97 protein-coding genes and 2 tRNA genes are annotated in these 108426 nt (G+C 57.0%); 41 read left to right on the top strand and 58 right to left on the bottom strand.

Annotated elements, in window-relative coordinates; translation table 11 throughout:
- A partial coding sequence (locus H567_RS28495; protein WP_153306139.1) for a hypothetical protein occupies positions 1-308 on the bottom strand: 308 nt, incomplete at its 3' end.
- A gap of 127 nt (positions 309-435) precedes the next feature.
- Here H567_RS28495 and H567_RS27150 point away from each other — a divergent pair.
- The 3 genes from H567_RS27150 (at position 436) to H567_RS24265 (ending at position 4365) form a co-directional block, all read left to right on the top strand.
- Positions 436-1986 (top strand): ATP-binding protein, encoded by a 1551-nt coding sequence (locus tag H567_RS27150; RefSeq protein ID WP_051184709.1) that lies wholly within the window; start codon positions 436-438, stop codon positions 1984-1986.
- A 466-nt stretch (positions 1987-2452) separates the two neighbouring features.
- Positions 2453-3799 carry a sigma-54-dependent transcriptional regulator gene (locus H567_RS0110335; RefSeq protein ID WP_028321348.1) on the top strand — a complete coding sequence of 449 codons (1347 nt, stop codon included), beginning with the start codon at positions 2453-2455 and terminating at the stop codon, positions 3797-3799.
- Positions 3796-4365, top strand: coding sequence for an archaemetzincin family Zn-dependent metalloprotease (locus H567_RS24265; RefSeq protein ID WP_051184708.1), 570 nt, complete (start codon positions 3796-3798; stop codon positions 4363-4365). The genes H567_RS0110335 and H567_RS24265 overlap by 4 nt, the downstream gene beginning before the upstream one ends.
- Before the next feature lie 85 nt (positions 4366-4450).
- On the opposite strand, the gene H567_RS27145 is transcribed toward H567_RS24265, so the two are convergent.
- The gene (locus H567_RS27145) at positions 4451-5170 is read right to left on the bottom strand and encodes a glycine cleavage system protein H (RefSeq protein ID WP_051184707.1); all 720 of its coding nucleotides are present in this window, start codon (positions 5168-5170) and stop codon (positions 4451-4453) included.
- Between the two features lie 307 nt (positions 5171-5477).
- Positions 5478-6476 carry a glycine cleavage system protein H gene (locus H567_RS0110320; RefSeq protein ID WP_035254016.1) on the bottom strand — a complete coding sequence of 333 codons (999 nt, stop codon included), beginning with the start codon at positions 6474-6476 and terminating at the stop codon, positions 5478-5480.
- A gap of 1120 nt (positions 6477-7596) precedes the next feature.
- Between H567_RS0110320 and H567_RS0110310 the strand changes: the two genes are divergently transcribed.
- Positions 7597-8811 carry a Tm-1-like ATP-binding domain-containing protein gene (locus tag H567_RS0110310; protein WP_028321345.1) on the top strand — a complete coding sequence of 405 codons (1215 nt, stop codon included), beginning with the start codon at positions 7597-7599 and terminating at the stop codon, positions 8809-8811.
- Between the two features lie 56 nt (positions 8812-8867).
- On the opposite strand, the gene H567_RS0110305 is transcribed toward H567_RS0110310, so the two are convergent.
- The gene (locus tag H567_RS0110305; protein WP_028321344.1) at positions 8868-9836 is read right to left on the bottom strand and encodes a LysR family transcriptional regulator; all 969 of its coding nucleotides are present in this window, start codon (positions 9834-9836) and stop codon (positions 8868-8870) included.
- Between the two features lie 809 nt (positions 9837-10645).
- Between H567_RS0110305 and ppcB the strand changes: the two genes are divergently transcribed.
- The 13 genes from ppcB to H567_RS0110235 all read left to right on the top strand — a co-directional run bounded on the left by ppcB (position 10646) and on the right by H567_RS0110235 (position 25774).
- Positions 10646-12052: a phenylphosphate carboxylase subunit beta gene (gene ppcB / locus H567_RS0110300; RefSeq protein WP_028321343.1), complete on the top strand. Its 1407-nt coding sequence runs from the start codon at positions 10646-10648 to the stop codon at positions 12050-12052.
- 175 nt (positions 12053-12227) lie between these two features.
- The gene (locus tag H567_RS0110295) at positions 12228-13886 is read left to right on the top strand and encodes an AMP-binding protein (protein WP_028321342.1); all 1659 of its coding nucleotides are present in this window, start codon (positions 12228-12230) and stop codon (positions 13884-13886) included.
- Positions 13887-13889: 3 nt separating this feature from the next.
- Positions 13890-15101 carry a Tm-1-like ATP-binding domain-containing protein gene (locus H567_RS0110290; protein ID WP_028321341.1) on the top strand — a complete coding sequence of 404 codons (1212 nt, stop codon included), beginning with the start codon at positions 13890-13892 and terminating at the stop codon, positions 15099-15101.
- A gap of 220 nt (positions 15102-15321) precedes the next feature.
- The gene (locus H567_RS0110285; protein WP_028321340.1) at positions 15322-15903 is read left to right on the top strand and encodes a UbiX family flavin prenyltransferase; all 582 of its coding nucleotides are present in this window, start codon (positions 15322-15324) and stop codon (positions 15901-15903) included.
- Positions 15904-15945: 42 nt separating this feature from the next.
- Positions 15946-16827 (top strand): FAD binding domain-containing protein, encoded by an 882-nt coding sequence (locus H567_RS0110280; RefSeq protein WP_028321339.1) that lies wholly within the window; start codon positions 15946-15948, stop codon positions 16825-16827.
- Positions 16828-16841: 14 nt separating this feature from the next.
- Entirely contained in the window at positions 16842-17306 is a 465-nt protein-coding gene (locus tag H567_RS0110275; protein ID WP_028321338.1) for a (2Fe-2S)-binding protein, read from the top strand.
- Positions 17307-17458: 152 nt separating this feature from the next.
- Positions 17459-19810, top strand: coding sequence for a molybdopterin cofactor-binding domain-containing protein (locus H567_RS0110270; RefSeq protein WP_028321337.1), 2352 nt, complete (start codon positions 17459-17461; stop codon positions 19808-19810).
- An 85-nt stretch (positions 19811-19895) separates the two neighbouring features.
- Positions 19896-21743, top strand: coding sequence for a PEP-utilizing enzyme (locus H567_RS0110265; protein WP_051184705.1), 1848 nt, complete (start codon positions 19896-19898; stop codon positions 21741-21743).
- Positions 21744-21841: 98 nt separating this feature from the next.
- A complete protein-coding gene (locus tag H567_RS24255) occupies positions 21842-22918 on the top strand; it encodes a PEP/pyruvate-binding domain-containing protein (protein ID WP_161626600.1) in 1077 nt (358 codons plus the stop codon).
- Between the two features lie 12 nt (positions 22919-22930).
- A complete protein-coding gene (locus tag H567_RS0110255) occupies positions 22931-23458 on the top strand; it encodes a response regulator (RefSeq protein ID WP_028321335.1) in 528 nt (175 codons plus the stop codon).
- Between the two features lie 218 nt (positions 23459-23676).
- Entirely contained in the window at positions 23677-25008 is a 1332-nt protein-coding gene (locus tag H567_RS0110245; protein WP_028321334.1) for a phenylacetate--CoA ligase family protein, read from the top strand.
- 21 nt (positions 25009-25029) lie between these two features.
- Positions 25030-25218: a hypothetical protein gene (locus H567_RS0110240; RefSeq protein WP_028321333.1), complete on the top strand. Its 189-nt coding sequence runs from the start codon at positions 25030-25032 to the stop codon at positions 25216-25218.
- A 13-nt stretch (positions 25219-25231) separates the two neighbouring features.
- On the top strand, positions 25232-25774 hold the full coding sequence (locus H567_RS0110235; protein ID WP_028321332.1) for a nitroreductase family protein: 543 nt from the start codon (positions 25232-25234) through the stop codon (positions 25772-25774).
- Here H567_RS0110235 and H567_RS28490 read toward each other — a convergent pair.
- Together H567_RS28490 and H567_RS0110230 are read right to left on the bottom strand one after the other, a co-directional pair.
- Positions 25752-25940: a hypothetical protein gene (locus tag H567_RS28490; RefSeq protein ID WP_153306138.1), complete on the bottom strand. Its 189-nt coding sequence runs from the start codon at positions 25938-25940 to the stop codon at positions 25752-25754. The two genes, H567_RS0110235 and H567_RS28490, sit on opposite strands and share 23 nt — an antisense overlap.
- Before the next feature lie 317 nt (positions 25941-26257).
- Positions 26258-27988 carry an aldehyde ferredoxin oxidoreductase family protein gene (locus H567_RS0110230; RefSeq protein ID WP_028321331.1) on the bottom strand — a complete coding sequence of 577 codons (1731 nt, stop codon included), beginning with the start codon at positions 27986-27988 and terminating at the stop codon, positions 26258-26260.
- Between the two features lie 224 nt (positions 27989-28212).
- Here H567_RS0110230 and H567_RS0110225 point away from each other — a divergent pair, with 224 nt between their 5' ends.
- From H567_RS0110225 to ruvB, 5 genes are all read left to right on the top strand, one after another.
- Positions 28213-28800 carry an SAM-dependent methyltransferase gene (locus H567_RS0110225; RefSeq protein ID WP_028321330.1) on the top strand — a complete coding sequence of 196 codons (588 nt, stop codon included), beginning with the start codon at positions 28213-28215 and terminating at the stop codon, positions 28798-28800.
- A gap of 211 nt (positions 28801-29011) precedes the next feature.
- Positions 29012-29758: a YebC/PmpR family DNA-binding transcriptional regulator gene (locus H567_RS0110220; RefSeq protein ID WP_028321329.1), complete on the top strand. Its 747-nt coding sequence runs from the start codon at positions 29012-29014 to the stop codon at positions 29756-29758.
- Positions 29759-30265 carry a crossover junction endodeoxyribonuclease RuvC gene (gene ruvC / locus H567_RS0110215; protein ID WP_028321328.1) on the top strand — a complete coding sequence of 169 codons (507 nt, stop codon included), beginning with the start codon at positions 29759-29761 and terminating at the stop codon, positions 30263-30265.
- Entirely contained in the window at positions 30262-30867 is a 606-nt protein-coding gene (ruvA, locus tag H567_RS0110210) for a Holliday junction branch migration protein RuvA (RefSeq protein ID WP_028321327.1), read from the top strand. Before ruvC ends, ruvA begins: the two co-directional genes overlap by 4 nt.
- Positions 30868-30985: 118 nt before the next feature.
- The gene (ruvB, locus tag H567_RS24250) at positions 30986-32011 is read left to right on the top strand and encodes a Holliday junction branch migration DNA helicase RuvB (protein ID WP_051184703.1); all 1026 of its coding nucleotides are present in this window, start codon (positions 30986-30988) and stop codon (positions 32009-32011) included.
- A gap of 139 nt (positions 32012-32150) precedes the next feature.
- Here the strand turns inward: ruvB and H567_RS0110200 are convergent, their stop codons facing one another.
- The 3 genes from H567_RS0110200 to H567_RS0110190 form a co-directional block, all read right to left on the bottom strand.
- A complete protein-coding gene (locus H567_RS0110200) occupies positions 32151-33524 on the bottom strand; it encodes an amidophosphoribosyltransferase (RefSeq protein WP_028321326.1) in 1374 nt (457 codons plus the stop codon).
- Between the two features lie 89 nt (positions 33525-33613).
- Complete coding sequence (gene carB, locus H567_RS0110195) at positions 33614-36814, bottom strand: carbamoyl-phosphate synthase large subunit (protein WP_028321325.1); 3201 nt, start codon at positions 36812-36814, stop codon at positions 33614-33616.
- Between the two features lie 317 nt (positions 36815-37131).
- Positions 37132-37614, bottom strand: coding sequence for a ferritin family protein (locus H567_RS0110190; protein ID WP_028321324.1), 483 nt, complete (start codon positions 37612-37614; stop codon positions 37132-37134).
- A 423-nt stretch (positions 37615-38037) separates the two neighbouring features.
- Between H567_RS0110190 and gpmA the strand changes: the two genes are divergently transcribed.
- Positions 38038-38790 carry a 2,3-diphosphoglycerate-dependent phosphoglycerate mutase gene (gpmA, locus tag H567_RS0110185; RefSeq protein ID WP_028321323.1) on the top strand — a complete coding sequence of 251 codons (753 nt, stop codon included), beginning with the start codon at positions 38038-38040 and terminating at the stop codon, positions 38788-38790.
- A gap of 151 nt (positions 38791-38941) precedes the next feature.
- Here gpmA and H567_RS24245 read toward each other — a convergent pair whose 3' ends face one another.
- Complete coding sequence (locus tag H567_RS24245; protein WP_051184702.1) at positions 38942-40663, bottom strand: aminotransferase class V-fold PLP-dependent enzyme; 1722 nt, start codon at positions 40661-40663, stop codon at positions 38942-38944.
- 527 nt (positions 40664-41190) lie between these two features.
- On the opposite strand from H567_RS24245, the gene H567_RS0110175 reads away from it, so the two are divergent.
- Together H567_RS0110175 and H567_RS0110170 are read left to right on the top strand one after the other, a co-directional pair.
- Complete coding sequence (locus tag H567_RS0110175; RefSeq protein ID WP_035254013.1) at positions 41191-42378, top strand: M24 family metallopeptidase; 1188 nt, start codon at positions 41191-41193, stop codon at positions 42376-42378.
- A 103-nt stretch (positions 42379-42481) separates the two neighbouring features.
- Positions 42482-43144 carry an exosortase H-associated membrane protein gene (locus tag H567_RS0110170; protein ID WP_028321321.1) on the top strand — a complete coding sequence of 221 codons (663 nt, stop codon included), beginning with the start codon at positions 42482-42484 and terminating at the stop codon, positions 43142-43144.
- Here the strand turns inward: H567_RS0110170 and H567_RS0110165 are convergent.
- The 3 genes from H567_RS0110165 to H567_RS0110155 form a co-directional block, all read right to left on the bottom strand.
- Complete coding sequence (locus H567_RS0110165) at positions 43119-43787, bottom strand: L-threonylcarbamoyladenylate synthase (RefSeq protein WP_084517124.1); 669 nt, start codon at positions 43785-43787, stop codon at positions 43119-43121. The genes H567_RS0110170 and H567_RS0110165 overlap by 26 nt on opposite strands.
- Positions 43775-44275: a 5-(carboxyamino)imidazole ribonucleotide mutase gene (gene purE / locus H567_RS24240; RefSeq protein ID WP_035254010.1), complete on the bottom strand. Its 501-nt coding sequence runs from the start codon at positions 44273-44275 to the stop codon at positions 43775-43777. The genes H567_RS0110165 and purE overlap by 13 nt, the downstream gene beginning before the upstream one ends.
- Before the next feature lie 85 nt (positions 44276-44360).
- Positions 44361-44993 carry a DUF3786 domain-containing protein gene (locus H567_RS0110155; protein ID WP_028321319.1) on the bottom strand — a complete coding sequence of 211 codons (633 nt, stop codon included), beginning with the start codon at positions 44991-44993 and terminating at the stop codon, positions 44361-44363.
- A 324-nt stretch (positions 44994-45317) separates the two neighbouring features.
- On the opposite strand from H567_RS0110155, the gene H567_RS24235 reads away from it, so the two are divergent.
- From H567_RS24235 to argC, 3 genes are all read left to right on the top strand, one after another.
- Positions 45318-45977, top strand: coding sequence for a Smr/MutS family protein (locus H567_RS24235; RefSeq protein ID WP_161626599.1), 660 nt, complete (start codon positions 45318-45320; stop codon positions 45975-45977).
- A 143-nt stretch (positions 45978-46120) separates the two neighbouring features.
- Positions 46121-47164, top strand: a complete 1044-nt coding sequence (locus H567_RS0110140) for a DUF933 domain-containing protein (RefSeq protein WP_028321318.1) — start codon at positions 46121-46123, stop codon at positions 47162-47164.
- Positions 47165-47266: 102 nt separating this feature from the next.
- Positions 47267-48328, top strand: a complete 1062-nt coding sequence (argC, locus tag H567_RS0110135) for an N-acetyl-gamma-glutamyl-phosphate reductase (protein WP_035254042.1) — start codon at positions 47267-47269, stop codon at positions 48326-48328.
- Positions 48329-48503: 175 nt separating this feature from the next.
- Here the strand turns inward: argC and H567_RS0110130 are convergent, their stop codons facing one another.
- The 22 genes from H567_RS0110130 to H567_RS24215 form a co-directional block, all read right to left on the bottom strand.
- Positions 48504-49370: a nucleotide-binding protein gene (locus H567_RS0110130; RefSeq protein ID WP_028321316.1), complete on the bottom strand. Its 867-nt coding sequence runs from the start codon at positions 49368-49370 to the stop codon at positions 48504-48506.
- On the bottom strand, positions 49367-50221 hold the full coding sequence (locus tag H567_RS0110125; protein WP_035254008.1) for an ATP-binding protein: 855 nt from the start codon (positions 50219-50221) through the stop codon (positions 49367-49369). The genes H567_RS0110130 and H567_RS0110125 overlap by 4 nt, the downstream gene beginning before the upstream one ends.
- Before the next feature lie 5 nt (positions 50222-50226).
- On the bottom strand, positions 50227-50688 hold the full coding sequence (locus tag H567_RS0110120; protein ID WP_028321314.1) for an iron-sulfur cluster assembly scaffold protein: 462 nt from the start codon (positions 50686-50688) through the stop codon (positions 50227-50229).
- 213 nt (positions 50689-50901) lie between these two features.
- Positions 50902-51117: a hypothetical protein gene (locus H567_RS27860; RefSeq protein WP_084517122.1), complete on the bottom strand. Its 216-nt coding sequence runs from the start codon at positions 51115-51117 to the stop codon at positions 50902-50904.
- A gap of 33 nt (positions 51118-51150) precedes the next feature.
- Positions 51151-52404 (bottom strand): iron-sulfur cluster carrier protein MrpORP, encoded by a 1254-nt coding sequence (locus tag H567_RS0110115; protein WP_051184699.1) that lies wholly within the window; start codon positions 52402-52404, stop codon positions 51151-51153.
- A 345-nt stretch (positions 52405-52749) separates the two neighbouring features.
- Positions 52750-53166 carry a NifB/NifX family molybdenum-iron cluster-binding protein gene (locus tag H567_RS24230; RefSeq protein ID WP_161626598.1) on the bottom strand — a complete coding sequence of 139 codons (417 nt, stop codon included), beginning with the start codon at positions 53164-53166 and terminating at the stop codon, positions 52750-52752.
- Between the two features lie 34 nt (positions 53167-53200).
- Entirely contained in the window at positions 53201-53812 is a 612-nt protein-coding gene (locus H567_RS0110105) for a NifB/NifX family molybdenum-iron cluster-binding protein (protein WP_028321312.1), read from the bottom strand.
- A 649-nt stretch (positions 53813-54461) separates the two neighbouring features.
- Positions 54462-55082, bottom strand: coding sequence for a TetR/AcrR family transcriptional regulator (locus H567_RS0110100; RefSeq protein WP_028321311.1), 621 nt, complete (start codon positions 55080-55082; stop codon positions 54462-54464).
- A gap of 201 nt (positions 55083-55283) precedes the next feature.
- A complete protein-coding gene (locus tag H567_RS24220) occupies positions 55284-56048 on the bottom strand; it encodes an enoyl-CoA hydratase/isomerase family protein (protein WP_051184697.1) in 765 nt (254 codons plus the stop codon).
- A 196-nt stretch (positions 56049-56244) separates the two neighbouring features.
- On the bottom strand, positions 56245-56736 hold the full coding sequence (locus tag H567_RS0110090; RefSeq protein ID WP_028321310.1) for a response regulator transcription factor: 492 nt from the start codon (positions 56734-56736) through the stop codon (positions 56245-56247).
- A 137-nt stretch (positions 56737-56873) separates the two neighbouring features.
- Positions 56874-58166 (bottom strand): TRAP transporter large permease, encoded by a 1293-nt coding sequence (locus H567_RS0110085; RefSeq protein ID WP_028321309.1) that lies wholly within the window; start codon positions 58164-58166, stop codon positions 56874-56876.
- Between the two features lie 79 nt (positions 58167-58245).
- The gene (locus H567_RS0110080; RefSeq protein ID WP_028321308.1) at positions 58246-58719 is read right to left on the bottom strand and encodes a TRAP transporter small permease; all 474 of its coding nucleotides are present in this window, start codon (positions 58717-58719) and stop codon (positions 58246-58248) included.
- Between the two features lie 60 nt (positions 58720-58779).
- The gene (locus H567_RS0110075; RefSeq protein ID WP_028321307.1) at positions 58780-59787 is read right to left on the bottom strand and encodes a TRAP transporter substrate-binding protein; all 1008 of its coding nucleotides are present in this window, start codon (positions 59785-59787) and stop codon (positions 58780-58782) included.
- Between the two features lie 79 nt (positions 59788-59866).
- On the bottom strand, positions 59867-61408 hold the full coding sequence (locus H567_RS0110070) for a long-chain-fatty-acid--CoA ligase (RefSeq protein ID WP_161626597.1): 1542 nt from the start codon (positions 61406-61408) through the stop codon (positions 59867-59869).
- Between the two features lie 454 nt (positions 61409-61862).
- Positions 61863-63038, bottom strand: coding sequence for a thiolase family protein (locus H567_RS0110065; RefSeq protein WP_028321305.1), 1176 nt, complete (start codon positions 63036-63038; stop codon positions 61863-61865).
- Positions 63039-63049: 11 nt separating this feature from the next.
- Positions 63050-63835: an enoyl-CoA hydratase/isomerase family protein gene (locus tag H567_RS0110060; RefSeq protein ID WP_028321304.1), complete on the bottom strand. Its 786-nt coding sequence runs from the start codon at positions 63833-63835 to the stop codon at positions 63050-63052.
- Between the two features lie 49 nt (positions 63836-63884).
- Positions 63885-64772, bottom strand: a complete 888-nt coding sequence (locus tag H567_RS0110055; protein ID WP_028321303.1) for a 3-hydroxyacyl-CoA dehydrogenase family protein — start codon at positions 64770-64772, stop codon at positions 63885-63887.
- A 10-nt stretch (positions 64773-64782) separates the two neighbouring features.
- Positions 64783-65931 carry an acyl-CoA dehydrogenase family protein gene (locus H567_RS0110050; protein WP_028321302.1) on the bottom strand — a complete coding sequence of 383 codons (1149 nt, stop codon included), beginning with the start codon at positions 65929-65931 and terminating at the stop codon, positions 64783-64785.
- 330 nt (positions 65932-66261) lie between these two features.
- Positions 66262-67650: a sigma-54 interaction domain-containing protein gene (locus H567_RS0110045; protein WP_028321301.1), complete on the bottom strand. Its 1389-nt coding sequence runs from the start codon at positions 67648-67650 to the stop codon at positions 66262-66264.
- Positions 67651-67757: 107 nt separating this feature from the next.
- Complete coding sequence (locus tag H567_RS29840; protein ID WP_279614985.1) at positions 67758-67892, bottom strand: hypothetical protein; 135 nt, start codon at positions 67890-67892, stop codon at positions 67758-67760.
- On the bottom strand, positions 67868-68893 hold the full coding sequence (locus H567_RS0110035) for a J domain-containing protein (RefSeq protein ID WP_028321300.1): 1026 nt from the start codon (positions 68891-68893) through the stop codon (positions 67868-67870). The genes H567_RS29840 and H567_RS0110035 overlap by 25 nt, the downstream gene beginning before the upstream one ends.
- Positions 68894-68934: 41 nt before the next feature.
- Positions 68935-69624 carry an MBL fold metallo-hydrolase gene (locus H567_RS24215; protein ID WP_051184696.1) on the bottom strand — a complete coding sequence of 230 codons (690 nt, stop codon included), beginning with the start codon at positions 69622-69624 and terminating at the stop codon, positions 68935-68937.
- Between the two features lie 1008 nt (positions 69625-70632).
- Between H567_RS24215 and H567_RS0110015 the strand changes: the two genes are divergently transcribed.
- The 3 genes from H567_RS0110015 to purD all read left to right on the top strand — a co-directional run bounded on the left by H567_RS0110015 (position 70633) and on the right by purD (position 73333).
- Positions 70633-70863, top strand: a complete 231-nt coding sequence (locus H567_RS0110015) for a hypothetical protein (RefSeq protein ID WP_028321297.1) — start codon at positions 70633-70635, stop codon at positions 70861-70863.
- A 207-nt stretch (positions 70864-71070) separates the two neighbouring features.
- Positions 71071-71883 carry a TIM barrel protein gene (locus H567_RS0110005; protein ID WP_035254003.1) on the top strand — a complete coding sequence of 271 codons (813 nt, stop codon included), beginning with the start codon at positions 71071-71073 and terminating at the stop codon, positions 71881-71883.
- Between the two features lie 154 nt (positions 71884-72037).
- Positions 72038-73333, top strand: coding sequence for a phosphoribosylamine--glycine ligase (gene purD / locus H567_RS0110000; protein WP_028321295.1), 1296 nt, complete (start codon positions 72038-72040; stop codon positions 73331-73333).
- 1 nt (position 73334) lies between these two features.
- Here the strand turns inward: purD and H567_RS24210 are convergent, their stop codons facing one another.
- The gene (locus H567_RS24210) at positions 73335-74651 is read right to left on the bottom strand and encodes a radical SAM family protein (RefSeq protein WP_153306137.1); all 1317 of its coding nucleotides are present in this window, start codon (positions 74649-74651) and stop codon (positions 73335-73337) included.
- An 828-nt stretch (positions 74652-75479) separates the two neighbouring features.
- Between H567_RS24210 and H567_RS24205 the strand changes: the two genes are divergently transcribed.
- Positions 75480-76769, top strand: a complete 1290-nt coding sequence (locus H567_RS24205) for an ATP-binding protein (protein WP_161626596.1) — start codon at positions 75480-75482, stop codon at positions 76767-76769.
- A gap of 34 nt (positions 76770-76803) precedes the next feature.
- On the top strand, positions 76804-78168 hold the full coding sequence (locus H567_RS0109985; RefSeq protein WP_028321294.1) for a sigma-54-dependent transcriptional regulator: 1365 nt from the start codon (positions 76804-76806) through the stop codon (positions 78166-78168).
- Positions 78169-78501: 333 nt separating this feature from the next.
- Here the strand turns inward: H567_RS0109985 and H567_RS0109980 are convergent, their stop codons facing one another.
- The 5 genes from H567_RS0109980 to H567_RS0109960 form a co-directional block, all read right to left on the bottom strand.
- Positions 78502-79461 (bottom strand): UDP-glucuronic acid decarboxylase family protein, encoded by a 960-nt coding sequence (locus H567_RS0109980; RefSeq protein ID WP_028321293.1) that lies wholly within the window; start codon positions 79459-79461, stop codon positions 78502-78504.
- A 214-nt stretch (positions 79462-79675) separates the two neighbouring features.
- Positions 79676-81055 carry a nucleotide sugar dehydrogenase gene (locus H567_RS0109975; RefSeq protein ID WP_028321292.1) on the bottom strand — a complete coding sequence of 460 codons (1380 nt, stop codon included), beginning with the start codon at positions 81053-81055 and terminating at the stop codon, positions 79676-79678.
- A 123-nt stretch (positions 81056-81178) separates the two neighbouring features.
- Positions 81179-81937 (bottom strand): RNA methyltransferase, encoded by a 759-nt coding sequence (locus tag H567_RS0109970; protein WP_028321291.1) that lies wholly within the window; start codon positions 81935-81937, stop codon positions 81179-81181.
- Positions 81915-82148 (bottom strand): hypothetical protein, encoded by a 234-nt coding sequence (locus H567_RS0109965; protein ID WP_028321290.1) that lies wholly within the window; start codon positions 82146-82148, stop codon positions 81915-81917. The genes H567_RS0109970 and H567_RS0109965 overlap by 23 nt, the downstream gene beginning before the upstream one ends.
- Positions 82149-82152: 4 nt before the next feature.
- The gene (locus H567_RS0109960; RefSeq protein WP_035254001.1) at positions 82153-83334 is read right to left on the bottom strand and encodes an MFS transporter; all 1182 of its coding nucleotides are present in this window, start codon (positions 83332-83334) and stop codon (positions 82153-82155) included.
- Positions 83335-83685: 351 nt separating this feature from the next.
- Between H567_RS0109960 and cysS the strand changes: the two genes are divergently transcribed.
- A complete protein-coding gene (gene cysS, locus H567_RS0109955; RefSeq protein WP_028321288.1) occupies positions 83686-86022 on the top strand; it encodes a cysteine--tRNA ligase in 2337 nt (778 codons plus the stop codon).
- 174 nt (positions 86023-86196) lie between these two features.
- On the opposite strand, the gene H567_RS0109950 is transcribed toward cysS, so the two are convergent.
- From H567_RS0109950 to H567_RS29835, 4 genes are all read right to left on the bottom strand, one after another.
- Positions 86197-86290, bottom strand: a tRNA-Ser gene (locus tag H567_RS0109950).
- 55 nt (positions 86291-86345) lie between these two features.
- A tRNA-Ser gene (locus H567_RS0109945) sits at positions 86346-86433 on the bottom strand.
- Positions 86434-86573: 140 nt separating this feature from the next.
- Positions 86574-87608, bottom strand: coding sequence for a peptidylprolyl isomerase (locus H567_RS24200; protein ID WP_161626595.1), 1035 nt, complete (start codon positions 87606-87608; stop codon positions 86574-86576).
- 719 nt (positions 87609-88327) lie between these two features.
- On the bottom strand, positions 88328-88450 hold the full coding sequence (locus tag H567_RS29835) for a hypothetical protein (RefSeq protein ID WP_279614984.1): 123 nt from the start codon (positions 88448-88450) through the stop codon (positions 88328-88330).
- Positions 88451-88469: 19 nt separating this feature from the next.
- Between H567_RS29835 and H567_RS0109935 the strand changes: the two genes are divergently transcribed.
- The 7 genes from H567_RS0109935 to H567_RS0109905 all read left to right on the top strand — a co-directional run bounded on the left by H567_RS0109935 (position 88470) and on the right by H567_RS0109905 (position 95390).
- On the top strand, positions 88470-89327 hold the full coding sequence (locus tag H567_RS0109935; RefSeq protein WP_244155456.1) for an ABC transporter substrate-binding protein: 858 nt from the start codon (positions 88470-88472) through the stop codon (positions 89325-89327).
- A gap of 44 nt (positions 89328-89371) precedes the next feature.
- Positions 89372-90067 (top strand): ABC transporter permease, encoded by a 696-nt coding sequence (locus H567_RS0109930; RefSeq protein ID WP_028321286.1) that lies wholly within the window; start codon positions 89372-89374, stop codon positions 90065-90067.
- Between the two features lie 4 nt (positions 90068-90071).
- Complete coding sequence (locus H567_RS27140) at positions 90072-91085, top strand: ABC transporter ATP-binding protein (protein WP_051184692.1); 1014 nt, start codon at positions 90072-90074, stop codon at positions 91083-91085.
- A 93-nt stretch (positions 91086-91178) separates the two neighbouring features.
- Positions 91179-92570, top strand: a complete 1392-nt coding sequence (locus H567_RS0109920; protein ID WP_035253998.1) for an FAD-binding oxidoreductase — start codon at positions 91179-91181, stop codon at positions 92568-92570.
- A 235-nt stretch (positions 92571-92805) separates the two neighbouring features.
- Complete coding sequence (gene hflK, locus H567_RS0109915) at positions 92806-93867, top strand: FtsH protease activity modulator HflK (protein ID WP_028321284.1); 1062 nt, start codon at positions 92806-92808, stop codon at positions 93865-93867.
- Positions 93867-94826 carry a protease modulator HflC gene (gene hflC / locus H567_RS0109910; protein WP_028321283.1) on the top strand — a complete coding sequence of 320 codons (960 nt, stop codon included), beginning with the start codon at positions 93867-93869 and terminating at the stop codon, positions 94824-94826. The genes hflK and hflC overlap by 1 nt, the downstream gene beginning before the upstream one ends.
- 81 nt (positions 94827-94907) lie before the next feature.
- Positions 94908-95390, top strand: coding sequence for an amino acid-binding protein (locus H567_RS0109905; protein WP_028321282.1), 483 nt, complete (start codon positions 94908-94910; stop codon positions 95388-95390).
- Here the strand turns inward: H567_RS0109905 and recJ are convergent.
- The 13 genes from recJ to H567_RS0109840 form a co-directional block, all read right to left on the bottom strand.
- Positions 95334-97115, bottom strand: a complete 1782-nt coding sequence (recJ, locus tag H567_RS24190) for a single-stranded-DNA-specific exonuclease RecJ (protein ID WP_051184691.1) — start codon at positions 97113-97115, stop codon at positions 95334-95336. The two genes, H567_RS0109905 and recJ, sit on opposite strands and share 57 nt — an antisense overlap.
- 11 nt (positions 97116-97126) lie before the next feature.
- The gene (gene kdsB / locus H567_RS0109895) at positions 97127-97876 is read right to left on the bottom strand and encodes a 3-deoxy-manno-octulosonate cytidylyltransferase (protein ID WP_028321281.1); all 750 of its coding nucleotides are present in this window, start codon (positions 97874-97876) and stop codon (positions 97127-97129) included.
- A 10-nt stretch (positions 97877-97886) separates the two neighbouring features.
- Complete coding sequence (gene queD / locus H567_RS0109890; RefSeq protein WP_028321280.1) at positions 97887-98258, bottom strand: 6-carboxytetrahydropterin synthase QueD; 372 nt, start codon at positions 98256-98258, stop codon at positions 97887-97889.
- A gap of 14 nt (positions 98259-98272) precedes the next feature.
- On the bottom strand, positions 98273-98557 hold the full coding sequence (locus tag H567_RS27855) for a zinc-ribbon domain-containing protein (RefSeq protein WP_084517116.1): 285 nt from the start codon (positions 98555-98557) through the stop codon (positions 98273-98275).
- Positions 98558-99023: 466 nt separating this feature from the next.
- Entirely contained in the window at positions 99024-99188 is a 165-nt protein-coding gene (locus tag H567_RS27850; RefSeq protein WP_084517114.1) for an FmdB family zinc ribbon protein, read from the bottom strand.
- A 120-nt stretch (positions 99189-99308) separates the two neighbouring features.
- On the bottom strand, positions 99309-99671 hold the full coding sequence (locus tag H567_RS24180) for a hypothetical protein (RefSeq protein ID WP_051184690.1): 363 nt from the start codon (positions 99669-99671) through the stop codon (positions 99309-99311).
- Between the two features lie 26 nt (positions 99672-99697).
- Positions 99698-101521: a GAF domain-containing sensor histidine kinase gene (locus tag H567_RS0109870; RefSeq protein ID WP_153306135.1), complete on the bottom strand. Its 1824-nt coding sequence runs from the start codon at positions 101519-101521 to the stop codon at positions 99698-99700.
- Between the two features lie 314 nt (positions 101522-101835).
- Positions 101836-102687 carry a glycosyltransferase family 2 protein gene (locus tag H567_RS0109865; protein WP_244155454.1) on the bottom strand — a complete coding sequence of 284 codons (852 nt, stop codon included), beginning with the start codon at positions 102685-102687 and terminating at the stop codon, positions 101836-101838.
- Positions 102688-102944: 257 nt separating this feature from the next.
- On the bottom strand, positions 102945-103727 hold the full coding sequence (locus H567_RS24170) for an ABC transporter permease (RefSeq protein WP_153306134.1): 783 nt from the start codon (positions 103725-103727) through the stop codon (positions 102945-102947).
- Positions 103724-104602 carry an ABC transporter ATP-binding protein gene (locus H567_RS27135; RefSeq protein WP_161626594.1) on the bottom strand — a complete coding sequence of 293 codons (879 nt, stop codon included), beginning with the start codon at positions 104600-104602 and terminating at the stop codon, positions 103724-103726. The genes H567_RS24170 and H567_RS27135 overlap by 4 nt, the downstream gene beginning before the upstream one ends.
- Positions 104603-104654: 52 nt before the next feature.
- Entirely contained in the window at positions 104655-105380 is a 726-nt protein-coding gene (locus H567_RS0109850; RefSeq protein WP_153306133.1) for a hypothetical protein, read from the bottom strand.
- Between the two features lie 64 nt (positions 105381-105444).
- On the bottom strand, positions 105445-107172 hold the full coding sequence (locus tag H567_RS24160; protein WP_035253988.1) for a tetratricopeptide repeat protein: 1728 nt from the start codon (positions 107170-107172) through the stop codon (positions 105445-105447).
- A gap of 386 nt (positions 107173-107558) precedes the next feature.
- On the bottom strand, positions 107559-107954 hold the full coding sequence (locus H567_RS0109840; RefSeq protein WP_028321273.1) for a type IV pilin protein: 396 nt from the start codon (positions 107952-107954) through the stop codon (positions 107559-107561).
- Positions 107955-108426: the final 472 nt, after the last annotated feature.

The following is a 108426-nucleotide window of genomic DNA, read 5'->3' as shown; positions in this document are numbered from 1 at the left end:
ATCCGGAAATGGTCTTTTTGGCCAATCTCGGCGTCAATCTGCACGTTTGCTTGTGCGGCGACCTGCAGGTCGCCTCCGCGCAAACGCTTGATTTCCTTGATATTGAAAAAAACCGGGACCAGCCTCACGCCAAAGCGTTGGGACTGAGCACCTGAAGGGTGTGGCGAGAAAATCCTCATTTCCGGGTTGGAAACCGGGTTTTTCCGGGAAATCATTCCCGGATGGATCTTATTATGCTCCCAGCCGGGAACAGCCTTTTCTCCACTCCCGTATGAAGCTATTTTAACCACACCCAGCCGCCCGATCAACGCTTAGTTTCCATTCGGCGCGCGCTGGATCAAGCAATTCCGGCCGGATACGCGTTTCGTCCTTTCACCACGGCATGCGCCAATCCCCGGCCGATCCGCATCCAGCGCCCACAAAGGAGAAGAATCCATGGTCGAACACCCGCCTTCGCTGCTGAATATCGGGATTGTCGGCGGCGGAAAACTGGCCCGCGAGGTCCTCGAAAAGACCACCAGTTCCTATTCCCAGGAGGATGTCAAGGCCCGGTATGTCGCCGTCGTCGACCCCGACCCGGAGAGCCCGGCAGTCCTCTTCGCGAAATCCATCGGGCTCAGCGTCCTCGAAGATTACCATGCGCTTTACGACCCATCCCTCGATATCCACCTGATTCTGGTCCTTTGCCGGGACGAAAAAGTCACCGACGACGTCCTCAAACACAGCCCCGATCACATCCGCATCATGACCCGCGCGGTCTTTATGATGTTCTGGGCGGCCACCCGGCTTGAGGAAGCCAAATGGCGTGACCGCAGCCTCGATATGGAAACCATCCTCAACGGAATTCAGGACTTTATTCTCGTCATCACCCCGGACAGAAAGATCGTGGAGGTGAACGAGGCCTTCCTGACCAAAATGGGCTACACCCGCGAGCAGGTCGTCGGACACTCCTGCCATGAGGTCTTCCAGAAAGGCAACCAGCCCTGCAACGAAGGCATCATCTTCTGCCCCATGAACGAGGCCATCAGGAACAGGGAGCCTTCACAGCAGGTCGTAACGCGTATCGACAGCGACGGACAGCCCATTTATACCGAAGTCACCATGTTCCCCATCTTCGAGGACAACGGCCGAATATCGAAATTCATCGAAGTCAGCCGCGACATCACCGACCGGAAACGCGAGGAAGAGCGCATCACCCAGCGCCTGGAGAGGATGGTCGAGGAGCGGACGAAAGCCCTTGAAGAAACGCACGCCAAACTCCTTCATCAGGACAAAATGGCCTCCTTGGGAAAGCTGTCCGCTTCCGTCGTCCACGAAATCAACAATCCCATAGCCGGCATTCTCAACCTGATCCTGCTCATGAAACGCATCAGCCAGGAGGGGCGCCTGACAACCGAGGACCTGCAGAAATTCGCCCGCTACCTGGACCTCATGGAGACGGAAACCCGGCGGATCAGCAGGATCGTCTCCAACCTGCTCACGTTCTCCAGACAGTCGAAAATTGAATTGAAACTCGTCGATCTCAACCGGCTGGTGCAGAAGACCTTGTTCCTGAACTCGAATCTCCTCAAGATACACAATGTGAGCGTCGTTACCGACCTCGATCCCGGGCTTCCCGAGGTCATGGGCTCGGAGGATCACCTCCAGCAGATCTTTATGAACCTCATTTCCAACGCCGCCGAGGCCATGGAGGCAATGCCCGGCGGCACGCTGACGATCAGGACCGGCGACGTCAAAGAAGCCGGCCAGGTCTTCATTACATTCGAGGACAACGGCCCCGGCATCCCCAAAGAAAACCTCCCGCGCCTGTTCGAACCCTTCTTCACCACCAAGACTAAAGGGAAGGGCGTCGGATTGGGTCTTTCAGTGGCCTACGGCATCATCGAAAACCATGGCGGGACCATCGAGGTTCAGTCGGAGCCGGACAAGGGCACGACCTTTCTCGTCAAACTCCCGGTGAATCGGGAGGCGAGCCAGGGCGCCTGATGCGCGCGTCCGAAACCTATGACAGCGTGTCGAAAAGTCCGCTGTTCTCAGGCCGTGGGAAAACTATCCAGATCCATGGTCTGCCCAATCTCCAGAAGGGAGGCGTACGGAATGCTCATTTGCACGAAGCCGACCTCCGGGTCGCCGCACGAACAAACGCCTCGTATGCTTGATACGGAAAAACCCGGGGCCCACTGCGAAGAAACATTCTCACTTCCGGATGGAAAGGCAGGCCCCGCTTGGCAGCCATTCCCCGATGAGCAGGAGGTGGCATTCGAATGGAGCCAGCATCCATCCCAGGAGCATCTTCGACGCGCAAAGGCCGCCCTCCGGCCGGGGGCAGCAAAAGCGGGGATCCGCCTGGACGGATCACCGCGCATAGGGGTCGGCACGAAACGGCCTGCGGTCCGGTACAGAGAGCGACCGGCGGAACAGTTTGGGAACGGAAACGAACAAGGAGGGCTCCATGGGCGGCAGCAAGATCCTGATCGTCGATGATGAACTCATCGTAAGGGAATCTCTGGCAGGCTGGCTTGAAAGAGACGGGCATCAACTGAAGACCGCTTCGAGCGGCGAAGAGGCCCTGGCGATGATCGAAGAATCCCGCTTCGATATCATTCTGCTGGACATCAAGATGGGGGGCATGAGCGGTCTGGACGTCCTGAAGGCTGTCAAGGAGAACGATCCTGACATCGCCGTCATCATGATCACGGCGTACGGTTCGGTCAACACGGCGGTCGAAGCCATGAAGCACGGCGCCACCGACTACCTGATGAAACCGTTCGATCCGGACGAACTCGGAATCCTGATCGAGCGGATCGAAAAACAGCAGCTGCAGGCACTCGAAAACCAGTATCTCCGACAGGAAGTGCGCGAAAGGACCCGCTTCGAAAGCATGATCGGCCAGTCAAAGGCCATGCAGAAGGTCTTCGAGCTGATCCGCGATGTCGCCCCGACCGACTCGACCGTCCTGATCCGGGGTGAAACCGGCACGGGCAAGGGCCTCGCCGCAAAGGCCGTCCACACCCTCAGCCGCCGCTGCGCCGGGCCCTTCGTCTCGATCAACTGCGGCGCCTTTCCGGAACAGCTTCTCGAAAGCGAGTTGTTCGGCTATCAGAAAGGGGCCTTCACCGATGCCAAAGAGACCAAGAAGGGACGATTCGAACTGGCCCACGGCGGCACCCTTTTTCTCGATGAGATCGGCGAGATCAGCATGCGGATGCAGATCGATCTACTGCGGATCCTCGAGGATCATGTCTTTTACCGCCTCGGAAGCACCCAGCCGCTCGAGGTGGATTTCCGCGTCATTGCAGCCACCAACCGCAACCTGGAGCAGGCGATCCGCGAAAGGAGCTTCCGGGAGGATCTCTACTACCGCTTGAACGTGTTTACGTTCGAGATGCCGCCCCTCAGGGAACGTAAAGAGGACATCCCTCTGCTTGCCGCGCATTTCCTGCACCGTTTCGCGCAGGAGACGAACAAACCGGTCGAACGGATCAGCCGTGACGCCCTGGACGAGATGATGCTCTATGAATGGCCGGGCAATATCCGGGAACTGGAAAACGCCGTCGAACGGGCGGTCGTCGTTGCCAAAGGCCCGACCATCCTGCCTGAACATCTGCCGATCTTCAGCCCGGACCAGATGACCCTCGAGCCCGCCGATCAGTCCCTGAAAGAACTCGAGAAGGCCCACATCGTTAAAATCCTTGAACAACACCAGTGGAATATATCCAAGTGCGCGGAGACATTGGGCATCGACCGGTCGACCCTTTACAGCAAAATGAAGCGCTACGGAATCAGGAAGAAGGATTGAAACCAGGAAAGGCATCATCCATCATCGTCCTGACTTCCATTAGCGACGGCCAGGAATCCTATCTCGAATCCGTCGGCCTCGAAATCAGTCGTCTTTTCGGCTATCCGACAGTCGCCATGCCCCTCTTGGACAGCATCGATTTCGCTTACAACACGCAAAGGGATCAATACCATTCGACGGCGATCCTCACCCGGCTTGCTGAACTCGCCCCGCCCGATGCCTTGAAGATCCTGGCCGTCACCGACCGCGACCTGTACATTCCGATCCTCACCCACGTTTACGGCGAAGCTCAACTGGGTGGCAGGGCCTGCATCGTCTCGACCCACCGGCTGAACGAGGGGATCTCTGCCGGAGGCGATCCTGAACGACTCCGCTGCCGCCTCATGAAGGAGGCCGTCCACGAACTCGGCCACACCTTCAATCTCAAGCATTGCCCTGAAACCCGCTGCATCATGCACTATTGCCGCAAAATCGAGCATGTCGACCGCAAATCCCAGGCATTCTGCCGATATTGCAGGGTTCTCCTCCAAGACGAACTGGACAGGATGGCGGAAGAAACGCCTTGAATCACGCCGTTTGCCGATCCGGGGTCCCCTCTGAGGCAGGGAACATCTGGACAGGAGTTGGTTTCCTTCCGGAAAGTGCGCAGTTTCACGTCTTGAAAACCAGGCGGCTCAACCTGTCCCAGCCAATCTCCGGAGCTTCTCCGTACAGGTCGCCCCGGATATCGCCTCCATCGTTCGGCATAGGCCCCAGGGTCTCCTCGATCAGACCGAACAGCTCGTCGACCTCTTTCCGCATAAACGCTTTCGTCTCTTGATCGATCATGAGCTGTTTCAGATCGCTCCTGAGCGCCGTAGCATGGGCTGTCAGAAGCCATCCGTCGGCATAGGGATGGTCGAACGCCGCACGCGCATCCTCGAGAAGCTCCTGGTTGACAGCGGTCACAATACCGCTCAGCGGCGAACGGACGGCCGAGCGGTGTTCATCCCGATAAACCGTTACGGCTGGACGATCCTGATGGATCTCCTTTCCAATCAACGGCACATCGAGGCGGTCGAAGGGGCCGAGCGTCTTGAAGGCGAAATCATCCAGCCCGATACGCACCGTCTGGTCTCCCTCGACCTTCGCCCACGTGTGGCCCGCGTGAAAATAATACCCCTGCGGCACATCGAACCCCCGGATCTTGATCGTATCAACGGGCTGAACCACCGCATGAACCCGGTAGTGATCCAGGAAAAACTGCTCGAACTCGCAATCATCGCAGCGGTAATCATGGGTGCAGGGTCGGTATCCGATGTATCCTTCCACATGCCTCTTGCATGGACGGCGCGCATCCAGTCGGTTTCCGGTCTCCCTCTCTTTTTCCATAGCATCTCTCCCTGGATCCGGTTGCCCCGGCAAGCGGGCTTTCCCGGTTTTCTTCTGCTTCCCTGCAATTCCCGCCTCTAAGATGATCGGGCGTCAGGATGCGCCCGACGGCTTGATTCCGCTGATTTCCGCCGCAAAACCTCGTTTTCGGACCGGTCGTTTATGCCGGCCGGTTTCAGTCTTTCGCCGCATCCACCCTCAGCATGAGACCTTGGAGCCGGGCCCGGCCTGCCCGGCTGCATCGCGCTTGACTACGAAAAAGGACTCGCTGCGTGGCGGGCTCCCAGCAGGGTGCTCCGCTTCGCGATCAGCTTTTGAGAAACGCACGCCGGAGGTTGCCCCAATCAAGACCCGGCAGATTCCCATAGATGTCCTCACCCAGTGTACCACCGTCTGCCGCCAGAGGTCCGGCCACCTCCTCGATCATGCCTTCCAGCTGCCTCACCTCCTGGTTCAGCCATCCGATACTGTCGGCGTCGGTCATCAGATTCGCCAGTGTTCCCTTGATATCGGGTGTCCTCACGAGCATCATCCATCCGGCCTCATAAGGCCCGGCATTCGCCATCGCCGGCTTTTCACGCAGATCGCCGTTGACCTCGACGATAACCCCGTTCACCGGCGAAAGGGCCTCGGCCTCCTGCGCCGATCGTTTGAAACCCCATCCAGGTTTGCCCTGAGACAACTCTTTCCCGATAACCGGCAGTTCATACGCATCGGCCCTGCCAAACAGCTTGAGAGCGAAGTCGTCCATGCCGATCCGGATGTACCCGCCGCTTTCGATCCGGGCCCATGAGTGGCCGTCGTTGAAATAATAGCCCGTCGGGACAGCAAAGCCTTTGACATCGTGCATCTCGTCCGGCCGGGACGCCGTTTTCGGGGCCCACACGTCCTCGAAAAACTGGTCGAAGTCACACTTGTGACAGGCGTAATCGTAGGCGCAGACCCGCTCCTCGATCCGGTTCGTCAAGGTGTGGCGGCAGACCCGCTCCAGGCCGGGCCTCCGCCGCATCGCATCCCGCCAACCGGTCGCGGCCCCCTTCTCGACCTTTTTCTTCATACCCCCATCATACTTGCAGGTCGTACAATCGTAGAAGTTGTTGCAGTTCTTGAAATCGACCACGCCCGCCTGCATCCAGATGCACGGATTGGCCGCCTGGGCCTGCTTGTCCGGCTTGACCATCCAGAGCTGTCCGTTCAAAACCGCCTTCAGCGAGGCGTTATCCGCGGGGTCCTGGCTACGGCCCCTGCGATAGGTCGAACCGTACCCCACCGTCGCTCTCCGATTTTCTGCATCTTTGCTAGCCATGTCCTGCTCCTTTCTTTAGAGGAAGGGTGATGTCTTGTGTTGGTTGTCTTCTTAAGCAACCTGCGTGCCAAACCGGATCAAATGGAGAAAATACGACATATCATACTGATCATATTAAATTTTTTATCCAAAGGAAAAGAAGGGCGGCCAGATCCTGCCTCCATCGAAGAGGACTAGGTTGGCGTGAAATACAACAGTGCAGCCTAGTACCATACCTATAATCCGCTGCTGCCCAAAGAGGCGAACCCGGTATTTCCTGCTTTAAGCCACTATGTTGTCTTTTCCTACACACCTTGTCTTGATTTCCTACACCAAAAGCGACCGGGGAGGTTTCGCTACGAAGTGTGCGCTCTCATCTTCGGCAAAATGACCCCTTTCGCAAAGGTTTACCCGCAGAGGCGGCCTGCTCTCCAGCCTCCATTCAAAGATGATTTCCCGGTGGAACCCGGTCTCCAATCGGTAAATGAGGATTTTTCTTCACACCCTTCGGCTGCTCGATCCCACCGCCGCGCTGCGGGTTCCCGGTTTCTTCACACGCTGCGCGTGCTCAGTCCCACCCCTGCGGGGCGGGTCCCGGTCTGGCCAAGATCGAAGAAATCAAGCGGTTGCGCGGGGGCGACCTGGTGGCCGGCGCACAAGCAAGCGCAAAGATTGACGCAGAGATTGGGCCAAAAGACCATTTCCGGATGGAAAATTTGTGGGACCAGGGCCAGGATCTCCACCCTGAAGCAGCCCATGGGTGGCTAAAAGGCTCGACAAACTGGTAACAAACTAAAACAACAGCTTAAAAAAGCTTAAACCAATCTTCCTGCGACGAAATTCTTTTGACGATCTTTTCGCGATGGCCTATATATGTGACCTTTCAATCCAGAAAAGAGTCGTCGATCAAACCTGTGTTTGAAGCTTTCCTTGGGATTTCGCTGACATTACAGCTGAACATCTCATGCCTGCTCAGGAACGGCAGGCTGTCGAACACGCTGTCAGGCGCAGCCCCCGGCACGGACAACAGTTCGTGCGCGTCTAACGGCAAGCACTCTGAATAGACCGTTTCAAAGAATATGGACTTTGTCGGGAAGTATCCCTTCCACCCGCTGCAACCTATGGATAATGGAGCGTTGCCATGGAGAGAAACAAGGCGGTCGTTGTACTGGGGACCTTCGATTCCAAAGGAGAGGAACATGCTTACCTCAGAGACGTGATCGAAGAACGGGGATTTCCGGCGTTGACGATTCACGCGGGAACCAAGGCCCCGGCGCCTTTTCCCGTCGACTACGATCTGTACACCGAGGCGATCGCGCCCCGCGGAGGTCTGGGCCGAGACGAAGCCATCGAGGCCGTCATCGAGAAGGGGCGCTCGGTGGTGCAGGAACGCTACCGGCAGGACGGCCTCTCCGGAGTCATCTCAGCGGGCGGAGGGACCGGCACCTATCTCTGCACCGAGATCATGCGCATCCTCCCCATGGGCACCCCCAAGGTCATGATATCCACGGTGGCCTCCAGGGACATGTCCCGTACCGTGGGGACCAAAGATATCACCATGATGCACAGCGTCGTGGATCTGCTGGGCATCAACAGCATTTCCGCCGGACTGCTGGAGCGCGCCGCCGGAGCCGTCTGCGGCATGGTGGAAAGCAACGAAAGGCATCGAACCGGCAGGACGAAAAAGCGGGTGGGCCTGACCATGTTCGGCTTCATTACCGAGGGGGCGGAGCACGTACGCAGGCATCTGGAGGCGCTCGGCTACGAAGTCATTCCCTTTCACGCCAATGGAACCGGCGGGATGGCGATGGAAGAACTGGCATCCGAAGGGCTGTTCGCGGGCGTCCTCGATTTCGCCACCCACGAACTGGCCGACGCCCTCCTGGACGGTTACTGCGGCGGCATCGGGCCGGGAAGGCTCGTGCCCTTCCCCGGAAGACCCAACCCACCCCGTCTGGTGATCCCCGGGGGCCTCGACTGCGCAGTTCTGATCTTCGATCGCAACCACATACCGGAGCGATACCGGGAGCGAAGCATCTTCTTCTATGATTTCCGTTCCGCCGTTCGATTGAGCCGGGAGGAGGCTGCGACACTGGCCCGCCAGCTGGCCGAAAAATTGAATCGTTTCGGCCGGGGTGCCAAACTGCTCATCCCAACGCTCGGGTGGTCCGAGGCCGACAAGGAAGGTGCGCCTCTGTATGATCCGGCGATGAACCGTTTTTTCCTGAACACAGTCCGTGAGAATCTCTCATCTGCGGTCAGCATCCAGGAATCGCACCAGCACATCAATTCGAGCACCTTCGCCGAGCAGTGCGCCCGGGAAATGCATGCCATGATCCAGAACAGCGGTGAGTAGAGGTTTTTTCGAAGATTAGAATACAAAGGCGGATGGCGGCTGTTCGGAAAGGCGTGTCATTCGATCCGGGCAGTTTTCTCGGCGCGGGCCAGGATCCTCGCTGTGAGCGCCCCGATGCCTTCGGCCGGTGACGGGTTGTCGCCGGCCAGATTCTCGAGCATACGCAGAAAGGCCTTGGCTGGCCTCGAAAGGGACTGATCCTTCAGGTAGGCGATGCTCACATCGAGGTAAAGATGCTCCCCCCTTATCTGAGGCGTGACCAGCCGTTTTTCTTTTACCTCCTGCACCACGGCCGCCTTGACGAGGAAAGAGAAGCCCTCTCCCCTCCCAACCAGCTCTTTGATGAACTCGACATTGTTCGTTTCCATCAGGATATTCGGGACACGTCCGTACCTCGCGAAGAGATCCGCCACGCGCCTCCTCGTCCCTGACCCGGTATCCTTCAAAATGATCGGATCCCCGGCCAATTCCGTGAAATGCACCGAGTCCCGCCCCGCCAGCCTGTGACCGGGTGGAAGAATAGGCAGCAGTTCCTCCTGGCTGAAGGGCCTGAAGACAACCGCTGGGTTCTCCTCGGCTTTGGCGATTACCGCGATCTCGATAGTCAGATCGAGCAGTCCGCGGGTCATTTCGGCCGAACTGCCCTCGTTCAAAAAGACCTTTATGTCTGGGTAATCCTTCAAAAAGGCGCTGAGAAGGTAAGGCATGAAGTAACGCGCATAGGTCTTGGTGGTCCCTATCCGCAGGACCCCCCGCTTGAGCTGGTGCATTTTGTCGATCGCAACCTCAATTTCATGCTCGAATTCGAAAACCTTGCGGGCATAGTGAAAAAGGGCCTTCCCTTCGTCTGTAAGATTGACGTGGCGCCCTTTTTTTTTGAACAATTTGAGGTTGCAGGCTTCTTCGAAGGCGCGTATTTGCGCCGTCACGGCCGGTTGGGTAATGAAGAGCTTCTCCGCCGCTTCGGTGAAACTTTCCGCCTTGGCAGCATAGTAAAATATCCTGAAATGATTGAAATTAATCATAGAAACCGACCTCCTGGCATCCTGCGCCTCAATTCCCGAAACGAGGCTGCTGCCCCGCCACTTCAAGCGAAAGGACCCCATTCACGCACAGCCCCATCAGAAGGGATCCTGGCCCCTCCAAGGGGAAAACAGGAAACATGGGCGCAGCCTCTCTTCCGCCGCATCACGGTGATCCGATCCCTAAGAGCTGGTTATGCATGAATCGCATTCATAAACAACGTTTATGAATACCATAAAAAAAATGCATTTGACAGTTTTCTTTGAAAAGGCGATTAAAGGGGTAACGATAGCACGAAATCATTCGATCTACGGGCGCGTTTCCAGTGATACACTCCCGGAACGGATGTAGCAGACATAGAGATTCAAGACAGATGCGTACAACATTCCTCCAATTTCTAATTGAATTTGAACCATTCCCGATACGGCGCGATATATGACACCGACGGTTTTCTCAAGGCTCACGGTTAGAAAATCTAACGAGAAGGGTGCTTCCCTTACCACCGTGTGGGCCGGGCCCGAAGGAAAGCGGCCGCATCGCCGGTGCGGCCGGCAGTGCCGCCGGCTTTGAAGCGGCAGAGACAATCCGCACCTGACAGGGCGGTTCGATCGACGTTCGCGGGTATTACAGTCGGATACGCAGACATTCATTCTCCCCCTGAACTGAACCCGTTCGTTTTCGGCGCATCACGTCAGGGGAGACACCAATCCCTTATATTTCCTGGTTGAAAATTACGTTCAGCATTGCGTAGCAATAGCGTAACCATATTGTCCCTTTTTACTAATTTTAACCTAATGAAGGAGAATTTAGAATGAAAAGCATGAGAGATTTTGTCAAGGTGGCCGAAGAGCACAACGCGCTGAAGCGGATCAAGGCGGAGGTCGATTGGAACCTGGAGCTGTCGCACATCGCCAAGCTCAACGAAGAACAGCAAGGTCCGGCGCTGCTGTTCGAGAACGTGAAGGATTACACCACACCCGTCATTACGAGCGTCTGCACGACCACAGAGCGACTCTCCCTCATCATGGGGATGGACCCGTCATCTTCCCTAACGCAAATTATGGAAGAATGGGTTAAAATCGGCGACAAGCTGATCCCCCCGAAGGTAGTGGACAAGTCTGCCGCGCCCTGCAAAGAGAATATCATGATGGGCGACGAAGTCGACCTCTACAAATTCCCGACGCCCCAATGGTACCCCCTCGACGGCGGCCGCTATCTCGGCACCGCCCACTTCATCATCTCGAAGGACCCCGAGACCGGCTGGGTGAACCTTGGCACCTACCGCTCCCAACTCCTCGGGAAGGATAAAATGGGCACCCAGTTCATCAAAGGCAAGCACGCCGACATCATGCTCAAGAAATACCAGGCCATGGGCAAAAAGATGCCGGTCGCCTCGATCATCGGCTGTGACCCCCTGCTCTTCATCCTTGGCGCCGCCCGGATATCCGCTTTCGTGTCGGAGTACGATGTCGCCGGTGCCATTCGCAACGAACCGGTCGAGGTGGTCCAGGGTGAAACTGTGGATCTCCCGATCCCGGCGCACGCTGAAATCGTCGTCGAAGGAGAGGTCGATCCCGAGGCCTTCATGCAGGAAGGCCCGTTCGGTGAATACACCGGCTACTATTCCGGCGTCGGAACCGATCCCAGGAACTTCATCGATGTCAAGTGCGTGACCTACCGCAACAACCCGATCCTCTGGGGCACCACGGTCGGCCGCGCGGTCACCGACACCCACATGACCATGGCCGTTTCCTACGGCGCGACCCTGTGGCAGCAGCTCGTCGGCATGAAGATCCCCGGCATCCGTTCGGTGTACTGCCCGCCGGAAGGCTCGGGCCGCTTCCTCGCCATCATCTCCATGAAGCAGATGTACCCTGGCCACGCCGACCAGGTGCTCACCGCAGCCATCTCGACGGAAATGGGCGCCTACGGCCTCAAGACCGTGATCGTGGTCGACGAAGACATCGAGCCCTGGGACATTCCACGGGTCCTGTACGCCCTGAGCTTCCGCTTCCAGCCGAACCGCTGCCAGGTCATCAAGCGCGGCCGCTCGACTCCGCTTGATCCCTCGCTGCCCATCGACGCCAGGGATATCACGGGCCGCCTCCTGCTGGACGCCACCATCCCCTACGACTGGAAAGAGAAGCCCATCCCGATCAAGCTCGACCCCGAAATGGTCAAGAGGGTCGAAGCTCGCTGGTCTGAACTGGGTTTCTAACCCTCTAACCGGAAACCCTCCCCCGGGAGGCGCACTCCCGGCCGCTCAGGCCGGGGGTGCGCCGAAAACCGTTTCAGGTCCGGGTCCGTTCAAGGCCGGTCTTCAACCGGCAGCCGGAAAAAAACAGCCCCATCAAGGCAGACGAACATTCATCCATTTCGAGAGGGAAGCAAAGATGAAACCGATCCGTTATCAGCAGAAGATGGTCGATGAATTCCTGAAGAAGGGCTACTGGACGCAGGAGACCTTTTATGATTTTTATGATCGCAACGCCCGTGAACTGGGTGATCGTGAAGCGCTGGTGGACTCGAAGTATCGCGTCACCTGGGCCGAGGCCAAAAAGCTGGTCGACTCGATCGCGATGTCGTGGGTGGAGATGGGCATCCCCAAGTTCTCCCGCATCATCATCCAGTCCCCCAACAGCGTTTACGGATTTCTGGCTCGCGTTGCGAGCGAGAGGGCCGGCCTGATCTCCCTGACCGTCTATCCCTACCTGAGGGAGAAGGAATTGGAGTACATGGTCGAACGGACCGAGGCCGCTGCCGTCGTCATCCCGACGGTCTATCGCAAGTTCGACTATCTCGCGATGTACAAGGGCCTTCAGGCGCGCTTCCCCTATCTCAAGAATTTTTTCCTCTTCGATGACACGGTCCCCGCCGACGCCCCGGCAGGCACCTACTCCATTACCAAACTGGCCGAAGGCCGCAGCCCGAAACCGGGCGATGAAGCCGTTTTTAAAGAAAGACGCCTGGATCCCATCTGGAACGTAGGGCTCCTCACCAGCACCACCGGCACCACCGGACTTCCCAAACTGGTCGAATGGCCCATCGCGCCCAGGGTCTGCACCTCGAAGGCCCGCGTCGACATCTGGGGGCTGAACAAGGACGACATCACCATGGCCATCGCGCCCCACGCCGGCGGCGCGGCCGGAACCCTGACCTATTTCGCGGCCCCGCTCGCCGGCGCGAAGACCGTCATGCTCGAGGAGTTTTCTCCGGAAGACGCCCTGGCCCTGATCGAGAAAGAGAAGGCGACGGCCATCGGCGTAGTGCCGACCCACCTCGTGCGAATGCTCGAGGTCGATACCAAGAAATATGACCTGAGTTCCCTTCGCTTCATCCGCTCGGCCGGCGGCTACCTCTCGCCGCAGGTGGCCGAGGAGGCCGAGAATGCCTTTGGGGCTGCCATTACGAGCGACCTGGGGACCCAGGATATGGGTTCGGTCTCGGGCTGCCGCGTGGAAGACTCGAAGGAGCTCCGCCGCCGTACGGTCGGCCGCATGCTGCCCGGCAACGAAGTGCGCCTGATGGATGAAGAGGCGAAGAAAGAGGTCCCGGAAGGCGAACCCGGCGTGCTCTGGTTCCGCGGCCCCCACGCCCCGGCGGGCTATTACCGCGACGAGAAGCTCACGGCTACGGTTTTCGACGAAAACGGCTGGACCACCACTGGCGACATCGTCAAGTTCGACCAGGGCTGCCTCTGGATCCTCGGACGCGCCAAAGACATGATCATCCGCGGCGGCCAGAACATCTACCCCGCCGAGGTCGAGGGACTGCTCAACGAACATCCGAAGGTGGCCTCAGTCGCTATCGTGGGCTACCCCGACCGCGAGATGGGGGAAAGGTGCTGCGTCTGCGTCATCCCCAAGGCCGGTCAGACCCTGACCTTCCAGGAGATGGTCGACTTCCTGAAGTCGAAGAAACTGGCGATGTTCAAATTGCCGGAAAAGATGGTCCTCATGGACGCGTTCCCCACGGTCGGCGACTCCGGCAAGATCAACAAAAAGGAGCTGAAGGTCGATATCGAAAAGCGGATCGCAGCAGGGGAGATTTAGATCATGGGCAAGAAAGTCCTGGTGATATCCACCCTGGATACTAAAGGGCAGGAGACCCTGTATCTGAAGGAACGGCTCGAGGCCAGGGGCCTCGAGCCCCTCTTGATGGATATCTCGATGCGCGGCGACGAGGCTTCCCCCGCCGACATCGGCCCCGGCCGCGTGGCCGAGGCCGGCGGGAGCAGCCTGCAGGAGGTTCGCGAATCCCGTGAACGCTCTAAAATCACCAACACCATGATCCGGGGTGGCGCAAGGATCGCCCAGGATCTGCAGAAGGAAGGCCAACTCAGCGGCGTCGTCGGGCTCGGGGGCTCCACCGGGTCCCTAATGGCGACGGATGTCATGCGGGCGCTGCCCTTCGGCGTACCCAAGCTGATGATCTCCTCCACCGCCGCCCTGCCGGGCCTTTCCACCCGGTACATCGGTACAGGAGACATCGCCCTTTTTCACTCGGTCATCGAGATATCGGGGCTCTCGGACCTCTTGAAAAACGTCCTGGATCGGGCGGCGGCCGCCATGGCGGGCCAGGTGCAGGATGACATCATCTCCCCCCGCTCCACTGCAGGCAAGGCCATCGCCCTCACCATGCTCGGGCCTTGTGAGAAATGCGCCAGTTCCGTCCGCGAAGCTTTGACCCAGGAGGGATACCAGGTCATCGGGTTTTCTGCGGCCGGGGTCTGCGACCGTGCGATGGAAGACATGATCGCCGACGGACTGTTTAGCGGGGTCGTCGATCTGGCACCCGGCGGCGTCGGCGAACACCTGTTCGGCTTCATGCGGGACGCGGGGCCGAGGCGTCTCGAGTCCGCCGGTGAGGCCGGGCTACCGCAGATCATCTCGACCTGCAGCGTCAATCACATGACGCCGGCCAAATCCAAGTACAAGCCGGATTATGCGCAGCGGCCGAAATACGATCTCGACCGGTTCCGAACCTGGATCCGCCTCTCGGCCGACGAACTGCGCGAAGTGGCAGGGTCGTTCCGGGAAAAACTCAACCGCTCCAAAGGTCCCGTAAAGGTCCTCATCCCCCTCAAAGGATGGTCTTCCGTCGATTATCCGGGAAATGCCACCCACAACCCCGAAGAGGACCTCGTCTTTGCGGGGGAGTTGCGCAAAGGCCTCAAACCTGACATCGAAATCCTCGAAGTGGACGCCAACATGGAGGATCCAGCCTTTGCAGCGGCGGTCGTCAAAGCATCCCTCCAAATTTTTTAATAGGGGGCTTGCAGCGATTTCAATGCACAAGGCATCAGGGAGGAGAAACACCCTGATCGAAAAAGAACCAAGCAGAGATGTTCCGCCCATGCTACACCATATCCCCGGCAGCCGGAGTTCCCTGCCACCGGCGGGCCGGGGCGTATAGCATGGCCTGCGGAATTTCTCCCGTTTGAAACACCTACCCTCGGCCATGCAGGGGGAATAGCAAGGGGTTGCCATGAATCAACGAATCGTCGTAGCCATTTCGGGCGCCAGCGGCGTCATCTATGGCGTACGTCTAATGGAACACCTCAGTAAAACCGATGTCGAAACCCACCTCATCATCTCGCCATCAGGCAAAAAAAATATCGAGATCGAAACCAGGTATACCGCAAAGGATATTGAAGCCATGGCCGCATACTGCTATGATCACCGCGACGTCGGTGCGGCCCTCGCCAGCGGATCCTTCCTCACCTCGGGAATGGTCGTCGCACCCTGCACGATCAAGAGCCTCTCGGGAATCGCCAATTCCTACACCGAAAATCTTCTCGTCCGCGCCGCCGACGTCACGCTGAAGGAGAAGCGCAAACTGGTGCTGGTCGTCCGCGAAACACCTTTACATAAGGGGCACCTCAGGCTCATGATGACCGCCGCCGACATGGGCGCCCATCTTCTGCCTCCCGTGCCGTCGTTCTACCACCAACCCAAAACCATCGAGGACATCCTCGATCAGACCATTGGAAAAATCTTTGATTACCTCGGAATCGAGCACAACCTGTTCCAGCGCTGGGGCGAGGAAACGTCCGCGAAGCCCCGATAGGCGCACGGGTTTGAGCCCAGGGACAACAAAGGAGAGATGAAGATGCTTTTACCTAGATTCGATTACCATGAGCCCGGGAGCGTGGCGAATGTCTGCGAACTGCTGTCACAGTTCAAAGGGGACGGAAAAGTTCTGGCAGGCGGAACGGACCTTTTGGTCAACCTCAAAAAAAAGGTCTTCACCACGGCGAATGTGATCTCCGTCGGAAAAATCGCAGACCTGAAAGGGGTGGACAAGAAAAATGGGCAGGTGCGCATCGGCGCCCGTGAAAACGTGGCGGATCTGGCCGAAAACGCGCTGGTGAAGAAGACCTTTGCCGCCCTCGCCTCCGGCGCGGGCTGGCTCGGTTCCCCGCTGGTCAGAAACCTCGCGACCATCGCCGGCAATGTGGTTTCGGCCCGTCCGGCGGCCGACCTTCCCCCGTCCCTTATCGCCTATGGTGCAGAGGCCGTGCTCCAGAAAACAGGCGGCGAGCGCACCGTCCCGGTGGAATCGCTCTTTACCGGCCCGGGCGCCACGATCCTGGCCCAGGATGAACTTCTGACCGCTTTTCTCCTGCCGGCACCGCTCCCGAACTCGGGAGCCGGGTACCAGAAGCTCGGGGTTCGTGAGGCGCTCGAGATCTCCCTCGTCAACGTGGCGGCCTTCATCGCTCTCGATGGTCCGGACGGACCGATCAAGGCCGCACGGGTGGTCCTCGGTTCGGTCGCCCCCACGCCCATCCGGGCGCCGTCGGCCGAAAATGCGCTGATCGGCGAAAAGCCCTCCGACGCACTGTTCGAGAAAGCAGCGAATGCAGCCTCGGGCGACAGCCGCCCGATCGACGACTTCCGCGGATCCGCCGCATACCGGCGGGCCATGGTGGGGGTCCTGACGAAACGCGCCCTCGATGCGGCCCTCAAGGACGCCCGGGCCAGAAGCTAGAGGAGAATGAGACGATGAAAAAATTGATCCGACTGACCATCAACGGTGAAGAAATGGAAGTGGCCGTGGCACCAAACCTCACCCTCACGGACCTTCTGCGATACGAACTGGGCCTGACCGGCACCAAAAAAGGCTGTGATCTGGGGGACTGCGGGGCCTGTACGGTCATCATGGATGGAAAAGCCGTCAACTCCTGCCTCGTCCTGGCCGTGCAGGCCGACGGGAAAAGCATCACCACCATCGAAGGCGTGGAAACGGGCAAAGGTCTGCACCCGTTGCAGCAGGCTTTCATCGACCACGGTTCGATCCAGTGCGGCTTCTGCACGCCAGGGATGATCCTTTCGGCCAAGAGCCTGCTCGAAAAAAATCCGCATCCCAACGAGGCTGAGGTCAGACGCGCGCTTTCCGGAAACCTTTGTCGCTGCACAGGCTATCAGAAGATCGTCGAGGCCATCCTCGACGTCGGCCGCGCCCGTTGATCAGGCCGGGTGAACATTTCCGGGTCCGCTCCGGCCGGCGCCCCTGCAAAGAGGCCTCCGGTCTGCTGATTCCCTGGACCAACCGAGCCTGAGACCTGAAAACAACGCAGACATCAAAACCCGATCCAAGCTATCGAGAGGAGTGAAAGACCATGAGCCAACACAGCGTCATCAACCGCAGGGCGCCAAGGCTGGACGCACCGGCCAAGGCCACGGGACGCGCGCAATATGTCGACGATCTGAAGATGCCGGGCATGCTTTACGGTGCCCTGCTTCAAAGCCCGATCGCCCACGCCAAGATCCTGAACATCGACACCTCCAAGGCCTTGAAGCTTCCGGGGGTCAAGTGCGTCGTTACGGCCGCCGAAGCCGGCCTCGTCAAGTACGGCGTGAGCCCTGCCCGCTACGATGAAACCCTCTTCTGCCACGACAAGGTGCGTTACATCGGCGACGAGATCGCGGCAGTGGCCGCCGTCGATCTTGAAACGGCGATGGAGGCCGTCTCGCTGATCCAGGTGGATTACGAGGAACTTTCGCCCCTCATGACGATCGAAGACGCCATGGCCGAAGGGGCCCCGCTGATCCACTCGGACTATCCGGGCAACATCTGCGCCGAGGTACACCAGGAGTTCGGGAACGTCGAAGAGGCCTTCAAGCAGTGTGACCTCATCCGCACGGACACCTTCGTCAACAAGCGTCAGGACGCCGCCTTCCTCGAGCCGCACGGCTGTCTGGCGGCCTTCGATCCCTTGACGGGAGAGCTCACCCTTAACACCTCCACCCAGACACCGCATTACGTGCAGCGCACCGCGGCCATGGTGCTCCGTCTCCCCATCGGAAAGGTGCGCGTGATCAAACCCTACGTGGGCGGCGGCTTCGGGCCCAAGGCCGAGGCCATCCCGCTCGAGATGGCGGCCTCCCTCATGTCCATGAAGACGGGCAAGCCGGTCAAGATGAACTATTCCCGGGAACAGGTCTTTCTACACTCCCGCGCGCGGCACCAGTTCTTCCACGAATTGACCACCGGAGTCAAAAAGGACGGGACCCTGATGGCGCTGACCAACAAGTGCTACCTGGAAGGGGGCGCTTACACGAGTTTCGGGATCGCCACGGTCTACTACGCCGGATCCCTCCTCGGCGGCCCCTACAGGCTGCCCAACATGAAGTACGACGGCTATCGGATCTACACGAACAAGCCCACCTGCGGGGCCCAGCGCGGGCACGGCGGCGTGGCGGCGCGGGCGGCCTGGGAGCAGCAACTGGATGCCATCGCCCAGGAACTGGGCATCGATCCGGTCGATTTCCGCCTGAAAAACATGATGGAGCGCGGAGACACCACCTGCAACGACCTGAACATGAGCAGCCTCGGCATGAAGGAATGCATCGAGGCCGTGAAGAACGGCTCGGACTGGAACGCCAAGAAGGGCAAGCTCCCCCCCGGCAAGGGAATCGGGATCGCCTGCGGATTCTTCGTTTCGGGCGCCGGGTATCCGATCTACCGTTCGGACACCTACCATTCGACAGCCGTTCTGAAGCTGCGGGAAGACGGCGGCACAGCCGATCTCCTGACGGCCTCCGCCGAAATCGGGCAGGGCTCCGATACGACGATGGGCATGATCGCGGCCGAGGCCCTGGGGGTGAGGCTGGAGGACATCAAGGTCTCCTCGGGCAGCACGGACTACGGCGTGGATCTCGGCGCCTATTCGAGCCGCCAGACCTTGATGAGCGGGCACGCGGCCAAAGAGGCGGCCGAGGACGTCAAACGACAGGTATTGGAGGTCGTCTCCGAGATCCTCGGCGTCCCGATGGACGAGATGGACATCAAAGACGGCCTGATCCACTTTAAAAAAGACGTGGATTTCAGCGGCCTGCGCACGGCTTACATCAAAGAGCATCGGGGCTGGACCGATCCGCCCACCGGAGACAAACTCACCTTCAGGGAGGCCGCCCGCATGGCCTACCTCGCCAGAGGCAGCATCGTCGGAACCGGGAAGTACAAGCCGCCGGCACTGGGCGGCAAATTCAAAGGGGCGGCCGTCGGGACCTCGCCGGCCTATGGCTGCTCCGCCCAGGTTGTGGAGGTGACGGTCGACCTCGAAACCGGACGCGTCAAGGTAGACCAGATGACGGACGCCCACGACTGCGGTCTGGCGATCAACGTGACCTCCGTCGAGGGACAGATGCAGGGATCGCTCTCCATGGGGCTCGGTGAGGCCCTCTATGAAGAGGTGAAGATCGACGCCAAGGGGCGGGTGCTCAACGGCAACCTTGGCGAGTACAAGATCGCCACGGCCCTGGACATGCCCAACGTCAACACCATCGTGGTGGAAACCGGAGAGCCGAACGGTCCGTTCGGGGCCAAGGAGGTTGGGGAAGGGGCCATCATGCCCACGATCCCGGCCATCCTGAACGCGGTACACGACGCGATCGGCGTTCGGATCGATGAGCTTCCGCTCACGCCGGAAAGGGTCTTCATGGCCATTCAGAAGGCCAAGGGGAAGTAATCAGGGGCTGACCCGCTCCCGCGGAAAACGCGGGCGGCGGGTCGAGGGAACACCGGGCATTCAACCAAAAAGAGGGGGGAACATCATGGCAGCACCGATCCAATTTCCATTTGCAGATGAAATCGAATTGCCACCCGAGATGGAGGGATGGGAAGAAATGTACGCGCCCCAGCGTCTTTTCAGCAAGGACCGGGAGGCCTGGGAAAAGCGGCATTTCTGGTACCACGACAAGATCCACGCCGCCGATCCGCTCTACCCGCTGGACGACATCTTCCAGGAAGCCTGGCAGATCGCTCTGTCCCAGTACAACACCAGGGTCTTCTGCATCCCCCCGGCCCAGGGCGTCGCCCAACGGATCCTGGGGTGCTATATGTACATCAGCGCCGTCGAATCGCCCCCGGGGGACGTCATCCAGAAGAAGGCCGAACTCTTCGGGAAGCGGGTCCCTTATACCTTCGATAACTACGCCCGGCAGTGGGAAGAATGGCTCGTGAAATTCCACAAGCTCGGCCACGACATGGAGGCCATACACATCCCGAAAGAGCTATATGAGTTCGTGCCCGATGAGGACGTCATTCCCACCCCCAAGGGGTTTACCGAAGCCAACGTCCTCATGGAAAACTTCAACGACATCGTCAATCTCATCATCCGGGCCTGGCAGTATCACTTCCAGTATCTCAACCTGGCCTACCTGGCCTACCTGATGTTCGTGGACACCTCCCGGAAGCTCTTCCCGGGGATCAAGGAAGGCACGATCGGCAAGATGGTCGCCGGGGCGGACGTCTCCATGTTCCGGCCCGAGGAAGAACTCTGCCGCTTGAGCCGGCTGGCCATGAGCCACCGCTCCGTCGCCGAGGTCTTGAAGCAGAAGGGCACCGCCGAAGAGAAGATGAACATCCTCAGGACCACGCCCGAAGGAAAGGCCTGGATCGAGGAGATGGACAAGATCAAGAACCCGTGGTTCTACGTCTCGAACGGCAGCGGCTGGTTCCACTACGAAGGCAGTTGGATCAACACGATGGACCTCCCTTTCAGTTACATGCAGAGCTACGTCGAACGCCTCGAGAAAGGCGAGACGATCGAGCGGAAACTCGAGAGCATTTCCGAGGAAAGAGAGCGGATTGTCGCCGAATACAAGGCCCTCATCCGCTCCGAAGACGACCGCAAGACCTTCGAGGATGCGCACAGGGTCGTCCGCTCCATTTACCGCTATGCAGAGGATCACCTTTTCTGGGTCGAACACTGGCTGCACACGATCTGGTTCGAGCGGATCGATCAGTTCGGGAAGATCCTCACCAAGCACGGCGTCCTGGGCGAACCTGAGGACATTTACCTCTTCAACCGGTTCGAGGTCCCCATGCTCCTGGAGGATCTGGCCACTGCCTGGGCCCTGGGCGAGGGCGTACCCACCAGGGGCCCCTTCTGGCAGGCAAAGGCCGAAAAGCGGAAGAAGATCCTTGAAGCTGCAGCGAAGTGGAATCCCACGCCCGCCATCGGGGTGCCGCCCGAACAGATCGCGGAACCGTTCACCCTCATGCTCTGGGGCGTCACGACCGACCTGGTGCAGGAATGGCTGAAGGGTGCGGGTATGGAAGTCGGAGATCTGGATGAAATCACCGGGTTCCCCTCGTCCGCCGGCGTGGCCGAAGGACCCGCCCGCGTGCTCAAAATGCTGGCCGACGTTGCCAAGCTGGAGCCCGGAGAGATTATGGTCGCGCCGACGACCAATCCCTCGTGGGCGCCCGTTTTTACCAAGATCAAGGCGGCTGTGACGGATATCGGTGGTCTCACATCCCACGCGGCCATCGTGTCGCGGGAATACGGCCTGCCCTCCGTAACGGGAACCGGGGTCGCAACTCAGGTCATCAAGACCGGGGACATCATCCGCGTGGATGGAAGCACCGGCAAAGTGACCATCGTCAAACGGGTTTAATATTTTTTACCCCTTCGCGCCGGGGGCGAGGAAAGGATACCCCGGCGCCCCTTGCGCGAAGGCGCTGCATGGCAGCAACATAGAGGAGGATGAAGAAGATGCCGGACCAATGGATTTACTGGCTGAGCGAACTGTCAAAAGACCATAACGATATTGTGGGGAAGAAGTGTGCGAATCTCGGGGAACTGACACAGGCCGGGTTCCACGTCCCGCCTGGATTCGCGCTGAGCGTTGTCGCCTACGACCGGTTCATGAAAGAGACTGAAGCCACCGAACGTGTGTTGAAAATCCTTTCACATTTCAAGGCCGACGCTGAAAGTGTGGCCGACACGGAAAAATTCGACATCCTTTCCAAAGAGGTCCGCAGCACGGTTGAATCGATTGCCTTGCCGCCCGACATGGAAAAGACCATCCGCGAATACTATGCCGAACTCTGCCGGCAGACCGGCAAGGAAGATCTGTTTGTCGCGACACGCTCGGCGGGTCCCGTCAGCCATCCGGGACAGTATGAAACCTACCTGAACGTGAGCGGCGCGGATGATGTTGTCAAATACGTCCGGAGCGTCTGGGCGAGCACGTTCAACACCCGTTCCATTATCGCCCGCGCACGCTTGGGCCTCAAACTCGAATACGATCCGATCGGGGTGGCGGTTCTCACGATGGTCGACGCAAAGGCGGCCGGCGTCATGTTCTCGCTCAACCCCATCAATGGCGACGAGTCGAAGGTGTCCATGGAGGCCGGTTTCGGCTTCGGCGAGGCCGTGGTCTCGGGCAACGTCAACCCGGACCGCTATCTGGTCGACAAGATCACCCTGGAAATCGACGAAAGGGTCATTTCCGATAAGGGGAGCGAATTCGCCTACAACCCCGAGACCCGCAAAATGGAATACAAGGAATTGCCTGCCGACCAAAAGAAGCTCCCCTGCCTGGAAGACCGGGAGATCATCGAACTGGCGCGCCTCGCCAAGAAGGTGGAGGCCCACTTCGGCGTCCCGCAGGATATCGAGTTTGCCGTCTCCGGAAGCCTGCCGTTCCCTGAATCGATCTATCTCGTACAGGCCCGTCCTGAAAGCGCCTGGGGTAAAAAGAAGAAGGAATCCGTTCTGGGCAAAAAAACCGGTTTTGAATTGTTGTTCGAAAAAGCGACCACGCCCATCAAGCTGAAGCTGGACTAAGGAGAATTTACAATGACCGAAAGCAGTCTGTTGAAGGGGAAAAGAATCCTGGTGGTGGATGACGAGCAGGATATCCTCGATGTGCTGACAGAACACTTGAGCATGTGCCAGGTCGTTACGGCCTCTACGTTCGAGGAAGCCAAAAAACTGCTCGAATCGCGTCGTTTCGATGTAGCCGTCCTGGATATCATGGGCGTCAGGGGGTATGACCTACTCGAGATCGCCAATCAGCACGACATACCGGCCCTCATGTTGACGGCCCATGCCTTTACGCCGGACAACGTCATCAAATCCGTCAAGGAAGGGGCGGCGGCTTATGTTCCGAAGGAAGAGATATCGCGGATCGAGGATTTTCTGAACGACATCCTCATCGCTCGTGCCAAGGGCGAGAGCCCCCTGGTCGCATGGCAGAAAAGGCTTCCCCGATCGTATTTCCAGATGCGGTTCGGAGCGGCATGGGAAATGGCCGACAGGGAGTTTTTGGATACGCTCCGGACCGCCATCCAAAGCAGGTCAAGGGCCCAGAAAAAGCAGGACTGAGAGGCGGTCGGGACTTATTCACGTCCCTCCGCTTCCTGAAAGACCGGTGGCCGGTTTCATCGAGGGGATTCCCATACTTGCTCTGGCCACCGCCGTCATGCTAAAAAGCCCTGCATGCACGGGGCTTTTCTCTACACGCATGCATGCCGAAAGCCTGACCAAGGCTGCCCGTCTGAAACCGTTTTTTTCGCCGCCTGCCTGAACCGAGAGGTTGCATCATGGTCGACCATCCAATCTATTGGAATCCAGTGATCGAGACCCTGCCAAGGCAAAAACTCAGGGCGCTTCAACTGAAAAAGTTCAAGCGGATCTTTGCCTGGACCTATGACCATTCACGGTTTCACCGCGCGCTCTACGATCAGGCGGGTGTCCGCCCTGAGGATATCCGCACGTTCGAGGACATCCGTGCCGTGCCGAAGGTGGAAAAATCCATGATGCGCGACATCCAGCGGAAAGATCCGTTCCCTTACGGGGATGCCCTCTGCGTGCCGCTGGAGGAGGTGACCGAGTTCCGCCAGACGAGCGGCACGACCGGTCAGCCGGTGTACCAGCCGGATACGTGGCAGGACTGGGAATGGTGGGCCGAGTGCTGGGCCTGCATCCTCTGGGCCCAGGGATACCGCCCGTCGGACCGGGTCTTCCTGCCCTTCGGGTACAATATCTTCGTCGCCTTCTGGGCAGGGCATTACGCCGCCGAAAAGATCGGCTGCGAGGTCGTTCCTGGCGGGGTTCTCGACACCAAAGCGCGCATCCTCAAGATGCAGGAACTGAGGGCCACGGCCATGATGGCCACGCCGACCTATGTGCTCGGGATGGCGGACACCGCGCGCAAGATGGGAATCGACCCCGCCGCGTTGTCGATCCGCAGGATCACCTGCGCCGGAGAACCCGGCGCCGGAATCCCTTCCACCAAGAAACGCATGCAGGATGCCTGGGGCGCCAAGGTGTTCGATCACGCCGGCGCGACAGAGATCGGGGCCTGGTCCTTCGAGTGCGCGGAGCAGCCCTTCGGGATGCACGTCAACGAGGGGATGTTCCTGGTGGAGATCGAAGACATCGAGACGGGGGAGATCATCGAGGAACCCGGCCGGCGGGGCAAGATGGTCATCACCGCCTTCGACCGCCAGGCACAGCCCTGCGTCCGTTTCGATTCCAAAGATGTGATCGAATGGGATTCGGAGCCCTGCCGCTGCGGCCGGACCTTCCGCCTCATCAAGGGCGGGGTGGTCGGCCGCGCCGATGACATCACCAAGGTCAAAGGCGTGCTGCTCGCCCCCTCCGCCATCGAGGAGGTGGTGCGGAGCATCGAGGGGCTCGGGGACGAATACGAGGTCATCGTCGACAAGGTCGGAGATTCGGACCGGATCTCCCTCAAGGTCGAATTGCTCCCGGAGGCCCGCGGGAACCGGAAGGCCGTCGAGGCCGCTCTGGTCGATCAGTTACGCCTGAAGACGAACCTGCGCTACGACCTTGAATTCAACGATTACGGCCAACTGCCCCGCTACGAGGTCAAGGCCAAACGGTTCAAGGACCTGCGAAAGGATCATTGACAAAGAAGGAGAAGATCGGCGATGGTGGATGAAGCGCAATTCAAAAAAATGGCCGAGATGATCTCCAGCATGCGAAAAACAGCCGAAGGCCTCCATGGGATGGCGGACACCTTTCCTGCCGTCAAACGCAACACCGCCCGCATGCTGGCATCGCTGAAGATGCTCGAGATCAATGTCTGTGACCTGAACGACCCCCGGGAGCAAGGGTAAAGGAGTAGGCAACATGTCGGATCTCATGAAGGTCTTGAAGGAGAGACGCAGCATTCGCCGTTACGAAAACAGGCCTGTGTCCGACGACGCGCTCAAGGCCGTCCTCGAAGCGGTCCAATGGTCTCCGTCGTGGGCCAACACCCAGTGCTGGGAGATCGTCGTCGTAAAAGACCGGATGCAGAAGGAAAGGCTTCAGGCGGCCTTCCCTGCAACCAACCCCGCCAGCAAGGCCTTGCTGGAGGCGCCCGTCGTCCTGGCGGTCTGCGGTGTGCTGCAGCGTTCGGGCTATTATAAAGGCGAGGTCACCACGAAGTTCGGCGACTGGTTCATGTTCGATCTGGGCATCGTCACGCAGAGCATTTGCCTGGCGGCCCGTGATCAGGGCCTCGGAACGGTCATCACGGGGCTCTTCGACCACGCCAAGGCTGCAGAGGTTCTGGGCGTTCCGGAGGGTTGCGAACTCGTGGCCCTGATCCCCCTCGGCTACGCCGCCAAGGAATCGTCTGCGCCGAAACGCCGTGAGATCAGCGAATTCACGCATGACGACCGCTTTTAGGCAACGGCCGCCTGGACAACGCCCGTTTGGCGCAGAGGAACCCCTGCTGCAGCCTCCATCCGAAAGAGGTCTGCCCGCTGATCTCGGCGTCGATCTGCACGCTTGCTTGTGCGGCGACCACCGGGTCGCTTCCGCCTAAACGCTTGACTTCCTGGATATTGGCCAAGAATCCTCATTTCCGGATTGGAAACGAGGTCGCCTCCGCGCAAACGCTTGATGTCCTTCCAACACCCCCAAAATCAGAGCCTGTGGACAGCAAGGAGCCGCCAACCTTGGAAAAGGTTGGCGGCTCTTCGTTCTGACGCATCGTTATCCTCGCGGCCGGCACGCTGCTGCAGAGGAGCGACGAAACGCCGCCCCCCGCACGGCCCCCCCATTCCCGTTTCGCACGGTGGCATTGCACCCTGCCCTCTCTAAGGCGCCCCCTCCTTCAGGGTCCGGATCCGCCGGTGCGGCGGGAGATCCGCACGGCGGCCATCCGTCTCAAAAGTTGAAAACCCGGTCCAATTCCTCATCGGGGACATCGAAGACGTGGTTGTGGGGCGCGAGCTTCTCGAGCTTGAAAAACTCCGGCAGACGATCGTCGGCCGCCGTGAAACCCGCCCGGGTGTTGAACTCCCTTTCCATCTTGAGGACGCGGCTTCCCAGCGCATTGAAATCATCCACGGTCATCTTGATGCCGTATTTCGCACTGATCATGTCCGCCACGGCCACCATGGCGTCCGGGATGTCCATCACCGGGAAGGCCACAAAGAGGCACAGGCCGGCCGTGTCGATGGCCGCTGTCGCGATCTGCAGCCCCCTCGAAAGATCCACCTGGCCCGCCACGGACAACGGGTCCACGTCGCCCCCCACTTTCATGATGTTGGTGGCGACCGCATAGCCGGCGGTGTGGTCCGCGCCCATCGGCGAGGTGGCGTAGGTGACGCCAACCCCTTTGACCGCCCTCGGGTCGTAGGCCGGCAGGGCCTGATTCTTGACGACCGGCACCCGGCGAACCCCGAAGACCTTGCCGACGGCCCCCGCCCCCGAACCAAGGATCCGGCCGAGGGGCGTTCCCTTCCCGATCTCCGCCAGAAGCTCCTCTGCGCCTGCCACGTCCCCGAAGGACTTGATCCCGGCCTCCATGGCCACAGCCACCGCGTTCCCCGTCTCGATGGTGTCCAGACCGATGTCATCGCAGCCGCGGTCCATTCGCGCGATGGCGTCGAGATCATCGATCCCGCAGTTCGGTCCCCAGGCCCAGACGGTTTCATACTCCGGCCACTTGCTCACATAGTCGCCCTTCTCATCGAGATAAACCCCCGAGCAGCGGATGACGCAGCCGGCCATGCACCCATGGGAACAATCGCCCTTCCGGGCGGTCGTGACGCTGTTCAACGTCTCGCCCCCGACCTTTTCGGCCCCCTCGAAGCGCCCTGTGCTGAAGTTGCGCGTGGGAAGCCCACCGGCCTCGTTGATGATATTGATCAGAATATCCGTCCCGAAGTTGGTCAGCCCCTGGCTGGTCACCGGGTGGGTCTGGAGGGCATTCAGAAAACGCTTGGAGGCCTCCCGGAAGGCATCCTTGTCGGCAAGCGGGGCAGCTTCCCCTCCGGCCGGGTCGATGACAATCGCCTTCAGTCCCTTGGAGCCCATCACCGCCCCCAGGCCGCCGCGGCCGGCATGCCGCGTCGGACGGCCGTCCCGGTCGCTAAAGGCGACCGAGGCGGCACCCAGCTTCCACTCGCCCGCCTGGCCGATGCTCACATATCCCACCCGATCGCCATAGGTACCTTTGAGCTTTTCGACCGAGGCATAATTGCCCAGGCCCTTCAGTTCATCAGCCGGCAGGAGTTCGCAGCGGTCCCTGGTCACATGGAGTTTGAAAAGCCTGCCATCCTTCGGCTGACCCTCCACGACGATGGCGGCAATCCCCAGCCGCGCGAGGTAGCTCCCCGCCTGGCCGCCCGAATTGGCCTCCTTGATCGTGCCCGTCAGAGGGCTCTTCGCCCCGACCGATATCCGGCCTGAGTTGGCGCAGTTCGTTCCCCCCAGCAACCCGGGGGCGAAAATCAGTTTGTTGAGCGGTCCGATGGGAGTACAGGTGGGTTCCACTTCTTTCAGTAAAAAGGCCGAAGTGAGACCGCGACCACCCAAACCTTCATAGCTTTTCGGCAACGGGTCCCGCTGAATGGAACCATCCGTCATATTCACTCTGATTATGTCCACCATGACAGCCTCCTCAAAAGGGTTTCCGTTCTAATTTTCTCCTATTTAAAGAATCGCATAGAACAGGGGTCGATGCAAGTCATTTTTATTTGCATTTTCAATATGTTAGATCTTTTATGATATAAGGCTCTCGCAGGAAGGGAAGCTTCTTTCTCAAGAGCAAAATCGTTTACGGATCGGCACTAATTATTTTGCAAAGCGCATAGGGCTATGATAAATATGAAAAAATGCAGAAGAACACGTGGGATGACCATTACGCGCGCCGCGCCCGGGAAGAGAACTGGCTCGCGCGTTCGGTATACAAACTGCAGGAGATCGACCGCAGGTTCAAGATCATCAGAAAAGGGAACCGGATCCTCGATCTTGGCTGCTACCCGGGGTCCTGGTCGCAATACGCCTTAAGGACCGCCGGGCCGCAAGGCCATGTGGCAGGGATTGACCTGAAAAAACCCGAACGCCTATCCGCTCTCAAATTTCAGTTCATCCAGGCCGATATTTTTTCCATCGACATCCAGACGCTGCAACAAAACCTCGGGCCGAGAGACGTCGTCCTCAGTGACCTTGCACCCCAGACGACAGGCGCTCCGGCAACCGATACAAGCCGGTCTTTGGCCCTCTCAGAGCAGGCTTTGAAGATTGCGGAGGCTGTGCTAGAAAGATCGGGGCGGTTCGTTTGCAAGCTTTTCGAGGGCGGAGAAATCAAGGACTTTCAGGCCTCCGTCGCCGACCGTTTCGAGCGGGTGCGCCTGTTCAGACCCCAGGCGACAAGAAAACGAAGCCGTGAAATCTATCTCATCGGCATGGGTTTCACGTGATAACGGATATGTCCAGCGGCACCGGTCAAGGCATCCCAGGCCGTCCGGACCTGGGCGCATGGCTCGGACCGGCGTGAGCGCAGCCACAAGACCGAAACGGGACATACCGGGACGGCTGCACAAGCAGACGTTGTAGATTAACCCCGAGAGAGGGCAACAGGGCCCTTGTCCGGCGGAAGCGAACACTTGAATCAGTGGGGGGAGGCTATTTATGTCAGGCCATTCGAAGTGGAGTTCCATCAAGCACAAAAAAGGCGCAGCGGACGCCAAGCGCGGCAAAATCTTTACAAAGCTGATCAAGGAGATCACCGTCGCCGCCAGGATGGGTGGCGGAGACGCCGACGGCAATCCACGGCTGCGATCCGCCATCATCGCAGCCAAAGCGGAAAATATGCCCAAGGAGAACATTGAAAGGGCGATCAAGAAGGGTACCGGCGAAATCGAAGGGGTCTCCTACGATGAAATCACCTATGAGGGATACGGCCCAGGGGGCGTCGCCGTCCTGGTCGAATGCCTCACCGACAACCGCAACCGCACCGTAGCGGAGGTCAAGCATCTTTTCGAGCGCAACGGTGGGAGCCTCGGTGAACCTGGCTGCGTCGCCTGGACCTTCGAGAAAAAGGGATTGATCGCCGTCGACAAGAGCAAGGCCAATGAAGAGGCCCTGCTCGAAACCGCCCTCGAAGCCGGGGCGGAGGATGTCCGCGACGAAGAAGACCAGTTCGAGGTCATATCGGACCCCGGCGATTTCGAGGCCGTCAAGGAAGCGATCGACAAGGCCAAAGTGGAATATGAACTCGCGGAAATTACCATGATTCCGAAGAGCACCGTCAAACTGGACGGAAAAAAGGCACAGCAGATGCTGAATCTGATGCAGGGCCTCGAAGACAACGATGATGTCAGCCACGTCTACGCCAACTTCGACATCTCGGACGATGTCCTGGAGGCCATGGATTAGATGATCGTGCTCGGTGTGGATCCCGGATCCAGGGTCACCGGGTTCGGGCTGGTCGAAAAACGCGGGAACAGAATGGCCTGCGTGCACGCCGGGATCATCCGCCCCGAAAAAGCGGCCTGTTTTCAAGAGAAGCTGCATCTTCTCTTCCGATCCCTGGTTGCTATCATTCAAGAATTCCAGCCGAGCGAGATGGCCATCGAAGATATCTTCTACGCCAAGAACGTCAAGAGCGCCCTCAAGCTCGGGCACGCTCGGGGAGCCCTTCTGATCGCGGCGGCACACTGCGGTGTAGGCATTTTTGAATACACTCCGCTCGAAATCAAAAAATCCGTTGTGGGTTACGGCCGGGGGACGAAGGAACAGGTGCAGTACATGATGAAGATGATTCTCGGCATTCGCGGTGATCTTCACCTCGATGCGACCGATGCCCTGGCAGCGGCCGTTTGTCATTTGAACACCGCATCTTTCCGGGCCGCTGCCCATCATGCCGGCGGGTATGCGAAATGATCGCCTTTTTGCGCGGTATCCTTCTCAAGAAGAACACGCAGTCGCTCACCATTGACGTGAGCGGTGTAGGCTACGAGGTTCTGGTGCCGCTTTCGACCCTTTACCATCTGGCCGAGGAAGGGGAAGCCGTTGCGCTGCACATCCATACGCGCCTGCGGGACGACACCTTGCAGCTGTTCGGGTTCCAGACCGAAATCGAAAAGGAACTCTTCCTTATGCTAACCACGGTATCCGGGATCGGCCCCAGGCTGGCGGTCAACATCCTGTCAGGGATCGGCCCGCACGAACTGCTCGATGCCATCGCAGAAGGGAACGCGCCCGGTCTGCAGGCCATTCCCGGCATCGGCAAAAAAACCTCCGAGCGAATCTCTCTGGAATTGAAGGACCGTGCCCTCAAAGCGCGCAACGGCCTGGGAACAACCATCGCCGAAACGGCCACGACACCCGGGGAAAATCAGTTCCTGGACGATGCCCTCTCGGCGCTCCTGAACCTCGGTTATTCCCAGAAGGCCGCCAGGGAGGCCGTCGAAAGGGCCGGGGCGGCCGTAGCCAAACCCAATCTCGAAACCGTCATCCGCGAGGCGCTGCGGCTCCTCGCTTAGTTCATGTTATACTGAAAGATGCGAACATCGACGGTCGAATTCGATCCGCCATATGTCTTATGATACGATTCGTCCGCCCCATTTCCGACAAATCCATCAGGATCACCTGTGTAGACCGATGACCGAAAGAATCATCGACCCTCAACGCCAGCCGGAGGAAAGTCCGGCTGAACTCAGCCTGCGGCCGCGCAACCTGGATGAATACATCGGTCAGGACGAGATGAAGCGCAACCTGCGCGTCTTCATCGAAGCCGCCAAAGGCCGGGCCGAGGCGCTCGACCACGTCCTGTTCCACGGCAGCCCCGGGCTGGGGAAAACATCCCTCGCTCACATCATCGCGAACGAGCTCGGGGTCAACATCCGGAGCACATCCGGCCCTGTCGTAGAAAAGGCCGGGGATCTCGCCGCCATCCTCACCAGCCTCGAACCGCACGATGTCCTCTTTATCGATGAAATCCACCGTCTGAACCACGTGGTGGAGGAAATACTCTATCCCGCGATGGAGGATTATGAGCTCGATCTCATCATCGGACAGGGCCCCTCCGCCCGGACAATGAAGATCCCCCTGCCGCCATTCACCCTGGTAGGCGCCACGACCCGCGCGGGTCTCCTGACGCCGCCGCTGAGAGACCGGTTCGGCGTCATTCTGAGGCTCGATTTCTACAAGCCGGAGGACCTGCACCGGATCATCATGCGCTCGGCCGCCATCCTGCAGATACCGATCGAGGAAGAGGGTGCCCTCGAAATCGCGGGCCGTTCCCGCGGCACACCCCGGATCGCCAACCGCCTGCTGCGCAGGGTTCGTGATTTCGCTCAGGTGGAGGGTGGAGGAGTCGTCACCGGAAAACTGGCCGACAGCGCACTTGACCTGCTCGAAGTCGACCATTGCGGCCTGGACAAGATGGACCGGACCATCCTGCTGACGATCATAGAGAAATTCGAAGGGGGACCGCTCGGACTCGAAAGCCTGTCAGCCGCGGTCAGCGAAGAAAAAGGGACGCTGGAAGATGTGTATGAGCCCTTCCTCATCCAGGAAGGATTCATCAAGCGCACACCCCGGGGCAGGGTCGCCACGGCCAGGGCCTATCGCCACCTCGGCCTCAACGAGAGCAGGCATGCAAAGCTGCAAAAGCGGCTTTTCTAATCCTTCCGGCTGACCGCCGGGTCGCTTCTCTGGAAGCAAATGTTTCAGGCGGGCTTTGCCGCGGGTGCAGGGGCTTGGTTCCATCCCCGCGCTCCAGTCAACGCCCCGAACCTTCCGAGAGGACGCCCAAGGCCGAAATCTAGGCCGGGTGCATACCGTTCCAGCACTTCAGACAGAGTTCCCCTTCCGGGATGCCCAACGCCGCTACAAAATCATCCAGGCTGTTGTACTTGACCGAGTCGGCCCCGATGTTCTCGGCCACCCAGTTTTCCAAAGCCCGCAACTCCTCCATATGGGTAATGTTCCCTTTGGGGATGTACTTACGCGCGGCCAGTTCATCATAGCTGCGGGTGGAGATGCCGAAGTCGCACGGATACATGAGCGGGGGGCAGGCCACCCGAACATGGACCTCCTTTGCACCGGCCTGTTTTAGATCTTTGACCTTGTGCAGGATCTGGGTCCCCCGCACGATCGAATCATCGCAGAGGATGATGCGCTTCCCCTTGACCGCATAGCGAAGCACGGACAGTTTGCGCTTGGCCATTTGCTCACGCGCCATCTGCGTCGACTGGGTGTAGCTTCGATCGGCGTAACGGTTATAGAGGAAGACTTCCTGGTAAGGGACCAGCGACTGGATGTGATACCCGATGGCATGTCCTATGCCGCTCATCGGCACCGGCGCTACGATATCGGCCGTCAGACCTCCTTCGGCCAGGTCGCGCTGCGCCAGTTTGGCTCCGATCCGGTTACGTGCCTCCTGGACGTAAACCCCGTCCATGATCGAATCGATGCTCGCGGTATACGCCCATTCAAAGGCGCAGTAAGCAGGCCTGGGCGCCGGCAGTTGCTTCAGGGTCTTGAATCCATTGGGGCTCACGAGCACGATCTCGCCCGGCCGCACATCCCTCACCAGTTCCATGTCCAGATTGTGGAGGGCACGCGACTCAGACGAGACAGCGAATTTCCCCTCTCCCCGCCCTAGGCACAGGGGCCGGAAACCGGACACATCGCGGGTGGCATAAATCCCCTCCTGAGACAGCACCACAAGGGAGTAGGCCCCTTTGACCTTTTCGGACAAAGCAGCGATCCCCGAAACGATGTCCCCGGCGTTCATGATGATCATGGAGATGATCTCGATGTGGTAGCCTTTGTAAAAAACGATGCCGCGCTCCATCATCTCCTGCATCAAGGATTTCGCATTGATGATGTTCCCGCTGAAGGCCAAAGCGAGTTCCCCCAGCTTGGAACACCACATGACGGGCTGCCTCTCCTTGAGGCTCACGTGCCCGATACCCGACCGTCCCTTCAGATACGTGATATCGGTATCCGTCATGGTGTTCGCCACCTTGCCGTAATGGGTCACCTGCAGGATCCCCTGATCGCCGTAAGTCGCTATGCCGCAGTACTGCTGGCCCCGATGCTGCAGAAAATCGATTCCCTGGTAAATGTCCTGCACACAGGCATCGGGCGAGCAGATCCCGAAAATCCCGCAGTTTTCCTGAAAATTCTTCATCCCCCTCTACCGTTCCTCCCTCGAACCAGCCTGCCTCCGACCCTGTCATTGGTGCCCGGGTTGGACAAAAAGACCCCTTCCAGAGAAGGCTAGCGGATGTCCGTGTGATAAGCCTGCAGCGACTTGACCGCACCGTGCCCCCGCCGGACGGCCGAGATCCCCCTGGCCGCGGCCAGCGCCGCCGCCAGGGTCGTGATGTAAGGCACCCGGTACTTGATCGCGGCCTTCCGGATATAGGAGTCGTCGTGCTTGCTCATCTTTCCGCTCGGCGAATTAATCACCAGCTGAATCTCATTGTTTTTGATGGCATCCACGATATTCGGGCGACCCTCATGCATCTTGAAGATCCGCTGCGACTGAATTCCGGACTCCTCCAGGAACCGGCAGGTTCCTTCCGTCGAACGGATCTTGAACCCAAGTTTTTCAAACTGCCTCGCCACCTCCAACACCGCCGGCCGATCGTTTTCCGATACCGTAATCAGCACGGCTCCTTCCGAGGGCAACGTCTGTTGTGCGGCCTCCTGGGCCTTGAAATAGGCTAGACCGAAGGAATCCGCCATGCCCAGGACCTCTCCGGTCGAGCGCATCTCCGGTCCGAGGATCGGGTCCACTTCGGGAAACATGTTGAACGGAAACACGGCCTCCTTGACGCCGAAATGGGGGATGGCCCGAGGCCGGATATCGAGGTCGGCCAATTTCTTCCCCAGCATGAGTTCGGTCGCGAAACGGGCCATCGGAATATTGCACACCTTCGAGACCAGGGGAACCGTGCGAGAGGCGCGGGGATTGGCCTCGAGAATGTAGACCGTGTCTTCGGCGATCGCGTACTGGATATTCATGAGCCCCACCACCTTGAGTTCCACGGCGATCCGCCGGGTGTATTCGTAGATGGTGTCCAAATGCTTGGCGGGGATGCTGATCGGCGGAATCACGCAGGCCGAATCGCCCGAATGGATACCCGCCAGTTCGATATGCTCCATGACAGCCGGAACAAAAGCGCTTTCTCCGTCCGCTATGGCATCCGCTTCCGCTTCGATGGCGTTTTCAAGGAACTTGTCGATCAGGATCGGCCGCTCGGGACTGACATCCACGGCGGCCGCAACATAGCGGCGCAGCATCTCCTCGTCGTGGACGACCTCCATCGCCCGCCCTCCAAGGACATAGGACGGCCGGACCATCAGAGGATAGCCGATCCTCTTGGCGACATCGAGCGCCTGTTCCAGGGTGCTGGCCATGCCGGACTCCGGCTGGGGAATGCCTAGATTCTGCATCATGTGGCGGAACCGGTCACGGTCCTCGGCCAGGTCGATCGTGTCCGGGGATGTGCCGAGGATCCTGACGCCGGCCCGTTCCAGTTCGTTGGCGATGTTGAGCGGCGTCTGTCCGCCGAATTGAACGACCACCCCTTCCGGTTTCTCTTTCTCATAAATACTCAGAACATCTTCTACCGTGAGGGGCTCGAAATAAAGCTTGTCCGATGTATCGTAATCGGTTGAGACCGTCTCCGGATTACAGTTCACCATGATGGACTCGAACCCGGCATCCCGCAGGGCAAAGGCCGCGTGCACACAGCAATAATCGAATTCGATCCCCTGCCCGATCCGGTTGGGGCCGCCCCCGAGCACCATGATCTTCCGCCTATCGTTGACAGGGACCTTGTCCTCGGCGTTGTAGCTGGAGAAATAATATGCCGCGTCCTCGACGCCGCTGACAGGCACGGGTTCCCATGCCTCCGCCATCCCCAGGGAGAGGCGGCGCGCGCGTAGAGAATCCTCTGCCACACCCAGCAGGCCGGCGAGGTAACGGTCCGAAAACCCGTCCCTTTTCGCTCGCACCAGCACATCGTCGGGAAGCTCCTTGCCTTTCCATGAAAGGACCTCTTCCTCCAGCTGCACCAGTTCGCGCATCTGCTCGATAAACCAGGCCTTGATGTGCGTCTTGCGGTGCAACGTCTCGACCGATACGCCTTTGCGCAGGGCCTCGTACATAATGAACTGCCGCTCGCTGCTGGGCTCCGCCAGCATGTCCATCAGATCATCGAGCGGTCTCTGATGGAAATCCTTGGCGAAGCCGAGGCCGTACCGGCCGGTCTCAAGAGAGCGGATCGCCTTCTGAAAAGCCTCCTTGTAAGTCTTGCCGATGCTCATCACCTCGCCGACTGCCCGCATCTGCGTCCCCAGGCGATCTTCCGACCCCGGGAACTTCTCGAAGGCCCAGCGGGCAAACTTCACCACGACATAGTCCCCCCAGGGAGTGTACTGGTCGAGGGTTCCCTTGCGCCAATACGGCAGTTCGTCGAGGGTCATTCCGCCGGCCAGCATGGCCGAGACCAATGCGATCGGAAAACCGGTGGCCTTGGATGCCAGCGCCGATGAACGGGAAGTCCGCGGGTTGATCTCGATCACCACCACCCGGCCGGTCTCGGGGTCATGGGCAAACTGGATATTCGTGCCGCCGATCACCTGAATGGCCTCCACGATGTCGTAGGAGTATTTCTGCAGGCGCTGCTGCAGCTCCGGCGCGATGGTCAGCATCGGCGCCGTGCAGTAGGAATCGCCCGTGTGGACGCCCATGGCATCCACGTTTTCGATAAAACAGACGGTGATCATCTGGTTCTTGGCGTCGCGGACGACCTCCAGTTCCAGTTCCTCCCAGCCGCGCACCGATTCCTCCACCAGGATCTGGCCGACAAGGCTTGCCGCGAGGCCTCTTCCGGCGATGACCCTGAGTTCCTCGACATTATAGACGTGCCCGCCGCCGGTGCCCCCCATGGTGTAGGCGGGACGGATCACCACCGGATATCCGAGCTCATCGGCGATCTTCTCGGCCTCCTCGACGCTGAACGCAGGCTTGCTGCGGGGCATTTCGATCCCGAGGCGGTTCATGGTCTCCTTGAAGATGATACGGTCTTCCCCCCGTTCGATCGCATCCACCTGAACCCCGATGACCTTGACGCCGAATTTTTCAAGGATTCCCGCACGGGCGAGCTCCGAAGACAGGTTGAGGCCCGATTGCCCTCCAAGATTGGGGAGGATGGCATCCGGACGCTCCTTTTCCACGATTTCGGCCATGGTCTGGAGATTGAGCGGCTCCACATAGGTCGCATCGGCGATCCCGGGATCCGTCATGATCGTGGCCGGGTTCGAATTGACCAGCACGATTTCGTAGCCCAGTTTTCGCAAGGCCTTGCAGGCCTGGGTACCGGAATAATCGAATTCACAGGCCTGGCCGATGACAATGGGCCCCGATCCGATGATCATCACCTTCTTGATGTCGTCACGTCTTGGCATAGCAATCTCCCTGGAAATATGTTTTCCCGCCACGGTCCGAAGCCCGTCGTCTTTTGTCATACGCTGCCTTCCGGACCTTCCTGCAACCGACGGACGGCGCCCGCAATCACCTGAAAAAATGGGTTGGGAAGCTGAAACCCACGGAGCCAGAGGAGGCTGAAGCCCTATCGGGTGTCATGAACGGAGTCGGAACAACAGGCGGTTCGTCCGCATTCCGCCTTTTGCAAGGCACCTGGAAGACACTCGAGGCGGATGACCGACGTGAATCTGGACAAAAGAGGATCCAAAATTTGAGTGGAGCTAATATAGAAAAGGGTTCAGGGCCTGTCAAGCGGTTTGAGCGGATCGGAGATAAACGTCTCGATCAGATCAACATGTTGTTTTTCTTCATTAATAATCTTATCGAGGCCCCCTGAAACCATTGAATCGGCTATTGCCGTCTGGATCATCTGGTAAAAGAGGATGGTATCCTTCTCGAATTCGAGGGCAGCCGCAAGGACCTCCTTGATGGTCTCGATCCGCTCGAAGTCCACCTCAGCCAGCGAAAAACGCTGCTCCCCCAGGATGTCGCCGAGGAGCCGGCGCCCGAAATCCCGCATGCTTTCATCGCGCCCTTCGTCAGCGCATTCCTTCTTGAGCGCCTCGAACCATTCCACATGCTCCCGCTCATCCGAGGCCAATTTCGTCAGGGCATCGACCAGGTCCGGCCGTTTCGCCTTCCCGGCCGCCTCTGCATAAGTACGCTCACCGTTCCGCTCGATCTGAATCGCCAGATCGATAATCTCACCCAACTCGAACACGTCATTCTCCTCTACAACTGAGTGTCCATCCGGAAATGATTTCCCGGGAAGACCCGGTTTCCAATCCGGAAACGAGGATTTTTCCCCACACCTTTTACATCCCCATCGCCTGACGCCCACTCCCGGCAAGCGGGAGCGGCCTCCCTCTCCCGGATCCATGATGCAGCCTTCGACAGCACACTATTCTCTTGCCAGAACATCGAATTTATGGTTTTTATGCAACTAAAATCGGCTTGACAGCGTATTGGAAAATCCCCGGTGCCCGGGCCGTTTGGGAACGGCCGGATGCAAGCCCTGTGAAATCCCATGGAATGCAGCGCACACAGGAGTGCGCCGCAGCGGCACGGGTTGAACGTGACGAGCAGACGGGCATTTTTCAATGGCCTGCCAAGGTCGAACCCAGACCGTTTCAAGGAGAATCTCATGTACACAATCGTTCTACTCCGCCACGGGGAAAGCCTCTGGAACAAGGAAAACCGTTTCACCGGCTGGGTCGATGTGGACCTGTCCGAAAAGGGCATGGAAGAAGCTCATGAAGCCGGCAGAATTCTGCACCGGGAGGGTTTCAGCTTCGACTTCGCCTATACCTCCGTCCTCAAACGGGCCATTCGAACCCTGTGGATCACCCTGGACGAAATGGATCTCATGTGGATCCCCATCCGGCAGAACTGGCGTCTGAACGAACGTCATTATGGTGCCCTGCAGGGGCTGAACAAGGCCGAGACCGCCGAGCGGCACGGAGAGGAACAGGTGCTCATCTGGCGCCGCGCCTATGATATCGCTCCCCCTCCGCTGAGCCTTGACGATCCCATGTATCCCGGGAGCGACCCGCGCTATCGGGACGTCGACACGGCGAAACTCCCCCTGAGCGAATGCCTCAAAGACACGGTCAACCGTTTTATCCCTTACTGGTCGGACGTGATCGTGCCCACGATCCGCGAAGGCAAGCGGGTCATTATCGCCGCCCACGGCAACAGCCTGCGGGCCCTCGTAAAGTACCTGGACAACATTTCGGAGAAGGATATCGTCGGAATGAACATCCCCACAGGCATCCCGCTCGTTTACAAACTCGACCGCCAGATGAAACCCCTCGAAAACTACTACCTGGGAAATCCGGAAGAGGTGAAAAAGGCTCAAGAGGCTGTCGCCAACCAGGGGAAGAAACGCTCCGCTTAGCGGCATGGTCAAAGACTCCCTGTGCACCGGCCGGTGAAAGATAGGCAGATGCCAGGACTGCAAAACCCCGTGGAATGAAGTGCACGAATAAGTGGGCCGCCGCCGCGCGGGATGAGCGCAACTCAACGGATGAGCGTTTTTCAACGGCCGGTCAGGCCTGGGCCTGTTTCTGCTCGAAGGGTTCTTCCGCGATCCTGATGAAGGCGGGCAGGAATTCTTTCCAGATCTGCATTCCGATCCGATTTTGCGTGCTGACAATCTCCTGGAGGATCTGACGGTTCGTCAGCGGGTTTACCAGGACCGCTCGCAGCACGACGATGTTTTGCGGCCTGTACCGGGTAGATTCGAGCGTGGTGCGGGATACGAACGTGCTGTCGTCCCGTCTGAGGGCCTTGTGCAGCTTGATGTTCAGGCCATTGATCAGGTGGTTGATCTTGCGGATCTTCCGTTCCAGCTCCCTGGCCTCTTCCTTGCGGTTCGGCGAACAGTCGCGCAAGGCCGCTTGCAGGCGGCGAAGCTTTTCCTGGGCGGCCTCCGGGATGAACCGGTAAGCGAGGATAAACAACTGGGGCTTGCTGAGGGTCTCGAAATTGCCGCAGTGGTCCAGAATCTCCTTCAGCCGCTTCGTCGAAAGCTGCGCCTGCTTGAACAGCAGCCCATAACCGTCCCGCCCCATGATCTTCAGGGCGGCCCAAGGTTTCAAACAGGCGAAGGGCCGTGAACCCTCGATCGTGAACCGCCCTGTATCCACCGAATTCCTGCGTATCACGTACTGGGAAGAATGGCGGATCACATTGAGGTCCTTCTCGTTTCGGAAAAGGACCATGCCCATCGTCATCGGACAATAAAGCAGCTTGTGGGCATCGATGGACACCGAATCGGCCTGCTCGATCCCCTTGAAGAGGGTCTGATACTCATCCACGAGGAGGGCGGAACCGCCCCAGCAGGCGTCCACATGAAAATGCGCGCCCGCTTCCCCGGCGATCTGACCCAACTCGGCCAGATTGTCAACGTTGCCCGTCTCGGTGGTTCCAGCGATGCCGACCATCGCCATCACCTTGACCCGTTCCGTCTCCTGCTGGAACTGTCTGATCCTCCGGCGCAGCTTGCGCAGGTCGATGCGATTGCATTCATCTACAGGGATGGTGACGACGTTTTCCTCCCCGATGCCGATCATGCTGGCCGCCTTCTTTATCGAATAGTGGCCGCGGGTCGACACCAGTACCACAGCCCGATCGAAGCCGTAGTGTTTCAGTGCACGGCCTATCCCAGCCCCCCTCGCACCGGGAAAATCCCCTTCGACGGGAAAGGCCTTTTCCCGCGCCACCAGCAAGGCCGTCAAATTGGCAATGGTCCCGTCAGCGGTGACATTGCCCAAGGCCACCCGGGGATCCTGCATATGCTTCTCGTAAAAACGCTCCCGCCGGCCGAAGACCAGGTGATGCATCCAGGCGATGATCTCCCGCTCGACAAAACTCGATGCCTTCGCTGTCTCTATCTTGACCTGATTCTGGTTGAGGGCGGCGATGATCATTTCCAGCAGTATCATGAAGTAAGGCACGGCGCTGATCATGTGCCCGATGTAATAAGGATTTCCGACCTTGACAGAGTGCTTGATAATCTTCTTTTTGATCTCCGCCAACACATCCTTGATCAACTGGGGTTGGTCCGGGACCGTTGTCTGGTTGAAAATCCGGCTCAACTCGGGCAGGCTGATGCTGCTGTGAATACCGCCCTTTTCCTGGAAGAACTCGTGGATCATCTCCAGCAGCTCACGGCCGAACTCGATGAATTTGTCCGGCGAATCGGGCATGATGAAGAGTTTTCTGAGATATTCCAGATTTGCCTTAACGGTTTTGGGCGCTTTGTCCATGGTGATTGTCTTTCATCCAGGGGAGGCTTACCCGCCTATTCGATGGCCAGTCGCGAAAAACTTGGAAATGTCCCTTGCTCCCATACACCCTCAATATGTATGATACGGGCAGGCTCTCTACAGGAGACAGGAACCGGCAGACGCCCCGGCTCACAGAGCGTGGCTTCGATCTTCCGCATCCGCTTCGGCGCATGAGCAGCCCTGTTCGGTTGTACACCCAACCTATGGAGAGAAACCCGCAGGAAACTGCCGCCGCCAAAGCGGCTTTCGACAGCCGGATCCTTTGCGCTGAGAGGGGAAATTGCCCACAGCCTGCGGCCCGAGCCCGGCGCACCATCAAACGCCCGGCGTTGACTGCCTGGCAGTCTTCTTTTAGACCCTGCACGGCACCAGCGCCCGCATCCTTTGTAGCTGCGCGGATTTTCACCACCTGTCACTTACTCGAGACAGGTCCTTAAGATCGAATGTTTTGATATAATGAAATTTTGGTTTAGAAGTCAAGCCTCTTGCCCATCAAGGAGACATCCATGGAAGCCTTCTCCATGCGCAGCGAAATAGCAGGCCGGATCACCCGCCTTCAGCCCATGCTGGGCAACAGCGGGCTCGATGGGGCATTGCTGGTCCAAAAGGTCGATGTCTTTTATTTCTCCGGTTGCGACCAGGACGCGCACCTGTGGATACCGGCATCCGGCGAGCCCCTCCTCATGGTGCGCAAAAGCATCGAACGTGCCAGGCAGGACGCCCGGCTCGATGCAATCGTACCCCTCGGCTCCTTTTCGCAACTTCCCGACCTGATCCATGGTCATCAGCATTCGCCTCCGCGGCGGATCGGTCTGGAACTGGACGTTTTGCCGGCCAGACTCTATCTGACCTACGCCAAACACTTCCCGCAGTGTAGTTTGGAAGACGCCACCAGCCTCGTGCGCCGAGTGCGGATGATCAAATCCCCCTATGAAATCGATTGCATATCGCGAGCTGCAGCCATGGCGGACAACCTGCTGGCCGAGGTGCCCCTGATCATTCGGAACGCCCCGACCGAGTCCGCGCTGGCCCTCGAACTGGAGGCCTGCTACCGCCGCATGGGGCACCCGGGTATCCTGAGGACGCGGGCCTTCAACTCGGAATGCTTTTACGGGCACGTGCTCGCGGGGAAAAGTTCCACCGCCCCGAGCAATGCACCCGGCCCCACCGGAGGGGAAGGCCCCGGTCCTTTCTATTCCCAGGGGGCCGGCCACGGCCCCATCCGGCCCCACGAACCGGTCATGGTCGACTACACCGCCAACGTCAATGGATACGTCGCGGATCAGGCAAGGACCTTCGCAATCGGCCTGCTCCCGGAAAAATTTCAACGTGCGCACCGCGTCATGTGCGATATTCAGAACGCGGTCGCAGAGCGTTGTCTGCCGGGGGCCACCGCCGCGGACATGTATGACCTGGCGCTGCAGATGGCGGATGAAGCCGGTCTTTCGGAAGGATTCATGGGCCACCCCGAAGCGGTTCCATTTGTAGCCCATGGTGTCGGGCTCGAACTGGACGAGTGGCCGGTGATCGGGCGCGGGATCCCCATGACTCTCAAGGCTGGGATGATCATCGCAATGGAGCCGAAATATATCTTTCCAGGGGAAGGCGTGGTCGGGATCGAAAACACCTTCGTGATCACTCCGAATGGTCTTCAGAAGCTCAATCATTTCCCGGACGAGATCTGCACCGTCTGACCCGCGAGAAGAATCGCGCGGCGAACTTCTCATACCCCGCTTTGGCCGGCGGCTCACCCTCTCGCCTGCAGCAACGGACGGCGATCAGGCCAGGAAAGGACCGATGCCAAAAAAAGCTGCTCAAAAAAATCCACCGGAGAGTTCCCCCCATGGCGGAAAGAAGAAGATCGTTGCGGCATTTCTGATCTTTGCCGCCGTCTATCCCCTCTGTCTGGTCGTGTGGATATCTTTGGTCAAACCCACATACGGCCTCGTCGTGGGGGAGACGGGAACCTATCTGGCCGCAGCGACCTTTCAAACCAGGCTCGAGACCTTCGAAAAGGGGGAAGAGGTCCTGGATATCGTTCACACCAAACCCCTGATAACGGACGAAGGCTTGGCGGACACCGTCATTCAGCTCAAGCTCCACATCTCCAACTTTTCATTCAACCTGCCGCTCACACTGGCGATCATGATCGCCCTGCTGCCCCTCTTCCAATGGCGTCCGCTGCACCTGTGCGAGGCCATCGGGTTGATCGTTTTCGTCCACCTGCTCTTCGTCTACTTTTTCAACGCGGCGCACATCTACGGTTATCTGGCCCAGATGAAGGCAATCGAACCTTCCGCGGTCAAAACCGTTTTTTGGGAATTCTCCTGGACCTTCATCGACAACCTGGTCATCCGGTTCGAACCGTTTCTGGTCATCGTTTACCTGTGGCTCCGCGAACGGAAACGGCTGTTAAAGCCTGACCCTGTTCCGGCTAAGAGGCGCACCCGGCGCCGATGACCTGCATCAACACATCCTCCGGGATCACGCCCCTGCGCAGAATCCTCGGCCGATCGCCGCTCACATCGAGCACCGTTGACGGGGCCAGTCCAGCTGTCCTGCCCCCGTCCAGGATCAAATCGACACGTCCTCCCAGCTGAGCCTCCACTTCCCGGGCATCGACGCAGGGAGGAGAACCTGACCGGTTGGCGCTCGTGCCGGTCACAGGACATCCCAATCCGGCCGGCAGCGCCGCAGCCACGGCATGACTGGACCACCGGATGCCGATTTTGCCCGTGCCTGCGGTCAGAAGCCTGGAAACGGAAGGACCGGCTTCGAAGACCAACGTCAGTCCTCCGGGCCAGAAAACGTGCATCAGCCGCCGCGCAAGCGGATCGACGCGCAGGGCCAACTGATCTACGGCCGCGGCCCCATCGACGAGGATCAGCAGCGGCTCGCCTGGGTCGCGCCCTTTGGCGGCATAAAGGCTTCGCAAAGCAGCCTCCTGGCGGATGTCCGCCGCCAGCCCGTAAAAGGTCTCGGTCGGAAAAGCCACCAGGCCCCCGCCCCGCAGGACTTTTAGTGCACGCACCAGCGCGGGGTGACGCTCATAGGGCGGCTGCAGCGCAGCCACGTCGGTCGGCCGAGAGGCTAAAGGTCCCAACGATCTATATTCCGCTCGGCCGCAGCGGTCATTTCCCGGCGGTACTCCGTAAAGCGCCGGGAAATCTCCTCCTCCTGCAGCGCCAGAATCTGGGCCGCAAACAGGGCGGCGTTCTTGGCCCCACCCCCTCCGATCGCCATCGTGGCAACCGGGATGCCGGGTGGCATCTGAACCGTCGCCAGGAGCGCGTCGAGTCCTTTGAGCGGGGACGAGTCGATCGGCACTCCGATAACCGGCAGGAGGCTGTTGGCAGCCAGAGCCCCGGCCAGATGGGCCGCCCACCCGGCTCCGGCGATCAGGACGCGGAGGCCTTTCGCGGCAGCCTCCATGGCGTATTCCTGGGCCCGTTGGGGAGTCCTGTGGGCCGAAAGGATCTTCACTTCATGCGGGATCTCCAGATCCTGCAAGATCTGGACACACGGCAGCATCACATCGCGATCGGACGCACTGCCCATGACCACGCCCACCAGCGGTTTTTTCTCCGACATGGATCGACCTTTCCAGACGGCTTCAGCCGTGAACAAAGGGTTCAACGCTTCGTCTCCGAACAGGGCGACGGGGCCCTTTCGGCGATCAGGCCTGTCTTGCCATCCCCACCAGGGGGTAAATAATCATCCCGCAAAGCCATGCGATGTCCTCAGCGGAAAGAGCGCCGATAATGCTCCGATCGAAGAGGATGTTCCCTTCGGGCGGGAATTCGTCGTCTCCCTGCCACAGGATGAGCAACACCGGCACCCCCGGCAGGGCATCGACAATGATGGAGGCATCCCCTTCACCGGCCGGTTTTCCGCCGTAAACCTTAGCGGCCAAGGTCACCAGGCGCTCCGGCTGCTCGCCAAAGGTCTGCACCATCGGATTTTTGGCCCTCCTCAAAAAAGGGTCCAAATAGAACTTGCCGTCCGGTATCTCCTGATAAGCGACCCATTCTCCGCTCGGCGCGCCCGGCCCGCTTCCCTCCAGAAAATGCAGCAGCAGGACCTGCTGCTGGATGGGAAGCTCTTCGCCGGTCTGTTCATAAACCGGCAACACCTCCGGCCAACACACCTTCACCTGCCGGTTCAAAAAACGAATGACCAGGCAGGGATCCTGGCCCTGCGCCCCTTCAAACCGCCCTCCGGCCCTGTCCGCCACCCGCTTCGGGTTGGCCTCTTTCAAGGCGCTTCTGGCGATTTCCGCCGCCTTCTTGTAGTCGTCAACGCGTGCCATATCAAACCTTTCCCGGGATTGCCTCCCTTGTGGGTCCTTCCCGTCTTCTCGCCGCAAGAAACCTATTTCGATTCCTTTGTCCCGGAACAGCCCTCGAAAAAAGGTCCGCCCGCCTGCAAAAAAACCACGGCAGGATCGGCGCAATCCATCGGCGCCCCCTGCTTTAGATCCTGACAGGTCAGGATGGAAGTGTTATAGTTTTATTTATTGGATGATTTCAAGCCCCTTTTGTGCAGACCTGAGAGATGTAATACTTCGTGCCCGATCATGCCCCGCAGGAAAAAGAAAAACCGTACGCCGCCCGGCCGGGGCGCGGTAAAATCCATGGAGGGACCTTTCAACCCGGTTCTGGGCATGCGCCGCAAACAACGGCGGCCGAAAGCCCTTCCCGCGGCGGAGGCGCCGCCTCCGCCGCAGCCGCAGGAAATCCCGGACGAGACGGAGGTTTTCCTTCGCGCCATGACGGATGTCAAACCCCTGGTGCGCGGGAAAGGCATGGTCACATCCCAGCCAGATCCCCACCTGCGGCCGCCGCACAGCGCCAGGGACGACGAACTGGAGGTGATGGCGCACCTGTCCGACCTGATCAGCGGCGCAGCGCAACTCGATATCACCTTCAGCGACGAGTATATCGAAGGGTGCGTGCCTGGGTTCAGCCGCAAGCTGATGCTGCGCCTCAAGCGCGGCGAATTTCCCGTTCAGGATTACATCGATCTGCACGGCCTGACGAAGCAGGAAGCGGAAGCCCAGCTGCGGGGATTCCTGATACGCAGCCACCAGTTGGGGCTTCGCTGCGTTTTGGTCGTCCATGGACGCGGCCTGAATTCGGAAAACAACATCCCGGTGCTGAAGGAACGTCTGCCGGTCTGGCTCAACCGCGGCAGCATAAAACGCATCGTGCTTGCCTTTTCGACCGCGAGGCCTTATGACGGCGGTACGGGGGCCATCTATATCCTGCTGAGAAAGTGGCGCAGCGGACGTTGACGCCTCGACCTGCGCATTGCTTTTCGATAGCCGACTTGCTATAAGGGTCCGGTGCAGCTCCTCCCCGCCGAATCGGAATCCCCAACCGGGCAGGAACCGGAGCCACAACTCCCGGACCCAGCCCTGAGGACACTTTCAGACCTATGAAACTCGGTATCATTGGACTTCCCGAAGCTGGCAAAGCGACGGTTTTTGCAGCATTGACCGGCGCCAGGGGCGAAACCCCCGGGCAGGCCGGCGCCTCGGATCCAAGAATCGCAACCATCACGGTTTTGGATCAACGCATCGACTATCTGAGCGGCGTCTACCAGCCCAAAAAAACCACCTATGCACGGATCGAATACCTGCTGCCCTCGGAAATCCCCTCTGCCAAGGCGTCCAAGGCTGAAAGGGCCCTCTGGTCCCAGGTCCGCAACTGCGACGCCCTGCTCCACGTCGTCCGGAACTTCCCGTCGCTCGATGGAAGGCCACCCGAAAGCGAGCAGGACTTCCGGCAGGTCGAGGAAGAGATGATCCTGAACGACCTGGTCGTGGTGGAAAAGCGGCTCGAACGGCTTGAACTCGACCGCCGCCGCGGCAAGCCGCCGGAGGGGAAAGAGCAGGAACAGCTCGAGGCGTGCCGGGCCATCCTCGAAAAAGGCGCCGCGCTCCGCTCCGACCCGGAGCTCGCCGAAGCGCCGGAACTACGGGGTTTCACCCTCCTGTCGGCCAAGCCGATGCTGATCATCCTCAACAACCAAGATGAAGACGTGGCCCTGCCGGAATGGTCGACGCCCCCCACCGGGGCCGACCGGATGGTGGTGCGAGGCCGTCTCGAAGAGGACATCGCCCACATGACTTCAGAGGAGGCCCAAGAATTCCGCGAGGCCTACGATATTGCAGAATCTGCACTCGATCGCGTGATCCGACGCTCATTCGAACTCCTGAAGCGCATCTCCTTTTTCACGGTGGGGCCGGATGAGGTCAAGGCCTGGCCGATCCCAGACGGCACACCTGCACTCGAAGCGGCCGGGGCCATCCATTCCGACATCAAACGCGGCTTCATCCGCGCCGAGGTCTTTCATTTCGATGACCTCGAAGAAAAAGGGACTTTTCTCGAATGCAAGAAGGCGGGGCTCGTGCGTCTCGAAGGAAAAGATTATCGCGTGAAGGACGGCGACATCATCACGTTCCGCTTCAATGTCTGATCATCACCCGCGCCGGCTCCGGCAAAGCCCCGAGGTATCAGGATGGCCCAAGGGCCGGCCTCGCCGGTCTGAACCATTGAACCCTTTATGAGGTCTTTTGCCATGAAAAAGATCAAGGTAGGCATCATCGGCGCCGGCGGGTACGGCGGCTGTGGTGCCGTGGAGCTTCTCAACCGCCACCCCGAAGCCGAAATCGCGGCCCTCATCGACCAGCAGGACATCGGCAAGGCCATCAGCGACCTCTACCCCCATTTGACCGGCTTCTGCGACCTCCCGCTGCGCAGTCCTCAGGACCCCGAGCTGCCCGAAAATTTCGATGTGGTCTTTTTCGCCACGCCGGACGGGGTCGGTCAGAAGGAAGGTCCGAAGTGGCTCCGGAAGGGCACCAAGGTCGTCGATTACAGCGGGGATTTCCGCTTCAACGACCCGGACACGTATGCGGGTTATGCAGCCCGGATCGGAAGGACCGAACCCCATGCGTCGCCGGATATGCTGCCCCGAAGCGTATACGGCCTGGCGGAGCTTCACCGCGAGGGGATCTCCCGGTCGGATCTGGTGGGAAACCCCGGCTGTTTCGCGGTCAGCTGCATCCTGGGCCTGGCGCCGGCCGTCAAAGAGGGCCTGATCGATCTGGAGGGCATCATCTGCGACGCCAAGACGGGCGTGTCCGGTGCGGGGAAAAAGCCCTCGCCCACTTTCCATTACCCGGCGCGCTATGAGGCCATGAACGCCTACAGGATATCCGGACATCAGCACGTCTATGAGATCGAAAGGGAGTTGGGGCTTCTGGCCGGCTCAGCGGTCACCCTCACCTTCACACCTCATGTCGTCCCCCTCTGCCGGGGGATCCTCTCCACCATTTATGGCAGCCTGAAGCCCGGAAAAGGCCTTCCGCAGGTTCTCGACGCCTATCGATCGTTTTACGGGAAGGACGTCTTCGTCCGAGTCTTCGGCCCGGACAAGCCCCAAAGCAGCATCAACGTGCGCGGCAGCAATTTCTGCAACCTGAGCCTCAACATCGATGACAGGACCGGAAAGCTGATCGTCGTCAGCCACATCGACAACCTCGTCAAAGGGCAGGCAGGCAGTGCCGTACAGAACATGAACATCATGTTCGGTCTGGATGAAACGGCTGGACTGATGAACCCCGGCATCTTTCCCTGATGCCTGGTAAAACTCGCGAACCGGCACGGGTTTCGATGATCGACCGAGAGAAGTCCGTTGTAAGGTATGCTGCCGAGGGGCCTTCAGAGGCCCCTCGGTCTTCAGGAGGGACGTGCAGGAAGAACAACCAACGCTAGAGAGCCAGGCCCAACAGCCGGCAGGGCCCGAGGCCGCATCAAAGACCCAGGACCTCGGAGCACTGGTTCCAGATGGATCTCACGCTTTCAACCGCTTCCGACCGCTCATCGTATTCCAAAATGGTCTGGCCGACGACCATAGACCGGGTGAACACCGGATCAAAGGGTACGCGGTCAAGAACCTTGATCCCGTTCTCGCGCGCGAAGGCCTCGATGCCTTCCGCCTGTTCCACATTGAGATCGAATTTGTTCACACACACCATGGCGGGGACACCGAAGTGCGCGGCTAACTGCGTCACCCGCATCATGTCATGCCGACCCGAAACGGTCGGCTCGGTGACGATCAAGAGGCCCGCAGCCCCCCCGATTGCAGCGATAACAGGGCAACCGACGCCCGGGGGCCCGTCGGTCAGGATCAGCCCGAGATTCTTCTCTTCGGCGATTTTTTTAGCCTCCTGCCTCACCAGGGTAACCAGCTTCCCCGAATTCTCCTCGGCGATCCCCAGCCGCGCATGCACCAATGGGCCGAAGCGGGTGTCGGACACAAACCAGTCCCCGCACCGGTTCAAGGGGAAATCCACCGCCTTTTCCGGGCAGAAATACACGCAGACCCCGCAGCCTTCGCAGTCGATCGGGTCCACCTCGAACGTCTCACTGATGGCGTCGAACCGGCACAGGTCACGGCACAGCCCGCACTGCGTGCAGCGCTCCGGAACGATCACCGCCGTCCGGCCGCTTTCGAAGCCATGGCTCTCTTCGACATGCGGATCCAGAATCAAATGCAGGTCGGCTGCATCCACGTCCGCATCGGCCAGGACCTTGTCCTTCGCCAGGGCGGCAAAGGCAGCGACGAGGCTCGTCTTACCCGTTCCCCCTTTACCGCTGATAACCACGAGTTCCTTCATGCCGGCACCCCCTTCCCAACTGCTGCATCCTGGATATCCTGATAGAGTCTGACAAACCGCTCTTTCCACTCGGGAAACGCCTCCACTACAGGGACCCCGCGGGAGTAGGCCTCAGCGATTTTCCGCTCGAACGGGATTTCCATCAGGATGGGAATGCCTTCTTCTTGGGCATATTCATAGACCTTCCGATCGCCGAGGTCCGACCGGTTGATCACGAGGCCGCACGGGATGCCCAGCACGCGCACGGCTCCGACAGCGAGCTTCAAATCATGCAGACCGAAAGGCGTCGGCTCCGTCACCAGAAGGATGAAGTCCGCCCCCTTCATGGCGGCGATCACCGGACACGATGTACCAGGAGGTGCATCGATGATAGTCAAACCGTCCACAGGGGCCTTGGCCCGAACCTTCTTGATCAGCGGCGGCGCCATGGCCTCCCCTATCCGCAACCGGCCGTGAATGAAGCGGATGCCGTTCTGCCGGCCTTCTTCGATCACACCGAGTTCGCGCGGCTTTTCGCTGATCGCGTCCTCGGGACACACCTCCATACACCCCCCGCAGCTATGGCAAAGCTCCTCGAAGGGCAAGACCGTCTCGCCGATTACGATGATGGCCTTGAACTGGCAGATCTCACCGCACTTCCCGCACAGCGTGCACTTGTTCTCATCGACCAGGGGGACCGGAGTTGTCGCAATCTCGGGCCTTCCCAGGTCCGCCTGCAGAAAAAGGTGTGCGTTCGGTTCCTCTACATCACAATCCAGAAATACCAGGGGATCGTCCAGAGAAAGGGCCAGATTGGTCGCAATGGTCGTCTTGCCTGTCCCCCCCTTACCGCTGGCTACACTGATAATCATGTCTTTCAACCTCTTTCCGAGGGTCCGCCTGCCTTCCCCGTCTGCTTCAGCATATAGTCGTTCAAGGCTTCCTGGAGGGTCTCGCCCGCGAGCATCGCACAGTGCTGCTCTTCCTCCGGCAGACCGCCCAATCTTTCAAGGATCGCTTCTCCGGTCAGGTCGAGCAGTTCGTCAGGGGTCTTGCCCAAGGACATCTCAGCCGCGAACGATCCGCAGACGGCGCTCGATCCGCAGCCATCCGTATCGAAAAGGGCCGTCCCCACCATGTCCCCTTCAAATTTCAGGAAGATTTCCATCGTATCGCCGCATGACCCTCGTACGCGCGCGTATCCGTCGGCATCCTCCATCCGCCCGTGGTATTTCGGGTTGAGCCACCGCTCGAAGGCAGCCTCGCCGTAAGCCGCTTTAGTCTCTTCGAAGATCTTTTCCTGAAGTTCCTGAACGAAATCCTCCAAATCACCTTTCATGGATCGAACCATCCTCCTCTGTAGAAAAAATAGGGCACTCCCGCCGGACAACGGACTCCCGGGAACAGCTTCGGCCGGACGGATAGCCTGCTCATCATCAAAAGAATCCGTCAAGAGGCCGTCCACCGCAAATCAGCCGGATGGGTACACCCTGGAGGCATTATGTCTCAACAACGCCGGAAGTGCAAGCCGTCTTCAGGCGCGCCGGGCATGCTAAACACGTGTCATCGGGGTGCCGCACTTCGGGCACTTCAACTCGAAGCAGGGCACCCCCCGCTCATGCGGCAACCGCTCCCCGCACTGGGGGCACGCACACTCACCACCCGGCCCGAGACCACGCCCGCCGCCGGCGCCCCGGCCTTTCCCCGATAGCTCCTGACCTCTGCCCCTGCCCCGGTCTTCTCCCGAGCCCTGTCCTTGTGGTGTCATGTCGTACCTCCTTTCTATACCGGGCGCTGCGGCCTAATGATCGCAGACATTGGCGCCTGTCACGAGCGCATCCGCCAGATACTGATTGACAAGAGATTCCGCGGTCCCCATGGGGGCGCCCACAATCACCTCGATACTTTTTTCGCGCAAGGCCTGCTGAGCCATCTCGCCCAACCCGCCTGCTATCACGACGTTGGCACCCTGATCGTGGAGCCACTGCGGAATGACGCCCGGCTGATGGGGAGGCGGGGTGCGCAGGTCCATGTTTACAATCTTGCCGCCCTCCGTAAGAACGAAGGCGAACTGTTCCGAATGACCGAAATGAGCGGACAGTTTGCCTTCCATAACCGGAACGGCCACCATTTTGCGGTTATCCTCGGCCGCTGCCGCGCGACCGCTCTCGACCCCTGCCTGCTGCGCCGCGGATGTCTCACCGCCCGCAGGCATCAGCTCGACGATCTGATCGACCATCTTGTTGAACGCCTGGGCATAGGGCAGCTCAGGCTGGTCGAGAATCACCATTTTTCCGGAATCACCGTTCAGCACCACCTGGGGTTCGATCGGCAGGCTCGCCAGAAAACGCAGGCCCTCGCGCTTCGCGGTGAGCATGCCGCCGTGCTCCATGAACAGGGGAATCACTTCACCGCAATGCGGGCATTTCAGCCCGCTCATGTTCTCCACCAGACCAAGGATATCCATCTTGACCTGCCGGCAGAAATGGATCGATTTCCGTACATCCGCAAGGCTGACCTCCTGAGGGGTGGTCACGATCAGCGCCTTCGAATCAGGAATCGTCTGGGCCACCGTAAGCGGTTCATCGCCGGTTCCCGGGGGCGAATCGATCACCATGTAATCGAGATCCATCCACTCCAGGTCGGAGATGAACTGCCTGATGACCCCAATCTTCAGGGGGCCTCGCCAGATGGTCGCGACATCCTTGTCGTCCCCCAGCAGCGTTTCAATGGATATCACCTCCATGTTCGGCATGTACTGGACCGGTTTGGCCTTTCCCGAACGGCTGCCTTCACCGATCGTCCCCCGCAGCCCGAGCATCCTCGGGATGCTGGGGCCGTGCAAATCCACATCCATGAGTCCAACCTTGAACCCGCGTCTCGCCAGGGCAACGGCAAGATAAGCGGCGACGCTGCTCTTGCCGACCCCCCCCTTCCCGCTCATGACAAGGATCTTGTTCTTGATGTGCGCCAGCCGCTCCTTGATCTCCAGATCCTGAATCTCATGGGCCTGCTGTTGGATCGAACCGGCACCGCGTTTCTGTTGAGCGCTCATATTTCGAAAACCTCCCTTTTCCCTATAGTGATGTACGTCCGCAAACGCCCCTTTTATCTCACTCGTTACGCCGACCGGAGCATGGATCGCCTGGGCTTTTAGGCCGCCGGACTGCAAAGCATCTTATGCGGTGTGCGCCGCCGGCGATCAAGGGGCCCTTTTGGTTCGCGTAGTCAAATCGATCAATTTTAGTATGAAAAGCATCAGCAGACAAGCCTTCCTCTTCCATGCCGCGTCCGCCCAGCGAAAAATACGCTTCGAGTGGCTACCGGATGGTGTCGAACCACCGGAGGCGTTTCCGGGAACGATGGCCCCGCTTGAGAGCCTTCCCAGATCCGCAGCCTTCTATCGGTCCTCAGATTGTACCGTCCGGGTACGCTTCGCAAATCCGCGTCCTTTCCCGTCGTGCCGTCCACGATGATGCTCATGGCGGCAACCCGGCATGAGAAATCGCGGCTGAAAAAGCGTCCCGTCCAGATAGGCCTGCAGCACGTCCTCCACCGGTCCCGAAACCCAGGCAATGACGGAGATCCCGCTGCCTGCGAGCAAACGCGAAACCGCTTTCGTAACAGCTCCGCAGATCAGCGTTTCAACACCCAGTCCCCGCAGAAAATAACAGCGGCCATTGGTCGTGCCGGGTTCGAGAAGCGCTTCGAACCGACTGATTTGGCACCGATTCTTCACCTCGACCACCAGCACGCGCGAGGCTGTGTCAAAGACGGGAGAAACCTTGCCCTCCCAGACCGGAATAGCAACCTTCATCGGAATCGTCACCCCAGACATCCGGCCAGTCGCGTCAACTCTTTCCCATCTCCTTCATCCGGGCTTCGAGGGCCTCCAATTGTTTTCGCAGGGCCTTCACACTATCTCCCAGTTCCCGGAGGTCCTCCGCACTCGATCCGCCGGCAGGCCGGTTTTGCTCCATCGGTGCGTCCCCTGACCAGCCTTTGCCGCCCCCGCCGGTTCGGCACCCCATACCTCCGCCACGGCCACCCCCGCCGCCCTGCCTTCCAGCAAAGACACCCTGCGCGCAGGCGGCACTGCCTCCAAGACCATAGTGATCTTTGACGTTCGCGTTGGTCGTGCTTTCCAGCTCTCCGCGCCGAAATCGCTCCAGGGCTTCCCGGACCGTTCCCCCCTGGCCAATGATGACGCGGACGCCCGCTGCGGAAAGGGTCCGCATGGCATTCGGCCCGCAGTTCCCGGTGATCACGACGTCGGCACCCTTGGAGGCGACGAATTGCGCAGCATTGATGCCTGCGCCACCGCCGAGCGCGACGTTTCCGTTGTCAAACACCTCATATTCCATGGTCTCCGGGTCGACAACGATAAACCGCGCACAACGCCCGAATCTCGGATCGATGGACGCATCCAGATCATTGCCGCTGATACTGAGAGCTACTTTCATACCCTGTTCATCTCCTTTCGTTTCAGCCAGTATTTCACCATACTGATCATGTACATTCTCATTCATCCGGCTGCGCCGGAAATGATTATCCCCATTGAGTTTCCCTCTGGAAATGGTCTTTTGACAAATCTCGGCATCCATTTGCACGTTTGCTTATCCACCGGCCTATAGGCCGCCTTCCCGCAAACGCCCAGTTTCCGTCGAGATCGCCAACGAATCCATTCCCGGATACGAATCACCCCGCAAGACAGACTGCCTCACCAGCAGAAAAGGGGTGCCTCTTTCGAACCGAAAGCCGTCCACTCTCGAAGCTGTTTTCTATGCAGGCACTTCTACAGGGGAGATGTGAAGCATCGTTCGTGCCAAAGAACCTAAAACGGCGACGTGAAATTGTAAATTGAAGCAAAAACGAGGTGTTATCTCAGAGGACCGGTCAATTGATACAAGTGTTGCGCCTTAAAAATATGCAATTTTGCAAAGCGCTGGCTATTATTAATGCAAAAATGCAATTTTCAAATAGCTCTCTCGGCCACCGCACGATTTTGATCAACGCATGGGTGCATATCGCGGCCATCGATGGTCCTAAATGCGCACACCCGCGATACCCGCCATACAACCGTGCGAAGCCCGTCCACGCCGGGGGGCTGCTTTAAGAAGCGGCGCCCCCCTCCTCCTGCTCCTGCGCCATCAACCCCTTGACAAAGATAAAACGGAAGGTCTTGACATACTTTTCTCCGTCAATCCGATCACGGTTCAAGGCCCATTGATGCAACACACCGTCATGAATGGCCATAAAGGTCAAAGCAGCGAGTTCAGGATCCAAACCGGGGTTGATCAGTCCTTGGCGAATGCCATCCCTGATCAATTCGCTTATGAACTTCTGGTAATCTCTGTAGACAGACTTCAGCGCAGGTTCAAAATCTACATCCGTATTCAACTCCGTAGTAAGAAAAGTCAGAAAGAGACACAAATCTGGGTTTTCAAGAGCAAACCTGGAACTAAAACTAATTGCACAATTCAACTTATCAATAGCATTTCCAGGATGCGCATCAACCGTCTTTATCATTTTTTCTATATATTCTATCCTGAATTCATCTATTATTTTCAGAAGTAATTCACCTTTATTTTGAAAGTGTGCATATAAAGCCCCTTTAGTTAAACCCACTTCTTTAGTAATATCATTTATAGATGTACCATGATAACCATTTTTAACAAACAACGCTAAAGCAGCGTGCAGAATACGTTTTTCAGTTAATCCGCTTCGTTTCATCTGATATTTCCACTTTGATCAAAAATGATCACCTTTAATCAAAATAAAACTATTAAAATTTCATACTACATAAGATAAATTCATTGCTCAAAATGCTAAAAAAACCTTCGCTTTAATCATGAGATGCAGCGTGTAACAATTTTCTAAAAACTATAAAGCTTAACCTGAAAAAGTAAACCCATGCCACATAAAAACTAAGCTTTATTTTCGCAGCATCCTCCGCACCAACTCATAATGAACCGGCCTCTTCTGCGATTCGCGAAAAGCCGTCTCCTCTTTTTCAATACACTCCGCTAAGCCGCTTTCCTGCCCCTCACGCACCAGCCTTTTGACAGCCGCACAGACCTCTTCAGGTAACGATCCGATCTTCTCGGCAAGCCCTAAAACCGTCGCCAAAAGCACATCATCCTCGACCACCTGATTGATGAGACGATTCGCAAGTGCTTCTTCAGAGGATATTTTCCTCCCCGTAAGAAGCCACTCCATTGTTTTAGGATACCCGACCAAGCGAGGCAAGCAGAATGTACTGCCGAATTCCGGCGTAAGTCCGATCTGGACGAAAGGAGCGCTGAAATAAGCACTATGGGCCGCAATGCGGATATCGCATGCAAGCATCAGCGTCATTCCTACACCGACAGCAGGCCCATTCACGCCAACAATCAACGGCTTTGAAAAACGATAAAAAAGCTCCGGCAGTGATCTCTTATAAAATTCGGACGCTTTGCCTCCACGAATGAAGGTCTCATAATCCTCGAGGAATCGCCCCAGATCTGCACCACCACAAAACGCACGACCTCTTCCGGTCAAAACGAGGGCTTTCACATCACGGCTGGATTCAGAAAGGCGGACAGCTTCGCTCAATGCATCGACCATTTGGTCATCCATTGCATTCATAAGGTCGGGACGATTCAGCGTAATGACTCCTACCCCTCGCCTGACTTCATATAGGATCGAGTCTGACTTCATGTGCTATTCTATCCCCATGATCAAATTTAAACAGCGAAAATAATGCTACACAATGGGCAAACGAATCATTCTTAAAACGCTGTAAAAATCACTAAATAATCAATGAACCTCCATGCATCTTCCGCCAATTACAAGCTATCCGATACCATAACAGCAACTTTTGCGCATATTTTTATCGCAAATCTGCTTTTAACAATTAAACACGATATTTTAGACGTTCGAGAAGCTTTTCACTCTTTTTCTTCCAATCCTCACCGAAACGTTTATCATAAAACGGTCCGAAGCGCTCCATCCACTTCCACCAGGAATGGCGGCCTTTCGAACGACCTTCTAATACATCCTCCAAATAAACAACTATTTTGAACAATTTTTCCTTTGGAATATATAAATCGGCGCCTTTTTCAAAGGATTGAAATGTATTTTCCAAACTAAGTGCATGAGCAGTCAACATGACCGCGATAATGCCTTTCCCCTTTGCAATTTCCAACAATGAATATCCATCGACACCCATTATATCCAAAACAGCAATGTCAAAATGCTCATTCTCCAGTAAAGTTTTTGCTGTCTCAAAATCGGAAGCTGTCTTGACTTCGCACATACTGAGGATATCAAGCAACGTTTCCAGAATGTCGACTTCATCATCTACAAGAAGGATCTTCTTACCTTTTAGCAAACTTTTCTCATCCATAACACAATCATCCAGATTTTGTGTAAATTAATGGAAACCTAATGCATATACCAAAAAACTCGAAAGCAGTTCAGCGGATTATCTTAACAAAAAACACAGCGAAGGAATAACCATCGTGCAAACGGCAATTTATTAATTTACATAAAAAGATTAGGCAAAAACATCACAACTGCCGGGAATACATTCAATATGGCTAGCACTAGTAAACATATTAAGATGGCCGGAATGACAGCCATTGCTATTCTGGAGAAAGCTTCATCCATTACTAGCGCCGCGACAAAAAGATTGGCCCCTAATGGCGGTGTGCAATAGCCTATCCCCAAGTTGATCGTCAGAATAACGCCTAAAAATATCGGATCGATATTCAATGCGGTTACAGTCGGCATGAGCAGTGGCGTAACCACAATTATGGCGGAAAGCGGGTCGATGAACGTGCCCAGAAAAAGAAAAAACACGTTGATAAACAGCAAGAAAACATATTGAGAACTGATATTTTCAACAACAAATGCGGACAGATCCTGAGGAATTTGTTTCAAGGTCAAATAATCCGTAAAAATACATGCTCCAGCAAGCGTGATCAACAAGGCTCCGGTGGTAATACCAGATGTCTTCAGCACCCCGATAATCGACTTGAGATGCAATGTCCGATAAATAAAAAGCTCGATGATAATAGCATAAACACATCCCACCACAGCAGCTTCCGTGGGAGTAAAAACCCCACCGTAAATCCCGCCTAAAATCAAAAACGGAAGGATCAAAGCCCAAAACGCCTTCTTGAAAGGCCCAACGAGACCATCCGGCCCGAAAAGGGTGTCGTTCGCCCCGGGCTGTACCCCGTATCCGTGTCTTTTGCAGACAATCGCCGTATAAATGGAAAGTCCTGCTGCCAAGATCAGCCCAGGAATGAACCCTCCCAAAAAAAGCTTGGCCATGGACACATTCGCCACCACCGAATAGAGGATCATCAAAATGCTCGGCGGGATAATAACACCTAGAATGCTGGCTGTCGTCAGCAATCCTACGGCAAAGGCCTTTTCATATCTGGCCATGGCCATTGCAGGAACCATGATCGCCCCGATCGCTACAACCGTTGCCGTAGCAGAACCGGAAATCGCACCGAAAATCGCACACGCCATAACGCCAGCGATGCCCAGCCCTCCAGGGACCCTGTACATGAGCGCCTTGGTAAAATCAATCAGATAGCGGGAGGATTTTCCCTCTTTCATGATGTTACCCAAGAGGATAAAGAACAGCACGGCTTCAAGCGGGAAGGAATCCAGCTTGGAAAACAAACCCTCAGCTACCATAAGATATGGCAAGTTTGTAAACAACAACATTAAAAGAATAGTTGTTGCAATGAATGCAAAGCCAATCGGAACAGTCAACAAAAAACTGGCCAAAAGTACAACAACTAAAGCTATTATATCCATATCATAACCTTCGGGACAAAATTTAAAAATACTGTCATCCGCTCAATAAAGCCTAAACAACTGTCACCGCACTTTTGTATCAATTTTTAAAAACAGATACCAATCGAGATAAGTATTTTAAAAACATGAGACCTGTCGTTACTGGAATAATAGCATAGATTATATACATTGGCATCGGAAAGGAAGCAGCAATAGAACTGGTTTGATATAAAATCATTGTAAAATTATATGCATAAAAACAAAGGAGCGCAGAAATGAATAGGCATACTGAAACAGCAAAAAGCTCAGTACTGAAAATAAACCATTTTTTATTGAAAAAGCGTTGCAGCGCATCAATACGAATCTCAGAGTTTTTTTCTATTGATTGCGATACACCGATATAAATGATCCAAATCATCACATACCTGCTCGCTTCTTCCGGCCACGTTGGAGAGTTATTTAAAGCATACCTATAGACCACTGTCACAAATAAAATAATCAAATTAAATGCAAACAGCAGAACAATTGCCGAAGCCTCTAACCTGGATATCCATTTCATCAACGCAGACAGCATAAACCCTCCCCTTCATATGGAACATGGGAAATCCCCATGTTCCATTCAACGATAGGGTAGCTATTTTTCGAAGTTCATTTCCTTATAGAAGCGATCCAAGAAATCCTCTCCGATAACACTGCGATACTTATCATGAATAGGTAGCGCAATTTCTTTTAGAGCGTTTCTTTGATCTTCATCCAAGGTTATAATTTCAACTCCGGCATCCTCGTAGATTTTAAAAATTTTATCGTCATAATTTTTGCTTTCGGTTCTGGCTACAGCGGAATATTTCGCAAACGCATCCTGAAGCAATTTTTGATTGTCCGCTGACAGACCTTCAAACCATACTTTATTTACAAGGTACAAAAACCAACCGTGGATATGCTCCGTCTTTGTAAGATGTTTTGCCACTTCATACTGTTTGGAGGCGTGAGAACTGTCCAGTGTTCCGTCAGTTGCCTCGATAACTCCCTGCTGCAATGCAGTGTATATTTCAGGGAAGGCTATCGGCGTAGGCGATGCTCCCAGCATCTTATACAGGTCAACCAAAACCGGTGTAGGGAACACGCGGATCTTCACACCAGGAAAATCTTCCGGTTTCACCAAGGGTTTCTTAACAGATAAAATATTGAAAAATCCATAGCTTCCTATTCCCATCAACTTCAGACCTTTCTTTTCGAGAGAAAGTCCGATTTCTTTCATCATCTCACTGTTTGCAAGTTTTTCCACATCGTCCCAATTCTGGACTACAAAAGGCATCATTAAAATATTCGCTTTGGGTTCAATGGTCGAGATAGCCACGCCCGTAATGGCACCGGCCTGAACCGCTCCAATCTGAAGTTTGTTGAGACCGGCACTTTCAGCCCCCAACTGGCCGGACGGATACAATTGAACTTCGATGGCCCCTTTGCCCTCCTCCTGCAAGAACGTATTCATCTTCTCCATAGCTTTATTGATCGGAGAGAACGGAGGAGCAATGCTGTACAGTCCCATTTGAATCTTATCGCCGGCAACGGCACTCTGAATTCCGATAAAAGAAATCAGCGCCAACATCATCACAGACACCAACCAAAAGGATTTTTTCATTTTACATCTCCTTTTTAAAAAGAAAATTGTAGTTGCAGTAAAACTGTTTGATACGCTGGATTTCTAGCGCATAAATGATCTATACATTGTCTTTCAGCAATACCCTTAGACTTACCTTTTCAAGTTTTCCAGTGACAGTCTTGGGGAGTTCTTTCATAAAATGCACTCGTTTCGGGACTTTATAATTAGCAATGTTGTTGCGGCAGAACTGAATGATTTCTTCTTCCGTAGCAGATTGCCCCGCTTTCAGGGCAACACATGCCACAGCAATCTCCCCTTTAGCTAGATCAGGGAGCCCTACGACCTGTGCCTCAGCTATGACCGGATGGGTATAGAGCAGATCCTCGATCTCCTTCGGGTAAATGTTAAATCCTCCAGTAATGATCATATCGTTTTTCCGGTCTTTGATATAACAATACCCATCCTCGTCCAGATACCCCATGTCACCGCTGTGGAACCAGCCATTCTTTATGACAGCGGCGGTTGCCTCTGGCTTATTCCAGTAACCCTTCATAATATTGGGGCCCCTGATAGCCAATTCACCGACCTCATGAGGACCCACGCGCTTGCCGTTTTCATCTACGATCGCTATCTCGATCTCCGGTACGATGGGGATGCCGCAAGAATTGGCCTTCTGGACCCCCTTCCCACTGAGGGGGTTCATCAGAACGACGGGGGCCGCCTCGGTGGTTCCGTATCCTTCACTCAGCGGAGTAAATTTCTGGTTCCAAGCCATCAGTATGGGCTCCGGGGTGACCGCGGCGCCTGTGACGCAGTAGCGCAAGTGGATTTTGGCAGCGTACTCGTCCACCTTTGGATGGCTGATAATCGCGTAATACATGGTGGCCACCCCATGAAACGCCGTGGCCTCGTGTTTGGCGAGCGCCTGCAGGCAAGCCTCCGGATCGAACCGGCCCAACCAGACGAGCGTTCCGCCGACAAACCAGAGTTCCGCCATGACATGGGTCAAGGCGTAGGAATGGAAGAGAGGCAACGCACAAACGGTCGTATCTCTGTAGGTGGTTTCGGCCCAGTCGGCGCAATGCCGGCCGTTGGTCCAAAGATTGTTGTGGGTCAACATCACGCCCTTTGGTTTGCCTGTCGTACCCGAAGTGTACAGGATTGCTGCCAGGTCTTCCTGCTCCACAGGAACGGAATCGAAATCACGCTTCGCACCCTCGATCCACTTCTCATAGCTGATCGCTTTTTCTTCCTGCCCCCTCCCAATGACAATCATCTTCGGGGCCTTGTCGCCGACCTTCTCGATGATCTTCAAGGGCTCTGAAACGAGGTCCGCAGTCGTTACAATCAATCGAGGTGTGCAGTCATTGACAATGTAGTCCAACTCCCTCTGTTTCAACATGACATTCAAAGGATTGACTACCGCTCCGGCTTTTACCACGCCGAAAAACCAGAAAAAGAATTCTGGCACATTGGGTAGAAAGAGCGTGACACGTTCACCTTTTTTTATGCCGAGTTCGACAAGACCTGAGGCGATACGGCTCGCATTTTCGTTGATTTGATGGAAGGTCCATTTCCGGTCGTCGAATATTAGGCCGATTTTGTCGGGGTGAGCAGTGGTAGTATGTTCAAGATAGGTTGCCAGGTTGATTCCTCTCATAAGTTCCTCCTTCTGACAAGGCTGGAGGCCAGCTCCATGGGCTTTAAGTTGAGGGTCGATCTTCATTCAACGATAGAAAATCCTCTTTTGAACCTGACAACATCACCTCCTTTCGCACCTTGCTTCCAAAAAACCGGCGGATACCGATTCCGAAGGGCACGCAGCACACATCAAGCCATTCACCAACCGGAAGCGCGATTACGTGTGATACCTATAAACGCCCCCGGAAATACCCCCAACAGGGGCTTCCCAGCCATCCCCGGCCCCGCCTGCCTGTCCAGCCCGGCTGGGCTCCAGAGAGTTCCTTCACTTAAATATATGATATTTAATATAAACGCTCGAAGCGGCAACCGCCGCCCAAGCTCCAGGCTGTATCCCCGGATCCTTCTAAAAGAACGCTACGCTCCCTGAGCAAAGCCGATGAAAGACCTTAATTTTTTTGGCGAACAGCCCACTACACCGCCTCGATCAAGGTCGCAAAACCCTGCCCTCCTCCAGCACACAGTGCAGCCAACCCCAATCTCAGGCTCCGCCGCCGCATCTCGTGCAGAAGGGTAACCATGATCCGGCAGCCGGTGCACCCCACCGGGTGTCCAAGTGCGATACCGCTCCCGTTGACGTTGGTGATTTCACGATCGAGCCCCAGCGCCCGCTCACAAGACAAATACTGGGCTGCAAACGCCTCATTGACCTCAATCAACCCGATATCCGGCAGCTCGAGACCGTTTCTTTCGAGCAGCTTCCTAATAGCCGGCACCGGTCCATCACCCATGTAGTCCGGGTCGACCCCGACCACGGTCGTATCCAGAATACGTCCCAAAGGCTTGAGGCCGGTTTGCTCGAGTTTGGTTTGACTCATCAGGACCATGGCGGCAGCCCCATCGTTGATTCCGGAGGAATTCCCAGCCGTAACACATCCTCCCGGCTTGAAGGCAGGAGGAAGTTTGGCCAGTTGCTCAAGCGTCACCTCCCTGGGGTGTTCATCCGTATCGACGACCTTCGCATCCCCTTTACGCTGCGGGATCAGCAGCGAGGTGATTTCCTCCTTGAATTTTCCGGACCCAATCGCCGCCAATGCCCTCGACTGACTGGTGTAGGCCAGCTCATCCTGATCCTCCCTGGAAATCTTGTCCCTGGCCGCTACATTCTCCGCCGTGACACCCATGCCGGCTCCCAGCGGATACTCCTGCATCGCCTTCCAGACAAGGTCATAGAGTTCGGTGTGCCGGAGCCGCTGCCCCCAGCGATTGCTGTTGGAGATGTAGGGCGCATTCGACATGCTTTCGACGCCGCCCGCCACGACAACATCGCCCTCGCCATCCCGGATGGCTTGCAAGGCGGTCGCCGCCGCCTGCATTCCGGACCCGCAGGTGGATGAAATGGAAATCCCCGCCGTCTGCAGGGGCAGACCGGCCTTCACCGCGGCGATGCGTGCGATGTTATTCGCCAACGGATCGAAACAATTGCCGAAATACACCTTGTCCACCGCCGACTTTTCGATGCCGGTCCTTTGAATCACGGACTCGATCACCGCTACCGCCAGATCCGTTGCAGAAAATGATTTCAGTGAGCCACCGAATGAGCCGATCGGGGTTCTTGTCGCACCGACGATATAAACGTCTTTTTTCACGTTTTCCTCCTTCAACACCCTCGGAATACAGGTTTTCTCTTTTCAAAAAACGCCTTGATGCCTTCCTGGGCATCCTCGCTGAGAACGGCCATGGCCGCGAGGCCCCCCTCCAGTTTCAAACCCTCTTTCAATGACACATCCAGCCCCGCGTGCACCGCTTCCAATGCGAAACGGATCGCCAGCGGAGGCTTACCCACCATTTTCAGCGCAAGCTCACGGGCCGTTTCCATGAGGCGGTCACCTGGAACGACCTGACTGACAATCCCCAAGGCCAAGGCCCTGGAGGCATCGATCACGGAGCCGGTGAGGATCAATTCCAATGCGACCGCAGGCCCGAGAAGCCGCGTGGCCCGCTGGGTCCCTCCCCAGCCGGGGATAAAACCCAGATTGATTTCCGGAAAACTAAACCGGGCCTCTTCCGAGGCGATGCGGAAGGTGCAGGCCAAGGCGAGTTCGAACGCCCCACCAAAAGCAATCCCGTTGATCGCCGCTATCGAGGGTTTGCCGATCTCGTCGAGCATGGCGAAGACATTCTGTCCCAACTTGGACCAGTCTATCCCGAGCGCCTTTTTTTTCTCCTCGAGGAAGGTATGGACATCAGCGCCGCTGCTGAAAGCCTTCGGCCCCTGCCCCGTAATAACGACGACAGAACAGTCCGTGCTCTCTTTTGCAAGGCGGAGATACTCAGCCAAACTTTGGAGCGCAGTCTTATTGAAGCTGTTCATATACGAAGGACGATTTAAGGTAATCGTCCAAATGCCTTGATCCTTGCCGAGCAGTATTTCCGCTTCATTCATGTGAATCCCCTTCGGAATGAAAAGATGATCCGATAAGTTATTGGAGGGATTAGAAATCCAATTGGACCGGCACGGGATTCTTCGGATCGGACCAGTCATAAAATCCCTTGCCAGTTTTCATGCCATGGTATCCCATAATCACCATTTTTCTGAGAAGCGGCGGCGGCGCGTAACGAAGGTCCTTGTACTCTTCGAACATCGTATCGGCCGCCTTGCCTATCAGATTCAGGCCGATCATATCCGCGAGCATCAACGGTCCGACTGGATGGCCAAGGCCAAGCTTTATCCCTGCATCGATGTCCGTCACGCCGGCAACCGAGTTCCCTACAGCGCGAATCGCATCCAGCAGAAAAGGGGTCAGCAGGAGGTTGACGATGAATCCAGCGTTATCCTTGGCCACAATGGGGAACTTCTTCAGGTTTTTCGCGAACGCCTGAAGCTCCTCAAGCACTTCCGGGGCCAGAGAAATGGTCTTGATGATCTCGACGAGGGGCATCACCGGGGCTGGATAAAAAAAATGGAGTCCTGCAAAGCGCTCCTTTCTGTTCGTCTCCGCCGCCATCCTGGTGACAGACAACGACGACGTATTGGTGGCGAATATCGTGTCCGCCCTGCAGCACCCATCCAGCACCTTGAAAAGGGCGTTCTTGGTCTCGAGGTCTTCGAAAACCGCCTCGATAATCAGATCGCAATCCGCCAAATCCTCCAACTCCACTGTACCTTTGAGATGCTTGATCAGGCCAGCCTTCTGCTCCTGCGTCAAGCGCTCCTTTTTAACCAACTTTTCAAGGGAAGCGTTGACATGGCTTATCCCCCTCGCCAAGGCTTCCTGATCCATTTCCCTGACGACAACCTCATATCCGCCTTGAAGCACCACCTGCACAATGCCTGACCCCATGGCTCCGCATCCAAGGATCCCGACTTTTTTAAGCGCCATTGTCCCCTCCTTAAAATCTTCCCAAAAGCTGCCGGGCGATCGTGTTTTTCTCCATTTCCTTGGTCGCCTCGTAAATTTCAACGATCTTGGCATCCCGGTAAAAGCGCTCAATGTCATATTCATTGATGTAGCCATAGCCGCCGTGCAGCTGAAGGGCGTCATCGGTCACACGGACGCCTGTCTCGCCGGATAACCACTTAGCCATCGCGATGAGCTTCGGATCCGTTTTGCCGTTGTCCAAGAGCCAGGCGGCCTGGTAGGTCAACACGCGCGCCGCCTCCACCATGGTTGCCATTTCAGCCAATTTGAACTGGACGGCCTGAAATTTTCCGATGGCGCTGCCGAAGGCCTGCCGCTTCTTGACATGGGCGATGGTCTGATCCAGCGCGCCCTGCCCTACGCCCACCCCTTGAGAGGCTGCAACGACACGATTCATGTTGAAGAGTTCCATGATCTGCTCGAAGCCGTTCCCCTCTTTACCCCCGATGAGATTGCCGGCCGGAACCCGGACATCGCTGAAGGACAGTTCGGCTGTATCGGAAGCGCGGATACCGAGCTTGCCTTTGATCTTCGAGGCCTCGAACCCCGCGCGATCGGTCTCCATCATGATCATGGAGTAACGGCCATACCGGTTTTTGGCATCCGGATCCGTCAGGCAGAAAACCGCCAGATAATCGGCGATGGTGCCGTTCGTGATGAAAATCTTCGATCCGTTGATGAGGTAATCCTCACCATCCTTGAAGGCTGTCGTCCTCACACCGAAGATATCGCTGCCCGCATCCGGCTCCGTGACCGCCGTCCCCATGATGGCTTCCCCCGCAGGGATCGGAGGAAGATATTTCTCCTTCTGCTCCTTTGTCCCGTGGTTTTGCAGGGTCTCCGCGCCAAAGGAGGACAGGAGGACACAACCGCAGCCGGGATCGACCCGCCAGAACTCCTCGGTGATCAGGCAGCACTCCAGCAACCCGAGATCCGCGCCCCCGTGCTCCTCCTTGATGTAAACACCCACAAAGCCCAACTCGCAGGCCTTCCGCCAAAGATCCTTCGGAAACTCTTCACGGCGGTCATATTCCTTGGCCACCTCACGGATCTCGCCTTCTGCGAACTCGCGTGCAGCTCTTTTAATATCCTTCTGCTCCTTGCTCAGTTCGAAATTCATACCTGCTCCTTTCGACGCGAATCTTGATCAGCGGCAGCACAACCGCATCCTGAGAAATGAATAAAAGGGTGTAAAAACCGGCCGCACGGGGGCAAACAACGCACCCACCCCCCGGCCAATATAAATACTAAACGGTCAGTATCCTTATAGGGTTTTTTCACGAATGTCAAGTTTTTTCTGGCTCGACGATGCCGGCGCCCGGCTGAAAACAGATCCGAACATCCCGCAAGAAGCGGAGGGGAGGATTTTTAATGAAAGATCAAAGAGATCATCTGATCAGGAAGACCATCCCGAAATGGGATTGCAGAAAATGTAGACGGATTTTCGAACCTACTCCACCTTGAGGAAGTCCCGTTTCCCTCGTTGACGGGGTGCATCGATCTTCAGCTTGTTCATTTTGCGCCAAAGGGTGGAAGGATGCATGCCGAGCCTTAGTGCCGTCTCCTTCCGGCTCCAGTTCTTCTCGCGGAGGGCCGTCAGGATGAAGCTCCGCTCCATGTCCTCGAGCGACATATCCGGATCGAAGGTCTTCTGTGAAGCAGTGTCCCGAGCCCGCCACTTGCGCGGGAACAGATATTCCGGCAGATGCTCGAGCCCTATCAAACCAGACTTGCACACAACGGTGGCATACTCGATGATATTCTCCAATTCTCTGATGTTACCAGGGAAATGGTGTGCCATCAGGATGGGCAGCACCTCCGGCGAAAGGCCTTGGATCTCCTTGCCGGAAAGCCGGTTGAACTTCTTGATGAAGAAATCGACCAGCAGGGGGATGTCCTCTTTGCGGCTTCGCAGCGGCGGCAGACGCAGCTTTACCACGTTGATGCGGTAATAGAGATCCTGCCGGAACCGGCCCTCACGCACCAGTTCCTCCAGTTCCCGGTTCGTCGCTGCAACGATCCGCACATCAGCCCTGCGGGAGGTGATGGCCCCAAGAGGTTCATAGGTTTTTTCCTGCAGGACACGCAGCAGGCGCACTTGAAGGGCGGGCGACACATCCCCGATCTCGTCCAGAAACAGGGTTCCCCCCTCTGCCAGCGCCAGCCGCCCGGGCTTATCCTTCTTCGCATCCGTAAAGGCACCGGCCTCATAACCAAACAACTCCGACTCGAGCAGGCTGTCCGGCAAAGCCGCACAATTCAGGGCGATCATCGGACCGTTTCTCCGCGAACTCAACGAGTGGATGGCCTTGGCGAACAACTCCTTGCCCGTTCCGCTCTCGCCCACGAGAAGGACCGTGGCATCACTCTCCGAGACCTGCTCCAGCACCCCGAAGAGGCGCTGCATCTCCTTGTTCTTGCTGATGATGTCGAAAAAGGACTGCCGGCCCTTGAGCTCCTTGCGGAGTTCCTCGACCACGCTCAAGTCTCTGAAGCTTTCCACTCCGCCGATGACCTGTCCATCCTCCTCCCGGAGCAAGGCCGTCGAGATGCTGACCGGGATCCGATCTCCGGCGGAATTCACGATGAAGATCGTCTGGTTCAGCACCGGCCGCCCGGTCTCCATGGTGCGACGCAGCGAACACTCGCTTTCACAGATGCTGGCCCTGAATACATCCCAGCAATGCCTCCCGAGGGCCTCTTCCCTGGGGATGCCCGTTACCTTTTCGGCGCTGCGGTTGAAGGAGGTAATCCGCCATTGGGCATCCACGGTAAAGACCCCATCTGCGATGCTGTCCAGGATGATCTCGGTCTGTTTCTCATGGGTGCGGCTGCTCATCTTCCGGCTCTTTCTTTGTTACACGCTGGGCATTCATTTTTTACCATCCCGAGTTTAGTCCTTGTTGTCGGCTTCAGCCTTCAACTGCAACGAATTTTCTGCGTAAATCAGCAAGCCGCCTCAACACAAAGGATCGCCTTTTGGTGCTTCAGCCAAAACCCTTTTCCCGGATCGGTCATCCGGCCACGCTCGAATGACATTTCCGGATGGCAACCCATCAATGTTTCAAACGGATCAGGCATTCGTAGGCCTCCTTGATCCGGACGAACGTCTCGTGGTCTCCGCCGGTATCCGGATGGGCCTGAATGGCCTTCCTTCGATAAGTTTGCACCACCTCTGCTCTGCCCATGGTCCGGAAGCCCTGAGGCTCCAATTCAAGCTCCCGGCACGCCCTTACCTCTTCCGGGCTCAAGCCATGCGCACTCGAGGACTGAGAGCGGACCAGCCGGTGACGGCTGATGAAATCCTGGATATCCTCGTCCCATACGCTGTGAGGATCCCATCCCTGGTCGAAATAGAGCGCGACATAGCGTGCCAGGTAGGGATGGAGGACGTTTCGGTCATCGTGCCGCACCCCGCGGAAGAAGCCTTCATCCCGGTTGAGCCGGCAAAGGTCCTCGAGGAAAAAGTGATCCACCCGTTCGGGGTCCAGCATTCCGGGATAATTGCGGCTGATGAGATGGCTGAAATGGGTCTGGAGATGCAGAGCCGTAAACAGATAGGCACGTATCTCGCGTTCCGGCAGCTGCCTTTCCATATCCTCGAAGATATGCTCGATCTCGTCCCGGCTTTTCTCGAGCAGAACATTCAAAAATTTCCAGCTTCTTCCCTCGAGGTTGCCAATGTCCACACGGCCGCAGCGCAGATAGTGGAGTCTGCGTTTGTCGAACGAGTGCAGCTCTTTTTGAAGCGTATCCATCTCCTGGGACGAATACGTACGCCCGCTTCGGGAGCCGCGGCCTCCCCGGTCGAAAAGATCGACCACCCGCCGGATATCCGGGTCCAGAAAAGGCAGGAAGAGCCTTTCGAGTTCATCGGCCGTAAAGCTCACATCCGCCCGCTCGAGATCCCTCTCGAGATCTTCGTTGATATAGAAGCTGTTGCCTCCCGGATACTCGATGAACACGCCCGGGTCCTCTCCCAGGTGGCAGAGTTCCCGGTGCTGCCAAACCCCGCCGGCCTCGAAGGATTCTGCGATCGCATATTCGAAGGCCCCCTGGCGATACGTGCGTCTGAGATACAATAAGTGCTCCTTTTTTCTACGTTTCTGTTTGCTTGCCTGCCTCAGTCCGCCGGGGCCGCCGCGGGCGAGACGGTGCCGGACCTGCAACGCGCCCCCGATATCATCAACTCTCTGCCCACCCCGCCGGGAATGAACTTTGAACCTAGAATCGCCCTCATCTCGTCTTGATAAAAGGTGCAATGCGTACCACAAATCCAATCGAGCGCAGCCAGCCGGTCGAAATCCCTGCAGTCATGCAGCCCCCCGAGGATTCCGCATACAGGGCCTCGCCGCAAGGCCTCGTCTAGGATCAGAGACACCCCGGGATGGGAGCACCCGACTACCACATAGAACCACCCATCCTCTTGGAGGACGAGGCTTTGCTCGATCCCGGCAAGTTCCCCGGTCGAGCAGAGATGCCCGTCGATCCACAACGCATCGCGGACCGGAAAGAAATCCCGTGGCGCCCTCGGATGCAGCGCCGAAGCAGGCGCAAACACAGGGCATCGCCGGATCGACATGAATGGCTCCAGACCGCCGGCGTGATCCCAGTGGGCGTGCGATATGAACACCATGTCCACATCGGCGGGCTCGACACCACACAGACGCATGTTGTTCATCAGAATACGCCCATCCGCTCCGGTGTCGAACAGGATCTTTTTCCCGCCGGTTTCCAGAAAACATGCAAAGCCCCAATCCGCTTCCACACCAGGGACCGCCGCCGCGTTGTCGTAAAGAATGACCGCCCTCATGCGTGTCTCCTCTCCTTTGCCCGTCGATCAACAAGCCCTCGATCGTCAGTGGAAGTCCCCGTGCCTCTTACAAGCAAACGCTGCTCCTTTTCGTCGATCCGGATCTGCGCGCGCATAAGCGATCGTTTTCCGAAAACAAACCCATGTGTCCCCAAAAATGAAAAATCAAGAGGCTTTCCCATGCCGGCGCCTTGAAAAACCCCCTGTCCTTCACAGGCTGAGGAATAATCACCTGGTGAAGACCTGCGAAATTCCGGGAACGACCCTGCATGGAAGCGCACCGCAGTGGAGAAGGATGGTCGGAAGGTGCACACGAGCGGTTTTCATCACCTGGCAGGGCATGCTCCAGGGGTGGGAATACCGGAGATCCATTTCTCCCCATGCGGAGATCAAGAAACAAGGAAAAGGCTATTGACCGATTGAGCATGTTTAGACGCGAGGTAAAACCGCTCATTGAAACCTTTTTCCAATCGGCTTATTTTTAATGTTAGGGATAGTGGCAAGTTTCTGCAACCCCGCCTTCCGACTCCTGCCCAACCGAAACCAGATGGCCGACCGCGGCATCTTCTCGAATCTGAGAAGGGGCTTGTTGACCAATCGCAAGAAAATCAAGCCTTTCAGTAAATGCGGGCCGGAAGGGGCACCCTGTTGGCGTGTTAAGAGACCTTTTTGTACAGGCCAAGGAAAAATCTCCTGAAGAAAACCTGCGAAATCCTTGGAACAACTCTGCGCTGAAGGATGCCACAGTGGAGCAGGATGATCAGAAGGCTGCGCATGAGCGGTTCCCGGCGGCCTTCGAGGAGCAAATCTGCTCGTTGGCGCCGGCCAACTGAGCAAAAAATATTTCCCCTGGAAAACGGAACTGCCAGGCGAATGGCGCTTTATATAACGGGCTGAAAACGGTAATCTCCCTTCTAATAGTATGGGTCCAGTCACCTTAACATCAACGCTCGCACGGGTGGGAGGCTCAAATTCCAGGTCCGCGGCAACGAATACATGGTGAATGCGATGCATGATCCGATCCGCTCCGACATGGTTGTCCTGGATGTCATCTCCAGGCATCGCGAGACGGAGGCTGTTTTCAGACGTTATGATCGTAAGGCCGGCGTCTGCCTCTGTTGCGAGGCTCTTTTCGAAACGATCCAAGGCATGGCGGAGAAGTACCGTCTCGACTTGGATGCGCTTCTGGCCGATCTCACGGCAGCGGCGGCCTCGGAAGACTCAGAATGTATCGAATAGGATTATGGATCAAGAAGGCAGGCGGTCGATCCAATCTGCGACTGCTGCCAAATCCATTGCCTAGATCGTGACCATCCGGGAAGGATATCCCGGCAGAACCCCGTTTCCAATCCGGAAACGAGATCGGATATTGAAACCGAGCGGCGTGTTCGAACAGTCTCTTGCTTTTTTCCCGGCCGCGAACTGAATCGACAAAAGGTTTTTTCTATGTTTTCACCAAAACTGGCCTGCTGCAATCTGATTGCGGATATCCCCCGCCTGAAGACGTTCGCCCTCGAACACGGTTTCGGCGGCATCGATTGGAGCTTCACCCCCGAAAACCTGCCGCAAACCCCAGCGGAAGAATCGGCGCTGTTCCGCTCGATCGAAGGGCTGGCCCCTCTGGAAGTGCGTTACCACTGTGCATTTCACAAGACCGATCTGGGTGATGTCGATGAGGAAAGGGCCAAAAACGCCATGATCCTCTTTCAACACTTGTCCCGAATCGTATCCAAAATGAACGGCCATTTCTTGACTCTTCATATAGGGCTTGGACGCAACACCACCCACCACCTATCCTGGGACCGGACCATCCGCCGCCTCACCAAGCTGGTTCAGATCGCCAGCGCCATGAACGTGAAGATCTGCCTTGAAAACCTGGGCTGGGGATGGACCAGCAGGCCTGACCTTTACGAAAAGCTGATCCGCAAGTCAGGCGCCTGGGGCACACTCGACATCGGGCATGCCCAGGTGAGCCCTTCGATCAAATCCCAAATCTTTGAAATTGAAGACTTCGTCAGCCCCCACCCCGAGCGGTTCCTGAACGCCCACGTTTACCACAAGGAAACCAGCCAGGGGCATCTGCCACCCTCGAGAACAGATGACCTCGAAGGTCGCCTGGCGCTACTGAGCCGGCTCCAGCTTTGCACCTGGTGGGTCCTGGAACTGCATGAAGAAGCGGCGCTGCTTCGAACGCTCAAATTCGTCCGCCAGTTTCTTCGAAGGCATGCTCAAGGGGAAGGCCCTGCAGCGGCAAGATGAATCTTCCGCAGGGTCACGCGGCGAAGGCCCGGCTTCTGATCGATGAACCTTTGCGACTTCGGGTACAGATCTCGCTCAACTGCGCCTTGACACCACCGCACATCCTGATATACTCGCCCGGTCAATCAATCAACTGTTCGAAAGGAAAAGCAAAATGGACGTATTGGTCGTCGGCGGAGGTGGCCGTGAACATGCCTTGGCCTGGAAATTGGCCCAATCCGGAACCGTACGAAAGGTCTTCGTCGCCCCCGGGAATGCCGGAACCGCCATGGAACGGGGGATGGAAAACCTTCCGATCCCATCGGATGACATCGACGCCCTGGCGTCTTTCGCCGCCCGGGAAAAGATCGGCTTGACACTGGTAGGCCCCGAGGCCCCCCTGGTCGCCGGTATCACGGATCATTTCAGGGCCCGCGGGCTGGCTTGCTTCGGCCCAAGCGCACAGGCCGCCCGCCTCGAGGGCTCGAAGCGGTTCGCCAAGGACTTCATGGCGCGTCACAACATTCCGACCGCCGCCTACGGCGCCTTCACCGAACTCACAGCCGCCAGGTCCTTCATCGAAAAGGCCGCCCTCCCCCTGGTGATCAAGGCGGACGGCCTGGCGGCCGGGAAAGGGGTCGTCATCGTAAACACCCCGGAAGAGGCTGTCCGTACAGCCGAGGAAATGCTTTCCGGCGCCGCTTTCGGTGATGCGGGAAAAACGGTCGTGATCGAAGAATTTCTCGTAGGCGAAGAGGCCAGCTTCACGGTGATGGTGGGCGGCGAATCGATCCTGCCGCTCGCCACCAGCCAGGACCACAAGGCAAGGGATGACAGCGACCAGGGACCCAACACCGGGGGGATGGGAGCCTACTCCCCCGCTCCCGTCGTTTCGGACTATGTCTACCAGCGGGTTATGCGCGAGGTGATCCAGCCGACCGTTCGCGGCATGGCCCTCGAAGGGACCCCTTACACCGGTTTTTTGTATGCCGGCCTGATGATCGGCCCGGATGGAAGCCCGAAGGTCCTCGAGTACAACTGCCGCTTCGGCGATCCCGAAACGCAGCCGATCGTGATGCGCCTTCAGTCCGATCTGGCGGACCTGTGCCTCGCCTCCCTGGAAAACCGCCTGGACGGCGCGTCCATCCAGTGGGACCAACGCGCCGCCCTGGGGGTCGTAATGGCGGCCGGCGGGTATCCGATCTCCTACCGCAAGGGCGACCCCATCAGCGGGCTCGACGAGAAGGCCCCGGACGATGTGAAGGTCTTTCACAGCGGCACCGCCTTCCGGAACGATGCGGTGGTCACAGCCGGAGGGCGTGTCCTGTGTGTGACCGCTCTGGGGCGAACCGTGCGCGAGGCCCAGGCCAAGGCTTACGCACGCATCGAGCGCATCCATTGGGACGGCGCTTATTACCGAAAGGACATCGGGTACCGGGCCGTAGAACGCGAGCAGGCGGCAGGGAATTGAATCACCGGACGGGCTGGTTGAAGTAACCGAGCTGGACCTGCGGCAGATCCTGCCGCAGGCGGCCGACAAACACGCGCATCCCCATGGCGGGGGAAGACGAAAGGGGCATGTGCGCGAGGTATTGCTGCGGATCGATGCAGAGGTTCTTCAGGTGGATGAAGTTCAGATCCGTCGCCCGCACCATTTCCTCCAAGGCCTCCAACTCCGCCTCCTGATCGGTGATGCCCGGAAAGACCAGATAGTTGATCATCGTGTAGAGCCCGGCGGCGCGGGAGAGGCGGATGCTTTCAACCACGTCGGCGAACCTGTAGCCCTTCGGGCGGTAATAGGCCTCGTAGAAATCCGCCCGCGCGCTGTTCAGGCTGATGCGAATCGAATCCAGGCCGCAGCCGATCACGTGACGCACCCGCTCAGGCCAGCTCCCGTTCGTATTCAGGTTGATCGTCCCCTTCCCCGTCAGCCGGCGGATTTGAACGATGCTCTCACCCATCAGGCGGTATTCCGTCAAGGGCTCCCCTTCGCACCCCTGCCCAAAACTCATGATCGCCTCGCGCGCCGCCTGCAGGTGCCGCACAGCGAGCGCGACGACTTCGGCCGGATCCGGCCTGAAGGAAAGCCGCTCGTGCGAGGCCTCGGTAAACCCCTCCGGCTGAAAAGAAAGACACCCGAGGCAGGCGGCATTGCATGAGCGGCTCACCGGCAGCGGGGCCTCCCATCGGCCGAGGAAGAGGTTCTTGGCGGCAAAACAGTGATTCTTGGTGGCGCACTGGACGAGATGCCGCGCGAGAGGCCCTAGGCCGTGCTCCCGGCGGTACGTCTTGACAGCCGGCAGCAGATCGTCATCGTCGTAGTAGCGGGGATCCCATTTGTGATTGTACTCGATCTGGAAACCGGCCGCCCAGTACCGGTCCTCCAGAGAGCCCACCGCCGTATAGGCCCACATCGGCAGGGTGTAATCCTTGCTGCGATAGTCCGCCGCAGGCAGGTGGCTGCGGACCCAGCCCGGTTCCAGAAAAACGGCCACGGCGCAGACGGGCTCCAGGCCCATGGCTGTTTCCTCCTCCAGAACGAGTTCCGTTCGGCCTGTCTCCGGGTCGAGCCCTATGGGAGGGCAGCCCGGGATAAAGAACAATTTGCTGAATTCGGGCATTTCGGTAAGGGCTTCCGCCTCGAGCGGGTAGGGGCCTTGGCCTGAGAAGCCGACCATCCGGAGATAAGGGTGTTCGTAGATATTGCCCGATGCATCCGCGTAAAGCATGAAAGGCAGGTCCTGAAGCCTTTCATGCGACCCCGTTGCACTCTTCTCAAATACCCCCAATCTCGACCCCCACCTGAACCATCTGCTGCACCCGCCTATTGAACGATCTGCTCCGGTTCCCGCAGGGCGCGCCTCCCGTCGCCTTTTCAAGCCTCCGCCAGGGCAACGGGTCCAACACCCAGGCCTGTGAACCGTGTGCGCATCTCGACGTTCATTTGATCAACGCCGCGATCTCATAAAGTCCCGCTGGAGCGACACAGCGGCAACCCACAAAAATCGGCCCCCATTGAATCCGCCCGAAGAGATCACACCGAACCGGCGCATCCGCTGATAAATGGATCGTTCCCGGATGGACACGGCTCTCCTGTCGATCCGGGAACGAGGACATTTCTTCACACCCTCCGGGTGCTCAGTCCCACCCCTGCGGAGTGGGTCCCTATTTTTACAATATCAAGGAGGTCAATCGTTTCCGCAGAGGCGACCTGCACGTCGCCGGAAAAGCAACCGTGCGGATCAACCCCGAGATTGACCAATAAGACCCTTTCCGGATGGAAACAAGTCTAGCATCGATCCCACTGGATCTCAAATCATATGCGGTTGACCCGCCCCATTTTTCCTTTTAATATATTTTATTTATGCGTTTGTAAAAACCATCTCTCAGCAGGAGCGCCCTCTCTGAAGCCACGAAACACACACGACGCCACGAACCACGCCTCGGGCACACCGGACGCCCGTCAAGAAAAATCAGCGCCCGACCGTCCCGGTGCCCCGGCCGCCGGGCAGCAGTTCAGGCTCGTCAAATTCTTCGCCTACGCCAGCTTCGTCGTCCTGATGCTTTTCAGCTTCCCCTTATCGGTGGTCATCTCGCGGCAGGCCAAGGACATTTTGATGCAAAGCTACGAGAACTACGCACGGCTGTTGGGGCAGAATCTGGATCACCAGGTATTCCAGAATTTCGTTCTCCCGGTGACAGGCCGCTATGGGATGATTCGGCTCAGGGAGCAAAAACAGAATGAGTGGATGGACCGGATCGTCCGCAATACCATCCACAGCTTCAAGATCGATCTCGTCAACATCTACGACATAGGCAAAGGGGTGATCGCCTACAGCACCGACACACGCCTCCTGGGGAAAAAGGCCCATGAAAGCCTCGGCTACCAAAGGGCCGTCCTCGGTGAAACCACATCGGGGCTGATTTCAGAAGGAGACGACCTGTGGGGTCTCGGAATCGAGATCTTCGGTGGAGAAAAAAAGCTTCGAACCTACATCCCTTTCCGGGGCGCGGACCCGTTCACCGGCGACAAGGGGTACGTTCTCGGCGTTTTCGAGCTGATCCAGGACCTGTCGGAGGAATACGAGTCTATCGTGCGGTTTCAGTACCTGGTGTTCGGTCTCTCGATCCTGATTATGGGGTTGATCTTCGTCGTGCTGCTGCTGATCGTACGCAAGGCGGAGAACATCCTCCAGGAGCGGACGCGCCAGCAGCGTGAACTGGAGTCCCAGTTGAACCAGGCCGAACGGTTGGCCGCCCTCGGCCAGATGGTCGCGGGGGTCTCCCACGAGATCCGAAATCCCCTGGGCATCATCCGCAGCACAGCGGAGTTTCTGGGCGGCATGCCCGAGATCCGTGAGCATCAAAAGATGCTTTGCGGTGTCATCGTGGAGGAGTCCAGCCGTCTCAACAATATCGTCACGGAGTTCTTGGATTTTGCACGCCCCCAGACCCCCAGGCTCCGTGAAATTCAACTCGAAGACATCCTCCGCAAAAACCTGGTCTTCCTGTCGCCCGAATTCGAGAAACACGGCATCCGTGTGCAACACGATCTGGACGGCCGGGCCTTGCCGCTCAAGGCCGACTCTGACCTGCTCTACAGGGCCTTTTTGAACATCTTCATCAATGCCGTCCAGGCCATGGAACAAGGGGGGGAGATGCGGGTCCATGCTGGCGTCGAAGACGGCTACTACCGCCTCGACATCGAGGACACCGGCTGCGGGATCAGCGAAGAGAACCTGGCCCGCATCTTCGACCCGTTTTTCACCTGCAAGGACCGGGGCTCCGGGCTCGGACTCTCCATTGTGCGAAACATCATCGAGGGGCACCAGGGAACCATCGCGATCGAAAGCAAGGAGGGGAGCGGCACCCGCGTAACCATCAGACTGCCCAGGGAGCCCCTGTGAACATGAACGGGAAAAAGCGAAAGGGTTTATTCTCATGCAAACCATTCTGATCGTCGATGACGAAAAGAATTATCTGGTCGTCATGGAGGCCTTGCTGGCCTCCGAAGGCTACGAAATCATCACGGCCCAAAATGGATTCGATGCCGTCCGGCTGATCGAGGAATCCGATCTGGATCTCCTGGTCACCGACATGAAGATGCCGGGGATGAGCGGCATGGAACTCCTCGAAGCGGCCAAAAAGATTCAGCCTGACCTCCCCGTGATCATGATGACGGCCTACGGGACGATCGAAATGGCCGTGGAGGCCATGAAAAAACAAGCTTATGATTATATCACGAAGCCATTCGAGAACGAACAGCTCAAACTGACCGTCAAGAAGGCCCTCGAAAACCATCGGCTCATCAAGCAGAACCGGTTTCTCACGAAAGCCCTGTCAGACCGCTTCCGCTACGGAAATATCATCGGCAAGAGCAAGGTTATGCTCAAGGTCTATGACCTGATCGAAAAGGTCTCGCATTCCAGGGCATCCGTGTTGATCAGCGGACCCTCCGGAACCGGCAAGGAGTTGATCGCCAAGGCCATTCACTATGGAAGCCCGCGAAAAGATCTCCCTTTCGTCTCGATCAACTGCGGCGCCCTAACGGAAACGCTGCTTGAAAGCGAACTGTTCGGCCATGAAAAAGGCGCCTTTACCGGGGCCGTCGCCATGCGCAAAGGACGGTTCGAGGTTGCCGACGGCGGGACCCTCTTCCTCGACGAGGTGGGTGATATGCCGGCCTCCCTTCAGGTAAAGCTCCTGCGGGTCCTGCAGGAGATGGAATTCGAACGGGTCGGCGGAACCAAAACCATCAAGGTGGATGTGCGGGTGATTTCCGCCTCGAACCGGAATATCAAAGACGACGTTGCGGAGGGCATCTTCAGGGAAGATCTTTTCTACCGGCTGAATGTCATCAACATCGAGGTGCCCCCGCTCAGAGAAAGGCTTGACGACATCCCGCTGCTGGTAAAGCATTTTATTGAAAAATATCGCGAAAACGCATCCGAGAAACCCGTGGAGCTGAGCCCGGAGGTCTGGAAGATCTTTTACACGTACTCATGGCCCGGGAATGTCCGGCAGCTCGAAAACGTGATCGAACGGGCGGTGATCCTGAACCCGGGACGGTTGATCATCTTGGACGACCTGCCGCAGGAGATGGTGGAGGCCGAGACCGAACTCGATATAGACCGCTTCATACCACCAAACACCTCTCTTACGGAGGCCCTCGAAACCATTGAAGAAAAAATGATCCGGCGTGCACTGGAGCGGTGCGGAAACGTTCAGTCCCACGCCGCAAAAATGCTCGGGATTACCAAGAGTCTGATCCAGCACAAGATGAAGAAATACCAGATATCCCTATAACAGTTCAAAATCTTGTACTGAAATTTATCTTGTATTATTGATCCATTACGCGACAAAAACTCCAGAAGCCCAAAACCGAGTACAAAATTTTGTACCTTTCACGCCTTTTGCTGAGGGCGAGGGGACAAGGTGCGCAACAGAATAATATAATAATTTCAATATATTGCTAATTTTTTCGGATCTCGGGGATAGTTTGGCAAGCATATTGCAGATTATAAATATCAAAAATCACTCTTTCCTCCTGAAAACCAGCCGCTCTTTGAGCGGCTGGTTTTTTTCGGGCATGATCAACCCGCGGCGTTTACCGTTACTTTTGCAGAGAAATCAGAAGGTTCATCCATTCGATTCCGATACGGTCTCCCTGAAATAGCGGATGGTCCTGGACAAACCTTCCCCGAGTTGGGTCCTCGGGCGCCATCCAAGGCGTTCCATCGCCAGTCTGATGTCCGGCCGCCGCTGCAAAGGGTCATCGGAGGGCCGCGGTTCGTAAACGAACGTTGACGAACTTCCGGTCAGGCGGACGATTTGCTCGGCGAGTTCCCTGATCGAAAACTCGTCTGGATTCCCGAGGTTCACCGGCCCGGTCAGATCATCGGGCGCGGCCATCAGGCGCATCAACCCCTCGATCAGATCGTCCACGAAGCAGAACGAACGGGTCTGCAGTCCATCTCCATACAGGGTGATAGGCTTCCCGCTCAAGGCCTGGACGATGAAATTGCTGACGACGCGGCCGTCGTTGGGGTGCATTCGAGGGCCGTAGGTATTGAAGATCCTTGCCACACGTATGTTGACGCCGTTCTGCCGATGGTAGTCGAAAAAGAGGGTTTCGGCGCACCGCTTGCCCTCGTCGTAACAGGCCCGCCGCCCGATGGGATTCACATGCCCCCAATACGTCTCGTGCTGCGGATGCTCCTGCGGGTCTCCGTACACCTCGCTCGTGGATGCCTGCAGGATCTTCGCCTTGACGCGCTTGGCCAATCCGAGCATGTTGATAGCGCCCATCACGCTTGTCTTGACCGTTTTGACAGGATTGTACTGATAGTGAACCGGGGAAGCCGGACAGGCGAGGTTGTAGATCTCGTCCACTTCGAGCAGGATGGGCTGCACGAGATCGTGGCGGAGCAGTTCGAAATTGGGCCTGCCGAGCAAGTGCGCGACGTTCCGTTTGGAGCCCGTGAAAAAATTGTCGAGGCAGAGGACATCATGGCCCTCCGCCATCAGACGCTCGCAAAGATGGGAACCCAGGAAACCGGCCCCGCCCGTAATCAGTATTCTTTTCTGCGAGTGGCGCATCCATTCTCCCTGTCAACTGCAAGCCTGAGGCCCCGCCTCTAGAGGTCTTCCCTGCTAAAATCCTCTTCCGCGTGTTTTCCCGCCGGTCTCCGCCCTTCACGAAAGGCGTTCGAATTCTCGCAAAGCGTCACTCAAAAACAGGCAAAGCCCCCCATAGGCTTGGAAACGAACTGACGCCGGTACGATGCCGAAAGACCTTTGCCCGGCAAAAACCTCAGATAAAATGGGTGAGCGGCGGCTTGCCGATCGCGTACACATTGAAGCCCATCTCGAAAAGGCGGCAATGGTCCAGGATATTCCTTCCGTCAAAGATGAACGCGGGCTTTCCCATGGAACGAAAGATCCGATCGTAATCGAGGTCCGCATAAAGACCCCACTCCGTCAGGACCGCGATGGCATCCGAACCTGCTGCGGCCGCGTAGGGATCCTCTTCGTATCGGACATCACCGTCGACATCCCGCAGATCGAGCCGCGCCTGCCGGATCGCCTTCGGGTCGGAAATCACCAGTCTCGCGCGTTCCTCCAGCAGCTTGCGGGCCACGAATATGGCGGGGCTTTCCCGGGTGTCACCGGTGTTGGCCTTGAAGGCGAAGCCGAACAGGGTGACCTGCTTGCCCGCCAGCGTGTTGAACATGGCCCTGAGCATATTCAGCACGAACCGGTCCTTCTGATAATCATTGATGCGCAGCACCCCCAGCCAGTAATCCGCCACCTCCTCCAGACCGTATGAACGGCACAGATACACCAGATTGAGGATGTCCTTCTTGAAGCAGGAGCCGCCGAATCCCACGCTCGCATTCAAAAACTTCGGACCGATGCGCCGGTCCATCCCAACGGCCTCGGCCACCTCGACCACATCCGCATCGGTACGTTCGCACAGCGCGCTGATGGCGTTGATCGAGGAAATCCGCTGGGCCAGAAAGGCATTCGCCACAAGCTTCGACAGTTCGCTGCTCCAGACGTTGGAGGTGAGTATGCGCTCCCGCGGCACCCAGTGGGCATAAAGCCTTACCAGTTCATCCCGGGCTCGGACCCCCTCCGGCGTTTCGGCAGATCCGATGAGAACCCTGTCCGGGTCCTCCAGGTCCTTGATCGCCGTCCCTTCGGCCAGAAATTCAGGGTTCGAAAGGACATCGAATCGGACGGGGTGCCGAGTCGTATTGAGGATCCGCTCCATGGCCTTGGCGGTCTTGACGGGGAGGGTGCTTTTTTCGACGATGATCTTCGGCGATTCCGCATAGCGCATGATCTCGCGCGCCGTCTTTTCCCAGTACTGCAGATCCGCCGCCATGCCCGCACCCGCCCCGAACTGTTTGGTGGGTGTGTTGACGCTTACAAAGATGATATCCGCTTCCCGGATGCCGTTCGGCATATCGGTGCTGAAGAACAGGTTGCGGCCCCGCGCCGCTTTGACCACCTCATCGAGCCCGGGCTCATAGATGGGCAGCTCGGCCGCATTCCACTGCGCAATCTTCTCGGCATCGATGTCCACCACGGTCACGCGGTAGCCGGGGCAGCGATTTGCGATCACGGCCATGGTGGGCCCGCCCACATAGCCGGCGCCGATACAGAGGATGCTCTTCTCAAAGGTCATACCATCACCTTTTCGCTGAATCACGTTCAAGTCGAAGACAGGCGGCGTTGCGGCGGTTTGGAGAAGGCTTTTGCACAGGAAAGAACCCGCCTCACCGAGATTTAGTGGACCCGCGCCGTTTTGTCAATCGGTATCAGCCCGTTCGGTCTTCCGCTTGTGCTGGCCTGTGTACCAATCCACCTGGCGGCAGATCCCGCGGATGATCCGGACATCCCGCGCACGCAGCGGCATCCGCGAAAGAAAGCGGCGGATATTGATCATCCAGTGCTCCGGATTCTGGCGGTCAATGAAGCCGATCTTGGTCAACACCGTCTTGAGGTGATCGTACATCCCCTCGAGTTCGAAGCGGTCGGCCAGGCGGGGCAAAGCCTCATGCGGGGCCTCGGCGGAAGCCAGGAATAGTTCATAGCAGATCACCATCACGGCCTGAGCCAGATTCAACGAGGAAAACGAGGCGGTCGGGATGGTGACGATGGTGTGGCACTGCCGCAGATGTTCATTCGAAAGGCCTCTGTCCTCGGGCCCAAACAGAATGGCGACCCGGTTCTCGCAGGTAATCGGGATCAGCGACTGCGCGAGTCCCCGCGGCTCCATCAAAGCCGGACGCAGCGTGCCGGTGCGGGCGGTCGTACCCACAACAAACTCGAAAGGCCCCACCGCTTCGCCGAAATCCTCCAGGACGTCCATCTCCTCGATCACATCGATCGAAGGGCCGGTGGCGGTCTTGAGGACCCTTGACAAGTCGCAGTTCTTGGGGTTGACCACCGTCAACCGTGACAGGCCCATATTGTGCATGGCGCGGGCGACCGAACCGATATTTTCCGGGATGTGGGGCTCTACCAGAACGATCCCGACTCGATCAAGCCTTACGCGGTCCGCCATCCTCAAGAATCCTCAAGATCTTGGCCATCAGTTCATCGCTGTCGAAGGCGAACTCGACGGTCCCCTTCTCCACCTCGAAGTAGATCAGAAAACAGCCGTGTTCGGCCGCCACATCCTCCAGCATCAACCTGAAGCGGACCGCTTCGGGGTGATCCGCGTCGTCGACCTCCTCCGAAAACAGATCGACCTCAATGACGCCATAAGACTCCATAGGCTCACCTTTTGTATTGCATCCAGAAAATCAGGGTTCCAAGGGCGATGATGCCAGCCCCCACCCTGAAAATCCAATCGAAAGAAAACCAGTCGATGAAGAATCCCCCCAATACGGGCCCCGCAAGCATGCCGAGGCTGTGCGCCAACGCCAGGAGCCCCATCAGGCTCCCCATCGCCCGGGCCGCACGGCCTTCGATCACCCCCAGGGCCATCACCGGCGGGAAGGCGATCCCGCCGGCCAGACCGAAGAGGCTGTTGGCCAACACAAGCCCCCAGAAAGTCGAGGCCTCGCTCAGGAAAAGCATCGCGCCGGCGCCCATGACCCCGCCTATGCCGACCATAAGCCCTTTGCTGATCCGGTCCGCAAGATATCCCATAGGGGCCTGGCAAAGGGCAGCGACCAGCACGTTCACCATGACGACGAAACCGATGGCGGAGCTCGAAAGCCCGAGGCGGGTCCCGGCGCCGAGCGGCAGAAAGGTCCAGGTGATCCCGATCGCGGTCGTAAAGGTCGCCCTGAACAGGAAAAGCGCGCGCACCGCCGGACGCTTCAAAAGGGTCGAATACCCGTGTCCGACCGGACGCTCGGACCCTGATTTCGCTGCGGCAGCTTCCTTCGTCCGGCTGCTCTTCTCGCGCGGCAGGAGAATCAGGCTCAACAGGAACCCGAACAGGGCAAGGGCCCCCATGCTGAGAAAAGACACATCGATACCCGCCCAATCCCTCAGCACTCCGCCGAGCACCGGGCCTGCGCTCAAACCGAAGTAGAGGGCGATATTGAACACGCCCATCATCCGGCCTTCCCAGCCCGAAGGGGTCATGTCGCCTACATAGGCCTGGGCCACCGGCAGCACCATGGCTGAAGCAAACCCCTGTGCAAGCCGGATCGCGATCAGCGACCAGACCCCCTCCGTAGCCGTAAATGCGAGCGAGACGAGGAAATATCCGAACAAACCGATTACAATGAAGGGCTTGCGTCCCCGGCGATCCGACCACTTGCCGAAATAAGGGACGAACAGGCTCCGCGTCAGGGAAAAAGAGCCGAAAATCAAGCCGATCTCGAGTGCTTCGGCACCGAGTTCGTGGGCGTAAACCGGCAGGAGCGGCGCCACTAGACCCGCCCCCATGGTGGTCACGAAAACAGCGGAAAACAGGGTCAGGAATATTCTGAAAGGGAAGACCATCCACCCACAGCGTTTCTTTGAAAGGATAAAAACCAGTCATGGGATCGTCCACGAATTGGACCGTACGAAGCACTCTCCGGGGGAAACAGGGCTGCTTGCCGGAAAGCACACGGGGTGAACCGCGCCTCCTGCCTGCCGGAATCCTTGCAGTATAAACGATCCGCCAAAGGATTCAAGGTCATAGAAGAAAATTGCCGATTGCAAAAGCCATGTTATTTTTATATCATTTTAGTTTATTTTGAAGTTAGACCTCATCCATCCGGAAATGGTTCATCCGGCACCAGCCCGTTTCCAGTCCGGAAACAGGGTTGCTTTTCGGTTGACAGGATGATCCCGGCGGAGCAATCACCGATGCAGACAAAACGAAACAATATCCTGGATCATGTTGGACAAACGCCCCTCATCCCGGTCCACCGCCTGAATCCCAGCAGATCCGTCGAAGTCCTGGCCAAACTCGAGTACTTCAACCCCGGCGGGTCCATCAAGGACCGGCCGGCCTTGTACATGATCGAAGAGGCCGAGAGGAGCGGGGACCTTACCCGGGACAAAATCATCCTGGAGGCGACCAGCGGCAATACGGGAATCGGCCTCGCCATGGTCGCCGCCGTCAAAGGCTACCGCATTCTTCTGAGCATGTCGGAGTCCGTCAGCGAAGAGCGGGTCAAGATCCTCAAGGCCTTCGGGGCGGAAATCAAATTCACGCCGGCCCACATGGGAACCGACGGGGCGATCGAATACGTCTACAACCTCATGCGCGAGGCCCCTGACAAATATTGGCTGGCGGACCAGTTCAACAACGAAAACAACTGGAAGGCACACTACGTGGGGACCGCCCTCGAAATCTGGGAGCAGACCGGAGGGCAGGTGAGCGCGATCGTCGCGACCATGGGTACCAGCGGAACGCTGATGGGGCTTGCAAAACGTTACGCAGAGATGGCGCCCCATGTCTCCATCGTAGGGGTGGAGCCTTACATGGGGCACAAGATTCAGGGCCTCAAGAATATGAAGGAGTCCTACCAGCCTGGAATCTTCGACAAACGGATTCTGAGCCGCATCGAAAACGTGGACGATGAGGAGGCCTTCGAGACCGCACGGCAGCTTGCCCGTAAAGAAGGCATGCTCGTCGGCATGAGTTCCGGCGCCGCCATGGCGGTCGCCCTGCGCATCGCCCGTGAAATGACCGAAGGAAAGATCGTGGTCCTCCTGCCGGACGGCGGCGAACGGTATCTCAGCACCGCGCTTTTCACCGCCAAGAAGCGCTCGGGGCTCCACATCTACAACACCTTCAGCCGCCGCAAGGAAGAGCTGATCCCTATCGAGGAAAACCACGTCAAGATGTACTGCTGCGGCCCGACGCTCTGCCAGTACATCCACCTCGGACACGCCCGGCGCTTTCTTTTCGCAGATCTCCTGCGGCGTTACCTGGGCTTCAAGGGGTACCGTGTCACCCTGGTGACGAACCTGACGGACCTCGACGACCGCACGATCCAGGGCGCCGAGAAGGCCGGCGTACCCTTGAAGGACTTTACCGAGGGTTTCAATCGCGCTTTTATGGAGGATATCGAACGCCTCGGCATCGAGCCCGCCACGGTTTACCCCAAGGCCAGCGAGCACGTCGAGGAGATGATCGACCTTGCGCGGAGACTGCTTCAGAAAGGCTATGCCTACGAAAAGTTCCGCTCGATCTACTTCGACATCTCCCGCTTCAAGCCTTACGGGAACCTCTCGCACATCGACCTGACGAAGATCCGGGTGGGCAAGACCGTGGATCTCGACAATTACGAGAAAGACAACCCACGGGATTTCACCCTTCTCAAGCGCGCCACCCTGAGCGCCCTCAAACGGGGGATCTTCTACCAGACCCAGTGGGGGAACGTCCTGCCGAGCTGGCACCTCGAGTGCTCCGCTATGGCCATGAAGTACCTCGGGCCCACCTACGACATCCACACGAGCGGCATCGAACTGATCTTCCCGCACCACGAAAACGCCATCGCCATCAGCCAGGCCCTGACCAACCAGCCGCCGGCCAACTACTGGGTGCACCATGAAAACGTCCTGGTCAACGGCAGGCGCACCTCCAAGGCCGCCGATGCGGAGGGGCTCACACTGCGGGAGATCTTCGAACGGGGGTACAGCGGCAGGGACATCCGATACCTGATCCTCAGCCGGCACCACCGGAAGCCCATCGTCTTCTCCTGGATGAAGCTGAATGCGGCCCGCAGCACCATCGCGCGGCTCGACGGATTCGTCCAGCGGCTCCACAAGTGCCCCGACGGCCGCAGCGAGCCCGAAGCGGACCAGATCGTGTACGACCTGCGCCACGGTTTTACCGAAGCCCTGGACGACGATCTGAATGTCGCAGCCGCCCTTGCGGCCCTTTTTCAATTCATCCGCCGCGTCAACGGACTCCTGGACCGCAACATGCTCGCCAAAGCGGACAAACAGAAATTTCTGGAAATCCTCACGGCCGTCAACGGCGTCCTCGGCGTATTAAACCTCGAACCCGCCGCACTCGAAGGCGAAATCGAAGCATCGATCCACGCCAGAGAGGAGGCGCGCCGAAGAAAGGACTGGGAAACAGCCGACCGCATCCGCGACCGGCTCAAAGAGCGTGGCATCGAGCTCCTGGACACCCCCGAAGGGACGATCTGGCAGCGCACCTCGACAACAGGCCCCGGCAAGGCCTGAGAAATACTCGCCCGAGAGGCCTGGTGCTCTAGCGCCATCACAAAGCGGGGGCCATCGGGTCCCCGCTCAATTCTGCACAATCAGGCGAATCCGTTTCCAATCCGGAAAGAAGGGCTTTTTATTTACACACCACAAAAAACGGGACCTGTCAAGGTCCCGTAAGTGCTTGAAATATGGCGGAGAGAGAGGGATTCGAACCCTCGGTGGGGCTTGACACCCCACACTCGCTTAGCAGGCGAGCGCCTTCAGCCGACTCGGCCATCTCTCCGTGTGCCTGTGCCGCCTCGACAGTCAAGGCCGCACCGAACGCTGCCAGGAAGGAGTGGCGGAGGGAGTAGGATTCGAACCCACGGCCCCTTTCGGGACAGCGGTTTTCAAGACCGCCGCCTTAAACCACTCGGCCATCCCTCCGGCCAACAAGTTTTTTTTATAACATCTGATCAGGCAATAGTCAAAAATTTTTCCCGGAACGAGGCTCCCTAACTGGCCGGTGACGGCAGGTCTCGCAGCCTGCTCAGTTTTCCAACCTTGCGGGCCGCTGCACAACACGACTATTCGGCCCGGTCCGGCTTCTCGCCAGCCCGTTCGATGTCCGCCTTGGCGGTCAACTCCCCGGCATAGGCTACCAGGGCCTTCTGAATCTTTTCCTCTTTCAAAAATTCCTTGATCCGATCCTTGACCTCATCGAAAGAAACCTTGGAGGCAGGAATCTTCTCGGCAGAGCGAATGAGATGATAGCCAAACTGCGTTTCGACAATCCCGCTCACGTTGCCGGGCTCGAGGGCAAACGCCGCTTCGGAAAAGGGCTTCACCATCTTGTCCGCAGGGAAGGGGCCAAGATCGCCGCCATTCGCCGCGCTGGGGCATTCGGAGACCTCTTTGGCCAGCGCCCCGAAATCCTCGCCCTTTTTCAGCCTCTCCTGGACTGCCTCGAGCTTCTTGCGGGCGGCGGCCTTGGTTTCCTCATCGGCATCGGCAGGAACTTTAATCAGGATATGACTCGCCCGGACCATTTCAGGTTTTTCAAAATACTGAGGATTCTCATCATAATAGGCCTTGGCCTCGGCATCCGTAACCTCTATTTTCTGCACCACTTCTTTCTCCAGCAAGGCCTGAATGGTCATTTTCCGTTTCGTCATGCGGGTCATCTCTTCCTCGGAAAACCCCATTTTACTCATCTGCGCCTCAGCCTCTTTTTCATCGGCGAACTGCTTTTTGAAACTGCTCAGACTCTCAGCAGCGGCCTCATCGGAAACCTCGAGTTTCTGCCTCTGGGCCTCCTGAAAAAAGAGTTCCCACGCGATCAGTTGCTCGAGCATGTTCTTTCTGAGCGCATCCATCTGATCCTTGCCTACGGGTCTTCCCATCTGCGTGAGACGATCGCTTACGATGGTCATTTCCTGCTCAAGTTCCTTCTCCGTGATGGCCACGCCGTTGACCTTGGCCACGATCTCCTTGCCCTTGTCGGCCGCATCTCCGTTTCCTTTCGATGCCTCCTCGGCCGCCCATGAACATACGCCTCCGGCCGACAGCAAAAAACCCACCAGCAGACCCAACACCCATTGTTTCACTCGCCACGTTCGCATGCACTTATTCTCCTTCGTCAGTTTGTAAATCATTCCCCATCGTTGCGTTGGAGCGCCCTATTTCCTCCAGGGGCGAAAAAAATAAAACCCCTTCGGGGTCCTGGAATCATGGATGCCTCCGAGGCATGAGCAGGATTCCGGAAAGGCCTTCCACCATCGGGGCATTCCCTTTTAAGATATCTGATTTCACAACCGCCAGCAAGATGTAATTCCGATTCCAGAAACATGGGAACCCACTTGATTGTTTTGGTCCCTATTCGGTTTCGCAGGAGGAAGAAAACGGCTCCGATCATTTATAGGCTGGTGTCCATCCAAAATAGATTTCCCGGTAGAATTCAGTTTCCAGGCCGGAAATGAGGATTTTTCTTTACACCCTGCGCGTGCTCAGTCCCACCCCTGCGGGGCGGGTCCCGGTTTCATCACACCTCTCTGGTGCTCAGTCCCACCGCTTCACCGCGGTTCCCGGTTTTTTTACACGCTGCGTGTGCTCGGTTCCCCCGCCGGGACGGGTACCAGTTCGGCCGATATCAAGGAAATCTAGCGTGCGGCGGCGACCTGGTGGTCGCCGCGCACAAGCATACATGCAGATTGACGCCGAGATTGGCCAAAAAGACCATTTCCGGGTGGAAACCAGGTTATCGGAGGAAATATCGGTCCGGTGACGCCCCTTCTTTACAGAGAAGAGCGTCTCTGATAGATTGCCTTGAACCGGAAACTCTTCAAGAGGAAGGACGGCGTTGTGGATCGATGCCGAAGCGCACTGCAATTTTCCATTCCCAATGACCATTTTTTTGTTTTCGGAGGCATCCAATGACAAAACGGGCATGTTTGCTTTCTCTCATCGGAACAGTTCTCCTGACCATGACGTTCATCCAAGGGGTTTATGCGCAGGACACCCTGAAAATGAGCACGACCACCAGTACGGAAAACAGCGGCTTGCTGGATTTGCTGCTGCCGGAATTCACACGCGAAACGGGCATCGAGGTCAGAGTTCTCGCCAAAGGAACCGGCGCCGCGCTGCGGGACGGGATGGACGGAAACGTGGACATCGTCTTCGTGCATGACAAACCGCGCGAGGAGCAGTTTGTAGCCGATGGCTTCGGGGCCTACCGGTTGGCGGTGATGCACAACGACTTCGTCATCCTGGGTCCGGCAAACGATCCTGCCGGAATCAAGGGCATCACCGAGGCCTCAGCCGCCATGAAAAAGATCTATGAGAGCCGTTCAAAGTGGATTTCAAGAGGAGATGACAGCGGCACCCATGCAAAAGAACAGCTCCTTTGGAAGGCGGCAGGCATTCCCCTGACCACTGCTAAACGGGATGTCGACCTTTCTGGAAAAAGCAGGACGATCACTCAGGCCGAACCGGCCTCACCCGCAGGCTGGTACATCTCCATCGGTCAAGGGATGGGCAAGACGCTGACCTTCACTGAAGAAAAGCAGGCTTACACCCTGACGGATCGCGGGACCTTTCTCCAATACAAATACGGCCGGGATCAGGGGCTGGATTTAGAAATCCTGTGCGAAGGAGACCCGGCGCTCTTCAACCCTTACGGGATCATCCCCGTCAGCCCGGTGAAACACCCCCATGTTCGATTCGAATCCGCGGAACGCCTGGCGAAATGGCTGGTCTCCCCGCGCGGGCAGCAGTTGATCGGAGAATACCGGATCCAGGGCCGCCAGGCCTTTTTCCCGGATGCCGTCGCCTCCAAGCCGTAAGATCTTGTTGAACGGCCGTTTCCCCCTTCGGAGCATCGCCTTCCATGGAGTTTCTGAGCGACAGCATCGCGTCGGCCTGCCGGCTCATCTGGGATCTGGACCCGGAACTCCTTGCCATCGTGGTGCTCTCTCTGGAAGTCAGCTGTCTTTCCACGGCATTGGCCGGTATTGCGGGCGTCCCGGCGGGAATCCTCATCGCCTTGAACGACTTTCCGGGGAAACGGCTCTGCATCACGATCTGCAATACCCTTCTGGCCCTCCCGACGGTCGTCGTGGGGCTCTTCGCCTATGCCTTCATTTCGAGGAAAGGGGTATTGGGTGCGTATGATCTGCTCTATACGCCTGCCGCGATCGTCATCGGCCAGACCATCCTCCTTTTCCCCGTGATCACCACCTTCGTTCTGTCGGCGGTGGCGCGGCTCGACGACCGGTACCGCAAGACCGCCCTGACCTTGGGTGCCGGCCCCGTGCGCCTCGCCGGCACCATCATACGCGAAAGCCGTTTCGGCATCATGGCGGCCTTCATTCTGGCCTTCGGCCGCGTCATTGCCGAGGTCGGCATCAGCATGATGCTCGGTGGGAACGTGAAAGGCTACACCCGGACCATCACTACGGCCATGGCCCTGGAATACGACAAGGGCGAATTCACCCTGAGCGTGGCCCTGGGGATGGTGCTTCTGGCCGTGAGCTTTTCCGTCAATATCCTTTTTCACGCCATCCAGGGCAGATCGAGGGTCTGAGCACATGCCATACCAGATCTCCGGCTTGATCAGGAGAGCAGGTCCGCGGAAGATCCTGGATATTTCCGATCTCATGCTCGAAAAAGGGCGCATCACCGCCATTATGGGGCCAAACGGCGCAGGTAAGACCACCCTCCTCGAGACCCTGGCCTTTCTGGAAACCCCATCCAGCGGGGATATGCTGTTCGACAGCGCACCCGTTCCATGGTGGTCCTCCAGGGCCTTGAGGCGTCTGCGCCGCAAGGTGGTGCTGGTTCAACAGCATCCCATCCTCTTTACGACAACGGTCTTCAAGAATATCGAATACCCCCTGGCTGTAAGGAAGACCCCGGCTTCCATACGCCATAAACGGGTTGAAGAACTCCTCGACATCGTCGACATGAAACCCTTCCGGTCCTCCAAAGCCCACCGTCTTTCAGGAGGGGAAACCCAGCGCGTCGCCATTGCCCGGGCGCTCGCGTGCAATCCGGAGGTGATCCTTCTGGACGAGCCGACCGCCAACGTCGACCGGGAACACGAAGGACAGATCGAGGGCCTGATTGAAACCATCAATCACACCAGAGGGATTACGGTGGTCTTTGCGAGCCACAATCTCGATCAAAGTGCGCGGCTCGCTGATCGAACGGTTTTTCTCCACCAGGGCCGGGTGATCCATGCCGCCTATGAAAACGTTTTTCGCGCGGAGACAACGCCCGAGGGCAAGGCCGCGCTTATCGGGGAATCGGGCAGGCGCATCGCTATGCACCTGCCCGGACAATCCTCTCCCGGCTCCCGCTATATCGCCATCGATCCCCGCGCCCTGAAGATCGCGGATCACACACCTGACGCAACGTCCCACACCGAATTACAAGGCAAGGTGGTGGAGCTGCGCCTCGAGAAGGGCAGGGTAAGCGCCCTGGTGGACGCCGGTCTCCTGCTGACGGTATGGATGGACGAGAGTGCGTTTCGACAATCGAACATTCACATCGGGGGCGCCGTTTCGGTCGTCCTCGCACCGTCCGGGATCGAATGGCTTTAGCGGTCCGCCGCAGACCCTTCTGCTCGACCTGGTTTCCACCCGGAGGCGGCGTTTCCGCACAGACACCCTCAGAAACAGCGAGGTCCACAAACCATGATCTTCACACCGCTTGATGCCCGACATCTCGAGGCGCTGGGCGCCCTTCTGGAGCCCGGGTCGCTCTCCACCGGGGAGTCCAATCTGGACCTCCACGCCTGCGACCAATCCCATCACCTGCGTTGCCGGCCCGAAGCCGTGGTTTGGCCGAACCGGGCCGAGGAGGTCTCGAAGATCCTTCGCTACGCCCATGAGCACCAGATACCGGTCACAGGCTGGGGGTCCGGGTCGAGCCTCGAAGGAAACCCTATTCCCGTCTCGAAGGGCATCGTCATCGACTTCAGCCGGATGAACCGGATCCTGAACATCCGGGCGCAGGACTTTCAGGCGGATGTCGAACCCGGGGTCATTTACCAGGACCTCAATCAAAAACTGCGGCACTGCGGAATCTTTTTCCCACCGGACCCCGGCGCCCGGGCGACCCTCGGGGGCATGATCGCCAACAATGCCAGTGGAACACGCACCGTGCGGTACGGCTCTACCAAGGACTACGTACTGCGACTGAAGATCGCACTGGCCGGCGGGGAGATCATCGAGGTCGGCAACCGCGCCTCCAAGAGTTCCTCGGGCTATGACCTGCTGCACCTGTTCATCGGGTCCGAAGGCACCCTCGGTTTGGTCGTGGAGGCAACCGTGCGCCTTGTCGGAATCCCGGCGGAACGTTCGGCCGTGATCGCCACCTTCGACTCGGCAGCCTCGGCCGGCAAGGCGGTCTTCGAAATCATGCGCGGCGGTCTCGACCCGGCGGCGCTCGAATTGCTCAGCCCTGAATGCATCCGGCTGATCAACCGTGAAAAATCCCTCGCTCTGAAGGAACGACCCACCCTTTTCATGGAGTTCAGCGGCCCCTCGAAAAATCAGCTCGCCGAAATCCTCGAGATAGTGCACTCCATCGCAGATGAAACCCATTGTCAGGAGTTTCGATCCGGGCTCGGGAAAGAGGAGTGGGACACCCTCTTCAAGGCCAGGCACGAGCTGGGAGAAATGATTATCCGCAACCATCCCGGCCGAGGTTTTCTGACAACCGACGTGGCCGTGCCGATCTCCACCTTTCCTGAAGTACTGGACTTCGCCGCGGCGGCATCCCAAACCCTCACCCTGCCCTTTTACATCTTCGGCCATGCGGGGGATGGCAACATCCACATGGCGATGATGGGCAGACTCGGTGATGCGGCCGACTGGGAAGCCATCGAGGCGGTGAACCGGAGGCTTGTCCTGAAGGCCATTTCGGTCGGTGGCACCGCCACCGGTGAACATGGCGTCGGCATCGGAAAGCGGCAGTTCATGGAAATGGAGCACGGCACCAGCCTCGCCTGGATGAAGCGGGTCAAAGACCTGTTCGACCCGAACGGGATCCTCAACCCGGGCAAGATCTTCCCCGTGCCCTGAAGCCGCCTCCCCGCGCCGACCTTTCTTTCTTGACGTGACCACCTTTTATCGCTATCTTTTGAGCTACATGGTTTTAGATTATTCATTTTTAAAGACAAATCGTGCACGTCCAGACACGATTTCGGGCATCGCAACCTTTCCGGAAACAGAGCCTCATCGTCCCGGAAACCCGCCCCGACATCACCCGTTTTCACCCGGAAATGCATCATCATATCAACCATTCAGGAGTTACTAAATGGCCTGGGATTGGGACAAGCTGCAGGAACAGAGGAAAAAGGCATCGGGCGGAGATGCCGGACCGCCTCCCAACGTCAACGAAATCTTCCAGAAATTCAAAGGGTTCAAGGGATTCAAGGGCAAACTCCCGGGCGGGACGACCCTGATCATCCTTCTCATCATCCTTCTCTACCTGGGATCGACCTCCGTTTATACGGTTGCCGTCGATGAAGTGGGCATGGTACAGCGGTTCGGCAAGTATGTCCGGATGACACAGCCCGGACTCAACTTCAAGCTGCCGAACGGAATCGAGAAGGTCAGCAAGGTCAAGGTGCGGTATGTTTTCAAGGAAGAATTCGGTTTTCGGACCGTGGAGGCTGCTGCCCGCTCACGATTCGCATCGAGCGCCCCTTACGAGGACGAATCCCTCATGCTGACGGGCGACCTGAATGTCGCCGTGGTCCCCTGGATCGTGCAGTTCCGCATCAACGATCCTTACAACTATCTCTTCAAGGTCAGAAACGTCCGGGGCACCCTGCGTGACTTGTCTGAATCGACCATGCGCCTGGTCGTAGGCGACAGGAGCATCAACGAGGTCATCAGCAAACGTGAAGAGATCGCCAATCAGGCACAGGAACTCCTTCAGAAAGAGCTCGACGAGGCGGAAACAGGCATCAAGGTTGTCACCATCGAGATGAAAAAGACCAACGTCCCCGAACCCGTGCAGCCGTCTTTCAACGAGGTCAACCAGGCTGTTCAGGAAAAGGAGCGTATGATCTACGAAGCGCGCGAGCAGTACAACAAGGTCATCCCTGCAGCCAAGGGGGACGCCGAAAAGACCATCCGCGGCGCGGAGGGCTACGCCCTCGATCGCGTCAACCGGGCGCAGGGTGATGCCACCCGATTCGAAGAATTGTACAACGAGTACACCAAGGCCGAGGATGTCACCCGGAGGCGGCTCTACCTCGAGGCCATGCAGGATATCATGCCCAAGATGGGTGAGAAATATATTGTCGACGCCGAGCAGAAAAATTTCCTCCCGCTCCTCAACCTCGGCAGGCCGCAAGGAGGGACCAAGTAATGAAACTGAAATTCATCCTGATCCCCTTGATCATCATTGCCATTGCAGTCTATTCTTCAGTCTATGTGGTGGACGAAACCGAACAGGTTATCGTCACACAGTTCGGGAGAGCCATCGGCAGCCCGAAGGCCGAGCCTGGGCTTTACTTCAAACTGCCGATGATTCAGCAAACCAATTACTTCCCCAAGAACCTTCTCGAATGGGATGGAGACCCGGGACAGATCCCGACCCTGGACAAGACCTTCATCTGGGTCGACACCTTCGCCCGTTGGAAAATCGTCAATCCGCTAATTTTCTTCGAAACCGTCAACAACGTCACCGGGGCGATGGCCCGTCTGGACGATATCATCGACTCCGCCGTCCGCAATTTTATCACCTCTTATCCGTTGATCGAAACGGTGCGGAAGACCAACCGGAAGCTCGACACCTTCGAGGTCGGCATCTCCGATCTGTTGGACACCCGCTATCTTGGAGAGGTGACACTCGGCAGACAGAAAATCACCAAGGGCATCCTGGAGCAATCCCAGCCGAAGCTGGATGATTTCGGCATCCAACTGGTCGATGTCAAACTCAAACGGATCAACTACGTCGAAGAAGTCCAGAAATCGGTGTATGCAAGGATGATCGCCGAACGGAAACAGATCGCCGAAAAATTCCGCTCCGAGGGCCAGGGCGAGGCCCGCAAGATCGAGGGTAACCGCGACAAAGAACTGAAGCGCATCTCTTCAGAGGCGTACAGAGCGGCTCAAGAGATCAAGGGAAAGGCCGATGCAGAGGCTGCGCTCATTTATGCGAAGGCCTACAATAAGGATCCGGAGTTTTACACTTTTCTCAAATCTCTGGACCTCTACCGCAATGCAATGGACAAGCAAAGCGCTTTGATCCTTTCGACCGATTCCGACCTGCTCAGGTTTTTCAAGAGCTACGAAGAAAAAGCCGTGATGCCGACGATGGATTAGCGGCGTGATGAAAAATCCACTGTGCACAGGCTGTCGGATCGTTTTTCACCATTGCCCACTGGAAGAGGGAGGGTAGCGAGTATGGTCAGGACCGAGATTTCCTTGTTTCTGAAAAACGCTCCGGGTGAACTGGGCACACTCGCCGGCCGACTGGCGGAGGCTGGCATCAATATCGACGCATTGACTATTCAGGATGCCTCCGACTACGTACAGGGCATCTTCAAGGCCAGGGGGAAATCCCTCAAGCGCATCGCCCCGGCCGCCAGCTATGGTTCGATGCAGAAAGACTCGGCCGATTACGCCCTCATCCGCCTGCTGGTCGATAAAACCGATAGGGCGATGGATCTTCTGACAAAAGGTGAGTATGTCTTCGACATCGCGCCGGTGATCGCCCTCGAAATCGAGAACCGGCCGGGAAACCTGGCGGCGATGGCCCGAAAATTCGGGGAAGAGGGGGTCAATATCAACTATGTGTATGGGTCCGCGCTCCCTCGCGGGAAGAAGTCGTTATTCGTATTCTGCCCCGAGGACATCGAGCTGGCTGCGCGCATCTTCAAGGATTGACGGCACGGGCTCATCCCAGCCGGCTAGATCGAGCAGCTTCAGCTGGATCCTTTCCACCCCCTGCCAGGTGTTTTTTTCTGGAACAAATGCCAGATTGACCCGCTCACCCTTTGCCGGTGCAAGGTCGCCCAAGCCGAAGCCGATCGCATCGAAAACACATCCATCTTGAGCAACGCTCATCTTCAGATGATTGTCCCCTACTAACCTCGATTCGAAAACCGTCACATCCCGCACCAACAGACAAGGCTCCGGATTCCCTTCCCCGAAGGGTGCCAGCGCGTCGATTTCGGTCAGTGTGCGGAAATCGATATCTGCCAATGAGACCACTGCATCGATATCCAGTCCCGGCACCAAACTTTCGTCATCCAACTGATCCCAGGCCAACTGTTCGAGATCCTTTCGGAACGTATCGAGATTGACCCGTTTGAGGGCAAACCCGGCCGCGTGGGCATGGCCCCCATAGCGCTCGAAGAGGTGGGCCATTTCAGTGAGTGCCCCGAACAGGTTGAATCCATCGATGCTGCGTCCGGATCCGATTCCCAGCCCGTCCTGAAGGCTCAGCACGACGGCCGGTTTGTGGTAACGGTCCACCAGTTTCGAGGCTACAATCCCCAGAACGCCCGTGTGCCAGTTCTCGCCGCACAACATGAGGGTCCTAAGGCGGTCTACGTCGCCCATGGAGGCGACCTGGGCATCGATCTGCTTCAGGATCTCCCTTTCGAGTCTTTGCCTTTCCTGATTCAAGGCCGTCAACTCACGGGCCGCGCGCTCGGCTTTCGCTATATCACGCACCGTCAAAATCTCAAGGGCCAATGCCGCCCCCCCGAGGCGGCCAGGGGCGTTAAGCCGCGGGGCGAGCCTGAATGCAAGGTCGTCGGCCGTCACAGACAGTCTGTCTATCTGGGCGGCGGCCTTCATCGCGCCAATCCCCTCCCACCTGCTTTCGGCCATCATCCTGAGGCCGCTGTTGACCAGGATGCGGTTCTGACCGAGCAGCGGCACACGATCCGCCACAGTCCCCAGCGCCACCAGGTCAAGATATTCGCGGAGATCCGGCTCCTTGCGGGTCTTGAACCATCCCTTTTCCCGCAGGGCGGTGCGAATGGCCACGGCGAGAAAAAAGGCGACCCCCACGCCGGCCAGCGGCCTCAGAGCGGAGGGACCGCCGCTTCTGTGGGCGTTGACAACCGCGCAGGGCGGCCGATAATTCTCAGGGACCTGGTGATGATCCGTAACGACCACCGTCAAGCCCGCACGCTGCGCTGCAGCGATGGCCCTGTAATCCGAGCTGCCGCAATCCACGGTGATCAGAAGCTTCGTGCCGTCGGCGGCGATCCGGCGCACGGCCTCCCGGTTCAGCCCGTACCCTTCGCGCAGGCGGTTGGGGATATAGGCGGAAGCCTTCAGGCCGATCGCGTCGAAAAAATGGATCAGGACAGCCGTAGCCGTAATACCGTCCGCGTCGTAATCGCCGTAAACGGTGATCTTCCAATCCTGTTCGATGGCGTGTTGGACGATCCGGACCGCTTCCCCCATATCGGGAAGCGTCAGAGGATCTTGGAGGGAGGCCAAACGGGGGTCAAAAAAGTCCTTTACGGTCTGTGGATCTCTCATTCCGCGATGCACCAGGAAATGGGCCTGCAAAAGGGTGAGACCTGCAGTTCGGCTCAACTCGCGGGCTTCGGGGAAAACGGGTTTCAGTTTCCAGATGTTGTATCGCGACACCTCCCGAGACCTCAGGCGCCTTTCCGGGTGATCGCGAGCAGGCGTTCCTCCACCCTGCGCGCATCCACAGCTACATCTACTTCGATGGAATCGAAAGAGGTCTCGACAACCCGCATCCGGACACCGTTTTCGAGAACACGAAGCTGCTCGAGCTTCTCCGCGGTTTCGAGGCATCCCTCCGGCATCCGGCTGAATCGCCGCAAAAACTCCATACGATACGCATAAAAGCCGAGGTGTTTGTAATACACCGCCGGGGTGTCCTTCTCACGGTAAAAGGGGATAGCGGCCCTGGAAAAATATAGGGCGAAACCCGCCGCGTCCGTCACAACCTTGACATGGTTCGGGTTGCCGGCCTCATCCGCGTTGATCCGGAATTTGAGAGTGGACATGGAAAGGGCTGGATCATCTTTGAAGGGTCCGACCAGATCCGTCACCACAGACGGGTCGAAAAGCGGCTGATCACCCTGGATATTGACGATGACGTCCTCGTCTTTCACCCCGAGCGAGGTTGCCGCCTCGCAAATCCGGTCAGTGCCGGAGAGATGATTCGCCCGTGTCATCATCACCCGGCCCCCAAAGGACCTCACACAATCCGCGATCCGCGAGTCGTCTGTGGCAACATACACATTCACCAGTTCCGTGCAGCCCAGGGCCCTCTCATACACGTGCTGAATCATCGGCTTGCCGGCGATCAAAACCAGAGGCTTGCCGGGCAGACGGGTGGATTGATACCTTGCGGGAATAAAAGCGTAAATATCCATATATGGGAAATCAAGATTTGGAATAGGTGGCGCAGGCGTTTTCGGACTCCCAGGCAGTCACCCTGCTGACGTGGACCCGCCCGTCGTCAAGCTCCGCAGCAAGACGCTCGAAGATGTAACGGGCAATGTTTTCCGAAGAGGGATTCACGGCCCGGAAGGGTTCAAGGTCATTCAAAAAGCGATGGTCCAACGCATCCAGCACCTGCTGGGTGGACTCCTTAACAACCCTGAAGTCGACCAGCAACCCGTTGTCACCAAGGGTATCCCCTGCGATAAAGACCTCGACCGTCCAGTTGTGCCCGTGGAGCCTCTCGCAGCCACCCTCGTATTCCCGCAACTGATGGGCTGCCGCAAAATGTGTAACGATCTTTAATTCATACATTGAGCAGGCTCCCCCTATTTTTCGTCTGCAGGGCTCTGGTCAGCGCCAGGTTCCCAGACCTTCCCGCACTCGGTGCACTTCCCGTTCAAAATGATCCCTGTACAGGTCCCATCCGGGCACAACACTCGATTTTCAAAATCGAATTCATCATCCCGCTCGTCCACCAAGACCGCAGGTTCTTCCCGGCCATCCATTGCAGTGCCGCACTGCATACAGTACTGAGCCTCTTCTGGATTTTCCTCCCCGCATTTCGGGCAGGGACGACCGGGAATATCTTTCTCGCACAAAGGGCATTTCATACTATCTTCCTCTCGTCATCCATAGGCCGGACTCAACTCTCACCGGTAAGTCCCGTCTGGTTTCCATCCGGAAATGGTCCATTTTGCCGATCTCGGCGTCAATCTGCACATGTGCTTGTGCAGTGCCAAATAGGCTGCCTCTGCGCCAACGCTTGATTTCCTTCATATGGACAAACCAGAACCCGCCTCGCAGGGGCAGGACTTCGCACCCGAGGAGTGTGGAAAAAACTCCTTTTCCGGATTGGAAACTGGATTGAACCGGAAAATCATTTACAGGTAAACACCGCCAGACAGGACCTGGCGCCACCATCATTCTAGAAAACCCGCGCCTATATTCCTAGCCAATTACGGCCCCGCTGTCAATCTCGCTCCTGCTGATTCAACACCAAAATAGTGTTGTCTATATCAACGATGAACCCGGCAGTCCGCATCCCCTTTCGATCACAGCCCCCGCCTTCGGTTTCCGTCAGCTCTTCTTGGACGTGATCGCCTGAAAAGACCCTATCTGCTGCTTCACGCGTGCACTCTTGCACTTCGGGCACCGCACCTTGGTCTTTTCGTGTTCAACGAGCGTCATCATCAAAGTGAATGTGCTCCCGCACTTCTCGCAGAGATAATCATATGACGGCAATTCAATCCCTCCATCCCTCAAGACACCCCGATTGTCAAACCGAACGCCGACTCTCCCAGGCGATCTTTTTTCTCGGCGGGACCGGCACGATCACGACCAACAAGCGGACTTTCTTCCATGCTACCACAAGCGGATGAATTTTCTCCCCTCGCGTAGCTCGCCCCGCACCTTCTCCATGTGCCTCAGGGCGGCGATCTCCTTTTCGAGGTCTGAAGGCTTGAGGTCCAACGCCTCGCATAGCGCCTGCGGCTCAACTCCGCCAGTCTCTTCCAGAATCGAAAGGATTCGAGACTGCCTTTCCGTCAGTTCAGGGGCGTGTCCCATGTTCCGCTCCAGGGACTTTGCACTGTGGACCGCCCAGGGATCACAGGTGCGAGCCGGAGACAAGGCATCCATATAGCAGTCCTCGCACATCACCTCTTGATTCATAATACGTTCTTCGCCCGGCTCGATCGAGCTGCCGCAACGTTTGCAATTCGTCATCGTTCCTCTCCCGGATTCCTCCTTTTTCAATTGGTTCCATCATTAGCAGGCAGACAAACAACAAAGGTGGTCATGCCGTTGCCTCTGACCACTTCCACCTTTCCACCCAAAAGCTTCACTATCCTGTTTGTAATATAAAGGCCGCGACCCTGGGCGCCACCCTCGACCATCAAAACACGATCCTCATCGGACATCTCGCCTGTATTGCTGACTTCTGCACAGACCCAATCTCCTTTCGAGTGGGTGCGAATCGCTAGGGTTCCCCCTTTCAAAGGAATGGCCTTGGTCGCATTGTTGAGAATATTGTCGAACACCCTTTCGAGATTTATCGAAAAACACTTCACATACAAGTTAGGATCGAAGGGGCCTTCTTTCAAGGTGATATTCTGCCTCAGCTGCTCCCGGATCGCCTCCCGATTAATCTCGAAGCGCCTTCTTAGGACTTCGGTCAGGTTGACTACCTGTTCCTGCCCGACATGGTAGATGCTGAGCGCCAATTCCTGCAGACGGCTGGTCTCTTCAAGCAGGATGTCGGCGTACTTGAGGATCTGATCGCGGCAGCCGACCGGGTCCTCCTCGACCATCTTTTTCAGGCGGCGCGCAAAACCTGCCGTTGCAATAGCCGGGTTCTTGAAATCATGGAGGGCATCGTCCAGCCGCTCCATTTTCTGGGCCTTCATCAGTTCGCGCCCCATGAAGATGAGCAGATCGATTTCATCCTCACGATACCGTTGACGCTGCTCCAGTGCATCGAAGGTCATGAAATGGGTGACATTGCCGTTCACCCTGAGCGGTATGTAAAGGATGGAATTGATATTGTAAATCTGGGCGAACCGCTTGAGGTTGTCCGATATCAATGTGCTGTGCTCCGGGTCGACCACCAGCAGGTAAGAAGGGCTCAGGGTCTCGTAGACCGAATCTCCATCGTAGCCGCGCAGATTCAACAAAATCTCGAAGGCCGGCTCACTGCTCACGGCAAAGCTCCTCCCGATACTGTGATACCCGCCGCTCTCCGGATAACCCGCCTCGAGCACAACCCTTGTCAGATCCTCCGTGACAGAAAAAAGCGCACAGCTCTGGAGGTTGACCATATCCGCAAGTTCAGGGACCACCCGGTTGAATATTTCTTTCAGCTTAATCCCTCCCCGCGCTCCCAGAGCACGAAAGATGTGCTCCGTTACAAACGCCTTTTTCTCGTTTGTCCGCTGGAGAAAGAGGATTTTTTTCTTCGCCATGACAAAACTCAGACGCCGTGCCATCAGCGTCGCCATCTGAATCTCCAGGGGATGAAACACCCGATTCCGCTCCACGAAATAGATTTGAATGACGCCGATGGTATCGCGTTCGTGCGGGAAAAACCGGGTGATCTCGAGCGGAATCCCCATCATGGAACGAACGCCTTTCCGGTCGATCGTATGCTTGTCGAGATACCGGTCATCGTTCACCAGATCAGGAACGAGGCATGGCTGACGGGTCCGGACGACTTCTCCTGCAATGCTCCCTTCAAGGGGAATGAATTCTGAGCGGTGGTGCTCCTCCCCAAGCGGGTAGGACCCGTATGAAAGCATCTGCTTCGTAATAGGGTCGTAGATGCGGATAGAAGCGGAATGGGCCCCGAGGAATTCCACCATGAACTGGGTGGCCTTCTGGAATATCTCTTTTTGGGTTAGATCAGGGTCGATCTCTACAAGCTCATCGATCAGCCCTGTCACCCGTCTCAGGAATTCGGAGAGGACATGTTCCTCGACCCATTCTATCAACAACCGCCAAAACGACTCGTCGGCAGAGACCTCCGCGGCCCAGGGTTCCTGCCGCAGTGCCTTGATCAAATCGTCAGGATTTGTCAGCATAAAATATTCACCCAAAGAGGTTATGCCAGAAAAGATCTTCTTTTGTAGATACCAGTTGGCAGCTTTAAAGTCAAGCAACCAACCGTCGCTTATTTTATCCTAATCTTATCCAAATATAAATATCATCAATAATCTACAGTTTCAGCTTTTCTTTCATAACCAGGTAAAAGCCGGTTTCAGCCTTTCTTATGCACTATCAAAATAATTCGGCAAATGCACCGTTCAAATCCTCGATCCCTCAAAAACGTTTTTGCCTGGAACCGTCCTACATCTGATTACATCTATCCCTGACCCTTCATACCCGGTCAGGCGACCTACGGACGGGCGGACCTATCGAACCGCATTTGGCTGATCTGCTCAGAGATTAGACCAAGCATAAATATGAGAACCGATGTTGTCAGAAAGAGAGCACCCATGTTGTTGAATCGGCCGGCTGTTAAAAACGTCCATAGATTACAGCCTAGGCCGGTCAGAAACATCGCGATGGAAGTCGGCAGGAATACACGCAACGGAGCGAAGAGAGTGCAGACCTTCATCAAGATCAGCAGGAACCGAATCCCGTCTTCCACACAGCGAATGCCGCTTTTACCCGTCCGCCTTTTCAATACATTTATCGGCTCATATTTCAGCGATCGGCCACTGTGCAAGGCCGCGAGGGTAATCGTCGTCGGATAAGAGTAGGTGTTCGGCAACAGATTCAGGAAATCTTTGGCTGTTTCCGATTTGACCGCCCTGAAGCCTGAGGTGAGATCCTGAACCTCGAACCGGGTGACATAAGATGCCAGACAGTTGAATACTCGATTGCCTGCGGCCCTCCACCAATTCGTCTGCTGGCACCTGCAGCGCGCGCCGACAACCATGTCGAATTCAGGCAAATATTGAAGCAATCGGGGGATGTCTTCAGGCCGGTGCTGTCCATCACCATCCATGAGCACCAGGATTTCCCCCGACGCGATCCGGATACCGCTTTTCACGGCTGCGCCATTGCCTATCGTATAGGGATGGCTGTATACGAAGGCCCCCGCCTCAAGCGCAACCCGGGCCGTTTCATCTTCAGATCCATCATTGACCACAATGATCTCGAAATCCGGATAAAGCTCTCTGATGCGCGCGACAAGACTACCGATGACCGCTGATTCGTTCAGAGCAGAAATGATGACCGACACACTGCATGGGACCACTTGGCAGCCCATCCCAGGCGCTCTTCTTTCTGATTGGCAGGCTGGCGGTTTCACTTCGCCGCCTCCTGCAACGGTTCTCCATCAGGCAGCGTGACCGGTTCCGCGCATCCGTTTTTATCGGAGGAGTCCCTTACCTTCTTCATAGAGAGCCCGTGTCTGACGATGTTTTTAACATAAGCCCGGCCGCGGCAACGTCCGGCCCTCTCGTTGTCAGAACGGCTGCAAAGGCCCCTGTTCATCGCTCAGAAAATCTTTCTGGATGAGAAGATCGCTGCGGCTGCGCAAATCAGCGTCCCGATCCAGGCGGCGGTGAACAACAGGGCCCCGGCGATCATGGCGCCCGGAATGGGTTCTTCATATAAGGCCGCTCCTCTGAAGTTGATGCACTCAAGATTTGGCAGGATGAAAAGCAACACCCTCAGGACGATCTCCATCATGTGCGACTCGGTGTTTTGAGCGAATAGGCGCAGATCGTTGCACCAATGGCCCAGAAAAGCGACGCCGGCTAGAAAAAAATTGTGCAGCGGTGGACTCGTAAAACCTGCGAAAAAGACGCTGAACGCTGCCAGAATGATCCACTCGGAAAAGATGAAAAGCCCCGCCACGACGTGCTGAGCGTTCACCCGTATTCCCGAAAGCAGCATCACACTTCCAAAGCTCGTGGACAGAATGAGAAAGATCGTGGCCAAAACCAGGATCATGCCGCAATATTTTCCCAGCAGGAACGAGCTGCGGCCGAGAGGTCTCGACAATATCAGAAAAATCGTCCGCTGCTGTATCTCATGGCGAACGAGGCTCGATCCCAGATACAAGACACCGAGAAAGCCCGAGACCCAGATGACCCAGAATCCCATATCCTGTATCACTCTCTCACGATTTCCCATCGCCATACGACTTAAAACCATCGAAGAGGCCAGGAGCATCACTCCGATCAGGCACAAAGCTTGAGTGAACCGTTCGCGCAGCGCCTCGATCCAGACATGCCTGGCCAGGGCCCAAATTTGAAGACCCCAGCCAGCTCTCAAACCCGCCATCCTGAATTCCCAGCGTTCTCCTGGCCGAACCGGGTCAGCAACTCATTAAAATCCGCATAGACAGGATTCAAAGATTCGAGGCGGATATTGCGGCTTGCGGCCAGCGCGAGGATCTTGTCCAACCAAGGCCCTTGCACGCGCAGGTGGTAATTGTCGCGGCGTTTATGGATCACAAGCACGCCTTTCTCCGGTAGTTCGGACAAAAACGCCTGCCCTGCCGCTTTCATCCGGATATCGAACACCCTAACGCCCTTTTCGATCGCGGACATATCACCGTTCCACCTCAATTTTCCTTGATCCATCAAGACGACTTCATCGCATATCGTTTCCACATCAGACAGAATATGAGAGCTGAAGACGATCGTACGCCCGGCACGTTTAAGCTCCAGCATGATCTCCAGTAAGCGGTTGCGCCAACAGGGATCCAAACCACTCATCGGTTCGTCCAGGAAAAGGAGCGAGGGCTTGTGCACCAGCGCTTGTGCCAGCCCGGCCCGCTGCAGTTGTCCCTTGGAAAGAGTTCCCATCTGCAGCGGTCCCTGATCCCGTAGACCGAGAAGATCGAGCTGCTTTTCCACGGCATGTCGCCCTTCGCTGTGGCCGATTCCACTGAGCCCAACGAGCATCTGCATCCATTCCAGAAGGGTTAGACGCGGGTAGAAATAGGGCCTCTCCGTCAAGCACCCAATCCCCCGCTTGGAGGCCGCCTCGACAGCGTCTCTTCCTGCCACCTGAACCCTCCCCAAGTCAGGCTTCAGCAATCCAGTTCCAAGCATGATCGCGGTGGTCTTCCCTGCACCGTTCGGCCCGATCAGCCCCAGGGTCATACCCTGCGCCACACGCAGGAACAGGTCGTGGACAATCACTTTTTTCCGGCGCCAAAAACCCAGCCGGATGCAATAGGTTGCATGCAGCCATTCAACGGCGGGCTCCCTCATTGGAAAGAATCTCCTCCCGTTTTCGCACCAGCCTCTCTTGCTGGAAAGGGTCGATCGTTTTCTTCAAGGCATTTTCGATGAGCGAGACAGCCAACCCCCGCTGTCCTGCCCTATTCGCCAGGGTGGCCGCTAATCCTTTCAAGAAGGAGGGCGCCCCTGGCAGATCAGCAGCCTCGCTCAAGGCATCGGCTGCTCCCGGCGCATCTTCTGCCCACTTCCACAGGTAATACCCTTTGTAAAACCAGAGCTGCCAGTCGGCGCGATGGAACTGCAGCCCTTTTTCGATCAGAGAAATTCCAGATTCATAGGCGTGGATCTCTGTTGCAAAGACGGTTGCTCCGAACAAAAACGGCCATCGCCAGGCCGGCGCCAGATCTGTAATCAAATCCAATATAGGATATAGGTATGGGTACTCTTTATCCGTCAAAGCGTGCCTGCCGAAATAGTAGACACAGCGCAGCCATAGCAAGTCTGCCAAAAGGTCGACATCGGCTGGTGCAAGCAGGCGCAATGTTGATGCATTGCAGGGCAGGAAAACCACGTCCTCGAAATCCCCCTCTCCCTCACACCAAGGGCAATCGGATACGGTGACCCCGGTTTCTGCAAGGCTTAGCCTGATAAGCTTCCATTGAATCCCCCAGGCAAAAACCATCAGAAAGATAGAAGAGACATAGAGGATTACGACATGGTTTTTTGTACGTTTCAAACCCTCCCTCAAGATCAGGAGCACGGATAGCACCCTGCAGGCCGGCCGATACATAGGGTGAAGATCATGGGATCTTCAAAGCCTTTTCCGGAGGATCCGTCCGAATGCCACCCGCAGCTTCATTCACTCGATTGCCAACGAAAAGGCATCGTTCACGAAGCAATCTCACACCTTCACAATCAAGCTCGGAGGGCATCCGGTCGAGAAGGAAAAGGGTCCGCCCGTATTGCCCCCTCTCCTGGTAGTAGACCGCCAGGTTCCACAGTGCAAAAGTGTCTTTCTTCAAGACACATCCCTTAGGGCGCAGGACCCGCTCAATCTGCCGAAAAATTTCTTCCGCTCTATCTTCATTTCCCAATTCATAGACCACATAATTGTGCAGGCTCTGAAGGACATGGACATCTTCAGGATAATCTTTTTCAAGCCGCTGAAGCATGGATCCGCCGGCATTCACAGCACCGCATCGTATCAATGAGATCGCAAGATTTAGTCTGACGCGTTTTGAACCGGGAGATTTTGATAGTTCTGATGTATAAAAATGGACTGCATGGGTGTAATCCATATTGCGAATATAGGTCGAGCTGGCCAATAAACATAAAATAAACCCGCCTATCAACCCATAAATATGGCTTCGAATATGAAGCCGCATGCAAAGGTCATATGCAAGGATGACTGAGGCGAATGTTATGGCGATGCTCGGAACATACATGCGGTGTTCATAGATAACCTCTAGCGGAATAAACGATGATTCAACAGAATGTGCCACAAAAAACCATAACACGCACCAAATCACTATAATTTTTCTTCTTCTGTAAAAAAGAGCGAGCCAACAGACAATAAGCCATCCTAAAAGGCTTGCCATTGTCGTGATTGGTTTGAATATTCCCTGCGAAATTTCATATTCGTACAGCAGACAAAATCGCGATGCTTCAGGCCGGAAGAAAAGGGACAAATAATGCCACAAAACCCGGGATTCCGTCATGAGCCTTTCAGTGATGGTAAAATCACGCTGACCGTAAGCCGCAGCCAAAAAGCCAACTGGCTCTTTTCCTAGATACAGGAAGCACATGGCGCCTGCTGATAGAACGGCAGTCCACACCCATCGCCATCGGACAGCACAGCCAGAATCTCTGACCAGAAGGTTCTCGTGCACGACAATCAGGATGGGTAAAATCGCGATATTTTCTTTGCATAAAAGGCCTGCTCCCCAGCTTGTCATAGCCAACCCGAAAAAAATGCCAGCCCCTTTCCGGTGTTCTTCGATCCACCATGAACGTCCCTTCATCCATAGAACGAGGCTCAAAAGCCCAAAAAAAGCGGCCAAGCTGGTCATTCGCTGAACAATATAAGTGACAGCGTTGGTCTGAATCGGATGAGCCGCCCATGCTAGCGCGGCGAAACAGGCCAGCCAGCGACCTTGTTGCCTATAGGCATCCTGCATCCAGCTTGAATGGATGGTTTGCAGAAGGAAAAGATATAGCAAAAGACAATTTAAAACATGGACCACGATATTGAAGATGTGATAACCCCATGGATCCAGTTTTCCAAGCGAGAAGTTCCAAGCAAACGATACATACGCCAGAGGTCTGTTTTGACATGGATTTTCTTCTGCGAATATATTACCTATTTCTTTTAATCCAAATCTGTCTATCTTCAAATTTTGGTTATTGACAATATTAATTAAATCATCAAAAAGAAATGGACTTGAGAGCGTATTACAATATATTCCAAATAAAAAAATTGCAGAAAAAAGAATATATACGGCGTGGAATATTTTATCGCTGAACTTCACACAGAAATGGTTGCGGCTTAATCTGCACAACTTCTTTGCCAGATTTATTGAGCTTTAATTTAACGATCATTATCTATCTGCAAGTATACCATCCAAATATTCTTTACTTTTCAAGCATCAAAAATCTATTAAAAATTACAAAGTTAAATTTATCACCAAAAACTCCAGCCAGGGTATACCCCGTGAAAAAGGCAACCGTGGCTTGGTGCGTATTCTCTCACTCAGGCAGACTTGCCGGCTTCATAGAAATTAATTTCCCCGTGCCTGTCGATGCCCTGCGCGCATACCTCCAGGGTCAGGAGCCGGACCTCGCCTGGATCGTTCAGCCCACCGTTTGATTCAGACCCTGTGATCGGTAGCCACTAGGTTATGGGTTAATTTCACTCTTATGGCGCACATGCGTTTATTTGATTTTCCAAAACGCGCTCATGGTTGATAGTCCACTTATCGTCCTTGTCCCCTTTGAGGCTTTCGGCAAAAGCTGTCGCAATAAATGATACGTTATTCGCTTCCGAGATAGCATAGACATATCTAGCATCGCCTTTGCTCGCAAATCCGATCTCGGCAAAATCATATGAGTAAATATTATTTTCTGTGTAATAGGCCTCTTCAGCGACGGCAATATTACCCAGAAGAGTTTTCGCCTCAGCTTGCTTTGCCTTGCACTGGTAGTTTACATAATTTGGGATGGCGATCGTTGCCATGACTGCTATGATAGCCACTACAATCATCAACTCCAGCAATGTAAAGCCTCGCACCTTTTCTGCCACTCTGCACAGCATGTCAGACCTCCTTGTACTTTTTAAATATAATTATAGGTAACCATAGATCTTATATTCGCACATTATGAACGACACGCACTTCCCATCCGCTCGTTGGCAGAGCGTCCCAATACATAATCTGCTCTGGTTAAATAATGCTGAAGCAGAAGGAGTTGCACTATGGGATCCTCCCGGGCTCAATGCCTCTTCCACTGATAATCTAGAGATGAGCAAAGAGTGTGCCTACTGCTTGACAGGATCGCTGCAAAACAGATATCCGCATATAAATCGGAGACTTATTGCGCAACTGGTCCAATAATCCCCGGCCGGTTTTCGAAGGATGCGCACAGTCTCTTGTGATCTTCGACCGATTTTATGTCTCCAAAGGTAGGGTGGCTCTTAACCCAAGTTTGCCATTTTTTTTACCGAAAGCTGATATTTCAGTATGTTAGTCGATTTTATGGTCACTACTCATTTTACGGTCGCGATTTTT

Origin of the sequence: Desulfatiglans anilini DSM 4660 (assembly GCF_000422285.1) — a bacterium.
In the GTDB taxonomy this organism is placed as follows: Bacteria; Desulfobacterota; DSM-4660; order Desulfatiglandales; family Desulfatiglandaceae; genus Desulfatiglans; species Desulfatiglans anilini.
This window is presented reverse-complemented; position numbering and strand designations above follow the sequence as displayed.

Coding starts and splice junctions, on each gene's coding strand:
- hflC (WP_028321283.1), top strand. CDS start 93,867: ATGAAACTGAAATTCATCCTGATCCCCTTGATCATCATTGCCATTGCA.
- H567_RS0110335 (WP_028321348.1), top strand. CDS start 2,453: ATGGGCGGCAGCAAGATCCTGATCGTCGATGATGAACTCATCGTAAGG.
- H567_RS29840 (WP_279614985.1), bottom strand. CDS start 67,892: ATGCCTGATCCGTTTGAAACATTGATGGGTTGCCATCCGGAAATGTCA.
- H567_RS0109870 (WP_153306135.1), bottom strand. CDS start 101,521: ATGCTGACAAATCCTGACGATTTGATCAAGGCACTGCGGCAGGAACCC.
- argC (WP_035254042.1), top strand. CDS start 47,267: ATGAAAAAGATCAAGGTAGGCATCATCGGCGCCGGCGGGTACGGCGGC.
- H567_RS0110240 (WP_028321333.1), top strand. CDS start 25,030: ATGGTGGATGAAGCGCAATTCAAAAAAATGGCCGAGATGATCTCCAGC.
- H567_RS0110105 (WP_028321312.1), bottom strand. CDS start 53,812: ATGAAAGTAGCTCTCAGTATCAGCGGCAATGATCTGGATGCGTCCATC.
- H567_RS0109965 (WP_028321290.1), bottom strand. CDS start 82,148: ATGGAGTCTTATGGCGTCATTGAGGTCGATCTGTTTTCGGAGGAGGTC.
- H567_RS27140 (WP_051184692.1), top strand. CDS start 90,072: ATGCCATACCAGATCTCCGGCTTGATCAGGAGAGCAGGTCCGCGGAAG.
- H567_RS24230 (WP_161626598.1), bottom strand. CDS start 53,166: ATGAAGGTTGCTATTCCGGTCTGGGAGGGCAAGGTTTCTCCCGTCTTT.
- H567_RS24205 (WP_161626596.1), top strand. CDS start 75,480: ATGCAAAGCTACGAGAACTACGCACGGCTGTTGGGGCAGAATCTGGAT.
- ruvC (WP_028321328.1), top strand. CDS start 29,759: ATGATCGTGCTCGGTGTGGATCCCGGATCCAGGGTCACCGGGTTCGGG.
- ruvA (WP_028321327.1), top strand. CDS start 30,262: ATGATCGCCTTTTTGCGCGGTATCCTTCTCAAGAAGAACACGCAGTCG.
- H567_RS27860 (WP_084517122.1), bottom strand. CDS start 51,117: ATGACACCACAAGGACAGGGCTCGGGAGAAGACCGGGGCAGGGGCAGA.
- H567_RS0110170 (WP_028321321.1), top strand. CDS start 42,482: ATGCCAAAAAAAGCTGCTCAAAAAAATCCACCGGAGAGTTCCCCCCAT.
- H567_RS0110245 (WP_028321334.1), top strand. CDS start 23,677: ATGGTCGACCATCCAATCTATTGGAATCCAGTGATCGAGACCCTGCCA.
- H567_RS0110055 (WP_028321303.1), bottom strand. CDS start 64,772: ATGGCGCTTAAAAAAGTCGGGATCCTTGGATGCGGAGCCATGGGGTCA.
- H567_RS24215 (WP_051184696.1), bottom strand. CDS start 69,624: ATGAGGGCGGTCATTCTTTACGACAACGCGGCGGCGGTCCCTGGTGTG.
- H567_RS0109905 (WP_028321282.1), top strand. CDS start 94,908: ATGGTCAGGACCGAGATTTCCTTGTTTCTGAAAAACGCTCCGGGTGAA.
- H567_RS0109960 (WP_035254001.1), bottom strand. CDS start 83,334: ATGGTCTTCCCTTTCAGAATATTCCTGACCCTGTTTTCCGCTGTTTTC.
- H567_RS24200 (WP_161626595.1), bottom strand. CDS start 87,608: ATGCGAACGTGGCGAGTGAAACAATGGGTGTTGGGTCTGCTGGTGGGT.
- H567_RS27150 (WP_051184709.1), top strand. CDS start 436: ATGGTCGAACACCCGCCTTCGCTGCTGAATATCGGGATTGTCGGCGGC.
- gpmA (WP_028321323.1), top strand. CDS start 38,038: ATGTACACAATCGTTCTACTCCGCCACGGGGAAAGCCTCTGGAACAAG.
- H567_RS0110045 (WP_028321301.1), bottom strand. CDS start 67,650: ATGAGCAGCCGCACCCATGAGAAACAGACCGAGATCATCCTGGACAGC.
- H567_RS0110125 (WP_035254008.1), bottom strand. CDS start 50,221: ATGATTATCAGTGTAGCCAGCGGTAAGGGGGGGACAGGCAAGACGACC.
- H567_RS0110305 (WP_028321344.1), bottom strand. CDS start 9,836: ATGATTAATTTCAATCATTTCAGGATATTTTACTATGCTGCCAAGGCG.
- H567_RS0110320 (WP_035254016.1), bottom strand. CDS start 6,476: ATGGCTAGCAAAGATGCAGAAAATCGGAGAGCGACGGTGGGGTACGGT.
- H567_RS24220 (WP_051184697.1), bottom strand. CDS start 56,048: ATGAAGTCAGACTCGATCCTATATGAAGTCAGGCGAGGGGTAGGAGTC.
- H567_RS0110310 (WP_028321345.1), top strand. CDS start 7,597: ATGGAGAGAAACAAGGCGGTCGTTGTACTGGGGACCTTCGATTCCAAA.
- H567_RS0109975 (WP_028321292.1), bottom strand. CDS start 81,055: ATGACCTTTGAGAAGAGCATCCTCTGTATCGGCGCCGGCTATGTGGGC.
- H567_RS0110220 (WP_028321329.1), top strand. CDS start 29,012: ATGTCAGGCCATTCGAAGTGGAGTTCCATCAAGCACAAAAAAGGCGCA.
- kdsB (WP_028321281.1), bottom strand. CDS start 97,876: ATGGATATTTACGCTTTTATTCCCGCAAGGTATCAATCCACCCGTCTG.
- H567_RS0109985 (WP_028321294.1), top strand. CDS start 76,804: ATGCAAACCATTCTGATCGTCGATGACGAAAAGAATTATCTGGTCGTC.
- queD (WP_028321280.1), bottom strand. CDS start 98,258: ATGTATGAATTAAAGATCGTTACACATTTTGCGGCAGCCCATCAGTTG.
- H567_RS0110090 (WP_028321310.1), bottom strand. CDS start 56,736: ATGGATGAGAAAAGTTTGCTAAAAGGTAAGAAGATCCTTCTTGTAGAT.
- H567_RS29835 (WP_279614984.1), bottom strand. CDS start 88,450: ATGAGAGAAAGCAAACATGCCCGTTTTGTCATTGGATGCCTCCGAAAA.
- H567_RS0110280 (WP_028321339.1), top strand. CDS start 15,946: ATGCTTTTACCTAGATTCGATTACCATGAGCCCGGGAGCGTGGCGAAT.
- H567_RS0110175 (WP_035254013.1), top strand. CDS start 41,191: ATGGAAGCCTTCTCCATGCGCAGCGAAATAGCAGGCCGGATCACCCGC.
- H567_RS0110230 (WP_028321331.1), bottom strand. CDS start 27,988: ATGGTGGACATAATCAGAGTGAATATGACGGATGGTTCCATTCAGCGG.
- H567_RS0110255 (WP_028321335.1), top strand. CDS start 22,931: ATGACCGAAAGCAGTCTGTTGAAGGGGAAAAGAATCCTGGTGGTGGAT.
- H567_RS0110265 (WP_051184705.1), top strand. CDS start 19,896: ATGGCAGCACCGATCCAATTTCCATTTGCAGATGAAATCGAATTGCCA.
- H567_RS0110005 (WP_035254003.1), top strand. CDS start 71,071: ATGTTTTCACCAAAACTGGCCTGCTGCAATCTGATTGCGGATATCCCC.
- hflK (WP_028321284.1), top strand. CDS start 92,806: ATGGCCTGGGATTGGGACAAGCTGCAGGAACAGAGGAAAAAGGCATCG.
- H567_RS24235 (WP_161626599.1), top strand. CDS start 45,318: ATGGAGGGACCTTTCAACCCGGTTCTGGGCATGCGCCGCAAACAACGG.
- ppcB (WP_028321343.1), top strand. CDS start 10,646: ATGAAAAGCATGAGAGATTTTGTCAAGGTGGCCGAAGAGCACAACGCG.
- H567_RS0110295 (WP_028321342.1), top strand. CDS start 12,228: ATGAAACCGATCCGTTATCAGCAGAAGATGGTCGATGAATTCCTGAAG.
- carB (WP_028321325.1), bottom strand. CDS start 36,814: ATGCCAAGACGTGACGACATCAAGAAGGTGATGATCATCGGATCGGGG.
- H567_RS0110015 (WP_028321297.1), top strand. CDS start 70,633: ATGCATGATCCGATCCGCTCCGACATGGTTGTCCTGGATGTCATCTCC.
- H567_RS0110080 (WP_028321308.1), bottom strand. CDS start 58,719: ATGCTGTCTGCGTTGATGAAATGGATATCCAGGTTAGAGGCTTCGGCA.
- H567_RS0109930 (WP_028321286.1), top strand. CDS start 89,372: ATGGAGTTTCTGAGCGACAGCATCGCGTCGGCCTGCCGGCTCATCTGG.
- H567_RS0110085 (WP_028321309.1), bottom strand. CDS start 58,166: ATGGATATAATAGCTTTAGTTGTTGTACTTTTGGCCAGTTTTTTGTTG.
- H567_RS0109935 (WP_244155456.1), top strand. CDS start 88,470: ATGACGTTCATCCAAGGGGTTTATGCGCAGGACACCCTGAAAATGAGC.
- H567_RS27145 (WP_051184707.1), bottom strand. CDS start 5,170: ATGGAAAAAGAGAGGGAGACCGGAAACCGACTGGATGCGCGCCGTCCA.
- H567_RS0109980 (WP_028321293.1), bottom strand. CDS start 79,461: ATGCGCCACTCGCAGAAAAGAATACTGATTACGGGCGGGGCCGGTTTC.
- H567_RS24245 (WP_051184702.1), bottom strand. CDS start 40,663: ATGGACAAAGCGCCCAAAACCGTTAAGGCAAATCTGGAATATCTCAGA.
- H567_RS0110235 (WP_028321332.1), top strand. CDS start 25,232: ATGTCGGATCTCATGAAGGTCTTGAAGGAGAGACGCAGCATTCGCCGT.
- H567_RS0110275 (WP_028321338.1), top strand. CDS start 16,842: ATGAAAAAATTGATCCGACTGACCATCAACGGTGAAGAAATGGAAGTG.
- H567_RS0110140 (WP_028321318.1), top strand. CDS start 46,121: ATGAAACTCGGTATCATTGGACTTCCCGAAGCTGGCAAAGCGACGGTT.
- H567_RS0110070 (WP_161626597.1), bottom strand. CDS start 61,408: ATGAGAGGAATCAACCTGGCAACCTATCTTGAACATACTACCACTGCT.
- H567_RS0109840 (WP_028321273.1), bottom strand. CDS start 107,954: ATGCTGTGCAGAGTGGCAGAAAAGGTGCGAGGCTTTACATTGCTGGAG.
- H567_RS0110225 (WP_028321330.1), top strand. CDS start 28,213: ATGCAGAAGAACACGTGGGATGACCATTACGCGCGCCGCGCCCGGGAA.
- H567_RS0110120 (WP_028321314.1), bottom strand. CDS start 50,688: ATGAAAGGTGATTTGGAGGATTTCGTTCAGGAACTTCAGGAAAAGATC.
- H567_RS0110130 (WP_028321316.1), bottom strand. CDS start 49,370: ATGAAGGAACTCGTGGTTATCAGCGGTAAAGGGGGAACGGGTAAGACG.
- H567_RS24255 (WP_161626600.1), top strand. CDS start 21,842: ATGCCGGACCAATGGATTTACTGGCTGAGCGAACTGTCAAAAGACCAT.
- H567_RS27855 (WP_084517116.1), bottom strand. CDS start 98,557: ATGAAATGCCCTTTGTGCGAGAAAGATATTCCCGGTCGTCCCTGCCCG.
- H567_RS24180 (WP_051184690.1), bottom strand. CDS start 99,671: ATGACGAATTGCAAACGTTGCGGCAGCTCGATCGAGCCGGGCGAAGAA.
- H567_RS0109920 (WP_035253998.1), top strand. CDS start 91,179: ATGATCTTCACACCGCTTGATGCCCGACATCTCGAGGCGCTGGGCGCC.
- H567_RS0110050 (WP_028321302.1), bottom strand. CDS start 65,931: ATGAATTTCGAACTGAGCAAGGAGCAGAAGGATATTAAAAGAGCTGCA.
- H567_RS0110115 (WP_051184699.1), bottom strand. CDS start 52,404: ATGAGCGCTCAACAGAAACGCGGTGCCGGTTCGATCCAACAGCAGGCC.
- H567_RS0109970 (WP_028321291.1), bottom strand. CDS start 81,937: ATGGCGGACCGCGTAAGGCTTGATCGAGTCGGGATCGTTCTGGTAGAG.
- cysS (WP_028321288.1), top strand. CDS start 83,686: ATGCAGACAAAACGAAACAATATCCTGGATCATGTTGGACAAACGCCC.
- H567_RS0110290 (WP_028321341.1), top strand. CDS start 13,890: ATGGGCAAGAAAGTCCTGGTGATATCCACCCTGGATACTAAAGGGCAG.
- H567_RS0110200 (WP_028321326.1), bottom strand. CDS start 33,524: ATGAAGAATTTTCAGGAAAACTGCGGGATTTTCGGGATCTGCTCGCCC.
- H567_RS0110100 (WP_028321311.1), bottom strand. CDS start 55,082: ATGAAACGAAGCGGATTAACTGAAAAACGTATTCTGCACGCTGCTTTA.
- H567_RS0110270 (WP_028321337.1), top strand. CDS start 17,459: ATGAGCCAACACAGCGTCATCAACCGCAGGGCGCCAAGGCTGGACGCA.
- H567_RS0110060 (WP_028321304.1), bottom strand. CDS start 63,835: ATGAATGAAGCGGAAATACTGCTCGGCAAGGATCAAGGCATTTGGACG.
- ruvB (WP_051184703.1), top strand. CDS start 30,986: ATGACCGAAAGAATCATCGACCCTCAACGCCAGCCGGAGGAAAGTCCG.
- H567_RS0110075 (WP_028321307.1), bottom strand. CDS start 59,787: ATGAAAAAATCCTTTTGGTTGGTGTCTGTGATGATGTTGGCGCTGATT.
- purE (WP_035254010.1), bottom strand. CDS start 44,275: ATGTCGGAGAAAAAACCGCTGGTGGGCGTGGTCATGGGCAGTGCGTCC.
- purD (WP_028321295.1), top strand. CDS start 72,038: ATGGACGTATTGGTCGTCGGCGGAGGTGGCCGTGAACATGCCTTGGCC.
- H567_RS0110285 (WP_028321340.1), top strand. CDS start 15,322: ATGAATCAACGAATCGTCGTAGCCATTTCGGGCGCCAGCGGCGTCATC.
- H567_RS0110155 (WP_028321319.1), bottom strand. CDS start 44,993: ATGGCACGCGTTGACGACTACAAGAAGGCGGCGGAAATCGCCAGAAGC.